The sequence below is a fragment of the Streptomyces sp. NPDC031379 genome (genome assembly GCF_055569615.1).
This window is the reverse complement of the sequence record NZ_JBVIIT010000002.1, coordinates 280,434-392,756: the sequence shown is the minus strand read 5'-3', so window position 1 is coordinate 392,756 and position 112,323 is coordinate 280,434. Positions and strand designations below refer to the sequence as shown.

At 71.1% G+C, this 112,323-nt stretch carries 105 protein-coding genes, 2 tRNA genes and 1 riboswitch (1 of these 108 cut by a window edge); of the genes, 60 read left to right on the top strand and 47 right to left on the bottom strand.

Going from position 1 to position 112,323, the window contains the following annotated elements:
* From ACZ5CW_RS04600 to ACZ5CW_RS04585, 4 genes are all read left to right on the top strand, one after another.
* Positions 1-1,770: the 3' portion of a polysaccharide deacetylase family protein gene (locus tag ACZ5CW_RS04600; protein WP_468598298.1), read on the top strand. Its footprint begins 411 nt before the window's first position; 1,770 of the gene's 2,181 nt are visible here — the last part of the coding sequence; its start codon lies off the left edge, out of view; it ends in the stop codon at positions 1,768-1,770.
* Complete coding sequence (locus ACZ5CW_RS04595; RefSeq protein ID WP_468598296.1) at positions 1,767-3,068, top strand: acyltransferase family protein; 1,302 nt, start codon at positions 1,767-1,769, stop codon at positions 3,066-3,068. The genes ACZ5CW_RS04600 and ACZ5CW_RS04595 overlap by 4 nt, the downstream gene beginning before the upstream one ends.
* 199 nt (positions 3,069-3,267) lie before the next feature.
* Positions 3,268-4,638, top strand: coding sequence for a nitrate/nitrite transporter (locus ACZ5CW_RS04590; protein WP_468598294.1), 1,371 nt, complete (start codon positions 3,268-3,270; stop codon positions 4,636-4,638).
* A gap of 85 nt (positions 4,639-4,723) precedes the next feature.
* Positions 4,724-5,875: a uroporphyrinogen-III synthase gene (locus ACZ5CW_RS04585; RefSeq protein ID WP_468598292.1), complete on the top strand. Its 1,152-nt coding sequence runs from the start codon at positions 4,724-4,726 to the stop codon at positions 5,873-5,875.
* Positions 5,876-5,906: 31 nt separating this feature from the next.
* Here ACZ5CW_RS04585 and ACZ5CW_RS04580 read toward each other — a convergent pair whose 3' ends face one another.
* Positions 5,907-6,386 (bottom strand): anthrone oxygenase family protein, encoded by a 480-nt coding sequence (locus tag ACZ5CW_RS04580; RefSeq protein WP_468598290.1) that lies wholly within the window; start codon positions 6,384-6,386, stop codon positions 5,907-5,909.
* Positions 6,387-6,607: 221 nt separating this feature from the next.
* On the opposite strand from ACZ5CW_RS04580, the gene ACZ5CW_RS04575 reads away from it, so the two are divergent.
* From ACZ5CW_RS04575 to ACZ5CW_RS04550, 6 genes are all read left to right on the top strand, one after another.
* On the top strand, positions 6,608-7,201 hold the full coding sequence (locus tag ACZ5CW_RS04575; protein ID WP_468598288.1) for a CGNR zinc finger domain-containing protein: 594 nt from the start codon (positions 6,608-6,610) through the stop codon (positions 7,199-7,201).
* 270 nt (positions 7,202-7,471) lie between these two features.
* Entirely contained in the window at positions 7,472-8,056 is a 585-nt protein-coding gene (locus tag ACZ5CW_RS04570) for a sigma-70 family RNA polymerase sigma factor (protein ID WP_030167252.1), read from the top strand.
* 62 nt (positions 8,057-8,118) lie between these two features.
* Positions 8,119-8,886: an anti-sigma factor family protein gene (locus ACZ5CW_RS04565; RefSeq protein ID WP_468598286.1), complete on the top strand. Its 768-nt coding sequence runs from the start codon at positions 8,119-8,121 to the stop codon at positions 8,884-8,886.
* Between the two features lie 69 nt (positions 8,887-8,955).
* On the top strand, positions 8,956-11,343 hold the full coding sequence (locus ACZ5CW_RS04560) for a HelD family protein (RefSeq protein ID WP_468598284.1): 2,388 nt from the start codon (positions 8,956-8,958) through the stop codon (positions 11,341-11,343).
* Positions 11,344-11,709: 366 nt separating this feature from the next.
* Complete coding sequence (locus tag ACZ5CW_RS04555; RefSeq protein WP_468598282.1) at positions 11,710-13,125, top strand: NAD-dependent malic enzyme; 1,416 nt, start codon at positions 11,710-11,712, stop codon at positions 13,123-13,125.
* 291 nt (positions 13,126-13,416) lie between these two features.
* Entirely contained in the window at positions 13,417-13,698 is a 282-nt protein-coding gene (locus ACZ5CW_RS04550; protein ID WP_014673024.1) for an HU family DNA-binding protein, read from the top strand.
* A gap of 118 nt (positions 13,699-13,816) precedes the next feature.
* Here ACZ5CW_RS04550 and murA read toward each other — a convergent pair whose 3' ends face one another.
* Positions 13,817-15,157, bottom strand: coding sequence for a UDP-N-acetylglucosamine 1-carboxyvinyltransferase (gene murA, locus ACZ5CW_RS04545; RefSeq protein WP_468598279.1), 1,341 nt, complete (start codon positions 15,155-15,157; stop codon positions 13,817-13,819).
* Between the two features lie 266 nt (positions 15,158-15,423).
* Between murA and ACZ5CW_RS04540 the strand changes: the two genes are divergently transcribed.
* From ACZ5CW_RS04540 to ACZ5CW_RS04495, 10 genes are all read left to right on the top strand, one after another.
* The gene (locus ACZ5CW_RS04540; protein WP_468598277.1) at positions 15,424-15,996 is read left to right on the top strand and encodes a YqgE/AlgH family protein; all 573 of its coding nucleotides are present in this window, start codon (positions 15,424-15,426) and stop codon (positions 15,994-15,996) included.
* A 29-nt stretch (positions 15,997-16,025) separates the two neighbouring features.
* Positions 16,026-16,304 (top strand): DUF3039 domain-containing protein, encoded by a 279-nt coding sequence (locus tag ACZ5CW_RS04535; RefSeq protein ID WP_143638399.1) that lies wholly within the window; start codon positions 16,026-16,028, stop codon positions 16,302-16,304.
* Positions 16,305-16,522: 218 nt separating this feature from the next.
* On the top strand, positions 16,523-17,815 hold the full coding sequence (locus ACZ5CW_RS04530; protein WP_468598275.1) for an extracellular solute-binding protein: 1,293 nt from the start codon (positions 16,523-16,525) through the stop codon (positions 17,813-17,815).
* Positions 17,812-18,804, top strand: a complete 993-nt coding sequence (locus tag ACZ5CW_RS04525; RefSeq protein ID WP_468598274.1) for a carbohydrate ABC transporter permease — start codon at positions 17,812-17,814, stop codon at positions 18,802-18,804. The genes ACZ5CW_RS04530 and ACZ5CW_RS04525 overlap by 4 nt, the downstream gene beginning before the upstream one ends.
* Complete coding sequence (locus ACZ5CW_RS04520) at positions 18,801-19,625, top strand: carbohydrate ABC transporter permease (protein ID WP_468598272.1); 825 nt, start codon at positions 18,801-18,803, stop codon at positions 19,623-19,625. The genes ACZ5CW_RS04525 and ACZ5CW_RS04520 overlap by 4 nt, the downstream gene beginning before the upstream one ends.
* Positions 19,626-19,627: 2 nt before the next feature.
* Positions 19,628-21,307 (top strand): beta-N-acetylhexosaminidase, encoded by a 1,680-nt coding sequence (locus ACZ5CW_RS04515; RefSeq protein WP_468598270.1) that lies wholly within the window; start codon positions 19,628-19,630, stop codon positions 21,305-21,307.
* 224 nt (positions 21,308-21,531) lie between these two features.
* Entirely contained in the window at positions 21,532-22,425 is an 894-nt protein-coding gene (locus ACZ5CW_RS04510; RefSeq protein ID WP_468598268.1) for an FAD binding domain-containing protein, read from the top strand.
* Positions 22,422-24,467 (top strand): (2Fe-2S)-binding protein, encoded by a 2,046-nt coding sequence (locus ACZ5CW_RS04505; protein WP_468598267.1) that lies wholly within the window; start codon positions 22,422-22,424, stop codon positions 24,465-24,467. Before ACZ5CW_RS04510 ends, ACZ5CW_RS04505 begins: the two co-directional genes overlap by 4 nt.
* Positions 24,464-26,776 carry a xanthine dehydrogenase family protein molybdopterin-binding subunit gene (locus ACZ5CW_RS04500; protein ID WP_468598266.1) on the top strand — a complete coding sequence of 771 codons (2,313 nt, stop codon included), beginning with the start codon at positions 24,464-24,466 and terminating at the stop codon, positions 26,774-26,776. Before ACZ5CW_RS04505 ends, ACZ5CW_RS04500 begins: the two co-directional genes overlap by 4 nt.
* A 285-nt stretch (positions 26,777-27,061) precedes the next feature.
* On the top strand, positions 27,062-28,222 hold the full coding sequence (locus ACZ5CW_RS04495) for an SUKH-4 family immunity protein (RefSeq protein ID WP_468598265.1): 1,161 nt from the start codon (positions 27,062-27,064) through the stop codon (positions 28,220-28,222).
* Positions 28,223-28,239: 17 nt separating this feature from the next.
* Here the strand turns inward: ACZ5CW_RS04495 and ACZ5CW_RS04490 are convergent, their stop codons facing one another.
* The 3 genes from ACZ5CW_RS04490 to ACZ5CW_RS04480 all read right to left on the bottom strand — a co-directional run bounded on the left by ACZ5CW_RS04490 (position 28,240) and on the right by ACZ5CW_RS04480 (position 30,856).
* Positions 28,240-28,869 (bottom strand): hypothetical protein, encoded by a 630-nt coding sequence (locus ACZ5CW_RS04490; RefSeq protein WP_468598263.1) that lies wholly within the window; start codon positions 28,867-28,869, stop codon positions 28,240-28,242.
* A 91-nt stretch (positions 28,870-28,960) separates the two neighbouring features.
* Positions 28,961-29,581: a hypothetical protein gene (locus ACZ5CW_RS04485; RefSeq protein WP_468598261.1), complete on the bottom strand. Its 621-nt coding sequence runs from the start codon at positions 29,579-29,581 to the stop codon at positions 28,961-28,963.
* Between the two features lie 138 nt (positions 29,582-29,719).
* A complete protein-coding gene (locus ACZ5CW_RS04480; protein ID WP_468598259.1) occupies positions 29,720-30,856 on the bottom strand; it encodes a hypothetical protein in 1,137 nt (378 codons plus the stop codon).
* Positions 30,857-31,395: 539 nt separating this feature from the next.
* On the opposite strand from ACZ5CW_RS04480, the gene ACZ5CW_RS04475 reads away from it, so the two are divergent.
* Positions 31,396-31,827: a hypothetical protein gene (locus ACZ5CW_RS04475; RefSeq protein ID WP_468598257.1), complete on the top strand. Its 432-nt coding sequence runs from the start codon at positions 31,396-31,398 to the stop codon at positions 31,825-31,827.
* A gap of 88 nt (positions 31,828-31,915) precedes the next feature.
* Here the strand turns inward: ACZ5CW_RS04475 and ACZ5CW_RS04470 are convergent.
* Positions 31,916-31,987 (bottom strand) — tRNA-Cys (locus tag ACZ5CW_RS04470).
* A gap of 178 nt (positions 31,988-32,165) precedes the next feature.
* On the opposite strand from ACZ5CW_RS04470, the gene ACZ5CW_RS04465 reads away from it, so the two are divergent.
* The 4 genes from ACZ5CW_RS04465 (at position 32,166) to dapE (ending at position 38,003) form a co-directional block, all read left to right on the top strand.
* Entirely contained in the window at positions 32,166-33,602 is a 1,437-nt protein-coding gene (locus ACZ5CW_RS04465; RefSeq protein ID WP_468598255.1) for an MFS transporter, read from the top strand.
* A 375-nt stretch (positions 33,603-33,977) separates the two neighbouring features.
* Positions 33,978-35,777 carry a DEAD/DEAH box helicase gene (locus tag ACZ5CW_RS04460; RefSeq protein ID WP_468598254.1) on the top strand — a complete coding sequence of 600 codons (1,800 nt, stop codon included), beginning with the start codon at positions 33,978-33,980 and terminating at the stop codon, positions 35,775-35,777.
* Between the two features lie 326 nt (positions 35,778-36,103).
* Positions 36,104-36,745, top strand: a complete 642-nt coding sequence (locus ACZ5CW_RS04455; RefSeq protein WP_468598252.1) for an IclR family transcriptional regulator — start codon at positions 36,104-36,106, stop codon at positions 36,743-36,745.
* A gap of 202 nt (positions 36,746-36,947) precedes the next feature.
* Positions 36,948-38,003 (top strand): succinyl-diaminopimelate desuccinylase, encoded by a 1,056-nt coding sequence (gene dapE, locus ACZ5CW_RS04450; RefSeq protein WP_468598250.1) that lies wholly within the window; start codon positions 36,948-36,950, stop codon positions 38,001-38,003.
* Here the strand turns inward: dapE and ACZ5CW_RS04445 are convergent.
* The gene (locus ACZ5CW_RS04445; protein WP_468598249.1) at positions 37,984-39,531 is read right to left on the bottom strand and encodes a PucR family transcriptional regulator; all 1,548 of its coding nucleotides are present in this window, start codon (positions 39,529-39,531) and stop codon (positions 37,984-37,986) included. The two genes, dapE and ACZ5CW_RS04445, sit on opposite strands and share 20 nt — an antisense overlap.
* Before the next feature lie 102 nt (positions 39,532-39,633).
* Between ACZ5CW_RS04445 and ACZ5CW_RS04440 the strand changes: the two genes are divergently transcribed.
* Genes ACZ5CW_RS04440 through ACZ5CW_RS04430 form a run of 3 tightly spaced genes read left to right on the top strand, consistent with a single transcriptional unit; the run spans position 39,634 to position 42,341 of the window.
* Positions 39,634-40,404, top strand: a complete 771-nt coding sequence (locus tag ACZ5CW_RS04440) for a chorismate synthase (RefSeq protein ID WP_468598247.1) — start codon at positions 39,634-39,636, stop codon at positions 40,402-40,404.
* Complete coding sequence (gene menC / locus ACZ5CW_RS04435; RefSeq protein ID WP_468598246.1) at positions 40,401-41,510, top strand: o-succinylbenzoate synthase; 1,110 nt, start codon at positions 40,401-40,403, stop codon at positions 41,508-41,510. Before ACZ5CW_RS04440 ends, menC begins: the two co-directional genes overlap by 4 nt.
* Before the next feature lie 42 nt (positions 41,511-41,552).
* Positions 41,553-42,341: a S16 family serine protease gene (locus ACZ5CW_RS04430; protein ID WP_468598244.1), complete on the top strand. Its 789-nt coding sequence runs from the start codon at positions 41,553-41,555 to the stop codon at positions 42,339-42,341.
* Between the two features lie 14 nt (positions 42,342-42,355).
* Here ACZ5CW_RS04430 and ACZ5CW_RS04425 read toward each other — a convergent pair whose 3' ends face one another.
* From ACZ5CW_RS04425 to ACZ5CW_RS04405, 5 genes are read right to left on the bottom strand one after another with little or no spacing between them, the layout of a single operon-like run.
* Positions 42,356-43,315 (bottom strand): glycine betaine ABC transporter substrate-binding protein, encoded by a 960-nt coding sequence (locus tag ACZ5CW_RS04425; protein WP_468598243.1) that lies wholly within the window; start codon positions 43,313-43,315, stop codon positions 42,356-42,358.
* Entirely contained in the window at positions 43,312-44,157 is an 846-nt protein-coding gene (locus tag ACZ5CW_RS04420; RefSeq protein ID WP_468598242.1) for an ABC transporter permease, read from the bottom strand. The genes ACZ5CW_RS04425 and ACZ5CW_RS04420 overlap by 4 nt, the downstream gene beginning before the upstream one ends.
* A complete protein-coding gene (locus ACZ5CW_RS04415; protein WP_468598241.1) occupies positions 44,154-45,401 on the bottom strand; it encodes a betaine/proline/choline family ABC transporter ATP-binding protein in 1,248 nt (415 codons plus the stop codon). Before ACZ5CW_RS04415 ends, ACZ5CW_RS04420 begins: the two co-directional genes overlap by 4 nt.
* The gene (locus ACZ5CW_RS04410; protein WP_468598239.1) at positions 45,394-46,041 is read right to left on the bottom strand and encodes an ABC transporter permease; all 648 of its coding nucleotides are present in this window, start codon (positions 46,039-46,041) and stop codon (positions 45,394-45,396) included. Before ACZ5CW_RS04410 ends, ACZ5CW_RS04415 begins: the two co-directional genes overlap by 8 nt.
* A gap of 26 nt (positions 46,042-46,067) precedes the next feature.
* Positions 46,068-46,547 (bottom strand): Lrp/AsnC family transcriptional regulator, encoded by a 480-nt coding sequence (locus ACZ5CW_RS04405; protein WP_468598237.1) that lies wholly within the window; start codon positions 46,545-46,547, stop codon positions 46,068-46,070.
* A 124-nt stretch (positions 46,548-46,671) separates the two neighbouring features.
* Here ACZ5CW_RS04405 and hppD point away from each other — a divergent pair, with 124 nt between their 5' ends.
* Positions 46,672-47,817 carry a 4-hydroxyphenylpyruvate dioxygenase gene (gene hppD / locus ACZ5CW_RS04400; protein ID WP_468598236.1) on the top strand — a complete coding sequence of 382 codons (1,146 nt, stop codon included), beginning with the start codon at positions 46,672-46,674 and terminating at the stop codon, positions 47,815-47,817.
* Between the two features lie 24 nt (positions 47,818-47,841).
* Here the strand turns inward: hppD and ACZ5CW_RS04395 are convergent, their stop codons facing one another.
* Positions 47,842-49,299, bottom strand: coding sequence for a tetratricopeptide repeat protein (locus ACZ5CW_RS04395; protein ID WP_468598234.1), 1,458 nt, complete (start codon positions 49,297-49,299; stop codon positions 47,842-47,844).
* Between the two features lie 92 nt (positions 49,300-49,391).
* Between ACZ5CW_RS04395 and ACZ5CW_RS04390 the strand changes: the two genes are divergently transcribed.
* Positions 49,392-50,807 carry an FAD-binding oxidoreductase gene (locus ACZ5CW_RS04390; protein ID WP_468598407.1) on the top strand — a complete coding sequence of 472 codons (1,416 nt, stop codon included), beginning with the start codon at positions 49,392-49,394 and terminating at the stop codon, positions 50,805-50,807.
* Between the two features lie 56 nt (positions 50,808-50,863).
* Here ACZ5CW_RS04390 and ACZ5CW_RS04385 read toward each other — a convergent pair whose 3' ends face one another.
* Positions 50,864-51,277: an SsgA family sporulation/cell division regulator gene (locus tag ACZ5CW_RS04385; protein WP_468598233.1), complete on the bottom strand. Its 414-nt coding sequence runs from the start codon at positions 51,275-51,277 to the stop codon at positions 50,864-50,866.
* Between the two features lie 244 nt (positions 51,278-51,521).
* Between ACZ5CW_RS04385 and ACZ5CW_RS04380 the strand changes: the two genes are divergently transcribed.
* Both ACZ5CW_RS04380 and ACZ5CW_RS04375 read left to right on the top strand, forming a co-directional pair.
* Positions 51,522-53,216 (top strand): RDD family protein, encoded by a 1,695-nt coding sequence (locus ACZ5CW_RS04380; protein WP_468598231.1) that lies wholly within the window; start codon positions 51,522-51,524, stop codon positions 53,214-53,216.
* A gap of 72 nt (positions 53,217-53,288) precedes the next feature.
* Entirely contained in the window at positions 53,289-54,044 is a 756-nt protein-coding gene (locus ACZ5CW_RS04375; RefSeq protein ID WP_468598230.1) for an RDD family protein, read from the top strand.
* A gap of 75 nt (positions 54,045-54,119) precedes the next feature.
* Here ACZ5CW_RS04375 and ACZ5CW_RS04370 read toward each other — a convergent pair whose 3' ends face one another.
* Positions 54,120-54,350, bottom strand: coding sequence for a hypothetical protein (locus ACZ5CW_RS04370; protein WP_468598229.1), 231 nt, complete (start codon positions 54,348-54,350; stop codon positions 54,120-54,122).
* Between the two features lie 388 nt (positions 54,351-54,738).
* Between ACZ5CW_RS04370 and ACZ5CW_RS04365 the strand changes: the two genes are divergently transcribed.
* Together ACZ5CW_RS04365 and ACZ5CW_RS04360 are read left to right on the top strand one after the other, a co-directional pair.
* Entirely contained in the window at positions 54,739-57,093 is a 2,355-nt protein-coding gene (locus ACZ5CW_RS04365) for an immune inhibitor A domain-containing protein (RefSeq protein ID WP_468598227.1), read from the top strand.
* Between the two features lie 121 nt (positions 57,094-57,214).
* Positions 57,215-57,559 (top strand): hypothetical protein, encoded by a 345-nt coding sequence (locus ACZ5CW_RS04360; protein ID WP_468598225.1) that lies wholly within the window; start codon positions 57,215-57,217, stop codon positions 57,557-57,559.
* Between the two features lie 86 nt (positions 57,560-57,645).
* Here ACZ5CW_RS04360 and ACZ5CW_RS04355 read toward each other — a convergent pair whose 3' ends face one another.
* Positions 57,646-58,242, bottom strand: coding sequence for an isochorismatase family protein (locus ACZ5CW_RS04355; protein WP_468598223.1), 597 nt, complete (start codon positions 58,240-58,242; stop codon positions 57,646-57,648).
* 97 nt (positions 58,243-58,339) lie between these two features.
* Positions 58,340-59,686, bottom strand: a complete 1,347-nt coding sequence (locus tag ACZ5CW_RS04350; protein ID WP_468598221.1) for a nicotinate phosphoribosyltransferase — start codon at positions 59,684-59,686, stop codon at positions 58,340-58,342.
* Between the two features lie 57 nt (positions 59,687-59,743).
* Between ACZ5CW_RS04350 and clpS the strand changes: the two genes are divergently transcribed.
* The 8 genes from clpS (at position 59,744) to ACZ5CW_RS04310 (ending at position 65,158) form a co-directional block, all read left to right on the top strand.
* Positions 59,744-60,061, top strand: coding sequence for an ATP-dependent Clp protease adapter ClpS (gene clpS, locus ACZ5CW_RS04345; RefSeq protein ID WP_468598219.1), 318 nt, complete (start codon positions 59,744-59,746; stop codon positions 60,059-60,061).
* Between the two features lie 13 nt (positions 60,062-60,074).
* Positions 60,075-60,680, top strand: coding sequence for a DUF2017 domain-containing protein (locus tag ACZ5CW_RS04340; RefSeq protein ID WP_468598217.1), 606 nt, complete (start codon positions 60,075-60,077; stop codon positions 60,678-60,680).
* 340 nt (positions 60,681-61,020) lie between these two features.
* Positions 61,021-62,457 (top strand): amino acid permease, encoded by a 1,437-nt coding sequence (locus tag ACZ5CW_RS04335; RefSeq protein ID WP_468598216.1) that lies wholly within the window; start codon positions 61,021-61,023, stop codon positions 62,455-62,457.
* Between the two features lie 134 nt (positions 62,458-62,591).
* Entirely contained in the window at positions 62,592-63,014 is a 423-nt protein-coding gene (locus ACZ5CW_RS04330; protein ID WP_468598214.1) for a M67 family metallopeptidase, read from the top strand.
* Between the two features lie 79 nt (positions 63,015-63,093).
* The gene (locus ACZ5CW_RS04325; protein ID WP_356021866.1) at positions 63,094-63,189 is read left to right on the top strand and encodes a putative leader peptide; all 96 of its coding nucleotides are present in this window, start codon (positions 63,094-63,096) and stop codon (positions 63,187-63,189) included.
* Positions 63,190-63,305: 116 nt separating this feature from the next.
* The gene (locus ACZ5CW_RS04320) at positions 63,306-63,584 is read left to right on the top strand and encodes a MoaD/ThiS family protein (RefSeq protein WP_468598212.1); all 279 of its coding nucleotides are present in this window, start codon (positions 63,306-63,308) and stop codon (positions 63,582-63,584) included.
* A 19-nt stretch (positions 63,585-63,603) separates the two neighbouring features.
* On the top strand, positions 63,604-64,554 hold the full coding sequence (locus ACZ5CW_RS04315; RefSeq protein WP_468598210.1) for a PLP-dependent cysteine synthase family protein: 951 nt from the start codon (positions 63,604-63,606) through the stop codon (positions 64,552-64,554).
* A 139-nt stretch (positions 64,555-64,693) separates the two neighbouring features.
* Positions 64,694-65,158, top strand: a complete 465-nt coding sequence (locus ACZ5CW_RS04310) for a hypothetical protein (protein ID WP_468598208.1) — start codon at positions 64,694-64,696, stop codon at positions 65,156-65,158.
* Here the strand turns inward: ACZ5CW_RS04310 and ACZ5CW_RS04305 are convergent.
* On the bottom strand, positions 65,155-65,613 hold the full coding sequence (locus ACZ5CW_RS04305; RefSeq protein ID WP_468598206.1) for a type II toxin-antitoxin system PemK/MazF family toxin: 459 nt from the start codon (positions 65,611-65,613) through the stop codon (positions 65,155-65,157). The genes ACZ5CW_RS04310 and ACZ5CW_RS04305 overlap by 4 nt on opposite strands.
* 236 nt (positions 65,614-65,849) lie before the next feature.
* On the opposite strand from ACZ5CW_RS04305, the gene ACZ5CW_RS04300 reads away from it, so the two are divergent.
* Positions 65,850-66,602 carry an MBL fold metallo-hydrolase gene (locus ACZ5CW_RS04300; protein WP_468598204.1) on the top strand — a complete coding sequence of 251 codons (753 nt, stop codon included), beginning with the start codon at positions 65,850-65,852 and terminating at the stop codon, positions 66,600-66,602.
* An 89-nt stretch (positions 66,603-66,691) separates the two neighbouring features.
* Here the strand turns inward: ACZ5CW_RS04300 and ACZ5CW_RS04295 are convergent, their stop codons facing one another.
* Positions 66,692-67,957, bottom strand: coding sequence for a PTS transporter subunit EIIC (locus tag ACZ5CW_RS04295; protein WP_468598202.1), 1,266 nt, complete (start codon positions 67,955-67,957; stop codon positions 66,692-66,694).
* Positions 67,958-68,189: 232 nt separating this feature from the next.
* On the bottom strand, positions 68,190-69,497 hold the full coding sequence (locus ACZ5CW_RS04290; RefSeq protein ID WP_468598200.1) for a PTS transporter subunit EIIC: 1,308 nt from the start codon (positions 69,495-69,497) through the stop codon (positions 68,190-68,192).
* A 183-nt stretch (positions 69,498-69,680) separates the two neighbouring features.
* Here ACZ5CW_RS04290 and ACZ5CW_RS04285 point away from each other — a divergent pair, with 183 nt between their 5' ends.
* The 3 genes from ACZ5CW_RS04285 (at position 69,681) to ACZ5CW_RS04275 (ending at position 71,383) form a co-directional block, all read left to right on the top strand.
* Complete coding sequence (locus ACZ5CW_RS04285) at positions 69,681-69,914, top strand: PTS sugar transporter subunit IIB (protein ID WP_069780600.1); 234 nt, start codon at positions 69,681-69,683, stop codon at positions 69,912-69,914.
* 101 nt (positions 69,915-70,015) lie between these two features.
* Positions 70,016-70,753 (top strand): ribonuclease PH, encoded by a 738-nt coding sequence (gene rph, locus ACZ5CW_RS04280; RefSeq protein WP_468598198.1) that lies wholly within the window; start codon positions 70,016-70,018, stop codon positions 70,751-70,753.
* Positions 70,754-70,984: 231 nt separating this feature from the next.
* Complete coding sequence (locus ACZ5CW_RS04275) at positions 70,985-71,383, top strand: prefoldin domain-containing protein (RefSeq protein ID WP_468598196.1); 399 nt, start codon at positions 70,985-70,987, stop codon at positions 71,381-71,383.
* A 93-nt stretch (positions 71,384-71,476) separates the two neighbouring features.
* On the opposite strand, the gene ACZ5CW_RS04270 is transcribed toward ACZ5CW_RS04275, so the two are convergent.
* The 4 genes from ACZ5CW_RS04270 to ACZ5CW_RS04255 are packed head-to-tail and all read right to left on the bottom strand — an operon-like array spanning position 71,477 to position 74,764.
* Positions 71,477-72,169, bottom strand: a complete 693-nt coding sequence (locus ACZ5CW_RS04270; protein WP_468598194.1) for a DUF1707 SHOCT-like domain-containing protein — start codon at positions 72,167-72,169, stop codon at positions 71,477-71,479.
* Between the two features lie 9 nt (positions 72,170-72,178).
* On the bottom strand, positions 72,179-73,192 hold the full coding sequence (locus ACZ5CW_RS04265; protein ID WP_468598406.1) for an ABC transporter ATP-binding protein: 1,014 nt from the start codon (positions 73,190-73,192) through the stop codon (positions 72,179-72,181).
* Entirely contained in the window at positions 73,150-73,926 is a 777-nt protein-coding gene (locus ACZ5CW_RS04260) for an ABC transporter permease (RefSeq protein ID WP_468598404.1), read from the bottom strand. The genes ACZ5CW_RS04265 and ACZ5CW_RS04260 overlap by 43 nt, the downstream gene beginning before the upstream one ends.
* Positions 73,927-73,963: 37 nt before the next feature.
* Entirely contained in the window at positions 73,964-74,764 is an 801-nt protein-coding gene (locus tag ACZ5CW_RS04255; RefSeq protein WP_468598192.1) for an ABC transporter permease, read from the bottom strand.
* 848 nt (positions 74,765-75,612) lie between these two features.
* Between ACZ5CW_RS04255 and ACZ5CW_RS04250 the strand changes: the two genes are divergently transcribed.
* Positions 75,613-78,528 carry a transglycosylase domain-containing protein gene (locus tag ACZ5CW_RS04250; protein ID WP_468598402.1) on the top strand — a complete coding sequence of 972 codons (2,916 nt, stop codon included), beginning with the start codon at positions 75,613-75,615 and terminating at the stop codon, positions 78,526-78,528.
* A 24-nt stretch (positions 78,529-78,552) separates the two neighbouring features.
* Here ACZ5CW_RS04250 and ACZ5CW_RS04245 read toward each other — a convergent pair whose 3' ends face one another.
* The 3 genes from ACZ5CW_RS04245 to ACZ5CW_RS04235 all read right to left on the bottom strand — a co-directional run bounded on the left by ACZ5CW_RS04245 (position 78,553) and on the right by ACZ5CW_RS04235 (position 79,828).
* A complete protein-coding gene (locus ACZ5CW_RS04245) occupies positions 78,553-78,873 on the bottom strand; it encodes a DMT family transporter (protein WP_468598190.1) in 321 nt (106 codons plus the stop codon).
* Positions 78,874-78,910: 37 nt separating this feature from the next.
* A riboswitch (guanidine-III (ykkC-III) riboswitch) is annotated at positions 78,911-78,978 on the bottom strand.
* A 104-nt stretch (positions 78,979-79,082) separates the two neighbouring features.
* A complete protein-coding gene (locus ACZ5CW_RS04240) occupies positions 79,083-79,385 on the bottom strand; it encodes a GroES family chaperonin (protein WP_468598401.1) in 303 nt (100 codons plus the stop codon).
* A gap of 113 nt (positions 79,386-79,498) precedes the next feature.
* On the bottom strand, positions 79,499-79,828 hold the full coding sequence (locus tag ACZ5CW_RS04235; RefSeq protein ID WP_468598188.1) for a DUF3618 domain-containing protein: 330 nt from the start codon (positions 79,826-79,828) through the stop codon (positions 79,499-79,501).
* Positions 79,829-79,921: 93 nt separating this feature from the next.
* On the opposite strand from ACZ5CW_RS04235, the gene bcp reads away from it, so the two are divergent.
* Positions 79,922-80,389, top strand: a complete 468-nt coding sequence (bcp, locus tag ACZ5CW_RS04230) for a thioredoxin-dependent thiol peroxidase (RefSeq protein WP_468598186.1) — start codon at positions 79,922-79,924, stop codon at positions 80,387-80,389.
* Positions 80,390-80,428: 39 nt separating this feature from the next.
* A tRNA-Leu gene (locus ACZ5CW_RS04225) sits at positions 80,429-80,515 on the top strand.
* A gap of 18 nt (positions 80,516-80,533) precedes the next feature.
* On the opposite strand, the gene rdgB is transcribed toward ACZ5CW_RS04225, so the two are convergent.
* A complete protein-coding gene (gene rdgB, locus ACZ5CW_RS04220; RefSeq protein WP_468598184.1) occupies positions 80,534-81,136 on the bottom strand; it encodes an RdgB/HAM1 family non-canonical purine NTP pyrophosphatase in 603 nt (200 codons plus the stop codon).
* A 77-nt stretch (positions 81,137-81,213) separates the two neighbouring features.
* On the bottom strand, positions 81,214-82,548 hold the full coding sequence (locus tag ACZ5CW_RS04215; RefSeq protein WP_468598182.1) for an SGNH/GDSL hydrolase family protein: 1,335 nt from the start codon (positions 82,546-82,548) through the stop codon (positions 81,214-81,216).
* A gap of 166 nt (positions 82,549-82,714) precedes the next feature.
* Here ACZ5CW_RS04215 and ACZ5CW_RS04210 point away from each other — a divergent pair, with 166 nt between their 5' ends.
* Positions 82,715-84,073, top strand: coding sequence for a DUF445 domain-containing protein (locus ACZ5CW_RS04210; RefSeq protein WP_468598181.1), 1,359 nt, complete (start codon positions 82,715-82,717; stop codon positions 84,071-84,073).
* A gap of 61 nt (positions 84,074-84,134) precedes the next feature.
* A complete protein-coding gene (locus ACZ5CW_RS04205; protein WP_468598179.1) occupies positions 84,135-85,730 on the top strand; it encodes an MFS transporter in 1,596 nt (531 codons plus the stop codon).
* A 346-nt stretch (positions 85,731-86,076) separates the two neighbouring features.
* Here the strand turns inward: ACZ5CW_RS04205 and ACZ5CW_RS04200 are convergent, their stop codons facing one another.
* On the bottom strand, positions 86,077-86,544 hold the full coding sequence (locus tag ACZ5CW_RS04200; protein WP_468598178.1) for a hypothetical protein: 468 nt from the start codon (positions 86,542-86,544) through the stop codon (positions 86,077-86,079).
* 154 nt (positions 86,545-86,698) lie between these two features.
* On the opposite strand from ACZ5CW_RS04200, the gene ACZ5CW_RS04195 reads away from it, so the two are divergent.
* Positions 86,699-87,655 (top strand): GlxA family transcriptional regulator, encoded by a 957-nt coding sequence (locus tag ACZ5CW_RS04195; RefSeq protein WP_468598176.1) that lies wholly within the window; start codon positions 86,699-86,701, stop codon positions 87,653-87,655.
* Positions 87,656-87,737: 82 nt separating this feature from the next.
* Here the strand turns inward: ACZ5CW_RS04195 and ACZ5CW_RS04190 are convergent, their stop codons facing one another.
* Positions 87,738-88,040 carry a hypothetical protein gene (locus ACZ5CW_RS04190; protein WP_468598174.1) on the bottom strand — a complete coding sequence of 101 codons (303 nt, stop codon included), beginning with the start codon at positions 88,038-88,040 and terminating at the stop codon, positions 87,738-87,740.
* A gap of 243 nt (positions 88,041-88,283) precedes the next feature.
* On the opposite strand from ACZ5CW_RS04190, the gene ACZ5CW_RS04185 reads away from it, so the two are divergent.
* Positions 88,284-88,787, top strand: a complete 504-nt coding sequence (locus tag ACZ5CW_RS04185) for a DUF2267 domain-containing protein (protein WP_468598172.1) — start codon at positions 88,284-88,286, stop codon at positions 88,785-88,787.
* A gap of 65 nt (positions 88,788-88,852) precedes the next feature.
* Here the strand turns inward: ACZ5CW_RS04185 and ACZ5CW_RS04180 are convergent, their stop codons facing one another.
* From ACZ5CW_RS04180 to ACZ5CW_RS04160, 5 genes are all read right to left on the bottom strand, one after another.
* On the bottom strand, positions 88,853-89,086 hold the full coding sequence (locus tag ACZ5CW_RS04180) for a hypothetical protein (RefSeq protein WP_468598171.1): 234 nt from the start codon (positions 89,084-89,086) through the stop codon (positions 88,853-88,855).
* 28 nt (positions 89,087-89,114) lie between these two features.
* The gene (locus ACZ5CW_RS04175; protein WP_468598170.1) at positions 89,115-89,657 is read right to left on the bottom strand and encodes an MOSC domain-containing protein; all 543 of its coding nucleotides are present in this window, start codon (positions 89,655-89,657) and stop codon (positions 89,115-89,117) included.
* A 131-nt stretch (positions 89,658-89,788) separates the two neighbouring features.
* Positions 89,789-92,935: a DEAD/DEAH box helicase gene (locus ACZ5CW_RS04170; protein WP_468598168.1), complete on the bottom strand. Its 3,147-nt coding sequence runs from the start codon at positions 92,933-92,935 to the stop codon at positions 89,789-89,791.
* Between the two features lie 263 nt (positions 92,936-93,198).
* Entirely contained in the window at positions 93,199-94,230 is a 1,032-nt protein-coding gene (locus ACZ5CW_RS04165; protein WP_468598167.1) for a hypothetical protein, read from the bottom strand.
* A gap of 71 nt (positions 94,231-94,301) precedes the next feature.
* A complete protein-coding gene (locus ACZ5CW_RS04160) occupies positions 94,302-95,777 on the bottom strand; it encodes a glycoside hydrolase (RefSeq protein ID WP_468598166.1) in 1,476 nt (491 codons plus the stop codon).
* Positions 95,778-96,024: 247 nt separating this feature from the next.
* Between ACZ5CW_RS04160 and ACZ5CW_RS04155 the strand changes: the two genes are divergently transcribed.
* The gene (locus ACZ5CW_RS04155) at positions 96,025-96,843 is read left to right on the top strand and encodes a class E sortase (RefSeq protein ID WP_468598164.1); all 819 of its coding nucleotides are present in this window, start codon (positions 96,025-96,027) and stop codon (positions 96,841-96,843) included.
* Between the two features lie 56 nt (positions 96,844-96,899).
* Here the strand turns inward: ACZ5CW_RS04155 and ACZ5CW_RS04150 are convergent, their stop codons facing one another.
* The 6 genes from ACZ5CW_RS04150 to ACZ5CW_RS04125 form a co-directional block, all read right to left on the bottom strand.
* Positions 96,900-97,220 carry a GYD domain-containing protein gene (locus tag ACZ5CW_RS04150; protein ID WP_468598163.1) on the bottom strand — a complete coding sequence of 107 codons (321 nt, stop codon included), beginning with the start codon at positions 97,218-97,220 and terminating at the stop codon, positions 96,900-96,902.
* Between the two features lie 86 nt (positions 97,221-97,306).
* Positions 97,307-98,005 (bottom strand): hypothetical protein, encoded by a 699-nt coding sequence (locus tag ACZ5CW_RS04145; RefSeq protein ID WP_468598162.1) that lies wholly within the window; start codon positions 98,003-98,005, stop codon positions 97,307-97,309.
* 9 nt (positions 98,006-98,014) lie between these two features.
* Positions 98,015-98,680, bottom strand: a complete 666-nt coding sequence (msrA, locus tag ACZ5CW_RS04140) for a peptide-methionine (S)-S-oxide reductase MsrA (protein ID WP_468598160.1) — start codon at positions 98,678-98,680, stop codon at positions 98,015-98,017.
* Positions 98,681-98,767: 87 nt separating this feature from the next.
* On the bottom strand, positions 98,768-99,859 hold the full coding sequence (locus ACZ5CW_RS04135; protein WP_468598159.1) for a hypothetical protein: 1,092 nt from the start codon (positions 99,857-99,859) through the stop codon (positions 98,768-98,770).
* Between the two features lie 155 nt (positions 99,860-100,014).
* Positions 100,015-101,649, bottom strand: a complete 1,635-nt coding sequence (locus ACZ5CW_RS04130) for a M48 family metalloprotease (protein ID WP_468598158.1) — start codon at positions 101,647-101,649, stop codon at positions 100,015-100,017.
* Between the two features lie 281 nt (positions 101,650-101,930).
* On the bottom strand, positions 101,931-103,049 hold the full coding sequence (locus ACZ5CW_RS04125; protein WP_468598156.1) for a hypothetical protein: 1,119 nt from the start codon (positions 103,047-103,049) through the stop codon (positions 101,931-101,933).
* A 185-nt stretch (positions 103,050-103,234) separates the two neighbouring features.
* Here ACZ5CW_RS04125 and ACZ5CW_RS04120 point away from each other — a divergent pair, with 185 nt between their 5' ends.
* Positions 103,235-104,389 (top strand): cystathionine gamma-synthase, encoded by a 1,155-nt coding sequence (locus tag ACZ5CW_RS04120; protein ID WP_468598155.1) that lies wholly within the window; start codon positions 103,235-103,237, stop codon positions 104,387-104,389.
* A gap of 13 nt (positions 104,390-104,402) precedes the next feature.
* Here the strand turns inward: ACZ5CW_RS04120 and ACZ5CW_RS04115 are convergent, their stop codons facing one another.
* The 3 genes from ACZ5CW_RS04115 to ACZ5CW_RS04105 form a co-directional block, all read right to left on the bottom strand.
* Positions 104,403-104,651 (bottom strand): hypothetical protein, encoded by a 249-nt coding sequence (locus tag ACZ5CW_RS04115; protein WP_468598399.1) that lies wholly within the window; start codon positions 104,649-104,651, stop codon positions 104,403-104,405.
* Positions 104,652-105,180: 529 nt separating this feature from the next.
* Positions 105,181-105,693: a sigma factor-like helix-turn-helix DNA-binding protein gene (locus ACZ5CW_RS04110; protein ID WP_468598153.1), complete on the bottom strand. Its 513-nt coding sequence runs from the start codon at positions 105,691-105,693 to the stop codon at positions 105,181-105,183.
* Positions 105,694-105,837: 144 nt separating this feature from the next.
* On the bottom strand, positions 105,838-106,344 hold the full coding sequence (locus tag ACZ5CW_RS04105) for a MarR family winged helix-turn-helix transcriptional regulator (RefSeq protein WP_468598398.1): 507 nt from the start codon (positions 106,342-106,344) through the stop codon (positions 105,838-105,840).
* 162 nt (positions 106,345-106,506) lie between these two features.
* Here ACZ5CW_RS04105 and ilvA point away from each other — a divergent pair, with 162 nt between their 5' ends.
* The 3 genes from ilvA (at position 106,507) to ACZ5CW_RS04090 (ending at position 109,789) form a co-directional block, all read left to right on the top strand.
* The gene (gene ilvA / locus ACZ5CW_RS04100; RefSeq protein WP_468598151.1) at positions 106,507-107,736 is read left to right on the top strand and encodes a threonine ammonia-lyase; all 1,230 of its coding nucleotides are present in this window, start codon (positions 106,507-106,509) and stop codon (positions 107,734-107,736) included.
* 197 nt (positions 107,737-107,933) lie between these two features.
* Entirely contained in the window at positions 107,934-108,935 is a 1,002-nt protein-coding gene (locus ACZ5CW_RS04095; protein ID WP_468598150.1) for an ATP-binding cassette domain-containing protein, read from the top strand.
* Positions 108,932-109,789 (top strand): ABC transporter permease, encoded by an 858-nt coding sequence (locus tag ACZ5CW_RS04090; protein ID WP_468598148.1) that lies wholly within the window; start codon positions 108,932-108,934, stop codon positions 109,787-109,789. The genes ACZ5CW_RS04095 and ACZ5CW_RS04090 overlap by 4 nt, the downstream gene beginning before the upstream one ends.
* Positions 109,790-109,850: 61 nt before the next feature.
* Here ACZ5CW_RS04090 and greA read toward each other — a convergent pair whose 3' ends face one another.
* The gene (gene greA / locus ACZ5CW_RS04085) at positions 109,851-110,351 is read right to left on the bottom strand and encodes a transcription elongation factor GreA (RefSeq protein ID WP_468598146.1); all 501 of its coding nucleotides are present in this window, start codon (positions 110,349-110,351) and stop codon (positions 109,851-109,853) included.
* Positions 110,352-110,554: 203 nt separating this feature from the next.
* A complete protein-coding gene (locus tag ACZ5CW_RS04080) occupies positions 110,555-110,953 on the bottom strand; it encodes a DUF4307 domain-containing protein (protein WP_468598144.1) in 399 nt (132 codons plus the stop codon).
* A gap of 101 nt (positions 110,954-111,054) precedes the next feature.
* Here ACZ5CW_RS04080 and mca point away from each other — a divergent pair, with 101 nt between their 5' ends.
* Together mca and ACZ5CW_RS04070 are read left to right on the top strand one after the other, a co-directional pair.
* Positions 111,055-111,936, top strand: coding sequence for a mycothiol conjugate amidase Mca (mca, locus tag ACZ5CW_RS04075; RefSeq protein WP_468598142.1), 882 nt, complete (start codon positions 111,055-111,057; stop codon positions 111,934-111,936).
* Positions 111,929-112,183 carry a hypothetical protein gene (locus ACZ5CW_RS04070; protein ID WP_468598141.1) on the top strand — a complete coding sequence of 85 codons (255 nt, stop codon included), beginning with the start codon at positions 111,929-111,931 and terminating at the stop codon, positions 112,181-112,183. Before mca ends, ACZ5CW_RS04070 begins: the two co-directional genes overlap by 8 nt.
* Positions 112,184-112,323 lie beyond the last annotated feature (140 nt).

Below are 112,323 nucleotides of genomic sequence, written 5' to 3'. Positions count from 1 at the left end.
GAGGGGCACGAGGTCGGCCTGCACACCTTCAACCACCCCGACCTCTCGTACCACTCCACGAAGCGCATCGACTGGGAGCTGTCCCAGAACCAGCTGACGCTCGCCGGAGCGGCCGGCATCCGCAGTTCGCTGTTCCGGCCGCCGTACTCCTCCTTCGCCGACGCCATGGACAACAAGTCCTGGCCGGTCACCAAGTACATAGGCAGCCGCGGTTACCTCACGGTCGTCAACGACACCGACAGCGAGGACTGGCGCAAGCCGGGCGTCGACGCGATCATCCGCAAGGCCACCCCCAAGGGCGGCAAGGGCGCGATCGTCCTCATGCACGACTCGGGCGGCGACCGCCACCAGACGGTCCAGGCCCTGGACCGGTTCCTGCCCCGACTCCAGCAGCAGGGCTATGAGTTCCAGACGCTCACCGAGGCACTGGACGCCCCGAGCGCGGACACCCCGGTCACGGGCCTGGACCTGTGGAAGGGGAAGGCCTGGATCTTCCTCGTGCGGGCGGCGGACCACATCACGGATGCCCTGGTCATGGGCCTCGCGGTCATCGGCTTCCTGGTGTTCGGGCGGTTCGGCCTGATGCTCCTGCTGTCCGCCGTGCACGCGCGCCGGACCCGGCGCCGCGGCTTCCGCTGGGGCGATCGTCCGGTGACCGAACCCGTGACGGTGCTGGTCCCGGCGTACAACGAGGCCAAGTGCATCGAGAACACGGTCCGTTCGCTGATGCGGAGCGAGCATCCCCTCGAGATCCTCGTCATCGACGACGGCTCCACGGACGGCACGGCACGGATCGTGGAAGGCCTCGGGCTGCCCGGCGTCCGCGTGATCCGGCAGCTCAACGCGGGCAAACCGGCCGCCCTCAACCGCGGTCTGGCCAACGCCCGGTACGACCTGATCGTCATGATGGACGGCGACACCGTCTTCGAGCCGGCCACCGTCCGTGAACTCGTGCAGCCCTTCGCCGACCCACGGGTCGGGGCCGTCGCCGGCAACGCCAAGGTCGGCAACAAGGACACCCTCATCGGCGCCTGGCAGCACATCGAGTACGTGATGGGCTTCAACCTCGACCGGCGCATGTACGACGTCCTGCGCTGCATGCCGACGATCCCCGGTGCCGTCGGTGCCTTCCGCCGCTCGGCGCTGGAACGCGTCGGCGGCATGAGCGACGACACCCTCGCCGAGGACACCGACATCACGATGGCGCTGCACCGGGACGGCTGGCACGTGGTGTACGCCGAGAACGCGCGCGCCTGGACCGAGGCCCCCGAGTCCGTCCAGCAACTGTGGTCCCAGCGCTACCGCTGGTCGTACGGCACCATGCAGGCGATCTGGAAGCACCGCCGCGCCCTCTTCGAGCGCGGGCCGTCCGGGCGGTTCGGCCGGGTGGGCCTGCCTCTGGTGTCGCTCTTCATGGTCCTCGCCCCGCTCCTGGCCCCGCTGATCGACATCTTCCTCGTGTACGGCCTGGTGTTCGGCCCCACCGAGAAGACGATCGGAGCCTGGTTCGGCGTCCTCGCGATCCAGGCGGTGTGCGCGGCCTACGCGTTCTGGCTGGACCGCGAACCGCTGACCCCGCTGATCTCGCTGCCCCTGCAGCAGATCCTGTACCGCCAGCTCATGTACGTCGTGCTGCTCCAGTCCTGGATCACGGCGCTCACCGGCGGCCGCCTGCGCTGGCAGAAGCTGCGCCGCAAGGGCGGGGTGTCCGCGCCCCCGGCACCGCCCGTGCAGAGCGGGCCCGTCATGGGTGGGCGGGCGGCCGGATGACCACCTCGCCCTTCGAGCCCGGCCCGGCGCGAGCCGGGCAGCCGGCCCCGCGCCCCGCGTACCGGCCGGCACCGACGACGACCACCCAGGAAGCCCAGCACGTGACCGTTCCCACCCTGCCGTCCGGCACGGACGAGCCCACTTCGCCCCCGCAGCCGGAGCAGCGGCGCACACCCGTGCGTGACCGGTACTTCGACCTCCTGCGCGCCGTGGCCCTGTTCCGCGTCGTCTTCTACCACCTGATGGGCTGGGCCTGGCTGCCCGTCGTCTTCCCCTCCATGGGCGTGATGTTCGCCCTCGCGGGCAACCTCATGGCGCGCTCGCTCAAGCGTCCCCCGCTGCAGGTCGTCCGCAGCAGGCTGCGCCGGCTGCTGCCGCCGCTGTGGCTGCTCGGTGCCCTCGGCGTGACGGGCATGGTGCTGCAGGGGTGGGGCCCGCACGACGACGGTCACCCCGGCTGGTGGTGGCTCCACCTCGGTTTCTGGATCCTGCCGCTGAGCGATCCGCCGTTCGCCGAGGGCCTCAAGGGCATCCACGGCATCCTCGGCGAGGACTGGGCGGCGGAACTGGCGGGCCCGCTCTGGTACATCCGCGCCTACCTCTGGTACGTCCTGCTCTCCCCGTTCCTGCTCAAGGCCCTGCGCGCGCTGCCGTGGGCGACCGTCCTGTCGCCGATCGCCCTCGCCGCGGCCTTCGAGTTCGGCTACCTCAACCTGCCCGGTGAGCGCATTCCGTCCGCCCTGACGGACTTCAGCACCTTCGGCGCCTGCTGGATCCTGGGCATGGCGCACCAGGAGGGCGTGCTGAAGCGCATCCCCCGCTACGTCGTCCCCTCGGTGGCGCCGGTCATCGCCGCACTCGGCCTGTGGTACGCGCTCAGTCACGGCTTCAAGGAGGGGCACGACCTGGACGACATCCCGTTCGCCCAGTCCCTGTGGTCCTTCGCCACCGTGCTGCTGCTCCTCCACATCAGCCCGTCCTGGACCGACTGGCCCCGCTGGCTGCGCCCCTTCGACCGGCTGATCACGCTGCTCAACTCCCGCGCGGTGACGATCTATCTCTGGCACAACCTGTGCATCCTCGTCGCCGCCACGCTGTGGGACCAGCTGTGGCAGTTCGACGTGATGTACCAGCACTTCTCCTGGCTGCTGGAGAGCCCCTGGCCGGTACTGGCCATCACCTGGATGTTCATCTTCAGCTGCGTCGTCTGGTTCGGCTGGGTCGAGGACCTGGCCGCGAAGCGGAAGCCGCGGCTGTGGCCGGACGGGGCCCCGGAGAAGAAGCCGGCACGGCGGTGACGCCGCCGTCCACGTGGCAACGGCGATAGCCGGCCGCGGCGGCGACGCGGGCCCGACCTCTCATCCCCCGGCCGTCCAGGGTGAGAGCAACGTTCCCTTCCGGTCACCCGCGGCCACAGGCAGGAAACGCGCCCTCCCTACCTTCGGCTCAGTCCCTCTTTGAGTAGACCGAGCACCCGGAGCCCCGTGGAGGCGCGTCATGACAGCCCCAGCCCCAACCCGTCGTAGCGGCCGCTGGATCGACCGCTGGGATCCGGAGGACGAGGGATTCTGGAAGGTGACCGGGGAGCGGGTCGCCCGCCGGAACCTGTGGTTCTCCGTGCTCTCCGAGCACATCGGGTTCTCGGTGTGGACCATGTGGTCCGTGCTCGTGCTCTTCATGGGGCCCGAGTACGGACTCACGCCCGCCGACAAGTTCCTGCTGACCTCGGTGGTCACCCTCGTCGGCGCCGTCGTCCGCGTGCCCTACACCTTCGCCGTCGCCGTCTTCGGCGGGCGGAACTGGACGATCGTCTCCGCGAGTCTGCTGCTCGTGCCGACGATCGCCGCGTTCGTGGTGATGGAACCGGGGACGTCCTTCTCCACCTTCCTACTGGTGGGTCTGCTGGCCGGCATCGGCGGCGGCAACTTCGCCTCCTCCATGACCAACATCAACGCCTTCTTCCCGCTGCGGAAGAAGGGGTGGGCGCTCGGGCTCAACGCCGGCGGCGGCAACATCGGCGTGCCGGTCATCCAGCTGATCGCCCTCGCGATCATCGGCGCGAGCGGCGGTCCGCGCGTCCTGCTCGGCATCTACATCCCGCTGATCCTCGCCGCCGCCGTCCTCGCCGCGCTGTTCATGGACAACCTGGCCGCCGTGAAGAACGACACCGGGGCGGCGAAGGACGCCGCGAAGGACGCCCACACCTGGATCATGGCCTTCCTCTACATCGGCACGTTCGGGTCGTTCATCGGCTACAGCTTCGCCTTCGGGCAGGTGCTGACGAACCAGTTCGGGCGGACGCCGCTGCAGGCCGCGTACCTCACCTTCATCGGCCCGCTGCTCGGCTCCCTCATCCGGCCCGTGGGCGGATGGCTCGCCGACCGGTACGGCGGGGCCCGCATCACCCTGTGGAACTACGTCGGCATGGCAGCCGCCACCGCCGTCCTCGTCTTCGCCAGCATGCAGAAGTCGCTGGCGCTGTTCGTGCCCGTCTTCGTGGTGCTGTTCGTGCTGAGCGGGCTCGGCAACGGCTCGACGTACAAGATGATCCCGGGCATCTTCCATGCGAAGGCCCTCGCCAAGGGGCTGGTGGGCGAGGAGGCCGCCCGCTACGGCCGGCGGCTGTCCGGCGCCTCCATGGGGCTCATCGGGGCCGTCGGCGCGCTCGGCGGCGTCGGTATCAACCTCGCCTTCCGGCAGTCCTTCCTGTCCTACGGCTCCGGCACCGGCGCATTCGTCGCCTTCCTCGCCTTCTACGGTGCCTGTTTCGCCGTGACCTGGGCCGTATACCTTCGCCGCCCGGACCGGCAGGCCCGGGACGAGACCGCTGCGGACACGAAGCCGCAGCTCAGCTACGCCGAAGTGTGACGTAACACTGGCGACACGAAGCCGAACCGAGCCTGTCATGCGCCGTTGACAGGCTCGGTCGGTATGCGGGCCAGCTAGGAGAGCCATGTACGACGAACTGCAGCACACCGAACACGGACCCCTCGCCGGGTTCACCGTGGGGGTCACCGCCGCCCGCCGCGCCGACGAGCTGGGCGCGCTGCTCCAGCGGCGCGGTGCCGTCGTGCTGCACGCGCCCGCCCTGCGGATCGTGCCGCTCGCCGACGACGGCGAACTGCTCGCCGCCACCAAGGAGCTGATCGATCAGGCTCCGGATGTCGTCGTGGCCACCACCGCCATCGGGTTCCGCGGCTGGGTGGAGGCCGCGGACGGGTGGGGGCTCGGGGAACAGCTGCTCGGACGGCTGCGGGACGTCGAGCTGCTGGCGCGCGGCCCCAAGGTCAAGGGGGCCGTCCGGGCCGCCGGGCTGACCGAGTCCTGGTCGCCGTCCAGCGAGTCCATGGCCGAGGTGCTCGACCGGTTGCTCGAGGAGGGTGTCGACGGGCGCCGGGTCGCCGTACAGCTGCACGGGGAGCCGCTGCCGGGATTCGTGGAGGCGCTCCGGGCCGGGGGAGCGGAGGTCGTGCCGGTGCCCGTGTACCGGTGGATGCCGCCGGAGGACATCAGCCCGCTCGACCGGCTGCTGGACGCCGCCGTCTCCCGGGGGCTCGACGCCCTCACCTTCACCAGCGCGCCGGCCGCGGCCTCCCTGCTCAGCCGCGCGGAGGAGCGGGGGCTGCTCGGCGAGCTGCTGACGGCCCTCGGCCACGACGTGCTGCCCGCGTGCGTCGGACCCGCCACCGCGCTGCCCCTGCAGGTGCGCGGGGTGGACACCGTACAGCCGGAGCGGTACCGGCTCGGACCGCTCGTGCAGCTGCTCTGCCAGGAACTGCCCGCCCGGGCACGGTCGTTCCCGGTCTCCGGTTACCGGATGGAGATCCGCGGGCACGCGGTCCTGGTGGACGGCGAACTGAAGCCGGTGCCGCCGGCCGGGATGTCGCTGCTGCGGGCGCTGGCGCGGCGGCCGGGGTGGGTCGTGGCCCGGGCCGAGCTGCTGCGGGCCCTGCCGGGGGCCGGCCGGGACGAACACGCGGTGGAGACGGCGATGGCCCGCCTGCGGACGGCTCTCGGGACGCCGAAGCTGATCCAGACGGTGGTGAAGCGGGGGTACCGGCTGGCGCTGGACCCGGCGGCGGACGCGAAGTACTCGGACGTGTGAGCACGGCCCCGCGCGGGCCTGCGAGCACGGCTCAGGTCCGCGTGCGCGGAGCCAGGGTCAGCGCCCGCGTCAGGAACCCCACGCCCGCCGTCGCGGCCACCGCCCGTACGACGTTCCACGCCACCCACGGCGCCTCGAACCGCTCCCGCAGGGCGGCCGGATCGCCCTTCGCCGCCAGGGCGTCGTTCAGGGGGATGCTGAACGCCACCGTGACGCAGAGGACGAGGACGTACGCGGCCAGGGCCGCCCAGACCCACCGGTGGCACGGCGCGCGGCGCAACCGCCAGGCGGCCAGGCCCGTCAGTACGGGCGCGCCCAGGAAGCCGAGGAAGAACACCGGGTTCTGGATGACGGTGTTGATGTTCCGCATGACCTCGACGTACGTCCGGTCGTCGCTGCGCGCCAGGGCCGGCATCACCGCGCACGCGAAGACGTAGAAGACCCCGGCGCTCAGGCCCATGGTGAGGGTGGCCGCGCCCAGGAGAAGACCGCTGGTCCGTGTTTCCGTCATGCCTCCAGCCAAGCGGTGAGGATCCCGTCGCGGACATGGCCGAGGCGCGCGCCCGCATACGCGTGCGTCCAGGGCGGGGCAACAGCACCCGGTACGAGGGGTTCCGGCCGCCGTCGCGGGCAGGCACTGTGAAGAGGAGCGACGGAACGGTTCCCTTCCGCGGCCTCCCGCACTCTCCTGTATGTCTCCTGCACGGTTCCTGCCTAGGCGGTGACAGGCACATGGCACTGGGTACGGCCACGCCCCCCTACGAGCTGCGGTTCGACGCCGGGCGGATCTGTCTGGATCTCCTCGCCACCACGCATCCGGCCGAACGGCTGGACGCCGTCGAGTCGTTGCGCGCCTGGATCACCGGTGCCGGTCTCGTGCCGCCCGGTACGCCGCTGGCCCACGCCGACGGCTCCTGGCTCGTGGGGTTCCGGGAACTGCGGGGACACATAGGGCGGTTGGTACGGGCCCCGCTCACGGCCGACGCGCGGCCGTACGAGCGCGCGCTCCTGCGTGTCAACGAGACCGCCCGTGCCGCGCCGCCCGTCCCGCGCGCCGTGCCCGGCCAGGACGGCGTGCTGGTGCGGGAGCTGGCCGGGCCGCCGGAGTGCGCGGCGCTGCTCGCCGTCCTCGCCCGGGACGCCGTGGACCTGCTCACCGACCCCGTGGCGCGGGCGGCCGTGCGCGAGTGCGAGGGGGACAACTGTCCCCTCGTGTACCTGGACACGTCACGGGGACGGCGCCGGCGCTGGTGCTCCAGCGAGGTCTGCGGCAACCGCGAGCGGGTCGCCCGGCACCGGCGCCGGGCGGCGCTCGCGCGGGCCTGAATATCCGGTACGGACGTTCTGCCGGATTGCGCCCTCAGAACGGGCGGAGTGATTTCCGCAACACCGGGTTTGCCGAGCCGGCCGCCCGGGCAGCCCGGACCCCTCCCGGCGATGTGTCGGAAATGTAAAGATCACCTGGTGGGAATGTGTACGCATGTCCCGCTCGTCACGTCATCCCCGAGAAAACTGTCACCTCCGTTTGAACACCCCGGGGCTTCCTTCCGTACCGGTGGGCGAGCGACCGACTGGGGGAACCCCCGGACACCGGAGGTGGGCGTGCGCAAGGATGCGGCCGTGGCCAATGAACGTGGATCGAGGGCCCGACATCGCATGTCCTCACAGCCCTCGGAACCTGATGAGGAGCTGATGCGTGCCCTGTATCGCGAGCACGCCGGACCTCTGCTTGCGTATGTCCTCAGGCTGGTCGCCGGCGATCGGCAGCGCGCCGAGGACGTCGTACAGGAAACGCTCATCCGTGCCTGGAAGAACGCCGGTCAGCTCAATCGGGCGACCGGATCGGTACGCCCCTGGCTGGTGACGGTCGCGCGCCGCATCGTCATCGACGGCCACCGCAGCCGGCAGGCCCGGCCGCAGGAGGTCGATCCGTCGCCGCTGGAGGTCATCCCCGCGGAGGACGAGATCGACAAGGCGCTGTGGCTGATGACGCTGTCGGACGCGCTCGACGACCTGACCCCGGCCCACCGGGAGGTGCTCGTCGAGACGTACTTCAAGGGGCGTACGGTCAACGAGGCGGCCGAGACGCTGGGTATCCCGAGCGGCACGGTGCGCTCCCGGGTGTTCTACGCCCTGCGATCGATGAAGCTGGCACTGGAGGAGCGGGGGGTGACGGCGTGATGAGCAATGGGTACGGGGGAATGCAGGGATTCGGCCCGGGTGGTCCGGGTATGTCTGGACCCATGAACCCCAGTCAGGGATCTTCGGTGCCGAGCGAGCACGAGACCGTCGGCGCCTACGCCCTCGGGATTCTCGACGACGCCGAGGCAACCGCTTTCGAGGCGCATCTCGCCGGCTGCGAGTGGTGCGCCCAGCAACTGGACGAGCTGGCCGGGATGGAGCCGATGCTGGCCGCGCTCGCGGACCTGCCGGGGTCCGGCAGCACCCCCGCGATCGGCGAGTCGCTGTCGGCGAAGCCCAGCCCGCGGGTGGTCGAGAAGCTGGTCGACGAGGTCGCCGAGCACCGCGCCCAGAAGCGGCGGCGCAGCTTCTACATGATCGCGGCGGCCGCCGCGCTGATCATCGCCGGCCCGCTGGCCGCGGTGGCCGTGAACAGCGGCTCGGACGACGGCAAGCAGGTCACCGCCTCCCCGGCCCAGGCCACCTTCCGGACCATGACCGACAAGGCGTCGGGCACGGACCCGTCGACCCACGTCAGCGCGACCGTCGGCATGGCGCAGAAGGTCTGGGGCACCCAGGCGGTGCTGGAGCTGAAGAACGTCAAGGGCCCGCTCAAGTGCTCCCTGGTCCTGGTCGCCAAGAACGGCCAGCGCGTGACGATGTCGTCCTGGTCGGTCCCGAACTGGGGCTACGGCATCGCGGACGGGAAGACGCCGGAGTCCAAGAAGCCGCTGTACATCGGCGGGGCCGCGGCCTTCCAGCCCAACGAGATCGACCACTTCGAGGTCGTGACCTTCGAGGGCAAGAAGCTGGTCCAGGTGGACGCGTAGTCGCCGTAGCTTTGCCGGGTCCCCTTCGCGTACGGTTGACGGCTGCCCAGCACGTCAGAAGGGGGCCCGGTGGCCGCTCAGGTTCAGCAGTCCGCGGTCGGCTCGGTACACGGCGGACAGGATTCCGTCCGTGACCGGGAGATCAGCGTCGAACAGGAACACCTTGACCGGGTGTACCGGCGGCTGGAGGAGAAGATCCACGAGGCCGAGTTCCTGATGCACGACGCGGCCAAGCGCGGCCAGGTGGGTACCCCGGGCGCGCTGGCCGAGCGGGACGCGCAGGTCTTCCGGGCCGGCATCCACCTGAACCGGCTCAACAACGAGTTCGAGGACTTCCTCTTCGGCCGCATCGACCTGCTGCTCGGCAAGGACGGCAAGAAGGGCCCCGACGGCGCCTACACGGCGGTGGAGCCGGCCGAGGGCGCGGTCCGCGCGGACAACACCGCCGACATCGCCGAGACCCTGCACATCGGCCGCATCGGCGTCCTCGACGAGGACTACTCCCCGCTGGTCATCGACTGGCGGGCGCCCGCCGCGGCGCCCTTCTACCGGGCCACGCCCGTCGACCCCGGGCGGGTCGTGCGGCGCCGGGTCATCCGCTCCAAGGGCCGCCGGGTCCTCGGTGTCGAGGACGACCTGATGCGCCCCGAACTGACCGCCCGTCTCGACGGCGGCGAGCTGGCGGTGATCGGCGACGGCGCCCTCATGGCCGCCCTCGGCCAGGCCCGCAGCCACACCATGCGGGACATCGTCTCCTCCATCCAGGCCGAGCAGGACCTGGTCATCCGGGCCCCCGCCGCCTCCGTCACCTACGTCGAGGGCGGCCCGGGCACCGGCAAGACCGCGGTCGCCCTGCACCGCGCGGCCTACCTGCTCTACCAGGACCGCAGACGCTACGCGGGCGGCATCCTGATCGTCTCCCCGACCCCGCTGCTGGTCGCCTACACCGAGGGCGTGCTGCCCTCGCTCGGCGAGGAGGGCCAGGTCGCGATCCGCGCCATCGGCTCCCTGGTCGACGGCGCCGAGGCCACCCTGTACGACTCCCCGTCCGTGGCCCGCGCCAAGGGCTCGTACCGGATGCTGAAGGTGCTGCGCAAGGCGGCCCGGGGCGCACTGGAGCTGGGGACCGGCGGCGGTGCGCCGGCCGGGCAGCTCACGCTGGACGACGACGCCGACACGGACGCGGGCACCGCGCCGCGGACCGTGACCGGCCCGCCCGCCCGGCTCCGCGTGGTCGCCTTCGGGCGCCGCCTCGAACTGGAGGCGGACGAGCTGGAACGTATCCGCCATGCCGCCCTCGGCGGCACCGCGCCGGTGAACCTGCTCCGCCCGCGCGCCCGCAGGCTGCTCCTGGACGCGCTGTGGGCCAAGTCCGGCGCCGCCGGCCGGCACACCGACCCGGAGCTGGCCGCCGAACTGCGCTCCTCCTTCGACGAGGACATCACGAGCGAGGACTCCTTCCTCGTGTTCCTCGACGCCTGGTGGCCCGAGCTGACCCCGAACGCGGTGCTCGCCGCCATGGCCGACGAGAGGCGGCTCGGCCGCTGGGGCCGTCGGATCCTCAACCCCGGCGAGGTCCGCAAGGTCGCCCGCTCCCTCAAGCGGGACGGCCACACCGTGCACGACATCGCCATGCTGGACGAGCTGCAGGCGATCCTCGGCGCCCCCGCCCGCCCGAAGAAGCGGCGCGAGTTCGACCCGCTGGACCAGCTCACCGGCCTGGAGGAGCTGATGCCGGTGCGCGAGGAGACCCAGCGGGAGCGGGCCGAGCGCCTCGCGCAGGAGCGCACCGAGTACGCGCACGTCATCGTGGACGAGGCGCAGGACCTCACCCCGATGCAGTGGCGCATGGTCGGCCGCCGCGGCCGGCACGCCACCTGGACGGTCGTCGGCGACCCGGCCCAGTCCTCCTGGTCCGACCCGGACGAGGCGGCCGAGGCCCGCGACGAGGCCCTCGGCACCCGCCCCCGGCGCCGCTTCCAGCTCACCGTCAACTACCGCAACCCGGCCGAGATCGCCGAGCTGGCCGCGAAGGTCCTCACGCTCGCCATGCCCGGCTCCGAGGCCCCGTCCGCCGTACGGTCCACGGGGGTCGAGCCGCGCTTCACGGTCGTACGCGACTCGCCGGCCGGCACCGTGCGGGCGGAGGCCGAGCGGCTGCTGGACCTGGTCGACGGCACGGTCGGCGTGGTCGTCGCGATGAACCGGCGCGAGGAGGCCCGGCGCTGGCTGGCCGGGCTCGGCGACCGGGTCGTCGCGCTCGGCAGCCTGGAGGCCAAGGGCCTGGAGTACGACGCCACGGTCGTCGTCTCGCCCGCGGAGATCGCGGACGAGTCCCCGGCCGGCCTGCGCGTGCTGTACGTGGCGCTGACCAGGGCCACCCAGCAGCTGACGGTGGTCTCCGGCGAGCGGGACGAACCGGACGCGGCCGGGGTCCCGGACCTGCTCAGGGACTGACTGGCTGTGAACATCCCGGACGGGAATGGCTGTACGGCATCCGTTTGTTAGCCTTGACGTGGCACCGGCCCGATCCAAGCCCCCGGGCCCAACCTTCGTCCCTCAGAGGGACCACTTGCCGCGAGGCGAGCATGGCGGGTCGGTGTCATGAACGTGTGGGAGGCCCACGCCACCAAGTGGCGTGGGCCTCTTTCTTTGTCTGATCACTTCTCGTATGGTGGAAGTGATTTTCCGAAACCGTGCATCCGCCGGAAACCTCGCGTGAACAAAACGTCCGCAACTCAGGGCGACTACCACGTACTGAGCGGTAGGTGCGACGATCGGACGGCACAACTCGCGACACGGTGAAAGCAGAGGAAGTCGGCCATGGCAACGGCGCCCAGCGTCTCCTACTCGATGACCATCCGGCTGGAGGTGCCCGCGAGCGGAACCGCCGTCTCGCAGCTCACCACCGCCGTGGAGTCCTCCGGAGGCTCGGTGACCGGCCTCGACGTCACCGCGTCCGGTCACGAGAAGCTCCGTATCGACGTCACCATCGCGGCCACGTCCACGGCCCACGCCGAGGAGATCGTCGAGAAGCTGCGCGGCATCGAGGGCGTCACGCTGGGCAAGGTCTCCGACCGTACGTTCCTGATGCACCTCGGCGGCAAGATCGAGATGGCGTCGAAGCACCCCATCCGCAACCGTGACGACCTGTCCATGGTCTACACGCCGGGTGTGGCCCGCGTCTGCATGGCCATCGCCGAGAACCCCGAGGACGCCCGCCGCCTCACCATCAAGCGCAACTCCGTTGCGGTCGTGACGGACGGCTCCGCCGTGCTCGGCCTCGGCAACATCGGCCCCAAGGCCGCGCTGCCCGTCATGGAGGGCAAGGCGGCCCTCTTCAAGCGCTTCGCCGGCATCGACGCCTGGCCGATCTGCCTGGACACCCAGGACAGCGACGCGATCGTGGAGATCGTCAAGGCGATCGCCCCCGGCTTCGCCGGCATCAATCTCGAGGACATCTCCGCGCCGCGCTGCTTCGAGATCGAGGCCCGGCTGCGCGAGGCCCTCGACATCCCGGTCTTCCACGACGACCAGCACGGCACCGCGATCGTCGTCCTCGCCGCCCTGACCAACGCCCTGCGCGTCACGGACAAGGCCATCGAGAACATCCGGGTCGTCATGTCCGGCGCCGGCGCGGCCGGTACGGCCATCCTCAAGCTGCTGATCGCCGCCGGCGTGAAGAACGCCGTCGTCGCCGACATCCACGGTGTCGTGCACGCCGGCCGCGAGGACCTGGTGGACGCCCCGGCCGACTCGCCGCTGCGCTGGATCGCGGACAACACCAACCCCGAGGGCCTGACCGGCACCCTGAAGGAGGCCGTGCACGGCGCCGACGTCTTCATCGGCGTCTCCGCGCCGAACGTCCTCGACGGCGACGACGTGGCCGCCATGGCCGACGGCGCCATCGTGTTCGCGCTCGCGAACCCCGACCCCGAGGTGGAGCCCGCGATCGCCCGTCAGACGGCGGCCGTCGTGGCCACCGGCCGCTCCGACTTCCCGAACCAGATCAACAACGTGCTGGTCTTCCCGGGTGTCTTCCGCGGCCTGCTGGACGCCCAGTCCCGGACCGTCAACACGGAGATGATGCTCGCCGCCGCGAAGGCCCTCGCCGACGTGGTGACCGAGGACGAGCTGAACCCGAACTACATCGTCCCGAGCGTCTTCAACGACAAGGTCGCGGGCGCCGTGGCCGGCGCGGTCCGCGAGGCCGCGAAGGCGGCCGGGGTGACCGTCTGACGACGTCGTGCCGTACTGTGCCGGTGCTGTGAGGATCACCACGGCGGCTCCGGCACCGGCGCGTCGTGGAACCACCTGGTGCCGGGTGCGCTCTAGGGTGACGGCCGAGCAGGCGCTTTTCGTGTGACTCCCCAGGGTGTTCTCACGACTCCTACGGGTGCCGGATTGGCTTTCCCGCCGCAGGTAGGGGCAGGATGCGTCCCTGGGCGCGAGCGCATCGGCATCGCAGTGCCTCGGGCGGCTCCGCCGCGTGGCACACCCCAACGGCAAGAAATACACGGGAGTAACAACATGAACCGCAGTGAGCTGGTGGCCGCGCTGGCCGACCGCGCCGAGGTGACCCGCAAGGACGCCGACGCCGTGCTGGCCGCGTTCGCCGAGACCGTCGGCGAGATCGTCGCCAAGGGCGACGAGAAGGTCACCATCCCCGGCTTCCTGACCTTCGAGCGCACCCACCGTGCCGCTCGTACCGCGCGCAACCCGCAGACCGGCGAGCCCATCAACATCCCCGCCGGCTTCAGCGTGAAGGTCACCGCGGGCTCCAAGCTCAAGGAAGCCGCCAAGGGCAAGTGATCTTGCCGCTCGTATGCCACGGGACGGCGTACGAGGCGTTTCGACACACGATGACGCCAAAGGGGCGACCCTCCTTCACCGGAGGGCCGCCCCTTCGCCGTAGGGCCGTCCAGAGCGGTCAGCCGAGCGCCTTGCCCGGCAGCTCCACCTTCGCGCCGAGCTCCATGAGCTTCTCCATGAAGTTCTCGTAGCCACGGTTGATCAGGTCGATGCCGTGGACGCGGGAGGTGCCCTCGGCGGCGAGCGCGGCGATCAGGTACGAGAAGCCGCCGCGCAGGTCGGGGATGACCAGGTCGGAGCCCTGGAGCCGGGTCGGGCCCGAGACCACCGCGGAGTGCAGGAAGTTGCGCTGGCCGAAACGGCAGTCGGAGCCGCCCAGGCACTCGCGGTAGAGCTGGATGTGGGCGCCCATCTGGTTCAGCGCCGAGGTGAAGCCCAGGCGGGACTCGTACACCGTCTCGTGGATGATGGACAGGCCCGTGGCCTGGGTCAGGGCCACCACCAGCGGCTGCTGCCAGTCGGTCTGGAAGCCGGGGTGCACGTCCGTCTCCAGCGCGATGGACTTCAGCCGGCCGCCCGGGTGCCAGAAGCGGATGCCCTCGTCGTCGATCTCGAAGGCACCGCCCACCTTCCGGTAGGTGTTCAGGAACGTCATCATCGAGCGCTGCTGGGCGCCGCGGACGTAGATGTTGCCGTTGGTCGCCAGCGCCGCCGACGCCCAGGACGCGGCCTCCAGGCGGTCCGACAGGGCACGGTGGGTGTAGCCGCCGAGCTTGTCCACACCGGTGATGCGGATCGTGCGGTCGGTGTCCATCGCGATGATCGCGCCCATCTTCTGCAGCACGCAGATGAGGTCCTCGATCTCCGGCTCGACGGCCGCGTTGGACAACTCCGTGACGCCCTCGGCCAGTACGGCCGTCAGCAGCACCTGCTCGGTCGCGCCGACGGACGGGTACGGCAGCCGGATCTTCGTGCCGCGCAGCCGCTGCGGAGCCTCCAGGTACTGCCCGTCCGCGCGCTTCTCGATCGTCGCGCCGAACTGCCGCAGCACGTCGAAGTGGAAGTCGATGGGCCGGCCGCCGATGTCACAGCCGCCGAGGCCCGGGATGAACGCGTGGCCGAGCCGGTGCAGCAGCGGACCGCAGAAGAGGATCGGGATACGGCTGGAACCGGCGTGGGCATCGATGTCAGCCACGTTGGCGCTCTCGACGTGCGTCGGGTCGAGCACCAGCTCGCCGGGCTCCTCGCCCGGACGGACCGTCACCCCGTGCAGCTGGAGCAGACCGCGCACGACCCGGACGTCACGGATGTCGGGAACGTTGCGCAGACGGCTCGGCTCGCTGCCCAGCAGGGCGGCGACCATGGCCTTCGGCACGAGGTTCTTCGCACCGCGGACACGGATCTCGCCCTCCAGCGGGGTTCCGCCGTGGACAAGCAGGACATCGTCGTTGACGGTCATGAATCTCGCGTTCCGATGAGTTGGGCAGGGGCCGGCCGATCACTGTGCGCAGGGGCCGGGAAGACAGGGTAATCGCCCATCACCCCCCGCCCGTAAGCCCGAGCACCACCCAGTCACGTCATAGCTGTGTCACAACACGAACCGTTCTCTATCGGGCACATGGGGTCACCGTCGGGGGCGCGCGCCGGGCCCGCTCCCGCGCGCTCTGAGCTGGGTACCCCGGATTGGCTCCCCACCGCGGGGGAAGATGCGGGATCATGTCTGGCATGACCGAGGTGTCCTCGCTCACAGGGCGGCTGCTCGTGGCCACGCCCGCCCTGGCGGACCCGAACTTCGACCGCGCGGTGGTGCTCCTTCTCGACCACGACGAGGAGGGCTCCCTCGGTGTCGTCCTCAACCGCCCCACCCCCGTGGACGTGGGCGACATCCTGGAGGGCTGGGCCGATCTCGCCGGCGAGCCCGGGGTGGTCTTCCAGGGCGGCCCCGTCTCGCTGGACTCCGCGCTCGGCGTGGCGGTCATCCCCGGCGGCGCGAACGGCGACCGTGCCCCTCTCGGCTGGCGGCGGGTGCACGGCGCGATCGGCCTCGTCGACCTGGAGACCCCGCCGGAGCTGCTCGCCTCGGCCCTCGGCAGCCTGCGGATCTTCGCCGGTTACGCCGGCTGGGGTCCCGGCCAGCTGGAGGACGAGCTGGTCGAGGGCGCCTGGTACGTGGTGGAGTCCGAACCGGGCGACGTCTCCTCGCCGGCCCCGGAGAGGCTCTGGCGCGAGGTGCTGCGACGCCAGCGCAACGAGCTGGCGATGGTGGCCACGTACCCGGACGACCCTTCGCTCAACTGATGCCTGTGAGCTTCAGTACCCTGGGCGGTATGAGCACTCTTGAGCCCGAGCGCGGGACTGGTACGGGGACCCTCGTAGAGCCGACGCCACAGGTGTCCCACGGCGACGGCGACCACGAGCGCTTCGCCCACTACGTCCAGAAGGACAAGATCATGGCGAGCGCCCTCGACGGCACCCCCGTCGTGGCGCTGTGCGGCAAGGTCTGGGTGCCGGGCCGCGACCCGAAGAAGTACCCCGTGTGCCCCATGTGCAAGGAGATCTACGAGTCCATGGGCAGCGGCGGCGACGACAAGGGCGGCGACAAGTAGCGGTCACCCCGACGGCCTGAGCTTTTCCGAGGCCCCCGGGACGCGCGTGCGACACGCGTGTCCCGGGGGCTTTCGTGTTTTCCGGTCACAGAGTGGTTGAGACCTCTTGTCGGCATGTTCATGTACTCCTTAGCCTCCTCCTGTTGTGCAGAGCGAAACAGTCATTGCATATGTTGCAACGAGCTAACTCAGGTACCAACTCTCCGGAGGAACGCTCCATGAAGCTGTCCGCCCCGATCGCGGCGCTGCTCACCCTCGCCGTCGCCACCGCCTGCGCCCCCCAGTCCTCCTCCAATTCCGCCTCCGACCAGGACCGCAAGAGCGGCACCCTGCGGGTGTGGCTCTTCCAGGAGGTCGGCAACGAGCCGAAGAAGAGGGTCGTCGACACGGTCGTCACCGCCTTCGAGAAGGCCCACAAGGACACCGAGGTCGACGTCGAGTACATCCCCGTCGAGACCCGCGCCCAGCGCGTCAAGGCCGCCTTCAACGACCCGAAGTCCGCGCCGGACGTCATCGAGTACGGCAACACCGACACCGCCGGCTACGTCCACGACGGCGGACTCCTGGACATCACCGAGGAGTTCTCCGCCTGGGGCGAGGCCAAGGACACCGACCCGACCGCCCGGCAGTCCGTCACCGTCGACGGAAAGGTCTACGGCGCCCCCTTCTACGTCGGCGTCCGCGCGCTCTACTACCGCACCGACGTCTTCCGGGAACTCGGCCTGAAACCGCCGAGGTCCCTGGCCGAACTGGCCGGCACGGCCCGCACGATCCGCGCCGCGAAGCCCGACCTGTACGGCCTGGTCGTCGGCGGCGCCTACACCTACGGCGCGATGCCCTTCGTCTGGGCGAACGGCGGCGACCTGGCGACCGGCAAGGGCGGCTCGTACGCCTCCGCGATCGACAGCGCGGCCGCCCGCAAGGGCATCAAGGCCTACACGTCGCTCTTCACCGACGCCAACTGCCCCGCCGCCAAGTGCGCGGGCATGGGCGGCAACGACACGGTGACCGCGTTCGCGGCGGGCAAGGCGGGCATGGCCATCGGCGGCGACTTCAGCCACGCGGCCGTGGAGGCCGGGAAGGTCAAGGGCAGGTACGCGGTCGTGCCGCTGCCGGGCACGGCCCCCGGCTCGATCGCCCCGGCGTTCGCCGGCGGCAACGACATCGGCGTGCTGAAGAGCACCACCCATCGCACGCTCGCCGTCGACCTGATGGAGCGGCTGTCCTCGAAGAAGACCCAGTCCGCCCTGTTCGACGCGATGGGCTTCCTGCCGACGTTCACGGACGTCCGCGAGCAGGCGGCGGCCCGGGAGCCGTTCGTGAAGCCCTTCGTGCGGACGCTGGCGGCCGGTACGAAGTTCGTGCCCGCCTCGGCCGCCTGGTCGCAGATCGACTCCTCGCTCGTACTGCCGACGATGTTCCAGGAGGTGATCAGCGGCAAGAAGGACGTGGACGCCGCCGCTGGGTCGGCCGCGGCGAAGATGAACGACGCGTTCGGCTCCGCCGGATGAGGGCGGTGGCCGCGCCCAGCGGCCCGCGGGGTTCGGATCGTCGGCGGGTACGGGTCCCACGTGAGCGGTCGCGCAGTTCCCCGCGCCCCCCGGCGAGCCGCGGCGCGCGGCGCCGAGGAGGTGGCCCGGTGCCCTGGCTCTACCTCGCGCCCGCCCTCGTCGTCCTCGGCGGGCTGCTCGTCTACCCCGTCTACCAACTCGGCCTGATCTCCCTCTTCCGGTACACCCAGGCGCAGGTCAGCGGCGGGGAGCCGGCCGAGTTCCGGGGGTTCGGGAACTACACGGACCTGTTCTCCGACGGGCGGTTCTGGCAGGTGCTGCTGGCCACCGTGGTGTTCGCGGCGGCCTGTGTGCTGTCCACCCTCGCCGTCGGGTGCGCGCTCGCCGTGCTGCTCACGCGCGTGCGTACCGTGCCGCGGCTCGCGCTGATGCTGGCCGCGCTGGGTGCCTGGGCGACGCCGGCGGTCACCGGCTCCACGGTGTGGCTGTTCCTGTTCGACCCGGACTTCGGGCCGGTCGACCGGCTGCTGGGGCTGGGGGACCACTCGTGGACGTACGGCCGGTACAGCGCGTTCCTGCTCGTCCTGCTCGAAGTGGTCTGGTGCTCCTTCCCGTTCGTGATGGTGACGGTCTACGCCGGCATCCGCGCCGTACCGGCCGAGGTGCTGGAGGCCGCCGCGCTGGACGGTGCCTCGCAGTGGCGCATCTGGCGCGCGGTGCTCGCGCCGATGCTCCGGCCGATCCTCACCGTCGTCACCATCCAGTCGGTCATCTGGGACTTCAAGGTGTTCACGCAGATCTACGTCATGACGAACGGCGGCGGCATCGCGGGCCAGAACCTGGTGCTGAACGTGTACGCCTACCAGGAGGCGTTCGCCTCCTCCCAGTACGGCCTCGGCTCGGCGATCGGCGTGGTGACGCTGCTGATCCTGCTGGCCGTGACGCTGGTGTACCTGCGGCTGCTGCGCCGGCAGGGGGAGGAGCTGTGAGGCGGCCCTGGCGGTTGTTCGCGGAAGGTGCGGCGCTGCTGATCGCCGTCGTCGTGGCCTTCCCGCTGTACTGGATGGTGCTGAGCGCCTTCAAACCGGCCGGGGAGATCGAGTCCGACCGGCCCCGTCCGTGGACGCTGTCGCCGTCCCTGGACGCCTTCCGGCGGGTCTTCGGACAGCAGGAATTCGGCCGGTACTTCGTCAACAGCCTGGTGGTGGCGGGCACTGTGGTGATCGCCTCGGCGCTGATCGCCTTTCTCGCGGCGACCGCCGTCACACGATTCCGTTTCCGCTTCCGCACCACCCTGCTGATCATGTTCCTGGTGGCCCAGATGGTGCCCGTGGAAGCCCTCACGATCCCGCTGTTCTTCCTCATGCGGGACTTCGGCCGGCTGAACACTCTCGGCTCGCTGATCCTGCCCCACATCGCCTTCTCGCTGCCCTTCGCGATCTGGATGCTGCGGGGGTTCGTGAAAGCGGTCCCGGAGGCCCTGGAGGAAGCCGCGTACCTCGACGGGGCGAGCCGTGCGCGATTCCTCTGGCAGATCCTTTTCCCGCTCGTCCTGCCCGGCCTCGTGGCCACGAGCGTGTTTTCCTTCATCTCGGCCTGGAACGACTTCCTGTTCGCCAAGTCCTTCATCATCAGCGACACTTCACAGTCGACCCTGCCGATGGCCCTGCTGGTGTTCTACAAGCCGGACGAGCCGGACTGGGGCGGGGTCATGGCCGCGTCCACGGTGATGACGATTCCGGTGCTGGTCTTCTTCGTACTCGTACAGCGACGCCTGGTCTCGGGACTGGGCGGAGCGGTTAAGGACTGACCATGGTGGATGTGATTCCGTACGAGCTGTTCGACGGGTTCGACGTGGGGCTGGTCCCGGCGCCCGGCCGCTTCTCGGCCTCGCTGCCCGGCGGCGGCCAGGGGTGCTTCATCGACGCCGGGACCGAGATCGAGGCGACCGCCGGCACCGAAGGGGTGGCGCGGTGGCTGCGGACGACCGTGGGCGCGGCGACCGGGTACCCGCTGCCGCCGCACACCGACAACGGGAACCGCATCCTGCTGCGGATCATCCCCTCACTGGCCGAGGAACTCGGCAGCCCCGAGGCGTACCGCCTGTCCGCCGACGGCTATGTGATCGCCATCGACGGGGCGAGCGAGGCCGGCCTGTTCTGGGGCGCCCAGACCTTCCGGCAACTGCTCGGGCCGGACGCCTTCCGCCGGGCGCCGATCGCCGTCCGCGAGGAGTGGGAGTTCCCCGCGGTCACCATCCACGACGCCCCCCGTTTCCGCTGGCGCGGTCTCCTCCTCGACGTCGCCCGGCACTTCATGCCCAAGGAAGGCGTGCTGCGCTACCTGGACCTGATGGCCGCGCACAAACTCAATGTCTTCCACTTCCATCTGACGGACGACCAGGGCTGGCGGATCGAGATCAAGCGGTACCCCGAGCTGACCGAGACCGCTTCCTGGCGGACGCGGACGAAATTCGGTCACCGGGCCTCGCCGCTGTGGGAGGAGAAGCCGCACGGGGGTTACTACACCCAGGACGACATCCGGGAGATCGTCGCCTACGCCGCCGAGCGGCATATCACCGTCGTCCCGGAAATCGACGTACCCGGCCACTCGCAGGCCGCCATCGCCGCATACCCGGAACTCGGCAACACCGACGTCATCGACACCACCGCCCTCTCCGTCCTGGACACCTGGGGGATCTCCTCCAACGTACTGGCCCCCACCGACACCACCCTGCGCTTCTACGAGGGGGTCTTCGAGGAGGTGCTGGAGCTGTTCCCCTCGCGGTTCATCCATGTCGGCGGCGACGAATGCCGCAAGGAGCAGTGGACCGAGTCGGTGGCCGCCAAGACCCGTATGACGGAACTCGGTCTGGCCGACGAGGAGGAACTGCAGTCCTGGTTCATCGGGCACTTCGACGCGTGGCTCACCGCGCGCGGGCGCCGCCTCATCGGCTGGGACGAGATCCTGGAGGGCGGCCTTGCGAAGAACGCGGCGGTGTCCTCCTGGCGCGGCTACGGCGGCGGCATCGCGGCGGCACGGGCCGGCCACGACGTGGTCATGTGCCCGGAGCAGTACGTGTACCTGGACCACCGTCAGGCCCCGGGCGAGGACGAGCCGGTGCCGATCGGGTTCGTGCGCACCCTGGAGGACGTCTACCGGTTCGAACCCGTACCGCCCGGCCTCACCGAACAGGAGGCCGGGCACGTCCTGGGCACCCAGGCGAACGTCTGGACCGAGGTGCTGGAGGACAGCGCGCGCGTGGACTACCAGACCTTCCCCCGGCTCGCGGCCTTCGCCGAGGTGGCCTGGAGCCGGCTGCCCGCCCCGGCGGAACGGGACTTCGCGGACTTCGAGCGCCGGATGGCCGCCCATTACGGGCGACTTGACGCCCTCGGCGTCGCCTACCGGCCGCCCACCGGGCCCCGGCCGTGGCAGAAGCGCCCCGGCGTGCTCGGCCGTCCGATCGAGGGGCCGCCTCCGAACAAGTAATGGAAAAAGACCTCAAGGGTCACCGAAGAGTGGCAATCGCCACGGACCGGTGATGCCGTACGAAAACGGACCATCTCCTCGGTGAGGTGGGCGAATGTCTCCTAGCGGACCCCCGCGTTCGGGCCTCACGAGAATGTGCCAGAGTTGCCACGTCCGCCCTGTGAGCACGTACCGTACGGCCACACAGGTGGGACCAGGTGGGGCAGCGGGAAGGGGCAGCCGGTTTGACCACGCACGCACCGCAGGCGGCGCAGGCCGTCACGCTGCCCACGACACTGGACGAGGCCGTGGCGGCCCTGACCGCCATGCCCGCCGCGGTCCCGGTCGCGGGCGGCACCGATCTGATGGCCGCCGTCAACTCCGGCCAGCTCAGGCCCGCCGCGCTGGTGGGCCTCGGGCGGATCAGCGAGATCCGGGGCTGGCAGTACCAGGACGGTCACGCGCTGCTCGGCGCGGGCCTCACGCACGCGCGGATGGGCCGCCCCGACTTCGCGGCCCTCATCCCGGCGCTCGCCGCCGCCGCGCGCGCGGCGGGCCCGCCGCACATCCGCAACGCCGGCACCCTGGGCGGCAACATCGCCTCGGCCGCCCCCACCGGGGACGCGCTGCCGGTGCTGGCCGCCCTGGAGGCGACACTGATCATCGCGGGCCCGGGCGGAGCCCGCCGGGAGATCCCGGTGTCGCACCTGCTGGCCGGCGTGGAGATGCTGCACGGCGGCGAACTCATCGGCTACGTGCGCGTGCCGCTGCTGCACGCCCCGCAGGTCTTCCTGAAGGCGACCGGCCGCACCGGCCCGGGCCGCGCGCTGGCCTCCGTGGCCCTCGTCCTCGACCCGGCCCGGCGCGGGGTGCGGTGTGCCGTCGGGGCCATAGCGCCGATGCCGCTCAGGCCCCTGGAGGCCGAGGAGTGGGTCGCCGGACTCATCGACTGGGACAACGACCGCGCACTCGTCCCGGAGGCCCTGAACGCCTTCGGCGAGTACGTCGCCGCGGCCTGCATCCCCGATCCGGCACCCGAGCCCGACGGCTCGGTGGCGCCGCTTCCGCCCGCCGTACTGCACCTGCGGCGCACCGTCGCCGCGCTGGCCCGACGAGCACTGGGGAGGGCGCTGTCATGACCGACGACCAGCACGGAGAGGGCACGCCCCAGGGCGGCGGACGCTGGAACCCGCTGCCCCAGGGCGACTACGACGACGGCGCCACCGCCTTCGTCAAGCTCCCCGAGGGCGGCATCGAAGCCCTGCTGTCCGGCGACAGTCCGCTCGCCGCACCCGGTCACGGCTATGTGCCGCCGCAGATAACGGTCGCCCCCGGAACCGGTGACCCCGCGGCCACCGGCACCTGGACGACGCCCGCCGCCGGCGCCCAGTGGCCCGAGCCGAACGCCACGGGCCCGGCGCAGGCCACGGACGCCGACGACCGGTTCACCTACCAGCCCGGCGCCACCCAGCACTGGACCTTCGAGGAGCCCGCGCCCCAGGCCGCCCCCGGGCACGACGTCACCGGCCAGTGGTCCATCCCCGTCGCCGGCGGCGATCTCCCCGACGAATCGGGTGAGTTCACCACGTCCTCCCTGGTCGAGCAGTGGGGCGGCACCCCGCCGGCCACCCTGCCCGGCGGTGCGCCCGCGCCCTGGGCGACGGACGGCGCGGGCCGCTCCTGGGGACAGCCCGCGGACCCGCAGAACCCGGCCGGGCCAGGCGCCCCTCTGCCCGACCACACCGGTGCCCACCCGGCGGACCCGGCCCCGGCAACCGCGCCGGACGAGGCGTACGCCCCGCGGGAGCGGTACGGACACGACCCGGCCGACCACGCCGACGACGGCCGCACCGGCGCTCGCCACGCGGAGGAGGGGCACACCGGCGTTCTCCGGACGGAGGACGGGCACACCGGCGCTCTCCGCACGGAAGGCGGCCACTCCGGTGCCGGGCACGTGGAGGGCGGTCCGGGGAACGCCGGTCACGCCGAGGCCGGTCGGCGCGACACGCCCGGCGACGCGGCCGCGCGCGCCGTGCCCGGCGAGCACCCCGCGCCCGCGCCGCAGTGGACCCCCTCCGGCGCCACGCCGGAGGCCGACGCGCACAGCCCCGCGCAGGCCGCTGAGCGCCCCGCTGACGGCCCGGCGGGCCACGAGGAGCCCACGCGCCCGGCCGCCGCACCGCAGGCCGCCACAGCGGCGGACACGGCCGACGTGCCCGCACCGGACCGCGCCGCCGACGCGGCCGACACGCCCGCCCCCGGCACCTCGGGGACCCCCACCGGCCCGGCCGGACCGGAGCACGCCGCCGACGCGGCCGCGCCGACCGCGGCGGACGGCACACCCGAGGGCGCCGCCGAAGACGCCGCCGAGGACACGCCCGACGGCGCCGCCGAGGACCCGGCCGCCGCGCCGCTCCCGCCGCACGACGACCACCCCCTCGCCTCCTACGTGCTGCGCGTCAACGGCGCCGACCGCCCCGTCACCGACGCCTGGATCGGCGAGTCCCTGCTGTACGTCCTGCGGGAACGGCTCGGCCTCGCGGGCGCCAAGGACGGCTGCTCGCAGGGCGAGTGCGGAGCCTGCAACGTGCAGGTCGACGGGCGTCTGGTGGCCTCCTGCCTGGTCCCGGCGGTCACCGCGGCCGGCAGCGAGGTGCGGACGGTCGAGGGCCTGGCCGTCGACGGACAGCCCTCCGACGTACAGCGCGCGCTCGCCCGGTGCGGTGCCGTGCAGTGCGGTTTCTGCGTGCCCGGCATGGCGATGACCGTGCACGACCTGCTGGAGGGCAACCCGGCGCCGACCGAGCTGGAGACCCGGCAGGCCCTGTGCGGCAACCTGTGCCGCTGCTCCGGCTACCGGGGTGTCGTGGAGGCCGTCAAGGAGGTCGTCGCCGAACGTGAGGCCCCGCAGGCCGGCCCCGGGACGGACGCCGACCAGGCGCGTATCCCGCACCAGGCGGGCCCCGGCTCCGGCGGCGTCAACCCGTCGGCGTTCGAGGCTCCGGGCGCGTTCGACACCCCGCGGACCGCCCCCGGCGGCTACGGCGACCCGCAAGGCGCCTACGGCGAGCCACAGGACCCGTACGGCGACGCACCGGGCGCCTACGGCGACACCCAGGACCCGTACGGCGGCCCGGGACCGCACGACCAGCACTACGGCCAGGACGGAGGCCAGGCGTGAGCAACGAAGCCGGCACCGCGACCACCGCCGCAACGGAACCCGCCCCCGTGGCCGAGCCGTCGCCGCACGGCCTCGGCGCCTCCCTGCCGCACGCCGACGCCCGCGCCAAGACCGAGGGCACCTTCCCGTACGCGGCCGATCTGTGGGCCGAGGGCCTGCTGTGGGCGGCCGTGCTGCGCTCCCCGCACGCGCACGCGCGCATCGTGTCCATCGACACCACACACGCGCGCGAGATGCCCGGAGTACGGGCCGTCGTCACGCACGAGGACGTCCCCGGCACCCCCCGCCACGGCCGGGGCGTCCCCGACCGCCCGGTGTTCGCCTCCGAGGTCGTACGCCACCACGGCGAGCCCATCGCGGCCGTCGCCGCCGACCATCCGGACACCGCGCGGATGGCCGCGGCGGCCGTCATCGTCGAGTACGAGGTGCTCGACCCCGTCACCGACCCCGAGCAGGCCTTCGAGGCCGAGCCGCTGCACCCCGACGGCAACCTGATCCGGCACATCCCGCTGCACCACGGCGACCCGGACGCGGCCGGCGAGATCGTCGTCGAGGGCCTGTACCGCATCGGCCGCCAGGACCCGGCCCCCATCGGCGCCGAGGCCGGTCTCGCCGTGCCCCGCCCCGACGGCGGGGTGGAGCTGTACCTGGCCTCCACCGACCCGCACACCGACCGCAACACCGCCGCCGCCTGCTACGGCCTGTCCCCCGATCAGGTGAAGATCGTCGTCACCGGGGTGCCGGGGGCCACCGCCGACCGCGAGGACCAGGGCTTCCAGCTCCCGCTCGGGCTGCTCGCGCTCAGAACCGGCTGCCCGGTGAAGCTCACGGCCACCCGCGAGGAGTCCTTCCTCGGCCACGCCCACCGCCACCCGACGCTGCTCAGGTACCGCCACCACGCCGACGCCGAGGGCCGGCTGGTCAAGGTCGAGGCGCAGATCCTGCTCGACGCGGGCGCGTACGCCGACACCTCCGCCGAGGCCCTGGCCGCCGCCGTCTCCTTCGCGTGCGGCCCGTACGTCGTCCCGAACGCGTTCATCGAGGGCTGGGCCGTGCGCACCAACAACCCGCCCTCCGGCCATGTGCGGGGCGAGGGCGCCATGCAGGTGTGCGCCGCCTACGAGGCCCAGATGGACAAGCTGGCGAAGAAGCTCGGCCTGGACCCGGCCGAGCTGCGGCTGCGCAACGTCCTCGCGACCGGTGACGTCCTGCCGATCGGCCAGACCGTGACCTGCCCGGCACCGGTCGCCGAACTCCTCCAGGCCGTACGGGACTTCCCGCTGCCCGCCCTGCCCAAGGACACGCCCGAGGAGGAGTGGCTGCTGCCCGGCGGCCCCGAGGGCGCGGGCGAACCGGGCGCGGTGCGCCGGGGCGTCGGCTACGGCCTGGGCATGGTGCACATGCTCGGCGCGGAGGGCGCCGACGAGGTGTCCACGGCGACCGTCAAGGTCCACGACGGCGTCGCGACCGTGCTGTGCGCTGCCGTGGAGACCGGCCAGGGCTTCACCACCCTGGCCCGGCAGATCGTCCAGGAGACCCTCGGCGTCGAGGAGGTCCACGTGGCCCCGGTCGACACCGACCAGCCCCCGGCGGGAGCGGGCTGCCGCGGCCGCCACACCTGGGTGTCGGGCGGCGCGGTGGAGCGCGCGGCGAAGATGGTCCGCACGCAGCTCCTGCAGCCCCTGGCGCACAAGTTCGGCATGTCCACCGAACTCCTCCAGATCACCGACGGCAAGATCACCTCCTACGACGGTGTGCTGTCGACGACCGTCACCGAGGCGCTGGACGGCAAGGAGCTGTGGGCCACGGCCCAGTGCCGGCCGCACCCCACCGAGCCCCTGGACGCCGCCGGCCAGGGCGACGCCTTCGTGGGCCTCGCCTTCTGCGCGATCCGCGCGGTCGTGGACGTCGACATCGAACTGGGCGCGGTCCGGGTGGTGGAGCTGGCCGTCGCCCAGGACGTCGGGCGGGTCCTCAACCCGGCCCAGCTGACGGCCCGGATCGAGGCGGGCGTGACGCAGGGCGTCGGCATCGCCCTCACCGAGAACCTGCGCACCCCGCGCGGCCTGATCCGCCATCCCGACCTGACCGGCTACGCCCTTCCGACCGCCCTCGACGCGCCGGACATCCGGATCGTCCGGCTGGTCGAGGAACGGGACGTCGTGGCCCCCTTCGGCGCCAAGTCGGTCAGCGCGGTCCCGGTGGTCACGGCACCCGCGGCGATCGCCTCCGCCGTCCGCGCGGCCACCGGCCGCCCGGTCAACCGCCTCCCGATCCGCCCGCAGGCGGCGGTGGTGACCGACCGGTGAGCACCCCGCCCGACGAGCCGCCGCCCGCCGTCGGGAAGTTGTTCCTGTGGATCGTGCTGTTCGTGGTGGCGGCGCTGGCCGTGGTGCCGGGCGGCATCTACTTCACGTGAGCCACCGGGTGGTGCCGCGGGCGCGGAACGGGCCCGCGTCGCCCGGCGTCCTTCCTCGTGAGGGCCGTTGTCAGTGGGGCGGCGTAGTGTGCGCAGCAGTGGGCGCACCCACCCGAGGGCTGCGCACGACGGCGTACTCGCACAGGCACGCACGGGGAAGACTCGCGGGGGAGCGATGAGCACGACCGACGCCGGGACCACGGCGATCACGCTGACCGAGGCGGAGCTGGACCGCTACGTCACGCACGCGCCGACGCGCGGCCTGCTCACGGGCCCCGGACTGCCCGCCCGCACCGACGTGCTGACCTTCTCGCCGCTGCGCACGCACGGGCTGCGCACGCTCGCCGACGCCGCGGCCGGCCCCCTCCACCTGGCGGAGGAGCTGCGCGGTCGCCTGGTGATAGGCGAACTCCTCAACCCGGCGGGCATGGAACGCGAGTCGATCCTGCTCGACGGCGCCACCGGCGAGATCACCACGGCCTACCTCTTCGAGCCGTCCGCCCCGCGCCCCTTCGCGCCCTCCCTGGACACGCTCCTGCGGTTCGCCGCCGCCACCGAGGAACTGGCGGGCCTGCGCGGCCGTTTCGCCTCCCTGGCCGGCCGGTACGGCCCCGGGACGGTGGCCGATGCCTCGCGCCTGCTCCTCGGGCTCTTCGCGGAGGGCACGGACGGCAGGGTCCCGCCGTACTGGAAGGCGGCCGCGCTGATCCGCCCGCTCGCCCTCGTCGCCGGCCCGGGCACGGCGTCGGGCCTCACCCTGGACGTCCCCGCGCGCGTCCTGGACCAGGAGTTCGGCCACGGCCGGGTGGCCCGCTTCGAGGAGGTCGACTTCCCCGCCACGCTCACCCACGAGCCGACCCGCCGCTTCCTGCGCGAGACGGGGCTGCCGGAGGAGGCGGTCCTCTTCCACGCCGACACGGACGTGCCCCTGCCGACCCTGCGCGAGTACGTCACCGACGAGCGCGCCGGCGACCACCTCCTGGACGACCTCCCGGCCCACTGCGACCACCTGATCCGCCTCGGCCGCCTGATCGAGGAGAACAGCCTGGTGATCGACGGCAGAACGGGCGCGGTCCTGACCTTCAACGAACGGGAGGCGACGCTCCACCCCCTCAACACCGACGTCTCCACCCTCGCCTTCACGCTCTGGTTCCTGCACCACGAACGCACCATCGACGAGCACCTGGGCCACGAACTCACGACGGACGCCTACGACCAGCTGGCCGCGGCCATGCTCCACACCCTGGCCACCCTCGACCCCACGGCCACCCTCCCCGACACGACGTGGCACTACTGGACAGACGTCTTCCGGGACGAGGCGGGCGGGGTGCTCTAGGCGCGGCACCCGGTGCCTCACCCGGTCAGGGACCACCGCAGGGTGGGGGAGTCGTCGGTGCTGTAGACGGCCTTGGCGGGCCGCTCGTCGCCGGGCACGGGGAAGACGATGTTCCCCCGTGAGCACTCGCCCGCGGGCACGGCCGCGTCCTCGACGTACTCGGGCTTCGGGAAGTCGTCGTAGGTGGTGCTGCTCGGCTCGATGCGGGCGCCGTCCTCGTAGGCCAGCGTCCACGGCTGGGACGAGGTGGTGAACTCGCCCTCGGTCGCGCAGACCTTCACCTCGAGAGCGGCCCACACATAGCCCTTGGTGCTGATCTCCTCGGCGGCGCTGACCTGCGCGGGGACAGGCTGCCGGTAGGACAGGACCGTCGCGGTGCCGGCCATCGGGTCGTACTCCTCGTCGCCCGCGAAACGGAACTTCTGCACCGTGCGCAGGGGTACGGTCCCCGGCGTCCCGTCGGCCGCCGGCGGCGTGGCCTCGTCCGGTGCCGCGCTGCTCCCGGAGGTCACCGTCTCGGTGACCGTCACCCGGACCTTGCCCGGCTCGCCGCCGCTGCCGCAGCCGACGAGGGTTATGGCAAGTACGGCGGTGGCCGCTGCGGTGATGGCGCCGGCGCGCATGTTCCCCCCAAGATCGTTGTTCATTCAAGGAACATCATCCGGCATGCGGCGGTCCGGTGAAGACTGTGGGGTATCGGTGAGCGAGCGGGGCGCGCGGGTGCGGCGACGCAAGGGGCTAGGGCTCTTCCCTCTCCAGGACGTATGTGCTGCGTGAGTCCGGGTCGCCGAAAAAGAAGTAGAGCTTGAGCGCTTCCTTGTCGTCGCGCTCCAGCTCGAAGGTCCAGGTGTAGGTCCTGGGCGGCCGGGGGCGGTCCGTCGGCGGGTCGAGCGGCTCGTCCGGCTCCGGCGCACGCGCCGCCACCGCGGTGCGTGAGGTGAGGGTCAGCTGGACATGCCGGCCATCGTTCCACCCGGTCCGCCGGTCGGTGAGCTTCCAGGTTCCGCTGCCCGACAGACGCCACCTGTCATCGAAGTCCCATTCCTGTCCGTCCAGGAGACGGATGTCGGCCTTTCCGTCGGGCCGGAAAACGACGCTCGTCCGGTCGTAGCCGAGCCATGACCCCGGCACTTCCGCCCGCTTCGCGTCATGCAGCGCGGGCACCTCGTCGTACATGTGCGGATTGCATCCCGCGAGCGCGAGCAAGCAGACGACGAACCCGGCATACCGCCCTCCGGCTAGGCCGGATGTGTAGATCGGCACGGCTGTCCCCTCCCCAGAAGAAGCAGCGTCGAAGGCGACCGGGATGCAACCGCTCGGCGAACACGACCCCGTCATGCCGGCAGCCTTTTCGAACACGTTCAAATCTTACGCCGTGTCGTCTGGTCGCGGGCGGCAGGGCAGCGGCGATGTACGGCGATCGGCGCGACCCGGTGGCGTCCTGGCCTGGGCCGGGACGCCACCGGCGCCGCCGTCGCGACGGTGCCTTCGCGGGAATCAGCCGGAGCAACCCGTCACGATGACCGGACTGCCCGCACAGTTGGTGGGGATGTTGTTCTTGATGGTCGGCCGGACGACCGTGAACTGGGTGAGGGTGAACACGCCGCCGGGAGCCACCGTGGAGGCGTTGTCCTGAACCGTGCTGTGATCGAGCGTGACGTTCCCGCCGTTGTTGTAGATGCCGCCGCCTTGCGACGTGCCGGAACCGTTGGCGCTGTTGCGCTTCACGGTGCTGTGCTCGAGTACGAGGTCACCCAGGGTCGCGTTGTAGATGCCGCCGCCCCGGCCGTCCACGCCGCCGATGACGTTGCCGCTGACCTCGGTGGACGTGAGCTTCAGTGCGGCGCCGTTGAAGATGCCTCCGCCCCTGGTGCCCGCGCTGGAGTTGTTGACGATCTTGCTGTCGACGAACTCGATCTGGCCGTCGTCGATGTCGACGCCTCCCCCGTCGGAGTCGGCGGTGTTGTTGTTGACGGTGGTCTGCTTGAACACGGAGTCACCGAAGTCGTGATCGATCGCCCCGCCGAACCGCCTCGCGTGGTTGCGCGTGAACTGGGTGCCGTCGGCACGCACCGTGCCGTCGGCCTGAAGACCTCCGCCGGAGTCCGCGTTGTTGAACTTGAACCAGCCGCGCGTGATGACGCCCGTGGCACCCTGCAGGACGGCCACGCCGCCGCCTCGGACCGCCGCGGTGTTGTCGAGAACCGTGACGTCCTTGAGGTTCAGCTTGCCCCCGCTCTCGACCAGAACGCCCCCTCCGTCCCCCGGGGAATTGCCACCCCGGACCGTGACGTCGTCGAGGCGGAGATCACCGCCGGAGGCGACGTGGAAGATCCGGAACGCGCCGGCTGCCACCGAATCGCGGACGATGGTGGCGCCGTGGCCGTGGATGGTGAGTCGCTTCTGGATGACCGGCAGTCCATCGGCGCCCGCGTAGGGGGCGGTCAGGTGGTAGGTGCAGTGTCGGGCGAGGTTCAGCGTGTCCCCCGCCGTCGCGTCGGCGATCGCATGGGTCAGCGCGGAAGCGCTGCAACCCACCGTGGCCTGTGGCGCGGCAACGGCCGGTGCGGCGGGCAAGCCGGTGACGGCCGTGGCCGCGATGGCAGCCGCGACGCCGTACAGAGTGCGTCTCATGACTCTCCTTCGGATGCCGGGCCGCCCGCTGGGGCCAGGGGCGGCACCGTCATGTTTCGGACACAGGGAGCAAACTCGTAGTTCGCACCCCCGAAGGCGCGCCGCGAGCGCATGTCACTCGGCCACGATGCAAGGTTCGGCCGTACAGGCGATCCACTGTCCCCACGCGACCGAACAAGCACTCGCAACGGCGTTCGGCCTGGCGGGAGCCCTGCCCACCGACAGGAGATGCGGGCAGCGCGCTGGCCGCCTGTGAGGCGCTGCCGAGAGAAAGAATGATGCAGGGGCGGCAGATGACACCAGAGCATACTGCTCATATCTTTTCCTCCGCGGGCGTACTTAATGCGGCGTACGCGTGAAGATTTTCTGCACTCCCTTTCGATGATTCTTGCGTACGGGTACCGGTGCCCTCTGTCATCAGAGTGAAGATTTATGCCTGATGGGTGGCTCGGGTGCTCGATGTTCATGCTCGGAACCCGAATGCATCCTTGCTGTACCGGCGGATGCGGCAGTACGGTGCTCGCGACGAAGGGGGTAGGATGTCGCACTTACGCAATCCCAGCTTCGAGGACGCGGAAATCGACCCATGGGCTCGGGAGAACATCGCGAACGCGGTGACCTATGCGATTCACAAAAGCGATGATGTGGTCCCCAAGTCGGGTGAAAACTACCTGGCTGTGCGCACGACGCAGGGGGGTGGATCGATCCGGCAGGATTTTCAGATCCAGAACGTGCGTAGCATCACTGCGATCGCCTGGATTCGTGCCCGCACCGGTGTCGTGAATGGCACTTTGGCATTGTGGCAGTGGGAGCCGGTGCGGAATATATCGGTACGGTTCTCCGTGGGTACCCAGTGGACGCTCGTCACCTCTGCTGTCGAATTGACGAGTTCTGCGCGAACAGTCAGGGTCGAGTTCTACCTGGATACAACCGGTATCGACCTCTGTGTGGATAGCGTGAACGTTTTCTGAGCGACGGCATGACTCAGAGTTGAGCTTGCGCTATAGGGCGGCCCCCTCGGAGGGGGCCGCCCTATGCATTGCCCGGTCAGGCAGACAGAGGCCGTGGCGGGAATCGAACCCACGTAACTCGCTTTGCAGGCGAGCCCCTAAACCACTCGGGCACACGGCCGTGTTCGTGGACATGACCGTAGGCGGAGGACGGAAGGGGGTTCAAGGGGATCGGCGGCGGCGCAACGCGACTGCCATACGGCGTTCATGAAACGGGGCGGGGCGTACGACCAAGGTCGTAAGGGCGGTGGGGCTCCGGACAGGGGTCAAAGTCGGTTGCGGACCTTACGCTGGCGACCATGAGTGCCCTTGAATCCCGTGACGCCGCTGTCGTGGACCACGCCGTCGAGCAGGACGGCGGTGTGCTGAGCCGGTCGCACCGGGCGCTCAGCGTCGGCATCGTGTCCGTCGTGCTGCTGATCGCCTTCGAGGCGACCGCCGTCGGGACGGCCATGCCGGTGGCGGCCCGGGAACTGGACGGCGTCGCGTCGTACGCCTTCGCCTTCTCCGGGTACTTCACGACCAGCCTCTTCGGGATGGTCCTCGCCGGTCAGTGGTCCGACCGGCGCGGCCCCCTGGGCGCGCTGACCACGGGCATCGGCGCCTTCGCCGCGGGACTGGTCGTCGCCGGGACCGCGCAGGCGATGTGGGTGTTCGTCCTCGGGCGGGCCGTACAGGGCCTCGGCGGCGGGCTGGTCATCGTCGCCCTGTACGTCGTCGTCGGCCGCGCCTATCCGGAACGGCTGCGGCCCGCGATCATGGCCGCCTTCGCGGCCGGCTGGGTCGTACCCTCCATCGTCGGCCCCCTCGCCGCAGGCGCCGTCACCGAGCACCTCGGCTGGCGCTGGGTCTTCCTCGGCATCCCGGCCCTCGTCGTGTTCCCCCTCGCCCTCGCCCTGCCGCAGATACGCCGGCGGGCGTCCGGGCCGGTCGACGCGGACGCGGGCGCCGCCTCCTTCGACCCCCGGCGCATCCGGCTCGCCCTCGGCATCTCCCTCGGCGCCGGACTCCTCCAGTACGCCGCCCAGGACCTGCGGCCCCTCTCCCTGCTCCCCGGTGCGGCCGGCGCCGCCCTGCTCGTGCCCGCCGTCCTCGGCCTCCTCCCGCGCGGCACCTACCGCGCGGCCCGCGGACTGCCCTCCGTCGTGCTGCTGCGCGGGCTGTCCGCCGGTTCCTTCGTCGCCGCCGAGTCCTTCGTCCCGCTGATGCTGGTCACCCAGCGCGGTCTGTCGCCCACGCTCGCCGGGTTCTCGCTGGCGGCGGGCGGCGGCACCTGGGCGCTGGGCTCCTGGGTGCAGTCCCGGCCGCGCGTGACGCCGTACCGGGAGCGGCTGATGACCGCCGGGATGGTGCTGGTCGCCGCCGCGATCGTGGCGGCGCCGAGCGTGCTGCTGCACTCCGTGCCCGTCTGGATCGTCGCCGTCGCCTGGGGCTTCGGCTGCTTCGGCATGGGCCTGGTGATCTCTTCCACCAGCGTGCTCCTGCTCCGGCTGTCCGCCCCGGAGGAGGCCGGCACCAACTCCGCCGCGCTCCAGATCTCCGACGCCCTCTCCAACGTCGTCCTCCTGGCGGCGACCGGGGCGGCCTTCGCGGCCCTGGGCGGCGGCAGCACGGCGGCCACCACGGACACGACGGGCGGCGGCGGCCACCCCGCCGCCTTCGCGGCCGTCTTCCTGCCGATGGCGGGGGTGGCCCTGGCGGGGGCCTGGGTGACGCGCCGGCTGCACGAGCGGTGAGCAGGAGAGTGGGCGACGGCGGTGAGCCGGACAGGGCGACGGCGGTGAGTCGGAGGGCGGGCGACGCCGGTGAGTCGGAGAGCGGGCCAAGGCGGTGAGCCGGACGGCGGGCCAAGGCGGTGAGCCGGGGAGGCGGGTGAGAGTGGTCGGCCGGTCCGCCGGCGGCGGCGCGCGGGCCGGGGCGCGGGACGTGACCGGGCGCGGGGCCGAGTGGCGCGGGGGCCGGGTGGCGGGGGTGATCACGGGGCGGATGCGGCGGTTGTGACGTGGGTCCCACCCAGGGCCGACCCGGCCTCGTCCGGGCGTCGACGCCGGGGCGGCGCCGGTAGGGTGGCCCGGTTGTCATACGTAGCCGCCCGACCCTGCACGGAGACCGTGACTACCACCGCCGCTTCCTCCGCACACTCGCACCACCTCTCGCCCGCCTTCCCGGGACGGGCCCCCTGGGGTACCGCCAGCAAGCTGCGTGCCTGGCAGCAGGGGGCGATGGAGAAGTACATCCAGGAGCAGCCGCGTGACTTCCTCGCCGTCGCCACGCCCGGCGCCGGCAAGACGACCTTCGCCCTGACGCTGGCCTCCTGGCTGCTGCACCACCACGTCGTGCAGCAGGTGACCGTGGTCGCGCCGACCGAGCACCTGAAGAAGCAGTGGGCGGAGGCGGCCGCGCGCGTAGGGATCAAGCTCGACCCGGAGTACAGCGCGGGCCCGCTCGGCAAGGAGTACGACGGGGTCGCGGTCACGTACGCCGGTGTCGGCGTACGCCCGATGCTGCACCGCAACCGGGTCGAGCAGCGCAAGACGCTGGTGATCCTGGACGAGATCCACCACGCCGGTGACTCCAAGTCCTGGGGCGAGGCGTGCCTGGAGGCGTTCGAGCCCGCCACCCGACGGCTCGCGCTGACCGGTACGCCGTTCCGGTCGGACACCAACCCCATCCCCTTCGTGACGTACGAGGAGGGGCAGGACGGGATCCGGCGGTCCGCCGCCGACTACACCTACGGCTACGGCAACGCCCTCGCCGACCACGTCGTGCGTCCCGTCATATTCCTCTCCTACAGCGGCAACATGCGCTGGCGCACGAAGGCCGGTGACGAGATCGCCGCCCGGCTCGGCGAGCCGATGACCAAGGACGCGGTCAGCCAGGCCTGGCGTACCGCGCTCGACCCGCGCGGTGAGTGGATGCCGAGCGTGCTGCGCGCCGCCGACCAGCGGCTCACCGAGGTCAGGAAGGCCATCCCGGACGCGGGCGCCCTCGTCATCGCCTCCGACCAGGACTCCGCCCGCGCCTACGCCAAGCTGATCCGTGAGATCACGGGCACGAAGGCGACCCTCGTGCTGTCCGACGACGCCGGCGCCTCGAAGCGGATCGACGACTTCAGCGGCAACAACGACCGGTGGATGGTCGCGGTCCGGATGGTGTCCGAGGGTGTCGACGTGCCGCGGCTCGCGGTGGGGGTCTACGCGACGACCATCTCGACGCCGCTGTTCTTCGCGCAGGCCGTCGGGCGTTTCGTGCGGTCCCGGCGGCGCGGCGAGACCGCGTCGGTGTTCCTGCCGACCGTGCCCGACCTGCTGACCTTCGCCAACGAGATGGAGAAGGAGCGGGACCACGCCCTCGACAAGCCGAAGAAGGAGGGCGAGGAGGACCCGTACGCCGAATCCGAGAAGGAGATGGAGGAGGCGAACAAGCAGCAGGACGAGGACACCGGCGAGCAGGACATGCTGCCCTTCGAGGCGCTGGAGTCCGACGCCGTCTTCGACCGGGTGCTGTACGACGGGGCCGAGTTCGGCATGCAGGCGCACCCGGGGAGCGAGGAGGAGCAGGACTACCTCGGGATTCCGGGGCTGCTGGAGCCGGAGCAGGTGCAGCTGCTGCTGCAGAAGCGGCAGGCCCGGCAGATCGCGCACAGCAGGAAGAAGCCGGACAGCGAGGCGGACCTGCTGGAGCTGCCGGCCGAGCGGCGGCCCGTCGTCTCGCACAAGGAGATGATGGAGCTGCGCAAGCAGCTCAACACCATGGTCAGCGCGTATGTGCACCAGAGCGGCAAGCCGCACGGGGTCATCCACACCGAGCTGCGGCGGGTGTGCGGGGGCCCGCCGAGTGCGGAGGCCACGGCGGGGCAGCTGCGGCAGCGGATCGCCAAGGTGCAGGAGTGGGCCACGCGGATGAGGTGACTCTCCCACCCGGTCGGCGGGCCCCTCGGGGCTTCGCTCCGGGGCCCGGAGGGCGCGCGTATCCGGACGAATGCAGGCAGGCCGGATCTGGGCTTGCCCGGATTCTGGACGAAGGCTTCCGCTCAGCGAACCGGCTTCGCTACTGTCCCGCTACGCACACGCCCCGTGGCAGCGCCGCCGCGGAGCGCAGCCGTGAAAGCGACTCGGCCCGGAGCCGCCGGGCCGTCCTGCCGATCGGCGGCCTCTGAAGCGCGTCGCCGACGGGACTCGGTGACGCATTTCTCGCTCAGGGCCCGCCGACCTCACCACCAAAAGGAGTGGGCGTCGTGACCGCGGAGACCTCTCAGACGCTCGACCGGGGACTGCGCGTCCTCAAGCTGCTGGCCGACACGGACCACGGGCTGACCGTCACCGAGTTGTCCACCAAACTGGGCGTGAACCGTACCGTGGTGTACCGGTTGCTCGCCACGCTGGAGCAGCACGCACTCGTACGGCGTGACCTCGGCGGGCGAGCCCGGGTCGGGCTCGGGGTGCTGCGGCTCGGCCGGCAGGTGCATCCGCTGGTCCGGGAGGCCGCGTTGCCCGCGCTGCGGTCGCTGGCCGAGGACATAGGCGCTACGGCGCATCTGACGCTGGTGGACGGGACCGAGGCGCTGGCCGTCGCCGTGGTCGAGCCGACCTGGACGGACTATCACGTGGCGTACCGGGCGGGCTTCCGGCATCCCCTGGACCGGGGGGCGGCCGGCAAGGCGATTCTCGCCGCCCGGCAGTCGCCGTCCGTCGACCCCGAGTACACGCTCACCCATGGGGAGCTGGAGGCGGGGGCGAGCGGGGCCGCGGCACCGTTGGTCGGTGTGACGGGGGTCGAGGGCAGCGTCGGTGTGGTGATGCTGGCGGACGCCGTCCCGGAGCGGGTGGGGCCGCGGGTGGTGGAGGCGGCGCGGGAGGTCGCGGAGGCGCTGCGCTGACGCGGCCGGCCGGGTGGGCGGGCTCTCTGCCTGCCTGCCTGTCCACCTGCCTGCCTTCTCTTGCCCGTGCCCTTTGGCCGCACCGTCAACACACACGCCCCGCCTTTGGCCGATCCCCCCACCGCCGTCCGCTCGCCCTGCCGCATCATCAAGTGCCATCCATGCCGAGCCCACGGCACCAGCACCAGCGGCAGGACCTCGTATGAACCGCCTCGACCTCACCGCCGACGTCGTCACCCTCACCCGCGCCCTCGTCGACCTGCCCTCCGAGAGCGGAGAGGAGGCCCCCCTCGCGGACGTCGTCGAGGCGGCCCTGCGGACACTGCCCCACCTGGCCGTCGACCGCGTGGGCAACTCCGTCATCGCCCGCACCGCCCTCGGACGACCCGAACGTGCCGTGCTGGCCGGGCACCTGGACACCGTTCCGGCCGCCGGGAACCTTCCCTCCCGGCTCGCCGACGGCCGCGTCCACGGGCTCGGCGCCTGCGACATGAAGGGCGGGGTGGCCGTCGCCCTGCGGCTCGCGGCCACCGTCGCCGAGCCCGTCCGCGACCTCACCTACGTCTTCTACGAGTGCGAGGAGGTCGAGGGGGAGAGGAACGGGCTCGCCCGGATCGCCGCCGCCCGGCCCGGACTGCTTCGGGAAGCCGATCTGGCCATCCTCATGGAGCCCTCCGACGCCGGGATCGAGGCCGGCTGCCAGGGCGTCCTCACCGCCGACATCGTCGTCAAGGGCGCCCGCGCCCACACCGCCCGAGCCTGGCAGGGCGTCAACGCCGCCCACAAGGCCGCCCGGGTGCTCCAGCGGCTGGACGAGCACGTCCCCGAGCGGGTCCTGGTGGACGGACTGGAGTACCGCGAGGGGCTCGGCGCCGTCGCGGTGCGAGCCGGGGTGGCCGGGAACGTCGTACCCGACGAGTGTGTCGTGACCGTCAACTGCCGCTTCGCGCCCAGCCGTTCCCCCGAGGAGGCGGAGGCGTACGTGCGCGGGCTCTTCCCGGAGTACGAGGTCCACGTCACCGAGGTCGTCGCGGGAGCCCTGCCCCACCTGGACCGGGCCGGCGACCTCGTCACCGCCCTCGGCGCGGAGCCCCGGCCCAAGCTCGGATGGACGGACGTGGCCCGGTTCGCCGCGCTCGGCGTGCCCGCGATCAACTACGGCCCGGGCGACCCGTCGCTGGCCCACACGGCGGGGGAGTACGTACCCGTGGAGCACCTGGAGCGGTGCGAGCGGCGGCTCAGGCAGTGGCTCCGGTGAGCCCGGCCAGCGCCCTCAACTGCAACCACAGCACCAGCCGTTCGTCGGGATCGTCCAGGTCGACCCCGGCGTGGCCCTGGAGCTGCCTGAGGCGATAGCGGCAGGTGTTGGGATGCACGGCGAGGCGTCTCGCCGCGCCCGCCATGTCGCAGCCCGCGTCGAACCAGCAGACCAGCGTGCGGGCGTACTCCGTGCCGTGCTCGGCGTCGTACGCCAGCACCCTGCGCCAGGCGCCCGCGCTCAGCTCCCGCCGCTCGCCCATCACTTCGGCCAGCCGCAGCAGCGTCACCCGCGGGCGCACCTCGTCCACCGTGGCGACCGGCAGATCCGCGTCCAGCACGCGCAGCACCAGGTCCGCGTCCGCCCGCGAGTCCGCGAGACCGCCCGCGTCCGGCACCACCTCGCCCAGCGCCGCCCGCACCGGCACCCGCAGCGCCTGCCCGGCCCGGCCGGCGATGTCCTCGGCCAGCCGTCTGTGCCGCTCACCGGGCGCCGGCAGCACCGCGTACACCACCCCGTCCACCAGCACGCACGCGTGCCGCCCGTAGCGTGCCTCGCACTGCAGGCGTACGACGTCCAGCAGACGCAGCGCGGTGCGCTCGGTGTCCGGGACGCTCGCGGCGCAGTCCAGGACGAAGGCCGCCACCCGGGCCGCGCCCGCGACGCCCAGCCGGGCGGCGGCCGTCGCCGCGTCGGCCGTGCCGTCCAGCAGCCGGCGCAGCAGGTCGCCGCCCCGGTGCCGGGCCAGTTCCCGTGCCGCACGGGCCCGCAGCAGGAGGAGGGCGGCCGTGGAGGCGCCCTGGGCGAGGGTGTCCTCGGCGTCCGGGGCGAGCGAGCCGTCGTCGATCACCCACACCGAGCCGAGCGTCTCCCCGCCGGCCCGTACGGGCATCGCCAGCCGGGGCAGGTCCGCGTCGTTCAGTGCGGGCAGCCGCACGGGGCGGTCGGCGGCGAACAGCCGACGGTACTGCTCGCTGTTCTCCGTGCTGTTCGTCGGCACCTGCCGGCCGAGGATGCCCTGGCGGCGGTCCTCGTCGATCGGCTGGCCGGGGACGGTGGAGTGGGCGAGGATCCGCCGGCCGGGGTCCTCGACGGCGGTGGCCCCGCCGGTCGCGGTGGCGATCGCGTCGGCCAGCGCGAACAGGTCGCCGAGACCGGTGTCGGCGGCGGCGGGCTGGGCGGCGATGGCCGACGCCAGCAGCAGGTGGACCTGGTGCCAGGCGGCGTCCTCGGCGACGGACAGCAGGGCCACGCCGTGGGCCTCGGCCTCCTCGAGGGGCCCGTCCGCACCCCGCACCACCACCCCGGTCAGCCCGGCCTCGGCCGCCGCCCGCAGCAGCGGCCCCGCGTCCGCCGCCCGCACCCCGACCGCCAGCAGCAGCCCGCCGGGCACGGGGGGCAGCGCGGGACGGCCGTCGTACAGCACCGCCTCGGTGACGGGCACCGAACGGCCGGCGGGGGCGGTGTGCAGGCGCAGGGCGGGACCGCCGACGACGTCCAGGAGATCACCGAGGGTGCAAGCGTCCATGGGGGTCCTTGGCAGGCTGATTGGCGAATGCTGAAACGAACGTACGCATCCCTTGGCCGCCCGCACAACACGGACGGATCCGCCGGCTCCGAGACTCGTGCCATGGCAGCAGGAGTCACGACAGCAGGAGTCACCGTCCGCACCGTCCACGACGTCACGGCGCTCGCGGCCGTGGCCGACCACTTCAGCGACGTCTGGCGGACGCCCCGCACCGCACCGCCCTATCCGGCCGAGGTGCTGCACAGCCTGGTGCACGCCGGCGGCGCGGTCCACGCCGTGTACGACGGGCCCCGGCTGGCCGGGGCGTCCGTCGCCGTCCTCGGCCCGCGGGAAAGCACGTACTCGCTGGTGGCGGCCGCCGACCGGGGCCTGGGGCACGCCGTGAAGCTGGCCCAGCGCGACTGGGCGGCCGGGATCGGCGCCCGCACCATGCGCTGGACCTTCGACCCGCTGGTCGGCCGCAACGCCCGCTTCAACCTGGCCAAGCTGGGCGCCGTCGGCACGGAGTACCTGGTCGACTTCTACGGCCCCATGGCCGACGGCGTGAACGACGGCGACGAGAGCGACCGGCTGACGGTGACCTGGGACCTGACGGCACCGAGGGTTCCGCACGACACGGGAGGTTATGGACCCGTCGTCCGCCTCGCCCCCGACGGGGGCCCGCTCGCCCGCCGTGATCTCGCCGACCGGTACCTCTGGTGCCGCGTCCCCGACGACATCGTCACGCTGCGCGCCGCCGACCCCGGCCTGGCGCTGCGCTGGCGGCACGCCGTCCGCGAGGTGTTCGTGGCGGCCTTCGCGGAGGGCTTTTCCGCCACCGGCATGTCCCGCGACGGCTGGTACACGCTGACCCGGACGGAGGAGGCCGCGTGAAGCTGGAGCGCGTGGAGATCGTGCACGTGGCGATCCCGCTGGTCACCCCCTTCCGTACGTCCTTCGGGACCATGACGGCGAAGGACACCTTCCTGCTGCACGTCGTGACGGACGAGGCCGAGGGCTGGTCGGAGTTCGCCGCCGATCCCGAACCGCTGTACTGCTCGGAGTTCGTCGCCGGCGCCGAGATCGTGCTGCGCGACTTCCTGCTGCCCCGCCTGGCCGCCCTCCCGCACCTCACGACGGCCGCGCTCGCCCCCGCGCTGGCGAAGGTCAAGGGGCACGAGCTGGCGAAGGCGGCCCTGGAGACGGCGGTCCTGGACGCCGAGCTGCGGTCCTACGGCATGCCGCTCGCGACCTATCTGGGGGCCGTGAAGGACCGGGTGCCCGCCGGGGTCTCCGTCGGCATCAAGAACGCGGTCCCCGAACTGCTGGACGACGTCGAGCGCTACCTCGCCGAGGGCTATGTCCGCATCAAGCTGAAGATCGAGCCCGGCTGGGACGTCGAGCCGGTGCGGGCGGTCCGCGAGCGCTTCGGCGCCGGCCTGCCCCTCCAGGTCGACGCCAACACCGCCTACACCCTCGCCGACGCCGAGCACCTGCGGCGCCTGGACGAGTTCGGGCTGCTGCTGATCGAGGAACCGCTGGAGGAGAACAACCTGCACGCCCACGCCCGGCTCCAGGAGCGGCTGGGCACCCCCGTCTGCCTCGACGAGTCCCTGCACCACGCGCGCGACACCGCGTCCGCGATCGCCATGGACGCCTGCCGGGTGGTGAACGTCAAGCCCGCCCGGGTCGGCGGCTACCTCGAGGCCCGCCGGGTCCACGACGTGGCCCACGCGCACGGGGTGCCGGTGTGGTGCGGCGGCATGCTCGAGACGGGCATCGGCCGGGCGCCGAACCTGGCGCTCGCGGCCCTGCCCGGCTTCACCCTCCCCGGCGACACCTCCGCCTCCTCCCGCTACTTCGCGGAGGACATCACCGAACCGTTCGTGCTGCGGGACGGCCACCTTCCGGTTCCGGCCACCCCCGGCATCGGCGTCGAGCCCCGTCCGGAGGCGCTGCGCCGGTTCACGCGCGAGCGACGGGACCTCTACGCGGGGTGAGGGGCCGGTGGCCGGGCGCAGGAGCCGGGTTAGATTGACACCGTGCTCTCACGTCTCACACGCTCCCAGGCCGTAGCCGTCTGCGCCCTGCCCGTCGTGGCCCTGATCGCCACGGCGGCGTTCGCGCCGCTGCCGTTCGCGGTGGCGCAGCCCGGGTTGACGGCGAACGTGCTCGGGGAGAACAAGGGCACTCCGGTGATCACCGTCTCCGGTGCGCCGACCCGGAAGACCAGCGGGCAGCTGCGGATGGTCACGATCGAGGCGACCGGGCCGGACACCCGGGTGTCCCTGGGGGACGTGTTCGACAACTGGTTCCGCACCGACCGGGCCGTCATGCCGCGCGACTCGGTCTACCCGAGCGGCGACGACATCAAGGAGATCGAGAAGCACAACGTGGAGCAGATGCGGCAGTCCCAGGACGCCGCGACCCGGGCGGCACTGAAGTACCTGGACCTGACCGGCAAGGTCAAGGTCACGCTGAAGCTCGCCGACGTGGGCGGGCCCAGCGCGGGTCTGCTGTTCACCCTGGGGATCATCGACAAGCTGGACGGCGACGGCGGCGGTGGCGACCTCACCGGGGGCCGCACCATCGCCGGTACGGGCACGATCGACGGCGACGGCAAGGTCGGCGCGGTCGGCGGGGTGGCCCTGAAGACGCAGGCCGCCCGGCGGGACGGGGCCAGCGTCTTCCTGGTGCCGAAGGCGGAGTGCGCCGACGCCGAGGCCGAACTGCCCAAGGGGCTGCGGCTGGTCCCGGTGACCACCCTCAAGAGCGCGGTCGACTCCCTGGTGGCGCTGGAGAAGGGCAAGGGCACGGTCCCGAGCTGCTAGCCGTCCTCGGCCCCCTACCTCACGAACCCCTCCTGGCGCATCCAGTCCAGCGCCACCTGGTGCGGGTCCTCGCCGTCGACGTCCACCGCCGCGTTCAGGGTCTGCGCCACCGAGTTGTTCAGCTTCCTGGTCACGGGCTCGATGACGCTCGCGATGGCCGGCCACTTCTTCAGCACCTCGGTGTTGACCACGGGCGTGGCGTTGTAGTTGGGGAAGAACTTCTTGTCGTCGTCCATCACGACGAGGTCCATCGACTTGATGCGCCCGTCGGTGGTGAACACCTCCCCGTAGGTGCACGCCCCCTTCGCCACCTGCGTGTAGATGATCCCGGTGTCCATCTGCGTGATGTTCTTCGCCGGCACGTCCATGCCGTACGCCTTCTCCATGCCGGGCAGCCCGTCGGCCCGGTTGGCGAACTCGCCCTCGACGCAGAGGGTGACGGCGTCCGGGTCCTTCCTGGACAGCGCGGCCACCTCGGACAGTGTCCGCGTGCGGTACTTCTGGTAGTTGGCCTGGTTCATGGCGAGCGCGTAGGTGTTGTTCAGCTGTGAGGGCGGCAGCCAGGTCAGCCCGTTCTTCAGGTCGGCGGCCCGCACCGCCCGCCACTGCTTCGTGGGGTCCGGGATCGGCCTGCTGTTGCCCAGGTAGGTGATCCAGCCGGTGCCCGTGTACTCGTACAGCGCGTCCGCCTCCCCGCTCTTGACCGCCTCCCGCGACCCGATGGAGCCCTGGATGCCCGTCCGGTCGAGCACGTCGGCACCGGCCGCCTGGAAGGCGATCCCCATGATCGCGCCCAGGATCAGCTGTTCCGTGAACTCCTTGGAGGTGACGGTGAGATGGGCGCCCTTCAGCGGCTCGCCCGCGCCGATGGAGCCCGGCTCGACGTCGTCGGTCATGGGGGAGCCGCTGGTCAGACCGCAGCCGGACGGTACGACGAGCAGCGCGGCCAGCAGCGGACGGGCGCGGCGTCTCATGTCCCCGCCTCCAGCCCCCGCGGCCGCAGCAGCACTTCCGCCAGGGAGGCCAGCCAGTCGACCAGCAGGGCGAGCGCCACGGTGAGGATCGAGCCCAGGACCAGCACCGGCATGCGCTGGGTGGTGATGCCCGTCGTGATCAGCACGCCGAGGCCGCCGCCACCGCCGAAGGTCGCCAGGGTCGCCGTACCGACGTTGAGGACGAGGGCGGTGCGGATGCCCGCGAGGATCAGGGGGACGGCGAGGGGGAGTTCGATCCGGGTGAGCACGCCGAGCGGGGACATCCCGATGCCGCGGGCCGCCTCCTGCAGGGTCGGGTCGTTGGCCTTCAGGCCCGCGATGGTGTTGGCCAGCACGGGCAGCACGGCGTAGACGACGATGCCGATCAGCGCCGCCTTCGTGCCGGTGCCCAGCCAGATCACCAGCAGCGCCAGGAGGCCGATCGCCGGCGTCGCCTGGCCCATGTTGGCGATCGTCATCGCCATCGGGGTGGCACGGCTGAACGCCCTCCGGGTCAGCAGGATGCCCAGCGGGATGGCGATGACCAGCACGAAGAACGTCGAGATCACCGTCAGTTTCACGTGCTGCCACAGCGCCTTGGAGACCTGGCCGCCCGACAGCGCGTTGCGCGAGATGGTGTCCAGGTCGGCCTGGCGGAACCACAGCCAGGTGGCGAGCAGCAGCAGGATCAGCACCGAGGGCAGGAAGGTCAGCCGCCGCCAGGTCAGGCGGCGTGCGGGCGGGCGCTGCGGCGGCGGCGCCTCCTGCCCCGCCCCGCCCTCGTCGCGGAGGGCGAGCCCCTCGGCGTCGTGCGCGCCCTCGGGCCGCCGGGCGGTGCTCACGCCTTCTTCTCCCCTCCGTGGCCCTCCTGCTCGGAGTGGGTCTGCTGGGCCCGGGCCACCTCCAGGTCGGCCTGCGCCTCCATGGCCTCCAGCCGGTCGGCCTCCAGCAGCTCGTGCACGGAGTTCATCAGGGTCTCCATGTCGACGACGCCGATGTACTCGCCGCGCCGCCCCGTGACGGCCACCCGCCCCGCGTTGTCCGTGAGTACCGCCTCCAGCGCGTCCCTGAGGGTCGCGTCCCGGGTCACCGTGTCGTTCACCAGCGTGCCCGCCCGGGCCAGCGAGCCCCTCGCCCGCGTCAGGTCGCCCCGCCGCAGCCACTTGTAGGGCCGGCGACGCCTGTCGAGCAGCAGGATCTCGTTCGTGCCGCTGCCCCGCAGGAAACCGGAGATCTGCTGGAGCGGGGTGTCGACGGTGACCGTCGGGTAGTCCCGCATCTCCACGTCCCGCACCCGGGTCAGGTTCAGCCGCTTCAGGGCCGCACCCGCGCCGACGAAACCGGAGACGAAGTCGTCGGCCGGGTTGGTGAGGATCGCCTCCGGGGTGTCGAACTGGGCGATGTGCGAGCGTTCGCGCAGCACCGCGATCCGGTCGCCCAGCTTGATCGCCTCGTCGAAGTCGTGCGTGACGAACACGATCGTCTTGTGCAGCTCGCGCTGGAGCCGGATCAGCTCGTCCTGGAGGTGGTCGCGGGTGATCGGGTCGACCGCGCCGAACGGCTCGTCCATCAGCAGCACCGGGGGATCGGCGGCGAGCGCCCGCGCCACCCCGACGCGCTGCTGCTGGCCGCCGGAGAGCTGGCGCGGATAGCGGCCGTGGAACTCGCCCGGGTCCAGGCCCACCAGGTCGAGCATCTCCTCCACCCGGTCCCGGACCCGGGACGCGGACCAGCCGGTCATCTTCGGCACCAGCGCGATGTTCTGGGCGACGGTCATGTGCGGGAACAGGCCCGAGGACTGGATGGCGTACCCGACGTTGCGGCGCAGCTTCACCGGGTCGATGTCGGTGACGTCCTCGCCGTCGATGCGGATGCGGCCGCCGGTCGGCTCGATCAGCCGGTTGATCATCTTCAGTGTCGTGGACTTCCCGCAGCCCGACGGCCCGACGAAGATCACCGTCTCGCCGGCCCTGATCTCCATGCTGACGTTGTCCACGGCCGGCTGCGGATTGCCCGGGTACCGCTTGGTCAGGTTCTCCAGCTCGATCGTGGCGCCGTGGGAGCCCTGGGCGGACGTCTCAGACACGGATACCTCTGGGAATGGTCAGCCGTCCGAGCAGGACGTAGGCGACGTCGAAGAGGAGCGCGAGGACGACGATCCCGAGCGTGCCCGCGAGCACCTGGTTCAGGGCGTTCCTGCTGCCCAGCGAGGCCAGCCCGCGGAAGATCTCGTTGCCCAGGCCGGGGCCGGAGGCGTAGGCGGCGACGGCCCCGATGCCCATCAGCATCTGGGTGGCGACCCGGATGCCGGTCAGGATCGGCGGCCAGGCCAGCGGCAGCTCGATCCGCAGCAGCTGTGCCGGGCGGGACATGCCGATGCCGCGGGCCGCGTCCACCAGGGCCGGGTCGACGCCGCGCAGTCCCACGATGGCGTTGCGCACGATCGGCAGCAGCCCGTACAGGGTCAGCGCGATGACCGTCGGCGCGACGCCCAGCCCCACCACCGGGATCAGCAGACCGATCAGGGCCAGGGACGGGATGGTGAGGACGGTGGAGGTGGTGAGCGTGGCGAGGTTGCCGGCCCAGTCGGTGCGGTACGTGACGACCCCCATGAGCACCCCGAGGACGGTCGCCAGGACCATGCACTGGAACACCGCGCCGGCGTGCTGGTACGCGTCCGTCAGCAGCTGCTGGTGGCGGCTGCCCAGGTACTCCCAGAAGTTCACCCGCGCTCACCCCCGGGTCGGGTCGTCTACGTCCCTTCGCTGTCCGCGGACGCCTGTTCCACCAGCGGGATGATCCGCAGCGGAACGGGGTTCTCCATGACGATCGCCGTGGAGGCCCGGACGATGCCATCAAAGCCGACAACCCGGTCGATCACCCGCTGGAGATCGGCGTTCGAACGGGCCACCAGACGGCACAGCATGTCCCCGCTGCCGGTCGTGGTCAGCAGCTCCAGCACTTCGGGCACGGTCGCCAAGTAGGCGCGCACGTCCGCCCCTTGGCCCTGCCGGATCTGGAGCGTGGCGAACGCGGTGACCGGGTAGCCGAGGGCCGCCGGATCCACCTGCGGGCCGAATCCGCGGATGACTCCGTTCGACTGAAGCCGGTCCAGGCGGGCCTGCACGGTCCCGCGCGCCACTCCGAGCCGCCGGGACATCTCCAGCACACCGATGCGCGGCTCCCGGGCGAGCAGCACGATGATCCGTCCGTCCAGCCGGTCGATCGCCATCCGAGCCCTCCCACGATGGTCATCCTGTACAGAAAGACTGCCGGAATGGCTGCACTGCTGAACAGATTGCCCAGCAGATACGCCAACTATTGCGCACCTTGCAGAGCGGGGTCACCCTTCCGCTATGACGCAGACCACACACCACACTCCCGACACCGCCCGGCAGGCCGACCCCTTCCCGGTCAAGGGAATGGACGCGGTCGTCTTCGCCGTGGGCAACGCCAAGCAGGCGGCGCACTACTACTCCACCGCCTTCGGCATGAAGCTGGTCGCGTACTCCGGACCGGAGAACGGCAGCCGCGAGACCGCCAGTTACGTACTGGAGAACGGCTCCGCCCGTTTCGTCCTCACCTCGGTGATCAAGCCGAGCAGCGACTGGGGCCACTTCCTCGCCCAGCACGTGGCCGAGCACGGCGACGGGGTCATCGACCTGGCCATCGAGGTCCCGGACGCCCGCGCCGCGTACGCGTACGCCATCGAGCACGGCGCCCGCTCGGTCGCCGAGCCCTACGAGGTGAAGGACGAGCACGGCACCGTCGTCCTCGCCGCGATCGCCACCTACGGCGAGACCCGCCACACCCTGGTCGACCGCACCGGCTACGACGGTCCCTACCTGCCCGGTTACACGGCGGCGAAGCCGATCGTCGAACCGCCCGCCCACCGCACCTTCCAGGCCGTCGACCACTGCGTCGGCAACGTGGAACTCGGCCGGATGAACGAGTGGGTCGCGTTCTACAACAAGGTCATGGGCTTCACGAACATGAAGGAGTTCGTGGGCGACGACATCGCCACCGAGTACAGCGCGCTGATGTCGAAGGTCGTCGCGGACGGCACCCTCAAGGTGAAGTTCCCGATCAACGAGCCCGCGATCGCCAAGAAGAAGTCCCAGATCGACGAGTACCTGGAGTTCTACGGCGGCGCCGGCGTCCAGCACATCGCGCTGAACACGAACGACATCGTGCAGACCGTCCGCACCATGCGCGCGGCCGGCGTCGAGTTCCTCGACACCCCCGACTCGTACTACGACACCCTCGGCGAGTGGGTGGGCGACACCCGCGTCCCGGTCGAGACCCTGCGCGAGTTGAAGATCCTCGCGGACCGCGACGAGGACGGCTACCTGCTGCAGATCTTCACCAAGCCCGTCCAGGACCGGCCGACCGTCTTCTTCGAAATCATCGAGCGACACGGCTCGATGGGCTTCGGCAAGGGCAACTTCAAGGCCCTGTTCGAGGCGATCGAACGCGAGCAGGCCAAGCGCGGCAACCTGTAGCCGAAGACGCCCCGCCGGACCCCCCTAGGGGGTCTCGGCGGGGAGCGGCTCCTCCGGCACGTCACCCAGCGCGGCCAGGGCCCGGCGCGCTTCGGGAACCTCGAGCGGTGAGAAGTACGGATTGATCCGCAGCGCCTCCTGAAGGTGCCGGCGCGCGGGCGCGTACATCTCCAGCTCCCCCTCGATCATGCCCCGGTGGAAGGCGTGGAGCGCACTGCGCACCCCGCCCCCCTTCGCCTTGTCCGTGGCGATGGTGGCGTACGTCAGCGCCTCCTTGTCGTCACCGGCCCGGTGCAGCGCCCAGCCGAGCGCGTCGGCCACCTCGATCCCCGGCTGGCGCTGCCACTCGGCCTCCAGCCGCTCCACGGCCTCCCACGGGTCCCCGTGGTCCGCCTCGAACTGCCCGATCAGCAGCTCCTCGTCGACCCCGCCCGCCACCGACTGCCGCACCCGCGTCTTCAACTGCTCGTACTGCGCGGCGGCCGACCGGCTCTGTCCCAGCGACTCGTACAGCTCGCCCAGCTCCAGGGTGTCCCGGGGGCTCGGCTGCCGGGCCAGGGCCGCCCGGTACGCGGTCACCGCCTCCGCCGAGCGGCCCAGCGCGGCCAGCGTCCGCCCCCGCCCGGCCAGTGCCGTCCGCTGCCCGGGTTCCAGACGTGCGGCCGCGTCGAAGTGCCGCAGCGCGTCCGGAAGGTCGCCGCGCTCCCAGGCCAGCTGCCCGAGCCCGGCCAGGTAGGCGGCCTGCTCGGCCGGTGTGCGGGCGGCGGCCGCCGCGTCGGTCAGCTGGGCCACCGCGTCCTCGCGCCAGCCCCGGTCCCGGTACACCGCCGAGGCCCGCGCCATCACGGCGGGCCGCGCGTCCGCACCGAGGCGCAGCTGAAGCAGCTTGTCCAGGGTCTTGCGGGCCGCCTCGTAGTCGCCGAGCCCGTTGTAGGCGTCGATCATCGGCGGATACGCCGTCCATCGCTTGGGCGACGCCTTCAGCGCCTGCTCGGCGTAGCCCTTCGCCGCCGGGAAGTCCCGCCGCGCGAGCGCCAGCGCCGCCATGCCGTCCAGAGCCTCGGTGTTCCGCGCGCCGCGCACGCGCAGCGAGGTCCGCAACGCCTGCTCCGCCTTCGGGTAGTCCGCCGGGGCCGCCGTCCGCCGTCCCCGCTCCACGTACGCGGACCCCAGCACCGCCCACGCCCGGGCGTCCTGCGGCTGCGCCCGCACCCGCTGCTCCTGCTGTCCGATGAGAGCCGTCACCCGGGGCAGCGCCGCCGGAATCCCGAAGGTCACCGCGGCCGGCGCCTGGGCCTGCGGTCCCGGGGCGGGCGCCGCCCCGCGCGGCCGCTCCTGCGGCAGCAGCATCAGCACCCCGCCCGCGACGACACCGCCCGCCAGCGCGGTCGTCAGCACCCGCCGCAGCCACCTCAGGCGGCGGCGCGGCCTCGGCGGCCCGGCGATCAGGGACGTACCCGGCCCGTTCAGTCGGTTGTCCATGGCGCTCACTGTGCGTCAGTACGACGAGCACATCCATGCGGCCCAAGGGCGGCGCGTACGGGGTTCACACCGATGGCCGCGAGTGCGACCCTGTGATCATGAGCCGCATCGAAGCGCCCCGCGACGAAGCCATCGCGGCAACCAGCACCCTCACCGATCGGCTCCTGGCCGGCCTGCCGCCCGAGGCCGTCCTGACCGACCCCGACGTCACCGCCTCCTACGCCAACGACATGGCGAGCTTCTGTCCCGCCGGCGCCCCGGCCGTGGTGGTGCTGCCGCGCACGGTGGAAGAGGTCCAGCACGTCATGCGCACCGCCACCGCATTGCGGGTCCCGGTCGTCCCGCAGGGGGCGCGCACCGGCCTGTCCGGCGGCGCCAACGCCACCGAGGGCTGCATCGCGCTGTCCCTCACCAAGATGGACCGCATCCTGGAGATCAGCCCCGTCGACCGGATCGCCGTGGTCGAACCGGGCGTGATCAACGCGGCCCTCTCCCGCGCGGTCGAGGAACACGGCCTCTCCTACCCGCCGGACCCCTCCAGCTGGGAGATGTGCACGATCGGCGGCAACATCGGCACGGCCTCGGGCGGGCTGTGCTGCGTCAAGTACGGCGTGACCGCCGAGTACGTCCTCGGCCTGGACGTCGTCCTCGCCGACGGCCGGCTGATGTCCACCGGCCGCCGCACCGCGAAAGGCGTCGCCGGCTACGACCTCACCCGCCTGTTCGTCGGCTCCGAGGGCTCGCTCGGCATCGTCGTCCGGGCGGTCCTCGCCCTCAAGCCCAAGCCGCCCCGGCAGCTGGTGCTGGCCGCCGAGTTCGGCTCCGCCACCGCCGCCTGCGACGCCGTGTGCCGGATCATGGAGGGCGGTCACGTGCCGTCCCTCCTCGAACTGATGGACCGTACGACCGTCAAGGCCGTCAACGACCTCGCCCACATGGGGCTGCCGGAGACCACCGAGGCGCTGCTGCTGGCCGCCTTCGACACCCCGGACCCCGCCGCCGACCTCGCCGCCGTCGGCGCCCTGTGCGAGGCGGCCGGCGCCACCCAGGTCGTCCCCGCCGAGGACACCGCCGAGTCCGAGATGCTGCTGCAGGCCAGGCGGCTCTCGCTGACCGCGCTGGAGGCGGTCAAGGGCACGACGATGATCGACGACGTGTGCGTGCCCCGCTCCCGGCTCGGCGCGATGCTGGACGGGGTCGAGCGGATCGCCAAGAAGTACGACCTGACCATCGGCGTCTGCGCGCACGCCGGGGACGGCAACACGCACCCCACCGTCTGCTTCGACGCGCAGGACCCCGAGGAGTCCCGGCGGGCCCGGGAGTCCTTCGACGAGATCATGGCCCTCGGCCTGGAGCTGGGCGGCACCATCACCGGCGAACACGGCGTGGGCGTCCTGAAGAAGGAGTGGCTGGCCCGGGAGATCGGCCCGGTCGGGGTGGAGATGCAGCGGGCCGTGAAACAGGCCTTCGACCCGCTGGGCATCCTCAACCCGGGCAAGCTGTTCTGACCCGGTCCCGGGCTCGCTGGCCGGGCGCGGCCGCCACGACCCACGCCAGGGGCCGGTCACCGGGCGAGCAGCTGGTCGAGCGCGTCGTCGATGCCCAGCCGCCTGTCCTCGGTCCCCGGGGGCACCAGCCGCAGCGTCCGCTCCAGCCACGCAGACATCTGCGGGACCGGTGCCTCCAGCAGGGCGTCCCCGTCGGGTGAGCTGAGCGCCATCAGTACGACACCGCGCCCGTCGACCTTCGCCGGCCACACCCGCACGTCCCCCTGCCCGCACGGCCGGAACACCCCCTCCACCAGCAGGTCGCGGGCGAACGTCCAGCCGACGGGGTGCTCGGAGTTGATGTGGAAGGCGATGTGGACGGCGTACGGGTCGTCGGAGCGGTAGCCGAGCCTGGCCGGGACCGGGACGCTGCGCTCGGGCGACAGGACGAGCCTCAGCTCCAGCTCCCGTTCCACCACGGTGTGATGCATGACCTGTGATTCCTCTCCTGGTCCGGTGCTGCCGGGCCGCCCGGTGGAGGCCCGCAGCAGAGGAGAGGGGGCAGGGGCCGGGCCATTACGCGGGTTCGCAGAAGTTTCTTCGCGGACCTGTGGGAGCCGGGTGGTGCGTTGCCCGGAAAGGAGTGGGTCCGGCGGGACTGGCGGTGGGGGATGCCCGCGTCTGATAGATGTGGAGGCTCCCATCCCACCCCCGAGCAGATACGGGACGACGGACATGAGCGCCCCAACCCCGGCCCCAGGTGACGACAGGCCCCGCGAGGGCTACTACCCGGACCCGTCCATCCCCGGCTACGTCCGGTACTGGAACGGCGCCTCCTGGGTGCCCGGCACCAGCCGGCCGGCGCCGCGGGACGGCGAGCCGCTCACCCCGCCGCCCGGCGTCCGCCCGGCGCCCGCCGTGGAGGAGACGGGCCCCCACTTCTTCGACGAGGACCCGCAGCCGCACTCGGCCGCCCCGGGCACCACGGGAGCGGGACCCTCCGCCGGCCCCGCCTGGGGTGCCGGCGCAGCGGGCCGGTCCGGCCCCGGCGACACCGGCCGGAGCGCCGACCCGAGGATCCCGGCGGACACCCCGGCCCAGCCGGCCGGCCACGCCGCCGGCGCCGACGGCACGGCCTCCATCCCACCGGCGGACGACGACGCGCCCGACCCCGGCACCTTCATCTTCCGCCGCCCGGTCCCCGGCCCCGCGGCCGTCCAGGACGACGGCACGATGACCTTCCGCCCGGTCCCCGGCCAGGGCCGGCCGACCGGCCAGGAGGCCGTGCGGGCCCAGGACGACGGGCCCGCCGCCCCGCACGCGGGCTTCGGCCCTCCGCGGACCGGCTCGGGCGCGCCAGGCGGCCCCGCCTTCGGGGCGCAGGGCCCTGGCCAGGGAGCGCAGGGTACGGGCCACGGCGGGCAGGCCCCGGGCACGGGTGCGGCCGCCGGTGCCGGTGTGCCCGGCTTCGGTACGCAGGGGCCGGTCGGCGCGCCCGCCCCGTCGTCGCCCGCTTCCGCCTCCCCCTCCGCCGGTGCTTCCCCCGGCGCCTCGTCCGCCCCGTCCTCCGGCACCCCGTCCTCCGGACCCGGATTCGGTGCCGGAAAGGCCGCCGCGGCCCGCGCCGCCGCGCAGGCCCCGCAGACGGCACAGGCCGGACAGCCCGCACCGGCGGCGCAGGGGGCCCAGCCCGCACAGGCGCCCCTCGGCTTCCCGGCCGCCGGCGGTGCCCAGCAGGCGCAGGCCGCCGTGGCGCCCTCGGTGCCGCAGCAGTCCGGTCCGCAACCGGCCGGTGCCGGAACGCCCGTGACGGCCGGTCCCGGTGGCGGACAGGCCTCCTGGGCGCAGCAGGTGCACCAGCTGGCCGGGGGTGCGGACGAGCAGCCCGTCGCGCCGTGGAAGCCGCCGGTGGAGGACCTGTTCCAGGCGGCCGCGCGCCGCCAGGCCGCGGCCCGGCCCGCCGGAAACGGCAAGCGGTTCGCCGCCCGGCTGATCGACAGCCTGGTCGTGGGTGCCGTGACGGCCGCCGCGGCCGTCCCCCTCGGTCTCCAGGCCGCCGACCACATCCAGCAGAAGATCGACGAGGCCCGGCTGTCCGGCCGCACCGTCACCGTCTGGCTGCTCGACGGCACGACCGGCACCAGCCTCGGCATCGTCCTCGCCGTCCTGCTCCTCTTCGGCGTGGTCTACGAGGTGCTGCCCACCGCCAAGTGGGGCCGCACCCTCGGCAAGAAGCTGTGCGGGATCGAGGTGCGGGACATCGAGGCGCACGAGCCCCCGACGTTCGGCCGGGCGCTGCGCCGCTGGCTGGTCTACAGCGTGCCCGGGCTGCTCGGCATCGGGATCGTGGGCGTGCTGTGGTGCCTGTTCGACCGGCCCTGGCGCCAGTGCTGGCACGACAAGGCGGCCCACACCTTCGTCGCGGGCTGACGGCGGCGCCCGCGTACTCCGTACGGCCGCCCGCCGGGTGCGGAGCCGGGGCGCTCGGGGTCCACTCGGGCCATGAGCAGTGAACCGCCCCCCGGCTCCGGAGAGCAGCCCCCCGAGGACGACCCGTTCAGGAAGCGGCCCCCGTCGGACCAGGGGTCGGGCTCGCCGTACGACACCCCGTACGGCGGCGCCCAGCAGCCCCCGCCGCCCGGCGGCGGCCCGCCCCCGGGCGGCCAGCCCCCGCCTCCGGGTGGCTGGCCCCCGCCCCCGGGCGGCGACCAACCGCCTCCCTACGGCGGCAGCCCGTACGGTGGCGGCCCCTACGGTGGCGGCCCCTACGGAGCCGGTGCCGGCGGTTACCCCGCCGACCCCCTGGCAGGTATGCCCCCGCTCGCCGACAGCGGCAAGCGGACGCTCGCGAGGATCATCGACATGATCCTCGTCGGGATCGTCGTCTGGCTGCTCACCTGGGCGTTCGGCGTGCGCGAGTACAACGTCGACGGCGACCGCATCGAGGTCGGCCGGTCGGTCGCGCAGTCCTTCATCGCGGCCATCCTCTATGTCGCCTACGACACCTTCCTGATCAGCAAGTCCGGGCAGACCCTGGGCAAGAAATGGCTCAACATGCGGGTGGCCAACCTGGACAACGGCGCCACACCCTCCGTACAGACCTCGCTGATCCGGGCCCTGGTGCTGTGGGTGCCGTTCGCCTTCTGCTGCGCCTGCATCTGGACGGCGATCTGCGGCGGCTGGAGCTTCTTCGACAAGCCGTACAAACAGGGTCTGCACGACAAAGCGGCCAAGACCGTGGTGGTCAGCACCCGTTGAGCCAAGAGTCAGGCGTGCGCACACGACAGCGGCGGGTCCGTGGCATGACGGGCCCGCCGCTCTCGCACGCACCGGTCAGAGGGTGGTGGGGACGCGCTCCTCGTCCACCGCGGCCTCGGCGGGCGCTTCGACGGTGCGGGGCGCGGGAACTGTCATGGCGACCAGGAGTCCCAGGGCGAGTGCCGCCAGGGCGATGACGGCGATCCCGAGGCCCGAACTCGTCTGGGACAGCAGCAGCATGGCGAGCGTCGAGAAGATCACCGTGCAGGAACCGTAGACGAGCTGTGCGGCAGTCGGACGAGGCATGGCAATCGTGTCCTCGGAAGTCTTCGGGGGGTGGGGGGTGCCGTTCGACTCTCTTCGCGTGCATGCCCGAGCGGGACGCCTGGTAAGCATCGCCTAACCCACGGTACCGGTGCACAGGGGGCGCACGGAGTCATGGGCCCGGCAAGCAGGCGCTGTCCCGTGCCTGTCGAGCGGATCTGCACCGTTTCTGGAGGTGTTCGGGGGCGTCCGCAAAGCGAACCTCCACTCCGCATAGTGCACTTGTCCTGCTCAAGTCAAGGTCTGTCTTTTCTTCTAAACCTCTAGTCAAATGTCGTCACTTGACTACACGCGTTGATCGTGCGCGCACGGATTCCTCCATGACCCGGGACCCTTCTGTCCGTGTGCGCGGCGCGGGGGAGGAACTCAAGTGACCAGCAGATCCTGGACGTTCAGAGCGGCCGCCATCGGTGTGACGCTCGCGGCGGCCTCCGCCACGTTCGCCACCTTCGCCGTCGCGGAGGCGAGCACCACCGCCCGGTCCGCTGCCGCCAACCGGCACGACCCGGCGCCGGTGAAGCAGCAGAAGCACGACCTCGACGGCCCGATGAGCAAGACCCAGGAGGCCCAGCGCCAGGAGGCCCTGAACCAGCTCATATCGGGCAAGGTCAAGGCCAAGGACCGCAACGGCTCGAAGGTCGTCCAGCTCAAGAGCAAGAAGGGCGACAGCAAGTACGTCGAGCTGAGCCGCGAGAAGACCGACAAGATCTTCACCATCCTGGTGGAGTTCGGGGACCAGACCGACCCCAAGTTCGGCGGCACCGCGGGCCCCCGGCACAACCAGATCGCCGCGCCGGACCGCAAGAAGGACAACTCGACGGCCTGGCAGAAGGACTACGACCAGAAGCACTACCAGGACCTCTACTTCGGCACCGGCAAGAAGACCGAGTCGCTGAAGAAGTACTACGAGAAGCAGTCCTCGGGCCGCTACTCGGTCACCGGTGAGGTCACCGACTGGGTGAAGGTCCCGTACAACGAGGCCCGTTACGGCAACAACGCCTGCGGCTCCACCAACTGCCCGAGCGTGTGGAACGTCGTCAGCGACGGTCTGAGCGCCTGGGTGGCCCAGCAGAAGGCGGCCGGCAGGTCCGACGCCGACATCAAGGCGGACCTGGCCAAGTACGACCAGTGGGACCGCTACGACTTCGACGGCGACGGCAACTTCAACGAGCCCGACGGCTACGTCGACCACTTCCAGATCGTGCACGCCGGTGAGGACGAGTCCGCGGGCGGCGGCGCCCAGGGCACCGACGCGATCTGGGCGCACCGCTGGTACGCCTTCGGCACCGACGCCGGCGCCACCGGCCCGTCCGGCAACAAGCTCGGCGGCACGCAGGTCGGCGACACCGGCATCTGGGTCGGCGACTACACCATCCAGCCGGAGAACGGCGGCCTCGGCGTCTTCGCCCACGAGTACGGCCACGACCTCGGCCTGCCGGACGAGTACGACACCAACGGCGGCGACAACTCCACCGGCTTCTGGACGCTGATGTCCTCCGGTTCCTGGCTGGGCACCGGCAAGGACGCCATCGGCGACCTGCCCGGCGACATGAACGCCTGGGACAAGCTGCAGCTGGGCTGGCTGAACTACGACTCCGCCAAGGCGGGCGTCTCCTCCTGGCACAAGCTGGGCCTCGCCGAGTACAACACCAAGTACCGTCAGGCCCTGGTGGTCTCGCTGCCGGACAAGGCGGTCAAGACCGAGATCGTCACCCCGGCGCAGGGCTCGACCCAGTGGTGGAGCGGCAGCGGTGACAACCTCAAGAACACGCTGACCCGTTCGGTGGACCTCACCGGGAAGACGTCGGCCGCCCTCACGCTCGACGGCTGGTACGACATCGAGAACGGCTACGACTACCTCTACACCGAGGTGTCGACCGACGGCGGCGCCAACTGGACCGCCCTCGACGGCACGGTCGACGGCCAGGCCGTCCCGCGCGACGGCTCCGGCAAGCCGGCCCTGACCGGCACGGTCGACGGCTACAAGAAGCTGTCGTACTCGCTGGACGCCTACGCGGGCAAGAAGGTCGACGTCCGCTTCCGCTACCAGACCGACGGCGGGGTGGCGCAGAAGGGCTTCGCGGCCGACGAGATCACGCTGACCGCCGACGGCGCGGCGCTGTTCTCCGACAACGCCGAGACGGCGGACGCCGGTTGGACCGCGGCGGGCTTCTCCCGGATCGGCGCGTCCTTCACCAAGGACTACAAGCAGTACTACATCGCCGAGAACCGCCAGTACGTGTCGTACGACAAGACGCTCAAGGTCGGCCCGTACAACTTCGGCTTCGCGTCGCGTCCGGACTGGGTGGAGCACTACCCGTACCAGAACGGTCTGCTGATCTGGAAGTGGGACACCTCCCAGGCGGACAACAACACCAACGCCAAGGACCACCCGGGCACCGGTCTGATCCTGCCGGTCGACGCGCACTGGAAGGCGCTGAAGTACTCCGACGGCACGCTGATGCGCAACCGCATCCAGGCCTTCGACTCGACGTTCGGTCTGGAGTCCACGGACGCCTTCACGCTGCACAAGGCGGACAAGGCCACCAAGATCAAGTCGCAGAAGGGGGTGTCGGTCTTCAACGACCACACCAGCTCCTACTACGACCCGTCGAACCCGACCGGTGGCGTGAAGATCACTGACACCAACACGAAGATCAAGATCACCAAGCAGGCCAAGGACGGCTCGACGGTCGAGCTGGAAGTCGGCGCAGCGGTGAAGTAACGAACGTTTTTGCAGGTCAGGCACGTATCGGCGGCAACCCCCTGGCGGGTTGCCGCCGATCGTGTTTAGGTGCGTGCTGTGGATCGCTTATTGACACCGACCGGAACGGGGATGTGACCGCATGGCCGCAGGAGGTTTTTGCAAGCTGCCGAACGGCACGGTGGTGGTGGCGCTCAACCTGCCGAGTCCCGGCGGCGCCCTCGCGGCGGGCCCGGCCGGCGTGCGGGTGCTCGTGCACGCCCAGAACCGGGCGCGCGCCCTGACCAGGCTGCGCAACCTGGGGCTGCGCGCGGTCTACCTGCGGGGCAACGCGGCCCCGCCCACCCCGGACGAGATCACGGCGGTCCTGCACCACCCCGACGGCCTGATATGGCGTACGGCGCCGGACAACGGTGTCACCGTCACGGAGCTGTGGCGCCCGATCCGGGCCCTGCTGCGCAGATCGGCGGTGGCGCAGCAGAGCTGAGGGCTCCGCCGGGCGGACGGTTCGCGGTTCCCCGCGCCCTGCGGCACGGCCGCTCCGCCCGGCGCCTCGAAGGCCTGCCGGCCGGCTTACTGGCCGCTGACGACCGGCTTGCCGGTGAGTTCCACACCGGCCTCGCGCAGCTCCTCCAGCGCTCGCTCGGTCGTCGCGCCGGAGACGCCCGCCGTCAGGTCCAGGAGCACCTGGGTCCGGAACCCCTCTCGCGCCGCGTCCAGGGCGGTGGCCCGTACGCAGTGGTCCGTGGCTATGCCGACCACGTCCACCTCGTCGATGTGGCGGGCGCGCAGCCAGTCGGCCAGGGGCACGTCGTTCTCGTCGGTGCCCTCGAAGCCGCTGTAGGCCGCCGAATAGGCCCCCTTGTCGAACACCGCGTCGACCGCGCCGGAGGCGACGGCCGGGGCGAAGTTCGGGTGGAATCCCACGCCCTCCGTGCCCGCGACGCAGTGCGCGGGCCAGGAGCGGACGTAGTCGGGGTTGTCCGCGAAGTGGCCGCCGGGCGCGATGTGGTGGTCACGGGTGGCCACCACATGGCGGTACCCGGTGCCCGCCGCCTGGCCGATCAGCTCGGTGATGGCGGCGGCCACGTCGGCACCACCGGCGACGGCAAGGCTGCCCCCTTCGCAGAAGTCGTTCTGCACGTCTACGACGATCAAGGCGCGGCGCATGGTGGGTGTCCTTCGACTGAGAGCCAAGTAACTGAGCCTAGAGACTTCCGGTCCCGTGCGGGAGGGGGCGTTCGAGGGGGCGGACGGTGTTCCCGCTCTAGCTACCCGAGCGCCCGTGGACGTACTCCGTCGGAATGACGGGTTCCCCTCGGGAGAGCTGGATCGCGGACAGCGGCAGGTTCGCGCGGGCGGCGATGTGGCGGTCCCGTGGCATGTCCAGCGGCTCCCGGGCGACCACCTCGCCGCCCTTGACCAGCTGCACCAGCAGCTGCCGGTCGGCCAGCTCGGCCGGGACCGGTCCGGTGCCGACGACCTCGGCCTCCGCGATCCCCTCCTCGTCGAGCCGGCGGGCCGCCCACTTGCGGCCCCCGACGGAGGTCTTGCCGCCGGTGGACTTCTTCGCGACCGGTACCAGCGGCGCCCTGGGATCGGTGGTCTCGGCGCGGGCGACCAGCTTGTAGACCATGGACGCCGTCGGGTGCCCGGAGCCGGTCACCAGCTGGGTGCCGACGCCGTACGCGTCCACGGGCGCGGCGGCCAGGGAGGCGATCGCGTACTCGTCCAGGTCCGAGGTCACGACGATCTTCGTACGCCTCGCGCCCAGCTCGTCCAGCTGCTGGCGGACGCGGTGGGCCACCAGCAGCAGGTCGCCGGAGTCGATGCGGACCGCGCCCAGCTCGGGGCCGGCCACCTCCACCGCCGTACGGACGGCCTCGGCGACGTCGTAGGTGTCGACGAGGAGGGTCGTGCCCCGGCCGAGGGTGTCCACCTGGGCCTGGAAGGCGTCCCGCTCGCGGTCGTGGAGCAGGGTGAAGGCGTGGGCGGACGTGCCGACGGTCGGGATGCCGTAGCGGAAGCCGGCCGCCAGGTCGGAGGTGGTGGCGAAGCCGCCGACGTACGCGGCCCGGGAGGCGGCCACGGCGGCCAGCTCGTGGGTGCGGCGGGCGCCCATCTCGATCAGCGGGCGGTCACCGGCGGCGGAGGCCATGCGGGAGGCGGCGGCCGCGATCGCGGAGTCGTGGTTGAGGATGGAGAGGATCACCGTCTCCAGCAGCACGCACTCGGCGAAGGTGCCCTCGACCCGCATGATCGGCGAGCCCGGGAAGTACACCTCGCCCTCGGGATAGCCCCACACGTCCCCGCTGAAGCGGTAGTCGGCGAGCCACCCCAGGGTCCGCTCGTCGACGATCTTCCGCTCACCCAGGAAGCCGAGGACGCCCGTGTCGAAACGGAAGTTCTCCACCGCGTCCAGGACGCGTCCGGTGCCGGCCACCACGCCGTAGCGGCGCCCGTCCGGCAGCCGCCGGGTGAAGACCTCGAACACGCTCCGCCGTTCGGCCGTACCGGCCTTCAGGGCGGCCTGCAACATCGTCAGCTCGTACTGGTCCGTGAAGAGCGCCGTCGAGGGAACGTCCACCGGCAGCCCAAGGTCCGCTGTGTTCATGACGATAGATGCTACCCCCATTTCGTCAGTGTGACGATTTCTGAACGGCGTGGCAGCATGGGCTGTGTGACGTCACCCGCGCCCGTAGAGATCGAACGCACCGAGTCGGCGGAGGAGGTCTTCGCCGTACCCGAACCCGACGTCCCCTGGGTCACCATCGTGCACAACGACCCGGTCAACCTCATGAGCTACGTGACGTACGTCTTCCAGTCGTACTTCGGCTACACCAAGGACAAGGCCACCAAGCTCATGCTCGACGTCCACCACAAGGGCCGGGCGATCGTCTCCAGCGGCACGCGCGAGGAGATGGAACGCGACGTGCAGGCGATGCACGGCTACGGTCTGTGGGCCACCCTCCAGCAGGACCGGAAGTAGCGAACCCATCCAGATGCCCGGACATTTCGAACCGCTTCCCGGCGGCGGCGCGGCCGTCGCGCTCGACGACGTCGAGATCTCCATCATCCGGTCCCTGGCCGTGCAGCTCCTGGAGCTGATCGGTCCCGGCCCCGGCGCCGACACCCCGGACGACCCGCTCGCCGAGCTGTTCGCCGAGGGCCCGAGCGAACCGCCCGCCGATCCCGTCCTGCGCCGGCTCTTCCCGGACGCCTACAGCGATCCGGAGAAGGCCCCGGACTCGCCGGCCGAGGCCGACGAGCGGCAGGCGCACTCCGCCGAGTTCCGCCGGTACACCGAGAACGACCTCAGGGCCGGCAAGCGGGAGAACGCGCTCGCGGTGATCCGCACCCTGGACGCGCTCGCCCCGGTGGGTGAGGGCGGGGCGGTGCTCAAGCTGTCCCCGGAGGAGTCGCGGCAGTGGCTCGGCGCCCTCAACGACCTGCGGCTCGCGATCGGGGCCCGGCTGGAGATCACCGACGAGGACGACACCGATCTGCTCTACCGGCTCCCGGACGAGGACCCGCGCAAGCCGATGGTGATGGCCTATCTATGGCTGGGCGGCCTCCAGGAGACCCTCGTCACCACACTTATGCCCTGAATGTAAGGGTTTCGTGTTCGCTCAGCGGACGCTCAAATCCGGATAACGATCCCGTCACCGTTGCGGCCTGTTTTGCCGCATTCGGGCGCTCTTTGTCCGCTTTTACCTGTGTGATGCGCCACAACGCGCCTCTGTGATCAATATTGCGGCCGTGATAAATCTTCACGACCGCCCGGCCAACACCACCCATGTTCGGCCGGGTGCGCCACCGAGCCGGCGACCGCCGGCCAGGCACGGGCGTGCTTGTGAAAGCCGCCCAGCTCCATCAATCCGGGGGGATCGAAACCCGATCCGAGGCCGACGAAAGGCCCGGGTCGGCATGGAGAAAGGCGCACCACACATGACCTCAGCGCAGGTCGACCAGCATCGCGACGGCAATGAGGCCGTGCGGGCCGAGGACAGCGAGGGTGGCGAGGGGTATCAGCGCGGGCTCGGAGCCCGGCAGATCCAGATGATCGCCATCGGCGGTGCCATCGGCACCGGCCTGTTCCTCGGTGCGGGCAAGGGTATTTCCAAGGCCGGCCCCAGTCTGATCCTGGCGTACGCCATCGCGGGCCTCGTCATCTTCTTCATCATGCGGGCGCTCGGCGAGCTGCTGATGTACCGCCCGGTGTCGGGTTCGTTCTCGGAGTACGCGCGCGAGTTCATCGGCCCGTTCGCGGGCTTCGTGACCGGGTGGACGTACTGGCTGTTCTGGGTGGTCACCGGCATCACCGAGGTCACCGCCGCGGCCGCCTACATGACGTACTGGTTCGACATCCCGCAGTGGGTCTCGGCCCTGATCTTCACGATCGTGCTCTACGGCGCCAACCTGATCTCCGTGAAGCTCTTCGGTGAGCTGGAGTTCTGGTTCTCCATGGTCAAGGTCACCGCCATCATCGGCATGATCCTGATCTGTGCCGGCATCCTGACGATCGGCTTCTCCGACGCCGGTGACACCGCCTCCGTGACCCACCTGTGGAGCGACGGCGGGTTCTTCCCGCACGGCGTCGGCAACACGCTGATGACCCTGCAGATGGTGATGTTCGCCTTCCTCGCCGTCGAACTGGTCGGTGTGACCGCGGGCGAGTCCAAGGACCCCAAGACCGTGCTGCCCAAGGCGATCAACACCGTGCCGTGGCGCATCGCCGTCTTCTACGTCGGCGCGCTGATCATGATCCTCTCGGTCGTGCCGTGGACGAATTTCCACCCGGGCGTGAGCCCCTTCGTGGCCGCGTTCCAGAAGATGGGCCTGGCCGCGGGTGCCGGCATCGTCAACTTCGTCGTCCTGACGGCCGCGCTGTCCTCCTGCAACTCCGGCATGTACTCCACCGGCCGCATGCTGCGCGACCTGGCGCTCAACAGCCAGGGCCCGAAGTTCTTCACCAAGCTGACGCGCAGCGGTACCCCGCTCGTCGGCACGACGTTCTCCGCCGCGCTGATGCTGGTCGGCGTCTGGATCAACTACCAGTGGCCGGGCAAGGCGTTCGACTACGTGGTGTCCTTCGCGACCATCTCCGGCATGTGGGCCTGGATCGTCATCCTGGTCTGCCAGATCCGCTACCGGATGAGGGCCGACCGGGGCGAGCTGGCGCGCAGCGAGTTCCGGGCACCGGGTGCCCCGTACACCAGCGTGTTCGCGCTCCTGTTCATCCTCATGGTGATCGTGCTGATGGGCATCGACAAGGACGCCCGCGTCTCGCTGTACTGTGCGCCGCTGTGGGGCGTCATCCTCGGTGTCGCCTACTGGGTGCTCAAGCGCCGCAACCCCGAGGCCGCGGCCTTCCGCAAGCGCTGACCCCCGGAAAAGGACGTCCGGCCGACGGGAGCACTCGTGGTTCTCCCGTCGGCCGCCGCTCAGGACGTCCGCCATGTGGGCCGTCCCGTACCACACCTCGGTACGGGACGGCCCCTCTGCTTATCCTGACCCCCATGCTGACCATCACCCAGGCCCTGTACGACCAGATCGTCGCCCACGCGCGCGAGGACCACCCCGACGAGGCGTGCGGCGTGGTCGCCGGCCCGCTGGGCGCCGGCCGCCCCGAGCGCTTCATCCCGATGCTGAACGCGGCCCGTTCGCCCACCTTCTACGAGTTCGACTCGCAGGATCTGCTCAAGCTCTACCGGGAGATGGACGACCGCGACGAGGAGCCGGTGATCATCTACCACTCCCACACAGCCACCGAGGCCTATCCCTCCCGGACCGACATCGGCTACGCCAACGAGCCCGGCGCCCACTACGTCCTGGTCTCCACCGCGGACGCCGACGGCCTCGGCGAGTTCCAGTTCCGCTCCTTCCGGATCCTCGAGGGCGAGGTCACGGAGGAAGAGGTCAAGGTCGTGCAGGCGTACTGATCTCAGCCCGTGGTTGAAATCCGTCCGCCATGTGGGATCACATTCCAGAAGCCGGACCGGGAATCGATACGATGAGCCCATGGTTCTGAACGACGTGAGCGAGAAGGCGCCGGGCATCCTGCTCGTGGCGCGGCTGCACGTCGACCTGTGCAGGCTGAACAGCGCCATCTGTTGACGTTCCCCGCCGCCGTACGGCCGCTGCCGCGGTGCTCCCCCACGTGCCGCAAGCCCGGGGGGACCGCCAGGCACGCACACCGAATCGACGAACCCTTCCGACAGGAGCCCGCAACCATGGCCATCGAGGTCCGCATCCCCACCATCCTTCGCACCTACACCGACGGTCAGAAGGCGGTCGAAGGCGCCGGGGACACCCTCGCCGAGCTGTTCGCCGACCTCGAGACCCGGCACGCGGGCATCCAGGCCCGCATCGTGGACGGCGGCCAGCTGCGTCGCTTCGTCAACGTCTACCTGAACGACGAGGACGTCCGCTTCCTGGACGGCATCAACACCAAGCTGTCCGACGGCGACAACGTGACGATCCTGCCGGCCGTGGCCGGCGGCATGGCCTGAGCCGACGGTCGCCGAACCGATGCGCTACGACTCCCCGCTGGCCGCGGTGGGCAACACCCCTTTGGTGCGCCTGCCGCGGCTGTCGCCGTCCGCCGACGTCCGGATCTGGGCCAAGCTGGAGGACCGCAACCCGACCGGCTCGGTCAAGGACCGTCCCGCCCTGCACATGATCGAGCAGGCGGAGAAGGACGGCCGGCTCACCCCGGGCTGCACGATCCTGGAGCCCACCTCCGGCAACACCGGTATCTCCCTCGCGATGGCGGCCAAGCTCAAGGGCTACCGCATGGTGTGCGTGATGCCGGAGAACACCTCGCAGGAGCGCCGGGACCTGCTCGGCATGTGGGGTGCCGAGATCATCTCCTCACCGGCGGCGGGCGGCTCCAACACCGCCGTGCGCGTGGCCAAGGAACTGGCCGCCGAGCATCCCGACTGGGTGATGCTGTACCAGTACGGCAACCCCGACAACGCGGGCGCCCACTACGCCACGACCGGCCCGGAGATCCTCGCCGACCTGCCCTCCGTCACCCACTTCGTCGCGGGCCTCGGCACCACCGGCACGCTCATGGGCGTCGGCCGCTACCTGCGGGAGCACAGGCCGGGCATCCAGATCGTCGCCGCCGAACCGCGCTACGACGACCTGGTCTACGGCCTGCGCAACCTCGACGAGGGCTTCGTCCCCGAGCTGTACGACGCCTCCGTCCTCACCAGTCGCTTCTCCGTCGGCTCGGCCGACGCGGTCACCCGCACCCGTGAACTCCTCCAGCAGGAGGGCATCTTCGCGGGCGTCTCCACCGGCGCCGCCCTGCACGCGGCGATCGGCGTCGGCAAGAAGGCGGTCAAGGCGGGCGAGAGCGCCGACATCGTCTTCGTCGTGGCCGACGGCGGCTGGAAGTACCTGTCCACCGGCGTCTACACGGCGGCCACCACCGAGGAGGCCATCGAGACGCTGCAGGGCCAGCTCTGGGCATAGTCCCGATCAAGCACGTGTCAGCCCCCTCCCACGAGGGGGCCAACCCGTGTGGATCCGTTCGCTCCGGTGGTACGTCACATCTGCACCAGGCGGCCGGCCGGCCGGCCACGTCAGCAGGACGGCAGAAAGGCGGACCCCCATGCGCCGTACGACCCTCACCGCCCTCGCGGCCACGACGCTGCTCCTCGCGGGCTGCGGCTCCCAAGGCGGCGGGGACGACACCGGCAGCAACGGCAAGGTGTCACCGGCCCCCTCCACGCACTCCCCGGATCCGGCCACCGGGGCATGCGGCACCCAGGTGGAGCTGAAGGCCGCCGACGACGGCCGTACCCTCTGCGTGGCCAAGGGCGGCGAGGTCCGGCTCACCCTGGACGGCACCAGGGCCCGCCCGTGGAAGCCGGTCACCGCGAACGGCACCGGGCTGGAGGGCATCAACGCGGGCTTCGTCATCCAGCCGGGCGACGCCACGGCCGCCTACCGGGCGGTGGCCGCCGGAACCGTGAAGCTCTCGTCCTCCCGCCCCCTGTGCGCCGAGCCCACCGCCCCCGGCCAGGTCTCCTGCAAGGGCATCCAGGAGTGGACGGTCACCGTCCGGGTGCGCTAACCCGCCAGGTGCCGTACCTGGTCCCACAGGACCGGGTCGACCACGCCGACCCGGCGGCGGAAGTCGCCCACCGAGACCTCGCGCAGCTCGTCGGTCTGCAGGAAGCTGGGGCGGCCGCCGGCGTCGCCGACCGCGCCGGGCGGCAGCGGGATGACTCCGGCGCGCTCGTCGTGGTACTTGCTGGTGATCTTCGCGACCGTGGCCCGGTCGCCGCGCACGGCCAGCACCAGGCAGGGCCGGTCCTTCACCTCGGGCCGGTCCTCGTAGGGGACGTCCGCCCACCAGATGTCCCCCGGGGCCGGCCGCGCGGCGTGCGCGGCCCGCGTGCCCGCGCGGCCCGGTGGCCGCAGCCGCCGCCCGCCGGGCCGGCGGCCGCGTCCCCAGCCGTCGACGAGCGTGGCGACCAGCGCGAGCAGTACCACCGCCGCGAGCGCGAGCCACCAGGACGTGTCCATACGACGACGTTACCGGCGCGCGCCGCACATCGCGCGCCCTCTGGCGATCCTCATGCGCCGCGGGTCCAGCCGAACCGGTGACAGCACAGGTGAGTTCGCCCACAACAGCCCCTGGTGGAGGAGCGACCCGCCCTTTTGCGCCTTACGCTCGACGGACCGCACGACCCCCGTCTGCCCCCTTCTCTCAGGCCCCTCGTCCCGCCCACCGGTTTCCCGCCAGCGGAGGTTTCTGCTTCATGAAGCTCACCGTCGTCGGCTGCTCGGGGTCGTTCCCGTCCGCGGAATCGGCCTGCTCGAGCTACCTCGTCGAGGCCGACGGCTTCCGGCTGCTTCTCGACATGGGCAATGGCGCCCTCGGCGAGCTGCAGCGCCACTGCGGTCTCTACGAACTCGACGCGATCTTCCTCAGTCATCTGCACGCCGATCACTGCATCGACATGTGCGCGTACTTCGTCGCGCGCTACTACCGCCACGACGGCGGCCGCTGCGGTCCGATCCCCGTCTACGGACCCGAGGGCACGGAGCACCGACTGACCACCGCCTACGCGGACACCCCCTCGGCCTCCTCCATGAGCGAGGTCTTCGACTTCCACACGGTCAAGCCGTCCACGTTCGAGATCGGCCCGTTCACGGTGCACACCGAGCGGGTCCGCCACCCCGTCGAGGCGTACGGCATCCGGATCGAGCACGGCGGGAAGTCCCTCACCTACTCCGGCGACACGGGTGTCACCGAGGCGCTGGACGCGCTGGCCCGGGACACCGACCTGTTCCTGTGCGAGGCCGCGTTCACGCACGGCAAGGAGAACATCCCCGACCTGCATCTCAACGGCCGTGAGGCGGGTGAGACGGCGGCCCGCGCGGGCGCCCGCCACCTGGTCCTCACCCACATCCCGCCGTGGACCGACCCGCAGCTCAACCTCCGCGACGCACGCGAGGTGTTCACCGGCCCGGTGGAACTGGCGGCGCCGCGACAGACGTACGAGATCTGAGGCCGCACGCACGACCCGTGCGTCCCACGCACGCGAAAGGGCCCCGGAACCTTCTCGGTTCCGGGGCCCTTCGACGTGTCCGGGCCGGACTACTTCGCCTCGGCCTTCTGCAGTTCCGCGAGTTCCTCGTCGGACTCGCGGCCCGGCGTGGGGAGGTTGAACCGGATGATCGCGAAGCGGAAGATCACGTAGTAGACGACCGCGAAGCACAGGCCGACCAGGACCAGGCCCCACGGGTTGGTGGCGATGCCCAGGTTCAGCCCGAAGTCGACCGCGCCCGCCGAGAACCCGAAACCGTCCTTCATGCCGAGCGCCCAGGTCAGCGCCAGCGAGACGCCGGTGAGGACGGCGTGGATGGCGTACAGGACCGGTGCGATGAACATGAAGGTGAACTCGATGGGCTCGGTGACGCCGGTGACGAAGGACGTCAGGGCCAGCGAGAACATCATGCCGCCGACGACCTTGCGGCGCTCGGGGCGGGCGCAGTGCACGATGGCCAGGCACGCGGCCGGCAGGGCGAACATCATGATCGGGAAGAAGCCGGTCATGAACTGGCCCGCGTGCGGGTCGCCGGCCAGGAAGCGCCCGATGTCACCGCTCTTGCCGTGGTACTCGCCCGCCTGGAACCACGGGAACGAGTTCAGCAGGTGGTGCATGCCGATCGGGATCAGCGCACGGTTGGCGACACCGAAGATGCCCGCGCCCACGGCGCCCGACTTCACCAGCCACTCGCCGAAGTTGTGCAGGCCCGTGCCGAGGACCGGCCAGATGTAACCGAAGACGATGCCTATGAGGAGGCCGGCGAAGGCCGACAGGATCGGGACGAGGCGCCGGCCGCCGAAGAAGCCCGCCCAGTCGGGCAGCTTGGTGCGGTAGAAGCGCTGGTACAGCAGGGCCACCACGAGGCCCATCACCACACCGCCGAGGACCTTGGCGTCCACCGGAGCGTCCGCCATGACGACCTTGCCGTCGACGACGGTCGCCACCTTCGGCAGGTTCTTGTCGGTGAACGTGCCGAGGACGTTCTTGAAGACCAGGTAGCCGGCGACCGCGGCGAGGGCCGTCGAGCCGTCCGACTTCTTCGCGAAGCCGATCGCGATGCCCACGGCGAACAGCAGCGCCATGTTGTCGAGGATCGCGTTGCCGCCGGCGGCCATGAAGGACGCGATCTTGGTCAGGAACGCCGGGAAGGAGGGGTCCCCGAGCATGTCGGTGTTGCCGAGGCGCACCAGGAGGGCGGCGGCCGGCAGGACGGCCACCGGCAGCATCAGGCTGCGGCCGATACGCTGCAGGACAGCCATCGCGCCGGCGCCCTTCTTCTTCTCGGCCGCGGGAGCGGCGCTGGCCGTAGTCACAAGTTCCTCCATGTGGGCAAGGCGCCGCCCGGGAACCATGGAAGGGGACGGCAGCGTCTCTGGTCTACACCACTCAGTGGTGTAGACCTGTTGTAGCACGATGAAGGGCGTATAAGGAACTGCCAAATCCGCTACCGCGGCGCTACGCGCAGTACCTGCGTCGACGGCCCCCGCGGGGCATGGCGAAAGCCCCCGGATCCGGTGCTCCGAGGGCCCCGACCGCGCTGTGCCGTCAGGCCTTGGTGACGTCCTCGACCTCCGCCGCCGGCTCCCGGCCCGGCGTCTTCAGGTCGAACCTGGTGATTGCGAACCGGAAGACGACGTAGTAGACGGCCGCGAAGCACAGACCGATCGGGATGATCAGCCACGGTTTCGTCGCCAGGTGCCAGTTGATGACGTAGTCGATCAGGCCGGCCGAGAAGCCGAAGCCGTCGTGCACCCCGAGCGCCCAGGTCACCGCCATCGAGACACCCGTGAGCAGCGCGTGGAGCGCGTACAGGAACGGGGCGATGAACAGGAAGGAGTACTCGATCGGCTCGGTGATGCCGGTCACGAACGACGTCAGCGCGACCGAGAGCATCAGCCCGCCGACCTCCTTGCGCCGCTCCGGACGCGCGCAGTGCGTGATCGCCAGCGCGGCCGCCGGCAGCGCGAACATCATGATCGGGAAGAAGCCCGAGGTGAACTGGCCCGCGTCGGGGTCGCCGGCGAGGAACATGTTGATGTCGCCGTGCACCACCTTCCCGCCGGGCGTGGTGTACGAGCCGAACTGGAACCAGATGGGCACGTTCAGGAACTGGTGCAGGCCGATGACGAGCAGTGCCCGGTTGGCGACGCCGAAGATTCCGGCCCCCCAGGAGCCCGTGTCCCGCAGCCAGTGGCTGAAGCTCTCCAGCGCGTCCCCGATGGGCGGCCAGATCCACAGGCACAGCGCGGCGAAGAGGATGCCGACGAACGCCATGATGATGGGGACGAGCCGGCGGCCGTTGAAGAAGCCCAGCCAGTCCACCAGCCTGGTGCGGTGGAAGCGGGCCCACAGGAACGCGGCCAGCAGGCCCATCACGATGCCGCCGAAGACGCCGGGGTTCTGGAAGGTGAAGGTCGTCACCGACCCGTCCCGCACCTGGCAGCCGATGTTCGGGACCGCCTTCGAACCGGCGGGGCAGTCCTCCGGGAACTGGTGCAGCACGCCGTAGTACACGAGGAAGCCCGCCACCGCCGCGAGCGCCGTGGAGCCGTCCGACTTCTTCGCCATGCCGATCGCGACACCCACGCAGAACAGCAGGGGCAGCCCGAGGGAGCCGTCGAGCAGGCTGCCGCCCGCGCCCAGCATCACCTTGGAGACGGTCGTCCAGCCCAGGCCGCCCGCCCCGACCACGCCCGGCTGGGCCAGCCCGATCAGCAGGCCCGCGGCCGGCAGCACCGCGATCGGCAGCTGGAGGCTGCGCCCCATCTTCTGCAGACCCTGGAAGAGCCGGTTCCAGCGCTCCCTGGCCGGACCGGCCGGGTGCTCGGTGCTGCCTGCGCTCTCGGCGCCCATGGGCGTCCTCCGGCCACTCGACTCGGACGCGGTTTGGCGACCGTCCGCAGATGGTGTAGACCAGTTGGCGGACGGTTCCGCTGTCGTGATCGCCATCATCCGGCACGACCGGCATGACCGCTCGCGAACATGGGCCAACTGTGGGTTACTGCGACAAAGCGGTTCGGATCAGGGAGAAGCAACATGGCCAGCAAGGCTGAGAAGATCGTCGCCGGGCTCGGGGGCATCGACAACATCGAGGAGATCGAGGGCTGCATCACCCGGCTGCGCACCGAGGTGTCCGACCCCTCGCTGGTCGACGAGACAGCCCTGAAGGCCGCCGGCGCCCACGGCGTCGTCAAGATGGGTACCGCCATCCAGGTCGTCATCGGCACCGACGCGGACCCGATCGCCGCGGAGATCGAAGACATGATGTGACCCCGCCGGGCCACCTCGCCGTGGCCGCCGTGGTTCACCTGGAAGGGGCTCTTCCCGCCGCGGGAGGAGCCCCTTCCGTCACTCCGGATAGGCTCGTCGCCATGTCTCGCATCGACGGCCGTACCCCCGAACAGCTCCGCCCGGTCACCATCGAACGCGGATGGAGCAAGCACGCCGAGGGCTCCGTCCTCGTCTCCTTCGGCGACACCAAGGTCTTCTGCACCGCCTCCGTCACCGAAGGGGTGCCGCGCTGGCGCAAGGGCAGCGGCGAGGGCTGGGTCACCGCCGAGTACTCCATGCTGCCCCGCGCCACCAACACCCGCGGCGACCGCGAGTCCGTCAAGGGCAAGATCGGCGGCCGCACCCACGAGATCTCCCGGCTCATCGGCCGTTCGCTGCGCGCCGTCATCGACTACAAGGCGCTCGGCGAGAACACCATCGTCCTGGACTGCGACGTCCTCCAGGCCGACGGCGGCACCCGCACCGCCGCCATCACCGGTGCCTACGTCGCCCTCGCCGACGCGGTCGCCTGGGCCCAGGGCAAGAAGCTGATCAAGGCCGGCCGCCAGCCCCTGACCGGAACCGTGAGCGCCGTCTCGGTCGGCATCGTCGGCGGCGTCCCCCTGCTCGACCTCTGTTACGAGGAGGACGTGCGCGCCGAGACCGACATGAACGTCGTCTGCACCGGCGACGGCCGCTTCGTCGAGGTCCAGGGCACCGCCGAGGCCGAGCCCTTCGCCCGCGAGGAGCTGAACGCCCTGCTGGACCTCGCCGTCACCGGCTGCACCGAGCTGGCCGCCTTCCAGCGGGCGGCCCTGGAAGCCACGCTCGCGAAGTAACCGCCCCGCAAGCCGCCCTCGCCGCAGCCGGCGCTTCCCGAGGATCCCGGCAAGCGGATTCCCGGAGGATTCCGGCAAGAAGGTTCCCGGAAACCCCGGCGAGTAAAGGGACGGCCAAGACATCCGGTACGCGCGGGCAACCCGCGCACCCTTCCCGGCGTCCTAGGGATACGGGCGCACGGCTCATCACCGTGCGCCCGGCCAGCCGTACCAGGGGAGGGACCCACCATCATGGCCGCCAGCCGACGCCGCGGCGTCACCACCATCGCCGCCGCCGTGGCCGCTGTCGCACTCACCACCGGCCTCACCACCGGCTGCGACGCCGTGAACAAGGCCCTGGACTGCGTCCAGACCGCCGACTCCATCGCCGACAGCGTCACCGATCTCCAGCAGGCCGTGGCGAACGCGGCGAACGACCCGACCCAGGCCGACGCCTCCCTCGACTCCATCGAGAAGAACCTCAAGAAGATCGGCGACAAGACCGACGACGCCGACGTCAACAAGGCGGTCGACGACCTCGGCAAGGCCGTCGGCAACGTCCGTACGGCGATCAAGAACGGCGACGAGACCCCGGACGTCAGCCCGGTCACGGACGCGGCCGGCGAACTGACCAAGGTCTGCACGTCGTAGGGCGCCGAAGAAGCCACGGGTCCGGACGCGCCCCGAAAGGGGCGCGGGGGACCGCGTGACCAGCCACGGACGACCCGCGGACACCCACGACCCTCAGTCCCTCCGGCGTCGCTCCTCGCGCCGCTCGCGCTGCAGCTCGCGGCGCTGCTCCTTCAGCCGCTGCCGCTCGGCCCGGGTGGCCTTGCGCTCCACGCCGACCCCGCCCCAGAACGCGAAGCCGCTGATGACCACCCGAGGGGCACCCGGATCGGGCGGCCCGTCGTCCCGCGGGTGCTCGAAGCCGCCCATCACACCGATGCCGCGCACGACGACCTCGACGCCCGGTGGCACGGTGACCTGCATCCCGCCCATGATCGCGACACAGTTGACGACGACCTCGCGGTCCGCGAAGTCCGCCTCCCGCAGGTCGATCTCGCCGCCGCCCATGAACGTGAAGCAGTTGAACCGCTTCGGCACCGTCCAGCGGCCCTTGCGCTCGAACCCCGACAGGATCGCGACCCCGCCCGTCGAGGACCCCTCGCCCCCGACGATCCGGCCCGCCCAGCCCCCGCTCGCCACCGGGTCCTTGGCGAAGGACACGGCGGGCGCCGCGGCACCGGCCGCCGGCAGATCGCGGGTGAGGGGTGCCAGCTCGCCGTACGTACGCGCCTTGTAGGCCGCCTCCAGCCGCTCCTCGAACTCCTCCATGTCCAGCCGTCCCTCGGCCAGGGCATCCCGCAGGACCTCGGCCACGCGCTCACGGTCGGCGTCGGACGCCCGGAGGTCCGGGACTGCGTCGTCGGTCATGCCAGCAGCCTACGAGACCGCCTTCTCCGCGTACATCTTCGCGATGACGGCCTCGATGTCCGGCTCCCGCACCGACAGGTCCACCAGCGGATACAGGGCCGCGAGATGCGCGACCAGCGGCGCCGCCGACTGCCCCGCCGGGAACGCCAGCCACTGCCGGGGCCCCTCCACCCGCACCACCCGCGCCGACGGCACCTCCACCGGCGGCAACTCCCGCTCCAGATCCACCACCAGCGTCCGTTCGCTCTCCCCGGCCTCGCGCAGCCCCGCGAGCGGACCGTCGTACATCAGCCGCCCGTGGTCGATCACCATCACCCGCGAGCACAACTGCTCGATGTCCTGCAGATCGTGCGTGGTCAGCAGCACGGTCGTGCCGCGCTCGGCGTTCAACTCGCGCAGGAAGCCCCGCACCTTGGCCTTCGACACGACGTCCAGGCCGATCGTCGGCTCGTCGAGGTAGAGCACCTCCGGATCGTGCAGCAGCGCCGCCGCGATGTCCCCGCGCATCCGCTGCCCCAGCGACAGCTGCCGCACCGGCACGTCCAACAGCTCGCCCAGCTCCAGCAGTTCCACCAGACGATCCAGATTCTCCCGGTAACGGGCGTCCGGGATGCGGTACATGCGGTGCGCCAGCCGGTACGAGTCGATCAGCGGAAGGTCCCACCACAGCGTGGTCCGCTGCCCGAACACCACCCCGATCCGGTGCGCCAGCCGCCTCCGCTCCCGCGCCGGATCGATACCCGCCACCCGCAGCCGGCCCGCGCTCGGCGTCAGGATGCCGGTCAGCATCTTGATCGTCGTCGACTTCCCGGCACCGTTCGGCCCGATGTAGCCGACCATCTCGCCGCGCGCCACGGTGAACGAGAGGGAGTCCACCGCCCGCACCTCTCGCCGCTCCCGTTTGAGGAACCCGGCCTTCTTGCGCACCTCGAAGACCTTCTCGACGCTCTCCAGCTCGATGAAGTCGTCCGTCACCTGCTCTAGCTCCCTGTGCTCCGATACGAACGAAGTCCCGCCCGCCAGGCCAGCCCCGCCGGCACACAGCACCCCACCGCCACCCACGGGGCCAGGAACGCGGCCCACTCCGGCAGATCCAGCGGATACGGCCGCCCCAGCACATAGCTCGCGGGCAGCCAGTTGACGAAGGCCAGCGGCAGCACGAACGTCACCCCGCGCACCAGCTCCCGCGCGAACACCGACGGCGGATACTGCAGCAGCGTCGTACCGCCGTAGGTGAAGGCGTTCTGCACCTCCGAGGCGTCCTGCGCCAGGAACTGGAAGGCCGCCCCCGCCACGAAGACCGCGCAGAAGATCCCGCAGCCGCTCACCACCATCACCGGCATCAACAGCAGCTTCGGCGCGGTCCAGTCGACGTCGAGCCGCACCACCGCCCAGCCCAGCACCAGTACACCCTGCGTCACCCGCCCCAGCCGCCGGAGCGCGAACTGGTCGGCCGCCACCTGCGCCAGCACCGGGGCCGGACGCACCAGCAACGTGTCCAGCGTCCCGTCCCGCACCCGGCGCCCCAGCCGCTCCATCGACCCGATGACCAGGTCGGCCAGCCCGAACGCGGTACCGGACAGGCCGTACAGGAACGCCACCTCGGGCAGCGACCAGCCGCCGAGGGCGTCCACCCGGGAGAACATCAGCACGATCGCGACGAAGTCGAAGAAGGTCGCCGCGAAGTTGCCGAACGTGGTCATCACGAACGAGGCGCGGTAGGCCATCGTGGACCGGATCCACATTGCGGCGATCATCCGGTACGCGCGCACGCCCTCCGCGATCCTGCCGGGTTCATCCACCCTGGACCACCACCCGCCGCGTCGCCGCCGACTGCAGCAGCCGCCCGGCGCCCAGCAGCACCACCGCCCACGCCCCCTGGAAGAGATACGTGCCGAGCGGGTCCGCGTGCCCCAGCAGGATCTCGGCCGGCGCCTGCAGCAGCGAGGACCACGGCAGGGCGCGTACGACCTCCCCGAGCACCCCCGGGAAGACGTTCAGCGGCAGCAGCATGCCGGAGCAGAAGTACCCGGCGAGCCACGAGATCTGCGTCACGCCCGTACCGTCCAGCAACCAGAACGCGCTGAGCGCCACCAGGAACCGGATCCCGAACCCGACGAGCATCGCCAGCAGCACGGCGACGAAGAAGGCGAGCCAGGTGCCGGCGTCGGTGGGCAGGTACACGGGAAAGCACAGGGCGCCGAACAGGAACGGCACCAGCCCCCGCCCCAGCAGCTGGAAGAACGCCCGCCCCAGGTCCGCCGCCAGCCACCACAGCTGCAGGTCGGCGGGCCGGTACAGGTCGATCGCCACGTCCCCCGTACGGATGCGTTCCATCAGCTCGCCCTCGACGCCGCCGCCGCCGATCGCGAGCGTCGACAAGAACGCCTGACCCAGCCACACATAGGTCACGACCTGCGCCTGATCCCATCCGCCCAGGTGCGGTTTCTCGTCCCACAACGCGCGATACGTGTATACGAGAATCAGCCCGAAGACCGTGTTCGTGAACACCCCTGCCGCAGTCGCGGCCCGATACGTCGCGTACCGTCTGAATCCCCCTATCGCGACGGCCACGTACAACCGTCCCGCGCTCACGACAGTCGACCTCCTCGGACCGCTCGACACCGAAGCGCAGGAGCCTAGTCCGGAGGCCCGGCGGCCGGCCACGCATTTCCGTGCCGGAAGCGTGCCGGAATCCGGGAACGGAACGCCAGGTGCGAGAGTCTTCAATCAGGGGGCGCAGAAGGCGTACGAGGCGTACGGGAACGTACGACGCGAAACAGGAGTCCGTGCACGAGATGAGCGACGAGCCGCAGCCGCAGCCGAACGAAGGCGTGGCGCCGGAAAAGCCGCTGCCGACTGAAGGGCCCGGGAACCCGGGGGGCCGCGAGGACACGGCCGCCGAGCGGGACAAGGGGACGAGGAAGACGGAGGGGGCCGCCCAGGGGCGCGAGCCGCAGGCAGAGGCACAGGGGCGCGCGGACGCCGCGGACACCCGCAAGGGTGACACCGGGGACACCCGGCCGGACGACCGTCCGCAGTCCCGGAACCGCCCGGCTCAGGACCGCACGACGTCCATCGCCCGGGCCCGCCAGGCAGCGCAGGACGCCCGCACGGACACGACGGCCTCCCGCGCGGCCCGTGCCGCCGCCCCGGCACCGGACGGCACCCCGACCCCGGGCAAGGCTCCCGGCCACGGCGCGGCTTCGGGCGCCGACACGGGTTCCGGTGGGCGTCCGGCGGCCGGCGGAGGTGCTGCCTCCGGTGGTGCTCCGGCTTCGCGTGGAGCCTCGGGGGCGGGCAACGGCTCGGCTTCGGGCACCGGCGGGGCCACGGGTGGCCAGGGTGCCGGCGATGCGACCGGGCGTCCCGGCAGTGAGAAGCCGCGGAAACCGGAGGCGCCGGCCGCCTCCGAGAAGCCTCAGGCGGCCGAGAGCACCCAGGTGCTTCGGCGAATCACGGCGCCCCGACGGCCCCAGGGCGCCGAGACGCCCTCGGCGGGTCCGGCGCAGTCGGCGCGGACCGGCAAGGAGGGCGAGGCCTCCCCGGGCGCCGGGGAGGACCGGGCGCCCGAGACCACGCAGATCCTGCGGCGCGTCACCGCCCCTCGCGCCGGCGAGCCGGGCGGTCCCGGCAAGACGGCCGGGGCCTCCCCGTCGGGTGAGCCGACCACCACCGGCCGCACGCCCGCTCCCCGGCAGGGCGGCCCGAACCGGGCCGCCCGGGCCGCCGGCGCGGCCGGGGCTGCCGGAGCCGGTGCGGCCGGCGCTGCCGGTGCCGCCAGTGCCGCTGGTGCCGCCGGTGGGGTCGGAGCAGCCCGGGCCGCTCGTGCGGCCCGCGCCGCGGGTGCGGGTGCTGGTGCGGGTGCCGCCGCTCAGGCCGCCGCGGCCGGGGGTGCCCCGGGGGGCCGTAGCGGCTCCGGAACCACGGCGGGCGGCCGGCCGGCCCCCGGGACGCCCGCAGCGCAGGAGACCACCGCCCTCGCCGCCACCTCGGACGCCCCCGACGGGTCGGCCCCCGGGGGCAAGGGCAAGAAGCCCAAGCGGCCCAAGCGGACCGGCTGGCGGCGGATCTTCCCCACCTGGCGCATGGTGCTCGGCACCTTCATGATCGGCATAATCCTGATCATCGGCCTGTTCTTCCTCGGCTACTCGATGGTGAAGATCCCGCCGGCCAACGCCCTCGCGACCAAGCAGAGCAACGTCTACCTCTACGCGGACGGCTCCCAGCTGGCCCGCGACGGCGAGATCAACCGCGAGAACGTGGCCCTCGCCCAGATCTCCAAGGACGCCCAGCACGCCGTCCTGGCGGCCGAGGACCGCGACTTCTACACCGAGTCCGCCATCGACCCCAAGGCGATGCTCCGCGCCGGCTGGAACACCGCGACCGGCAAGGGCAAGCAGTCCGGCTCCACGATCACCCAGCAGTACGTGAAGAACTACTACCTGGCCCAGGAACAGACGGTCACCCGCAAGGCCAAGGAGTTCTTCATCTCGATCAAGCTGGACCGGCAGAAGTCCAAGGACCAGATCCTCGAGGGCTACCTCAACACCAGCTTCTTCGGCCGCAACGCCTACGGCATCCAGGCCGCGGCCCAGGCCTACTACGGCATCGACGCCACCGACCTCGACCCGGCCCGCGCCGCCTACCTCGCCGCGCTCGTCAACGCGCCCAGCGAGTACGACGTCGTCGCCCACCCCGAGAACAAGAAGGCGGCCGTCGCCCGCTGGAACTACGTCCTGGACGGCATGGTCACCAAGGGCTGGCTCAGCGAGTCCAAGCGCACCGGCCTGAAGTTCCCCATGCCGAAGGAGCAGACGGTCTCCACCGGCCTGTCCGGCCAGCGCGGCTACCTCGTCGAGGCGGTCAAGCACTACCTGACCACCAACAACATCATCGACGCCGACCAGCTCGCGGCGGGCGGCTACCGCATCACCACCACCATCCAGAAGAACCGGCAGGACGCCTTCGTCAAGGCGGTCGACGACCAGCTGATCTCCAAGCTGGACAAGAAGAACCGCAAGCCCGACACCTACGTCCGGGCCGGCGGCGCCTCCATCGACCCGAGGACCGGCAAGGTCGTCGCGATGTACGGCGGCATCGACTACGTGAAGCAGTACACCAACGGCGCCACCCGCGGTGACTTCCAGGTCGGCTCGACCTTCAAGCCGTTCGTGTTCACGTCCGCGGTGGAGAACGGCTCGACCACCCAGGACGGCCGCACCATCACCCCGAACACCATCTACGACGGCACCAACAAGCGGGTCGTCCAGGGCTGGAGCGGCACCCCCTACGGCCCGGAGAACGAGGACCAGAAGTCGTACGGTCCGATCACCGTCCGCAAGGCCACCGACCTGTCGGTGAACTCCGTCTACGCGCAGATGGCCGCCGACGTCGGCCCCTCCAAGGTCAAGCAGACCGCGGTGAACCTCGGCATCCCCTCCGACACCCCGGACCTCTACCCGTCCCCGTCCATGGCCCTCGGCACCGCCAACGCCAGCGTGCTGGACATGACGGAGGCGTATGCGACCCTCGCCAACCACGGCAAGCACGGCACGTACACGATGATCGAGAAGATCACCAAGGACGGCACCGAGGAGATCAAGCTGCCCGCGCAGCCGGTCAAGCAGGCCGTCAGCCGTGAGGCCGCCGACACCACCACGTCCGTGCTGCAGAGCGTCGTCGAGACCGGCACCGCCACCGCCGCCCAGGCCGCGGGCCGCCCGGCGGCCGGCAAGACCGGTACCGCCGAGCAGGACACCGCCGCCTGGTTCGCGGGCTACACCCCCGACCTGGCCACCGTGGTCTCGGTCATGGGCCAGGACCCGGTGACGGCCAAGCACAAGCCGCTGTACTGGGCCCTCGGCCAGCCCCGTATGAACGGTGGCGGTCCGCCCACCCAGATCTGGGCGCAGTACACGCGCGCGGCACTGGAGGGCAAGCCGGTCGCCGACTTCGACCTCCAGCTCGAACAGGGCGCCGACCAGATCCAGGAGCCCCCCGCCACCGCCTCGGCCCAGCCCGACACCGGCGACCAGGACGACGACGACTCGACCGACGGCGGCCGGGACGCCGGCGGGGCGACCGCCACCCCCACCACCGGCGGTCCGACCACCGACGGCGGCCCCACGACCGGCGGTCAGACGACCGAGGGCGGCACCACCACCGACGGCGGCCCCACGACCGACGGCGGGAACACCACGACCGGCGGAGACACGACCGGCGGAGACCCGACCACCACAGGCGGGACCACGGACGGCGGCACGCCCGGCGGGGGCACGACGACCGGAGGCGGGGGGACGCCCGGCGGAGGCACCGACGCCGGCGGGACGACGACCGACGGAGGCACCTTCCCGTAGCCGGCCCCGGGCGGCCGTGCGACCTCAGTGACCGCTGGTCGCCTTCAGCCCCACCACGGCGATCAGCAGCAGACACACGAAGAAGACCCGGGCGGCGGTGACCGGCTCACCCAGCACCACCATGCCGAGCACCGCCGCACCGGCCGCCCCGATGCCCACCCACACGCCGTAGGCGGTACCGATGGGCAGGGACTTCGCGGCGTACGACAGCAGCACCATGCTCGCGACGATGCCGGCACCGGTGAACAGACTCGGGACCAGCCGGGTGAAACCCGCGCTGTACTTCATCCCGATCGACCAGCCGACTTCCAGCAGACCGGCGACGACGAGCAGAACCCAGGCCATGACAGGCACCTCCGAGACGAACGGCGACTCTTCTTCCGGTGCGTCGTCTTTGCCTTCGACCCGGTACGGCGCGTCTCGTCGGGTTCCTTTCGAACATAGCAACAAAGCGCCGAAGAGGGCCGGTGACGGTGGTCACCGGCCCTCTTCGGCGTCGAATCAGAGGTGGAGCGGGGAAAGGTCGAAGATCAGGCGGAGGTCCCGGAACGGGGTCAGAGATACAGCCCCGTGGAGTCCTGCGACCCCTCGAAACGGTCCGCGGCGACCGCGTGTAGATCACGCTCGCGCATGAGCACGTACGCCACGCCCCGCACCTCGACCTCGGCCCGGTCCTCCGGGTCGAACAGGACACGGTCGCCCGTCTCCACGGTCCGTACGTTCTGGCCGACCGCGACGACCTCGGCCCACGCCAGCCGCCGCCCGACCGCCGCGGTGGCGGGAATCAGGATGCCCCCGCCCGACCGACGCTCACCCTCACCGGTCTCCTGCTTGACCAGAACACGGTCGTGCAGCATCCGGATGGGCAGCTTGTCGTGATGAGGGCTGCTGTGCTCGTTTCTGTTGGCGCTCACACCCTTGAACCTACCTGCCTTCGCCCCGCCTGTACGTGTCCGGGTCGCCGCCCGGTTCAGCCCTTGCGCCGCCGGGACCCGAGCGCGAGCAGTCCCACGACGCCCACGACGACGAGCGCGACCGGCACGATCCGCTCCAGCCGGGGCGCCCCCTCCTCGTCCACGAACCGTGCCCGTACGTCGGTCACCGCCCGGTTGGCCTGTACGTACGCCCGTCCGACGGTGTGATCGACCTGCGCGATCACCTTGGCCTTCGCGTCGCCGACGATCGTCCTGGGGTGCACCCGCATCCCGATCTCGTCGAGCGTCTCGGCCAGCACTTCACGGCGGCGCTTGATGTCCGCCTCGATCTGCGCCGGGGTTCTGGTGTCCGACGTGTCCGCCACCGTACGGCCTCCGAAGTCTCCTGATGCTGTCCCGAACAGTCTGTCAGCTCATCGCCGCGCCGCATCGCAAGGGCCCCCGGTTACGCTGGCCCGATGAGCGAGCGACTCCAGCCGGGGGACGTGGCCCCCGCCTTCACCCTCCCCGACGCCGACGGCACCGAGGTCTCCCTTACGGACCACAAGGGCCGCAAGGTCATCGTCTACTTCTACCCCGCCGCCCTGACTCCGGGCTGCACCAAGCAGGCGTGCGACTTCACGGACAACCTGGAGGTCCTGGCGGGCGCCGGCTACGACGTCATCGGTATCTCCCCGGACGAGCCGGAGAAACTCGCGAAGTTCCGCGAGAAGGAGTCCCTGAAGGTGACGCTGCTGGCCGACCCGGACAAGAAGGTCACCGAGGCGTACGGCGCGTACGGCGAGAAGAAGAACTACGGCAAGACGTACCTGGGCGTCATCCGCTCCACGATCGTCGTGGACGAGCAGGGCAAGGTCGAACGCGCCCTGTACAACGTCCGCGCGACGGGCCACGTAGCCAAGATCATCAAGGACCTGGGCATCTGAACCCGCTGCCCGGCCGCTAGCATGGCCGGGCAGCATCGGGCGGCCGTGGTGGAATTGGCAGTCACGCTGGGTTTAGGTCCCAGTGGGGTAACTCCCGTGAGGGTTCGAGTCCCTCCGGCCGCACCAGAGTTCACCTGCCGGCGTTCAGCCGAGCAGTTCCCGCACCACCGGTACCAGCGCCCGGAACGCCTTGCCCCGGTGGCTGATCGCGTTCTTCTCCGCCGGGGCCATCTCGGCGCACGTGCGGGTTTCGCCCTCCGGCTGGAGGACCGGGTCGTATCCGAAGCCGTTCGTGCCCGCGGGGGCGTGCCGCAGGAGGCCCGGCAGCCGGCCCTCGACGACCCGTTCCGTGCCGTCGGGCAGAGCCAGGGCGGCCGCGCAGGCGAAGTGGGCGCCGCGGTGCTCGTCCGCGATGTCGGAGAGCTGGGCGAGGAGGAGGTCCAGGTTGGCCTGGTCGTCGCCGTGGCGGCCGGCCCAGCGGGCGGAGAAGATGCCGGGAGCGCCGTTCAGGACGTCGACGCAGAGACCGGAGTCGTCGGCGACCGCCGGGAGGCCCGTCGCCTGGGCGAGCGCGTGCGCCTTGAGCAGGGCGTTCTCGGCGAAGGTGACGCCGGTTTCCCTGACGTCGGGGACGTCGGGGTAGGCGTCGGCACCGATCAGCTCGTGCGGCAGGCCTGCTTCGGCGAGGATCGCCCTCAGTTCGGTGATCTTTCCGGCGTTGCGGGTGGCGAGGATCAAGCGGGTCATGCGGCCAGTATTCCTGGCCGCCGGGCCCCGGCGTCCGCCGCCCGCCCCGCTCCCGGCCGATCCCGGCCCGGCCCCGGCTACAGCTGTGCCTGGCCCGCGCCCTCGAGGGTCGTCAGGTCCAGGGACCCGGCCATCTTGGCGAAGCCGAGGTCGCTGGGGTGCAGATGGTCGCCCGAGTCGTACTCGGGACGCAGCCGGCGAGGGGCGTAGGGGTCGCGGAGGGCCTTGTCGAAGTCGACGACCGCGTCGTACACGCGGCCGGCCCGGATCTGCGCGTTGACCTGCTGCCGTACCGCCTCCCGGGCCGAGGTGTAGCCGCGGTGGCCCTCGAAGGGCATCAGGGTGGCCCCGACGGCCTTCAGGCCGCGGGCGTGGGCCTGGCGGACGAGCGTGCGCAGGCCGTCGGTTATGCGGTTCGGGTCGGCGAGCGTGGGGTTGCGCAGGATGTCGTTGATGCCGAGGTCGATGACGACGACCTTGACGTTGGTGCGGGAGAGCGCGTCGCGGCCGAAGCGGTCGAGGCCGCTCTGGTTCTCGGCGGGCCGGCCGAGGCCGTCGGCGAGGACCTGGTTGCCGCTGATGCCCTCGTTCACGACGCTGTAGCGCGGCAGCCGCTGCCCGCTCTCCAGCGCGCCGCGCAGCCGGCCGGCGAGGACGTCCGGCCAGCGCCGGTTGGCGCCGACGGTGGAGGTGACGCCGTCGGTGAGGGAGTCGCCGAAGGCGACCACGGTGCCGTCCGCCTCGTTGCTGAGGACGTCCAGGGCCGTCAGATAGCGCCAGTACAGGGTCTGTTGGGTGTACGGGGTGCCGGTGGAGTCCTCGGTGCGGTCGCCGACGGCGACGTAGGAGACCTGCCGGGCGCGCGGGTGGTAGGTGACCGGGCCGGACGGGGTGGGGGAGTAGGTGGTGACCAGCACGTCGCTGCCGCGCGGAACGACCACGCGTACGGCGTCGCTGACGACCTGTCCGCCCGCGGGGATGACGACGCCGGCGCTGCCGTCGAAGGTGAGGCGCCGCATGGTGGTGGCGTCGGCCGCGGCGGTGCCGTCGCCCGCCGAGAGGGCGAGGGAGGCGTGCGTCAGGGCGAGCGGTGACTGGCCGTAGAGATTGGACAGCGTGATCCGGGCACTCGTACCGCCGGTACCCGCGTGGACGACGTTGCGGACCGAGCGGCCCGCCAGGCCGTCGGCCTCGGTGCCCGGCTCGCCGCCGACGGGGGCGGTGGCCCAGGAGCCGACCCAGGTGCCGGTGGAGGCGGGGGCGGCGGAGGAGTCGTGGGGCGGGCGGTTGTCGCTGAGGGTGCTGCGGTGGGTGCCGTCGTCGGCCGCCACGGTGACGTATATGACGGCGGACAGTGCGATGACGAGGGCGGCGAGCGCGCCCAGCACCGCATAACCATGACGCTTGGTCACGCTGGTGTCGTTCTCCTCGGGAGATGGGAGCCCGAGGCTCCGATCCGATGAGCCCATGATGCGTCATGGGCTGGGGAGGCCTGACAGGGCCCTGCCCAAAACCCCCTTTCTGACAGACGCCGGGAACTCCTGTTCCGTTCCGGGAGTCGGTCAGGAAGGGACAATTGTGTGCGGGATCACCGAACGGGTGGAGCTGATGGAACCTACCGAGACGGGAACACCGGGGACGGCGGCACCGGCGCGCGCGACGTCGTACCGGACCATGACGGCCTTCACCCCGGCGGACGAGGAGCGCCGGGCCGGTGTGCGGCGCATGAAGCTCACGGCGACCGGGCTGCTGCTGTTCGTGGCGGTGGTCTACGTCCTGGCCGAGCTGGCCGCCCACGAGGGCGCCGGGGCGTGGGCGGGCTATGTGGCCGCGGCCGCCGAGGCGGGCATGGTGGGCGCGCTCGCGGACTGGTTCGCGGTCACGGCGCTCTTCCGGCACCCGCTGGGGCTGCCCATCCCGCACACCGCGATCATCCCCACCAAGAAGGACCAGCTGGGCATCTCGCTGGGCGAGTTCGTCGGGGAGAACTTCCTGTCCGAGGACGTCGTACGGCAGCGGCTGCGCGCGGTCGGCATCGCCAGCCGGCTCGGCGCCTGGCTGGCGGAGCCGGAGCACGCGGACCGGGTCACCACGGAGCTGGCGACCGCGCTGCGGGGCGCGCTGGCGGTCCTGCGGGACTCCGATGTGCAGGCGGTCGTCGGCGAGGCGATCACGCGGCGTGCCAACGCGCAGGAGATCGGGCCGGGCATCGGCAAGATGCTGGAGAAGGTCGTCGCCGACGGCGGGCACAAGCGGGTCGTGGACCTGGTGGTGGCCCGCGCGCACGACTGGCTGGTGCTGCACCGCGGTGACGTCATGGTCGCCGTCGAGGGCGGCGCGCCCAACTGGACCCCGCGGTTCGTCGACAAGAAGGTCGGCGAGCGGGTCTACAAGGAGCTGCTGCGGTTCGTCACCGAGATGCGGGACATGCCCTCCCATCCGGCACGCGGGGCGTTGGACCGGTTCCTCACCGACTTCGCCTCCGACCTGCAGTCCGACACGGAGACACGGGCGCGGGTGGAGCGGCTCAAGGGCGAGGTGCTGGGCCGCGGCGAGGTGCAGGACCTGATCGCGTCCGCCTGGACGGCCGTACGGTCCATGATCGTGGCGGCCGCGGAGGACGAGCGCAGCGAGCTGCGGCAGCGGCTGCGGGCCGCGCTGCTGTCCCTGGGCGCCCGGATGGCGACCGAGCCGAAGGTGCAGGACAAGGTCGACAGCTGGGTGGAGGGCGCGGCGGTGCACGTGGTGACGACGTACCGCAAGGAGATCACGTCCCTGATCACCGACACGGTGGCGGGCTGGGACGCCGAGCACACGACGCGCAAGATCGAGGCGCACATCGGCCGCGACCTGCAGTTCATCCGGATCAACGGCACGGTGGTGGGATCTCTGGCGGGGCTGCTGATCTACGTGGTGTCGCGGGGGCTGGGCGCCTGACCGGACTGTTCCGGCGAGGCCAGGGCACCCGACAGCCCGTCCTTCGACGAGGAGGGAGCCCATGAGCACAGCAGCCGAAGCACCGTCGCCGCAGACCGGCCGGACCATCACGACCACCATCCCCGCCCGGCTCGACCGACTTCCCTGGTCCCGCTGGCACTGGACGATCGTGATCGGGCTCGGCACCGTATGGATCCTCGACGGCCTGGAGGTCACGGTCGTCGGCAACATCGCCGGCCGGCTGTCCGAGCCGGGCAGCGGCCTGTCGATCTCCTCCGGCCAGGTCACCGGAGTCGCCGCCGCCCTGTACGTCGCGGGCGCCTGCTCCGGAGCGCTGTTCTGGGGCCGGCTGACGGACCGTTTCGGCCGCAAGAAGCTGTTCATGATCACCCTGGCGGTGTACCTGGCGGCGACCGCCCTGACGGCCGTGTCCTGGGAAGCCTGGTGGTTCTTCCTGTTCCGCTTCCTGACCGGCTTCGGCATCGGCGGTGAGTACGCCGCGATCAACTCCGCCATCGACGAGCTGATCCCCGCGGACTACCGCGGCCGGGTGGACCTGATCATCAACGGGAGCTTCTGGCTGGGCGCGGTCGGCGGTTCGCTGCTGTCGATCGTCGCGCTCGACACCGGCCTGCTGGCCGCGAACATCGGCTGGCGCCTGACCTTCGCCCTGGGCGCGGTACTCGCCCTGGTCATCCTGCTCGTACGACGGCACGTGCCGGAAAGCCCGCGCTGGCTGCTGATCCACGGCCGCGACGGGGAGGCGGAGGAGATCGTCTCCGGCATCGAGCGGCGGATCGAGGCGGAGAAGGGCGCACCGCTGCCCGAGCCGGAGGGCGAGCTGGAGATCCACCAGCGCCGGAGCGTGACCTTCATGGAGATCGCCCGCACGGTCTTCGGCCGCTACCGCAAGCGCGCAGTGCTCGGTTTCTCCCTCTTCATCGGCCAGGCGTTCCTGTACAACGCGATCACCTTCGGCTTCGGCGCGATCCTGACCACGTTCTTCGACGTGCCGTCCGACCACACCGGCTACTACTTCGCGGTGATCGCGGTCGGCAACTTCTGCGGTCCGCTGCTGCTCGGCAAGCTGTTCGACACGGTCGGCCGCCGGGTGATGATCTCCTCGACGTACCTGCTGTCCGGCCTTCTCCTCTTCGGCACCGCCTGGTTGTTCGACCGCGGTTCGCTCAGCGCGGGCACGCTGACCGCCTGCTGGTGCGCGGTCCTCTTCTTCGCCTCCGCGGGCGCCTCCAGCGCCTACCTCACGGTGTCGGAGATCTTCCCGATGGAGACGCGGGCGATGTCCATCGCCTTCTTCTACGCCCTCGGCACCGCGGCCGGTGGCATCAGCGGCCCGCTGCTGTTCGCCGACCTCACGGGCACGGGCAAGGTCGGGGACACGGTCCTCGCCTTCTCGATCGGCGCGGCTCTGATGTGCGCTGCGGGTCTGGTCGCGGCGGTTCTCGCGGTACGGGCCGAGCGCCGCTCCCTGGAGGACATCGCCCGCCCGCTGACGGCGGCGGCGAGCCGGGCCAGGGCGGCGACGAAGACCGCCGTGCCGTCCGGCCGCAAGCGGGGAGCGGGTGCGGGTACGGGTACGGGCGCAGGCCCCCAGGGGCCGCCGCCACCGGTACCGCCGGCGGCTAGCAGGCCGTAGCCGGTCGGTGCTGGTGCTGGTGCTGGTGCCGGTGCCGGTGCCGGGGGCCGTGCGGGGCATGGCCGTCAGGTGGGGCGGTGCCGGGTGGCGGTGCGGGGCATGGCCGTCAGGTGGGGCCGTGCTGGGTGGCGGTCAGCAGGCCATGACGTCAGATGGGGCGGCGGTGCGAGCCTGACCGGCAGGCTGTGCGGTGTCGGGCGGCGGCTGGCGAGGCCGTGACGCCAGGCGGTGCGGGGTCGGGCGGCGGTGCGGGCCGTGACCGTCAGGTGGGGCGGTGCTGGGCGGCCGCCGGCGAGGCCGTGACGTCGGGCGGGGCGGTGTCGGGCGGCGGTGCGGGGCATGGCCGTCAGGCGCCGGTCGTGGAGCCCGGCCGGACGATCATCAGGACCGTCACGGTGGCCCACAGCAGGTTGAACAGCCCGGTGAACATCGCGAGCCGCGCGGTCTGCCGGACCGTACCGCCGCCCTCCACGAACGCGGCCTGGCCCGGCAGCACCAGCGCGGCCAGGACGACGGCGGCGAGGGCCGTCAGCGCGATGGACACGATCAGCCAGGCGCTGCCGAGCACGCCCATCCGGCTCGCGGTGGCGAACCCGAAGACCGGGACGACGACGCCGACGACGGCGTACACCCGGCAGATCCGGTGCAGCAACTGGAGCGTCCCGGAGTCGCCGGGGTCGTCCCGGTGGTCGGGTTCGCCGGGCGCGGCGAGGGCCCGGCGCGCGACGGGCGGGAACATGCTCGCGGCGACGGTGACGGGCCCGACGGCGACGATCGCGGCGATGACGTGGACGGCGAGGAGGAACTTGGTCACGGCGGTGACGGTAGGGGGCGGGGAGATCGCGCAGAAGTGGCGGGAGTGCCAGGGTTCAACGGATTCTCGCCAGCCGGCTCTCAAGCGGTGTGAGCTGCCGCTTCCCCGAGGGGTGGCCGCCGGCGAGCATCCGTCGAAGGCCTACGATCCCGCCATGCACACCGTGGCCGTACTGGCGCTGGACGGGGTCGTCCCGTTCGACCTCTCCGCCCCCATCGACACCTTCGGCTGGGCGCGGCTGCCCGACGGCCGGGTGCCGTACCGGGTGCGGGTGTGTTCGGTGCGGGAGGAGGTGAGCGCGGGCGCCTTCACGGTACGGGCGCCCTACGGCCTCGACGCGCTCGCCGAGGCCGACACGATCATCCTGCCGGGGGTCGCGGAACCGCCGCGGGTGTTGCCGCCCGGTGTCGCGGAGGCCCTGCGCGCGGCGGCGGCGAACGGCACGCGCATCGCCTCGATCTGCGTCGGCGCGTTCCTCTTCGCGGCGACGGGCCTGCTGGACGGCCTGCGCGCGACGACCCACTGGATCGCGGCCCCGGACCTGGCCGAGCGCCACCCGAAGGTGACCGTCGACCCGAACGTCCTCTACGTCGACAACGGCCAGTTCCTCACCTCGGCGGGCGCCGCCGCGGCGATGGACATGTGCCTGCACATGATCCGCAAGGACTTCGGCTCGGCGGTCGCCGCGCACGCCGCCCGGATGTCGGTGATGCCGCTGGAACGGGAGGGCGGGCAGGCCCAGTTCATCGTCCACGACCTGCCCCCGGCCCCGGCCGGCGCCACCCTGGAACCCGTGCTGCACTGGCTGGAGGACCACTGCGACCGCGATCTGACGCTGGACGAGATCGCGGCCCGGGCGGGCATGAGCACCCGCACCCTCAACCGCCGCTTCCGCGAGCAGACGGGTACGACACCGCTGCAGTGGCTGCACCGGGCACGGGTGCGGCGGGCCCAGTACCTGCTGGAGACCACCTCCCACCCGGTCGAGCGCATCGCCGTACAGGCCGGTTTCGGCTCGCCCACGGCCTTCCGGGAGCGCTTCCGGAGAGTGGTCGGTACCAGCCCACAGGCCTACCGGAGGGCGTTCCGGGCCGGGGAGAAGGCGGCGTAGGGGAGTGGGCGCGGCCGGCGGCGCAGACGGTGGACCCGGTCAGCTCTCGCGTGCGGGCGAAGACGGAGAGCGGGCCGCCGGGTCAGGCGTGCCGGTCGGCGACGGCCCAGGAGGCCAGGGCGACGGCTCCGGCGACGCCGAGGACGGACGGCCAGGCGCCGACCTTCTTCGCCAGCGGATGGGACCCGGCGAACGCGGCGACGTAGGCGGCGGTCAGCGCGCCCGCGGCCTTACCGCCCGCCTGCGTGCGCCACTGCTGCGCCGCGGCGGCCCCGGCGACGGCCAGGACGACCCCGCCGAGCTGCCGCTTCTTCGTCCAGCGGGCGACGCCGTAACCACCGACGAGCCCGGTCGCGGCGACGACCGCGCTGGGAACCCTGGCCATGACTGCCTCCTGTGTGTCCCGTACCAGCCCCGAGGTCTGGTCAGAGGCTAACGCGCAGATATGGGCGCAAAGCCAACCTGAGTCGAGGCTTGTCAAGTTCCCGGCGGCTGTCCAGTGGCTCCGGGGCAGCGGATGCCGCAGGAGCCACATGCCGCACGTTGGCCGAACTCCACCTCATGGCAGCTGCATTACGGGGTATCGGGCTTCCGGTGTCCCGATGTGTCCGGAGGAGGAGCAAGCGCGATGACCGTGACGACCCCAGAGCCGAGAGCGACCGTTCCCGCCCTGTCCGTGTCCCCACCCCTGTCCCCGTCGCCGTGTCCTGCCGCCCCTGACGTGGCCGAGGACGCCGGCTGGCTGGAGCTCACGGAAGCGGTACGCGAGGCGGGGCAGTACACGACGAGGGCGGAGGCGGAACGCGTCACCCGCATCGTCCTCTCGGCCCTGGGCGGCCATGTGATCGGCGAGGAACGGGTGGCCCTCGCACAGGCCCTGCCGCGAGAGGCGGGCGGGGTGATCGCGTCGCAGATCCCGGCGACCCACCCCCTGACGGCGCGCGAGTTCGTCGAGTCGGTGGCGACACGCGTCGAGGGCGCGACCCCCGCGACGGCCCGCTGGGACGTCGGCTCGGTCCTGGGCGTGCTGTCGGAACAGCTCGGCGAGCCGCTGACGACCCGCATCCTGGGCCAACTCCCGCCGGGCTACGCCCTCCTGTTCGGCCGCGCGGACCTGGCACCGGCGGCCTAGAACCGACGCCCGAGCACTGCGCCCCCCATGGCACCGCGCGCCGCACAACGCCCTGCGGCGCGCGGTCAACTGGCACTCATGCCGCGCTCCGGCCAGCTACCCCGCGCCTCGTACAGGGAGTTGATCTTCCGGGAGGCTTTGAGGAACAGGTGGTCGACGGCACCGTCGACCGGCTCCGCGGACCGGGTCACCGTGTCCAGCCGGAGCCGGCGCCGCATCTGAGCCGGGTCCGGACCGAAGGAGTAGAGAACGCCTCCCGGCTGTTCGGCCTCCTTCTCGAAGTAGACGAGCGCACCCACGACCGTTCCCTCCTTGGGACGCTCACTCTCAGACGCGCTCGAGGGCCCGATGAGGCCCCGCGGGAAGCTCGACCCGGATCACATCGCCGGGCCGCACCACACCCCCCACCAGAACCACACTCATGACCCCGCTCCTGTAGCTGACACGACCGTCTTCACCGCGCCCCACGACCTGCTTCAGCAACCCCTGCCGAAAGTCGTCGATCTGCGCGCAGGGATTGCGCAGCCCGGTCACCTCTACGACGGCCTCGTCCCCGATCCGCAGTCGTGCCCCCGTGGGCAGCCCGAGCAGATCGATCCCGCGGGTGGTGATGTTCTCGCCGAGTTCCCCGGGCCCCACCCGGAACCCGGCACCCGCGACCTCCTCGAACAGCTCCTCATGAATGAGGTGCACCTGCCGCAGATTCGGCTGAGTCGGATCCTGCCTCACCCGAAACCGATGCTTGACGGTCACCCCGGCATGCACGTCCCCCTCCACCCCGAGCCCGGCCAGCAGGGTGATGCACTCCCGGGTGGGCTTGGTGAAGGAGTACTCCCCGTTACTGCTGACCGCCGTGACCGTCGCCTTCATACCCGACCCACTTTACTTTCCTGTGTGCTGAAAACTGTTGGCGAAAGTCATCAGCCACTGTCACTTCGTTGTCTCATCTGCTTATTGATTAGCCAGGTCGGCCATACGCGAGGCCGACCTGGCGCTCTCGACTAGCTAGGGCTGATGGCCGCATATGTCCACACGTCAGCAGGCAGTTCGTGGTGCAACTGCCAGGTGATGGCCATCGGTTTGCTGCCGGTGTGCTCCATGTAGGTAGCAGGGCCCAAGAGCATCCACGGCTGTGATTTGCCGATATCGCTATTTTTATAGCGGCGCATGAACAGTAGCACCTGGCTGCCCCGTTGTGACCTCTGCTGGTAGCGAAGACCCGTGGGAGAGTTCGCGGCGGTCGAGTTCTGCGACTCCCAGTGAATGAGCGTCGGACTCAGGGCGTAGTCTTTGAATCGCACCGATGGTGAAAAGTCCTTCTCGTTCTTCTCAAGGGTGATCAGGAGCGCGTCCGTTTGGATATCGTCGACCCACTGAACGCCTTGCGCGAAGGTCCTAGGCATCTGTCCGCCAAAGCGGGCAACGCCGAGGGCTGCCAGAATTTCGGAGCGGTTGTAGGAGCAGTGGATCTTCAAAGGGATGGCGCCGTGGCTTCCCGTCAACGAAATCGGGAAGTGGTCTGCCTGGTCGATGGCGTGCGACAACACCTGCCGTAGCTCATTGCGGACGGCGCGTTGCGTTCGCAGTGACTCAAGACCTTCCTGGTAGCTCGCGAAGCCTCCCGCGTTGTCCCACAGGTTGAAGAAGAGCATGCGGGCATACAACTGGTCGGACGCCACCAGGGCTTCATAGGGCGGCGCGTCATCGTCGAGCAGACGGAGGTACGCGTTCGCGCGATCGGTGTCGTCGACATGGAGGAAGGCGTGTACCCGCTTGAGGAGGGCCGGTTCTCCGGTGGGAACCGGGTCCTTGAGGAAGCCGGCCCTGCGGAGGACGGTTGTCCACGAGTTGTCGCTCTTGTACAACTCCTTGATCTCTCGCCGGCTCTCGCGCAGGTAGTCTGCGATGAGCGGGGTGTCGTAGGCCTTAGCCTCGCTGACCAGAGTCCTCACGTTCGCGTTCAGTTGAGTGCGAATGTTGTTGAGGACGAGTTCCTTGGCCTTTCCCTCCAAGATGATCTGGCAGCCAGAGGGAAGGACCGGGAAATCGCGGTCCATGTGATCGACAAGCCGGTTCCTGGAGAGATTGGTCAGGGCGCGGAACTGCTCTTCGAAGCGGAACTCAGCTCGATGCTGTCCGATGAAGTCAAGAACAGTGAGCACCGGCTTCGTCTCGGTTCGGCGAAGTCCCCGCCCCAGTTGCTGGAGGAAGACGGTGGCGCTGTTGGTGGGGCGCAGCAGGAGTAGCGTGTCGACGTCTGGGACGTCGAGGCCCTCGTTGAAGAGGTCCACGGAGAAGATCACCTGGATCCTGCCCTCACGCAGGTCAGAGAGTGCCTGGGACCGGACAACGGCAGGAGAGCCGCTGTCCAGGGCGACTGCCTGGAAGCCGGCCTTACGGAAGAAATCGGCCATGAAGTGCGCATGTGCTTGGGTCACGCAGAAGCCCAGGGCGCGCATGGCTCCTGGGTGAGAGATCTTGTCGCGTATCTGCTTGAGAACGATGCGTGCTCGGGCCTGGTTGCCTGTGTAGAGGTTGTCGAGGTCCTGGGGCGCATAAGTCCCCTTCTGCCAGGCGAGGTTCGTAAGGTCGCTGCCGTCGGGAACCCCGAAGTAATGGAAAGGACACAGCAGATCGTTCTCTAGGGCTTCCCATAGCCGCATCTCGGCGGCGATCCGTCCGTCGAAGAACTCATCCTGCACATTGAGGCCATCCATGCGCTCAGGAGTGGCGGTCAGTCCAAGGAGCTGTTTCGGCTTGAAGTGGTCTATGACCCGGCGGTAGGTCGTGGCCGTAGCGTGATGGAACTCGTCTATGACGATGATGTCGAAGTGATCCGGGGCCAGTTGTTCCAGCCGCGGCAGGTTCAGTGACTGGACGCTGGCGAAGACGTGACTCCAGGCCCTCGGGTCCTCACCGCCATAGAGTAGCTCTCCAAAGTCGGCGTCGTTGAGCACCTCCTGGTAAGTGCGCAGCGATTGCTTCAGGATTTCCTTGCGGTGGGCGACGAACAGCAGTCTCGGACGACTGCTTCCCAGCTGCTTGCTGAGGTTTCGGTAGTCCAGGGCCGCCATGACGGTCTTTCCGGTCCCTGTTGCCGCCACAAGCAGGTTGTGGTCACGCCCACGGATCTCGCGTTCCACACGGAGTCGTTCGAGCATGTCCTGCTGGTATGGGAAGGGTCGAACCTCCAGGCCGGAGAGGTTGATCTTCAGGTCGGTGGTGGAGGTACCACCGTTCGCCTGAGCCAAGGCAGCATCGAGACGCTCGCCATGCTGATCGGGGTCGTAGTTCTCGAAGGCTGAGTCATTCCAGTACGCGTCGAACGTCGCCTCGAACTTGTCCAGCACAGCTGGTGTGGCGACGGACGAGAGCCGCACGTTCCACTCCAGGCCGTCAAGGAGGGCGGCCTTTGAAAGGTTGGAGCTGCCGACATACGCCGTGTCGAAACCAGTGTTCCGCCTGAAGAGCCAGGCCTTCGCGTGCAGCCGAGTGGAACGAATCTCGTAGTTGACCTTCACCTGTGCGCCGAAGTCACGGACGAGGCGGTCCAGCGCGTGGCGGTCGGTGGCCCCTATGTAGGTCGTCGTGATGACACGGATCTGAACCCCTCGCTCGTGCGCGGCGCGCAAGGAGTCCTCCAGGACCCGGATGCCGTACCACTTGACGAATGCGCAGAGCAGGTCTATGCGGTCAGCGGTGGCAAGTTCCGCCCTGAGTTCGGCACCGAGACTGACGTCGTCAGGGGAGTTGGTGATGAGGGAGGTCTCGGACAGGGGGGTGAGGGGGCGTAGGGCGTATGCACCCGGAGCCTCCGGTTGTGCCAGTGCCAGAAGTTGCCGCGGACCTTCGACGAGAGTGCTGACTGGTTCAGGCTCACTCATGTCAGGTGCGTGGACGGCCAGTGCTTGGAGCACGCGATTTGTGACCGTGACCCGATCATCCGCTGAAAGCCGGCTCAGCTTTCTCCGAAGCACCTCACCGACATAGTGAGCAAGCACATGAGGAGCGGACTCCTGACTGACCTCCGAGTCGATAGCCTTCCAGCCGGCGGCCTCGAAGCGGACGATCTCATCGCGCACTTCGCGGGTGATCAACTTCTCGTAGGCACCCGCGACCGGCTTCGACAAGCCCTCAGGTTCCGTCATGACCGCCCCCGCCCCCTAACCCCTCATGGACCTCGGGCACGATCATTCGCGCGCCGTCTGAGATCTGTTCTAGCAGCAGCCACCGACGTTCGACGGTGGCACCAAGGGATCAGACGCTATGGATGGCCCCGCGCAGGACAGCCCGAGGCCAATGTGCGTGGGCACGCCCTTCGCAGGGAGTCGGGAAGCGTCAAGAACCCAGCTGGTAACTGTCCGGCTGGGCAGGGTTGAAATGTGCGAGCGTGAGGCTCCGGGGTGACCCGTCAGGCGCTCCCGTGGCACCCGCCATATTCCGTACCGGACTCACACCAGCACTCCACCCCCCGCTGCGGCGGCCAAGCCACCGCGCGTCCCCGGGCCGCCAGGGTCGTCGCGTACTGGGGGAGGAGGGTCGCGTCTGCCGGTGGCGTGCCCTCCGAGGCGGCGAAGGCCTCGTAGGACGGGACGGTGCCGGTGACGATGCCGAGGTTGGGGGTGCCGGAGGAGGAGAGTTCGCGGAGGGAGGACTCTATGGTCGCCAGGTGTTCCTCGTGGGAGGGGTACTCCGTGGACAGGGCCGGGTACGCCGACACCAGTTCCGCCAGTTCGGGGGCCGGCCAGTGGAGGACGGCGACGGGGAAGGGGCGGGAGAGGGCCTCCCGGTACGCGCCCAGTTCGGCTCGGAGGCGGGTGATCTCCGCCTCGAGTTCCGCCGGGTTCTCCGAGCCCAGGGACCACACGCGTTTCGGGTCGTGGAGGTCGTCCAGGGAGACCGAGGACGCCGACACGGACGTGGCCGCGTGGAGGGTGTCGGCCAGGGTGTCCCAGTCGTCGTGCGGGAGGCCCTGCATGCGGCGGACGCGGTGGCGGCCGTAGAGGAGAGGGTGGGTGGCGGGAAGGGGTTCCGTCCCGTCTCTCAGCAGCAGGCGCGCCGCTTCCGTGAACGTCTCCGCCGCCGCCTCCAGTTCGTCGTGGGCCTCCAGGGCCTCGGCCACGATCACCCAAGGGGCCGGGTCCCGCGGGGCGGACGTGCGGATGCCCTCGATGATCGCCCGTGCCTCCGCCTCGTGGCCGTACTCCCACAGGTTCGACGCCTTCAGGGCGCGGATCAGGGGAGGGTTGTCCAGTCGCTCGGCGGACGACAGCAGACGGTCGTAGAGCGCGGTGGCCGCGGGGCGGTCGCCGGACAGTTCCAGGTGGGCCGCTGCGCGCAGGAGCAGGGCCTCGGCGTCCTCGGGATACAGTCCGGCGGTCCGCTCCAGGCGTGCCGCTTCGGCGGTGTGGTCGACGTTCTCGGCAGGCGTGTCGGGGCGCATGGGGGACACCGTACTGCCGAGCGCTGACAGGAGGGAGTAAGCGCTGGTCATCTGCTTCCCGGTGTGATCGCCTACAGCGTCACACCGTCCACCTGCAGCGTCTGGACCGACTTGGGGGCGAAGGGCACCGACAGGGACTTCCCGGAGAGGTACGTGTCCGTGTGGGGGGTGTAGCGCTCCGGGCCGCCTGCCGTGACCGTGTTCCAGCGGGGGACCAGGCCGCCCGGGCCGCCGGTCACGGAGGGGAAGCGGGAGAGGTCGAAGGTCAGGGTCTGGGGGGAGGTGGCCGTGTTCGCGGCGACCAGCACCAGGCGTTTCGCCGTTCTGTCCAGTGCTGCCACCGCATAGCTCACGCCGGTGTCCAGGATCGTCATGCCGGGGCGGATATGACGGGTGAATTGTGCCATTACGTAGTACTTGGTCTGGACTGCTCCCGGGTGGAGAGTGGCCGGGTCGTACGCGATCGTGGCCCAGCCCGCGCTCGGGTCCATCACCTGCCAGTAGGCCCACGCCGTGGGATGCAGCCAGCGGAAGTCGTAGAGGAGGTTGCTGGCCAGGGTCAGGCCCGTGGCGTCGCTGTCGCCGGTCTCCGAGTTCCACAGGGCCTTGCCGGACGTCGTCACCACGTCCGTGTACAGGAGGTCGCGACGGCCGCCGGCGCCCTGGTAGCCGTGGACGTTGACCCGGTCGACGTAGCCCTTGGTCGTCGGGGAGAAGGAGTTCCAGGTGGTGCGGGCCAGGTCGTAGCTCGTTTCGTCCGAGGCGGAGATCTTCGTGCCGGTCAGGCCGCGCTTGTCCAACTCGCCGCGCAGGTACGGGAGTACGGCCGACTGGACGCTCGCGTCGATGTGGCAGCCCTCCTGGGTGCCCGTCGCCGTCCACCAGGACGAGGAAGGCTCGTTGAACGCCTCCACCGTCGCGAAGTCCACGCCCCAGTTCTGTTTCGCGTACAGCGCGACCGAGGCGAGGTGGGAGGCGTGCTGGCGGTGGTTCCAGGGCTGGAGGTTGTTGCCGCCGGCGACCGCTCCGGAGGGGTTGTGGTTGAGGCACATCCACCACATCGGGGAGTTGGCGAACAGTTCCGTGGTCGCGCCGCGCCGGCTCGCCTTCAGGAGCATCGCGCGCTGGGTCGCGTCCGCCGTCCATTTCCAGGACGAGGAGGCCGGGTCCTCGTTCGTCCAGTCCTGCCAGTAGCCCTCGATCTGCTTGAACGCGGGGATGTCGGGGGAGACGGCCATCGTCTCGCCGTTCACGCTGTTCCAGCTGCACGCGCCCAGGTTGTAGCGGGCGATGTTCAGGCCCAGGCCGGGTAGTGGTGTACCGCTGTACGTCGTCGTCTTCGTGGTGAAGAAGATGTCGGCGAAGTCGTCCCGCCCGCCGAAGACGTTCGCCCACCAGGCCAGGGACGTGCCCCAGCCCTCCCAAGTGCCGTAGTCGGCCGACGGGTTGACGGCGATCGTGGCGTCGGCTCGGGCGGTGCCCGTGGCCAGGGCGCTGCCGAGAAGGCCGCCACCCGCGGCGGCGAGCAGGGTTCTGCGTCGGATCATGGCTTCTCTGCCTCTCCGTGCGACTCAGGCTTCGGCACCGCGTCCCTGGAGCGGTGCCGGCTCGGTTCCCCCCCGGCATGTCGACAGCAGGAAGCATCGGGGGTGGCGGATGGGGTTGTCGAGGGTTGTGACAGTCCTTTCTCTAACCCGTTGAGGAAGCCGGGCGGACTCGTCGAACCCTTGTGGCTATGGTCAGTTGAGGGCAGTGCGCCTATCTTGCGTCCGGCTCCGGTGGAGGTGGGTGCGGATGCGGGCTTCGTCGGGCGTACGGGTCGTGGGGCACGGCGACCGGCGCAGACGTGCACGGCGACGGCGGGCGCTGTGGAGCGGGGGCGAGGCACTCGTCACCCTGGGAGTGCTGCTCATGCTGCTGGTCGTGCACCAGCTGTGGTGGACCAACCGGGAGGCGCGGCGCGGGGCCGAACGGAAGGTGGAGGTCCTGGAGCGGGAGTGGGGCAGCGGCCCCGCCGACAGCGGCACCGGCGTCGACCCGGACGCGGATACGGACACCGGCGCGGATACCGGCGCCGGTTCGAGTACGGCCCCCGCTCCCGCGGCCACCCCAGGAGCACCGTCGCACCGGCGGTCGTACACCCTCGCGGCGCTGCCCCGGCGGTCCCAGGCGTACGCCGTGCTCACCATCCCCCGGCTGGACCTCCGTGTCCCCGTCGCCGAGGGCGTGAGCAAGGCGGACGTACTCAACAAGGGGTACGTGGGGCATTACCGCGGCACTCAGCAGCCGGGCCAGGCCGGGAACTTCGCGCTCGCGGGGCATCGGAACACGCACGGGGAGCCCTTCCGGTACCTGCCTCGGCTGCGGCCGGGGGACGACATCGAGGTGGAGACGCGGTCGGCGACGTACACGTACGACGTCGACAAGGTGCTGCCGCAGACCTCGGCGACGGACTCGGGCGTCCTGCGGCCCGTCCCGCGCTCCCTCGCCCGGCCCGGCCACGGGTACGACGAGCCGGGCTACTACCTCACCCTGACCACCTGCACCCCTGAATTCACCTCGCGGTATCGGATGGTGGTGTGGGGGAGGCTCGTCTCCGTGTGGCCGCGGTGACTTGGGGGACACGCGGGCGAGGTGGCGTGCGGGCGGCCCGGACGCCCGCTCCCGGCCTACTGTCCGGGGGCGCGGAAGGCCACCTGCCGGCGGGCCGCCTCGTCGATGTCCTGCAGCGTGAGGAGGGGAGTGGCCCGGGTGTGCAGGGCACCGCTGGCCTTGACGGTGAGGCTGACGGCGGCCATGGAGACCGGGTCGGGGAAGTCGACGATGAGCACGATGTCGTCCTCCCCGAAGGCGAAGTACATGGCCTCGACCGTCCCGCCGAGGCCGGTGACGACCTGGTCGACGGCGGCGCGACGGCCACTCGCGCCTTCGCTGATCAGGCCCTTCGTGCCCTCGGGCGTGTAGGTGGCCTGGATGAGGAACTTCGGCATGGGGGCGCTCCCTGCCCGTCGGTTGTCCGGTATGCCGAATGGGTTTCCCGGTGTCGCAGCGTCCGCCACGTACCGAACGGCCGGATTCACCCGTTGGAAGCCACTGCCGGTGGCGGTGCTCCATGGCCGGGCGGGGCCGCCGCGGCGTACGCGACGAGGCCGGCGAAGCGCAGCCACAGGAGCAGATCACCGTTGAGGGGCGCCCAGCCCGGACGGACGAGGCGCTCGATGTCGCGGATCACCTCGGCCAGGGCGTCCCGCGTCGGGGCGTCCACGCGGCCGAGGGCCGTGAGGTAAGCGGTGGCGCAGTTGTCGAGGCGGGCGTGCAGGTCGGTCAGTCGCTGTGCCTGGCTGTCGCGGTACAGGCTCTCGTCCGGGAAGGGGAGGCGGCGGAACGCCGTATGGCGGTTCGCGACGGCGGCGACGAGTCCCAGGCGAGAGGGTGCCGTTTCGCTGGGCCAGCGAGGTCCTGCCGGCCGCGTCGTGTCGATGCGGCGGGGGGTTCGCCGGCCGGCCGCCTTCTCCGCGTGCCGTCGCGCGGCGAAGGCGTCGACCTCGTCGAGCCGGACCGCTCGGCTGGCCTCCAGAGTCTCCAGCGCGCGCAGCAGGGCCGCCGGGTCCCTGCGGAGATCAGGGGACGGGCGTGCCGTCGCGGCGAGGTAGGCCCAGGTCGCGTTGAAGCCGAGCGGTCCGTAGTGCCCGACGGCACACCTGAGGGCGGTGTGCCGTCGGGCGAGTGGCAACCGCTCGTCGCGCACCCGGCGCGCGTAGGTTCTGAAGCCCACCCGGCGACCTCAGCCCTCGGCCCTGGCGACGCCGACCGGGCAGGAGACCCCGGTGCCGCCCAGGCCGCAGTAGCCCGCCGGGTTCTTGTCGAGGTACTGCTGGTGGTACGCCTCGGCCGGGTAGAAGGGGCGGCCGGCGGCCGGGAGGATCTCCGTGGTGATCGTGCCGTGACCGGTGTAGGTCAGGGCCTTCTGGTACGAGGCGCGGGAGGCCTCGGCCGTGGCCGCCTGCTCCGGGGTGTGGGTGTGGATCGCCGAGCGGTACTGGGTGCCCACGTCGTTGCCCTGGCGGAAGCCCTGGGTCGGGTCGTGGGACTCCCAGAACGTCTTCAGCAGGCGGTCGTAGGAGATCACCTTCGGGTCGTAGACCACGCGGACGGCCTCCGTGTGGCCGGTCAGGCCCGAGCAGACCTCCTCGTACGTGGGGTTCTCCGTGTAGCCGCCCTGGTAGCCGACCAGGGTCGTGTACACGCCCGCCGGCAGTCGCCAGAACGTGCGTTCCGCGCCCCAGAAGCAGCCCAGGCCGAAGTCGGCGACCTCCAGGCCCTCGGGATAGGGGCCGAGCAGGGGGGTGCCCAGGACGGTGTGGCGCTCGGGGACCTCGAAGGCGGGTGCGTCGCGGCCCTTGAGCGCCTGCTCGGGAGTGGGCAGCCGGGGAGAGCGGCCGAAGAGCATGGGTCCCTCACTGTCGGTCGGGGGCGGATGCCGGCCTCATGGGGCCGGCACCCTCCACAACGCCCGGGCGGGGCAGTCGAATTCCGGTCAGGCCTGCGACGTCACCATGTGGGCCACCGTGTCGCGGACCTGGCAGTAGTACGCGGCCATCCCCTTGCCCCGGTAGCGCCACGGAAGAGCGTCCACATGGCCGTCGACCAGCTTGAACTGCTCCAGCGCCGCCTCGTTGCGGTCCTGCAGATGGAGGTAGAACGCCAGCAGGTGGCGCAGTTCCGGCAACCGCGGGTGCCTCGGGTCGGCCGCCGTCGTGTCCGCCAGGGCCGCCTCGACCCGGGCCAGCATCTCCGGAGTGTTGTCGGCCGCCGTGTCCTCGGAGTCGTCGTGCTCGAAGTGCGCGATGAGCGGCAGCGCCGTCAGCAGGCTGCCCAGCGGCGCCTCGGCCGCCGCCCGCTCGGCGAACTCGAACGCCAGCCGTTCGGAGCCCCGCCACTTCGCGCACCAGTACTGCAGCGCCGAGAAATGCGCCTCGTAATGGTGCGGAGCCCGGCTGGTGATCTCCGCCCACAGCTTGTCCATCTCGGCGTTCGGGTGACCGAGCCCGAGCGCCACCCAGATCTCCGCTATGTAGGGGGTCGGGTCGTCGGGGTTCAGCGCCGCCGCCCGCTCGATCTCCTTGCGGGCCGACGCCAGCGTGCGGTGGAAGCCCGCGAACTGCTCCCGTGTCGTGTGCTCGGCCTGCTGGGCGCCCCGCAGCTGCCAGGCCAGGATCACCGTGCTGCGCGCCCGGACCACCGCCGCGTCCGGGTCGTCGGGCCGTGCCGCCTCCCAGGCCAGCAGCCACTCGTCCTCCTCCGCCGCGCGTTCGGCCAGCAGATAGGCGACCGCCGACCGGCGCTCCCAGTCCCGGCCGATGGACCCGAGCAGCGCCGCGGCGGGCTTCCAGTCGCCGCCCCGCACGGCGGTGACCGCTGCGGCCCAGTCCGCCGGCAGGGGCGCCGCGTAGTCGGTGTTCTGGCGCTCGGCGGGCAGCAGGCCGAGCTTCTCGGCCGCCTCTGCCGCCACCGCGTCGTCGTCGGGGCTCGGGGAGAAGAACTCCTTGAGGAACACCCCGGCCAGCCACAGCACGAAGATCAGCGTGGGCACGGCCAGGACGGCCAGGATCCAGAGGAGGACGGTCATCGGGGGTCGGTCCGTTCGTCGGGGGCGGCCGGGGGAAGGGGCGGGCGGCGGCCGGGATGAGCGAGGGTGGGTGGCCGCGATGAGTGAGGGTGGCGGCCGGGGTGGGCGGGGAGGGCGGGCGGCTGGTCGGTCGGCGGGCAGGGGAGGAGCGCCGGTCAGGCGTACTGGGTCGCCGGGGGCAACTGGGCCCGCAGGGCCGCGGTCTCGGGGTGGTCGGCGAGTGCCGCGTCCATCGCCGCGTCCAGGGCGGCCTCGGGGCCGTCGTCCGGCGTGGTCTGCGAGCCCCAGCCGGGCAGCCGCACGACGGCCGGCCGGGACCAGGAGAACTCCCAGTGCAGCAGCGAACGGGCGCTGAACTCGGCCAGCACCATGGTCCGCAGCGATCTGCGCAGCACCGGCCGTACGAACTCGCGGAAGGCCCTGCCCTTCGCGGCCGCCGCCTCCTCCGACAGGGGCAGCTGCTCCGCCAGCCGCCACAGCCGGCCGTCGTCGATGACGTCGAGCAGCGCCGGCAGCGTCGGCGGCTGCCCGGTGTAGGCGGCCAGCGCGCGGTGCAGCGGGGTGTGCGCGGCGGACAGGCCCGCGGCCATCGAGGCGTCCAGCAGCTCCTCCCACCCGGCGGCACGCGGGAAGGCGAGTACTTCGTCGGCCAGGACGGCGTCCTCCAGCACGGCCAGCGTCCGCTCCGGATCGGTGAGCAGGACCAGCGCCGCGCCCTTGGACTCGTCGGTGCGCCCGTCGGCGGGCAGCGCCTCGATCCGGCGCACGCGCTCGGCCATCGGCGGGTGGGAGTCGTACGGCGAGGCCGGCTCCTCCGGCAGCTCCGCACGGAGCTTCACCAGTTCCGGTTCACGGGCCGCCAGCAGCCGGTCGAAGCCGCCGAAGAACTCGCCGCGCGGCGGCAGCAGCCGGGCGGACAGGCCCAGGGTCGCGTAGGAGTCGAGGTAGAAGTCGTGGCAAGAGGCCAGGACCGGGATCTCGCGCAGTGCGGAGGCGGTCGCGTCCCGTCCGGCGATCCGGGCGGCTGACAGGTCGGCGGCGTACTCCTGGCCGCGCGCCGTGGAGAGCGAGGCGCGCAGGTACAGCTTGCCGTACGCGGTGTAGATCGCCGCCATCATCCGGTACGTCGCCCCGACACCGGACGTGTCGATCTCCTTGGCCTTCTTGCCCTTGGCGACCCGTTTGGCCGCGGCCTCCTCCTGGCGGGCCCGGTCGGTGGCCACCTTGGCGTTCGCCCTGGCGTGGAACTGGCCGATGACCCTGCCGATCTGCACGCGTCCGCGCACGACGAGCGCGGACAGCCGCGTGTCGCCGCCGGTGAAGTGCCCGTACTCGTGGGCGAGTACGGCCCTCAGCTGTGCCTCGGTCAGGCCGGTCAGCAGGGGGACGCCGAGGGAGAGGCGGCGCGGGCCGGGGAGCAGGCCGAGCAGTCGCGGCTCCTCGCTGACGGCCGCGTTGACCTCGCCGGTGAGCACGATCCGGTCGGGGGCGCGGGTGCCGGCCGCCGCCGCCAGTTCCCGGACCAGGGCCCACAGCCGGGGCTCGTCGGTCTCGGTGACGGGCACTCCGGGGCCGTCCTCACCCCTCGGTGTGCGGAGCATGAACATGCCGCGTACGACGGGGATGGCCAGCAGTACCGAGACGAACGTGATCTTCGCGGCGATCGGGCCGTGCCCCGAGGAGAACACGGCGACGTCGAGACCGATCAGCGCCGCGAGCAGGACGAGGCTCAGCAGATAGAAGCCGAGCAGCAGCACGAGAGCACGCAGCGCGCGCAGAGTTGCGCCCATCGGGCAGATCCCCCCACAGGACCTCGAGAACAGCACATGAAACTGGACGTGAGACAGGACAAGAGAAGGGCCGGGCAGGACTGGGCGGGGCACGGGGCCGGTGGCCGACCGGTGCGTGCGGTGCGTGTGGCGCGGTGTGGGGGGATGCCGGAGTATGCCCTACCGCAGGTCAGGAGGGCAATGTCGATACCGGCGGGGGCCGTTGGGGGGCATGGGGCGCCGGGAAGCGGTGGGAAGGGGCGGGAAGCGGTGGGAAGGGGCCGGGTGGCCGGGGTGGCCGGTCAGCCGGGCAGGTTTGCCGGGCTGCCGCCGTTGGCCTCGTAGCCGGCCACGGCCAGCGCGCGGTAGACGGCGAACTCGGCGGCCGGATCGGCGGACAGCGTCCAGGGCAGCGCGCCCACGTGACCGTCGACGTGTATCAGCTGGTGCATGGCCTCGGCCCAGCGCTCGGCGCGGACCAGGAAGAAGATCAGCAGGTGGCGGACGTGCGCGAGCGTCGGGTCGTCGGGGCGGGCCGCGTGCACCGCGTGCAGCGCGCCGTGCATCGCCTTGGTGACCACCTCGCTCCGGTACAGGCCCGAGACCAGGTTCACCTCCGGGAGGTGCTCGAAGACCGCGAAGAGCGGCAGCGCGGCGAGCAGCGAGCCCTGCGGGGCGCGGGCCGCCGCTGCCTCGGCGAAGGAGTACGCCTGCTCGCGCGAGCCGTGCCACTTCTCGCACCAGTAGTGCAGCGCGGCCAGATGCGCGCCCATGTGGTGCGGGGCGCGGTCGAGGATCTTCATCCACAGCTGCTCGAACTCGGTCTGCGGATAGGCGAGTCCACGGGCGATGGACAGCTCGATGATGTACGGCACCGGGTCGCCGGGGGCCAGCAGCGCCGCCTGTGCGCAGGCGTCCCGGGCCTCCTCCATGATGATCCGGAAGTCGTCCGTGCCCGGTGTCGACGTACGCCAGGCCTGCTGCACCAGGAACTCCGCGTGGACGGCGGCGCCCCCCGCGTCCTTGGGCTGCTCGGCCCGCCACACCCGCAGCCACTGGCCGCCCGGCGTCTCGTGCACCCCGCCGGGCCGCTGCTGCAACTCCAGCGCGGCGGCTCCCGCGAAGGCCTGCACCCGCTGCCAGCGCTGCTCGTCCTCGGCATCGGTGCCGGCCAGCAGCTGGGCGGCGGCCCGATAGTCCCGGGTGCGCTGCACCAGCTCCAGGACGTCCAGCAGGTCCTGGTCCGGGCCGGGCATGCGCACGTCCAGCTCCTCCTGGCGCGCGAAGCCGTAGTCCGCCGGGTCGGCGGCGTCGGGGTGACCCGGGGAAACCCGCTCGATCGGTCCGCGCCTGCGCCGCATGACCGCGAGCAGGGCGAAGCTCATCAGGAGCAGTGCCATCAGCAGCCAGAGAATCGCCATGCCCCAAGCGAACCAGACGTCGCCGACAATTGGCCAACCTCGCCGCGGACCTGTGGAAAACTCCGAGCATGATCATGTCAAGAGGGGGGCCAAGCCTCGACGAGGCCTAGGGAAAACCCTTCGGCCAGTGCTGCCCGAGCACAGCAGGCGTCAGCATCCGGCCAGGCGCACTACGCTCGGTGCACATGAGCGACAGGCACATCAGTCAGCACTTCGAGACTCTCGCGATCCACGCGGGCAACACCGCGGATCCCCTCACCGGCGCGGTCGTCCCGCCGATCTACCAGGTCTCGACCTACAAGCAGGACGGCGTCGGGGGGCTGCGGGGCGGCTACGAGTACAGCCGCAGCGCCAACCCCACCCGGACCGCCCTGGAGGAGAACCTCGCCGCGCTGGAGGGCGGCCGCCGCGGCCTCGCCTTCGCGTCCGGTCTGGCGGCCGAGGACACCCTGCTGCGCACGCTGCTCACCCCCGGCGACCACGTGGTGATCCCGAACGACGCCTACGGCGGCACCTTCCGCCTCTTCGCCAAGGTCGCCACCCGCTGGGGCGTGGAGTGGTCGGTCGCCGACACCAGCGACCCGGCCGCCGTACGGTCCGCGATCACCCCGAAGACCAAGGCCGTCTGGGTGGAGACCCCCTCCAACCCGCTGCTCGGCATCACCGACATCGCCGCCGTCGCTCAGGTCGCCCACGGCGCGGGCGCGAAGCTCGTCGTCGACAACACCTTCGCCACGCCCTACCTCCAGCAGCCGCTGTCGCTCGGCGCGGACGTCGTCGTGCACTCCCTGACCAAGTACATGGGCGGCCACTCGGACGTGGTCGGCGGTGCGCTGATCGTCTCCGACCAGACGCTGGGCGAGGAACTGGCCTACCACCAGAACGCGATGGGCGCGGTCGCCGGCCCCTTCGACTCCTGGCTGGTGCTGCGCGGCACCAAGACCCTCGCGGTGCGCATGGACCGGCACAGCGAGAACGCCACGAGGATCGCCGACATGCTGACCCGCCACGCGCGCGTGACGAGCGTCCTGTACCCGGGCCTGCCCGAGCACCCCGGACACGAGGTCGCCGCCAAGCAGATGAAGGCCTTCGGCGGCATGGTGTCCTTCCGGGTCGAGGGCGGCGAGGAGGCCGCCGTCGAGGTGTGCAACCGCGCCAAGATCTTCACCCTCGGCGAGTCGCTCGGCGGTGTCGAGTCCCTCATCGAGCACCCCGGCCGGATGACGCACGCCTCCGCGGCCGGTTCCGCCCTCGAGGTCCCCGCCGACCTGGTGCGCCTGTCGGTGGGCATCGAGAACGTCGACGACCTGCTCGAGGACCTGCAGCAGGCCCTCGGCTAGCAGGCAGCCCGCGTCACCAGCCGGTGATCGGTGGAGTCGTCTGCGTGGGCGGCTCCACCCACGGGTGCGCCTGCGCCGCCCACAGGGCGAACGCGGCGGCCGCGGCGGCGGCCAGCAGCCACAGCACACGGCGGACCAGCCGCCTGCGCCGCAGCAGGCGCTCGCCGCGGCGCATCGCCTCCGTGAGCACGTCCGGCGGCACCGGCGCCGGTACCCGCTCCATGATCCCCCGCACGGCGGCCTCCCGCTCGGCCCGGTTCACCGCGGCCCACCAGTCGCCCGCGCACATCGCGCCGCCCGCCGTGCCCGCGACGCCGCATGCGGCCGCTCCACATGCCGCCGCTCGGTATGCCGCCACTCCGTCTGCCACGGGCTGTCGACAACTCGGTGCCGCCTCATGCCGACGTGCCCGCTCAGGGCGATCAGCGGCCTCATGCCGGACTGCCGCGTCAAGAGGACCCGCGGCCTCAGGACGACCGGCAGCCTCAAGACGACCGGGAACCTCAAGGCGACCGGCGGCTTCAGGACCACCCGCGGCCTCAGGACCACCCGCCGCCTCAAGACGACCGGCGGCTTCAGGACCACCCTCGGCCTCGAGACGACTGGCGGCCTCGAGACGACTGGCGGCCTCAAGATGACCGGGGGCCTCAGCACCACCCGCCGCCTCGAGACAGCCGACGGCCTCAAGACGACCCGCGGCCTCAAGACGACCGGCAGCCTCACGACCACCCCCCGCCTCAACACGGCCGCCGCCCTCACGACCACCCCCCGCCTCAAGACCCCCCGCCCCCTCAAGACGACACCGCCTTCGGGCTCACCGCGCGCGAGGCGGATGGGCGTGCCGGATGCAGCAGGGTGGCCGTCGCGCGGTCGCAGATGGTCCGCACGCGCTCCGTGGGCAGGCCGAGCAGGGCCGCCGCCTGTTCCTCGGCGACCCCCTCGTAGAGCCGCAGTACGAGGATCAGCCGCTCCTGCGGCGCGAGCGCGGCGAGCGGGTTGCGCGGGTCCGGCCGCCGGGAGCGGCCCAGGGCGCCGGCGCCGTACTGGTGCCAGGTCGCGCGCGCGAAGCGTGTGGCCAGGTACTGGCGTGCGCAGTCGTACGGATCCTCGCCGAGCAGCCGGTCCCAGCGGGCGTAGGTGTGGGCGAGTGTCAGCGTCAGCAGGCGCCGCGCGCGCGGGTTGGCATCCGGCGCCTCCGCCGTGAGCAGCGTGGCAGTGTGCAGCAGGCGCCCTGCCGCCCCCGCGACGAACGCCTCGAACTCGCGCGCCCGGCGGGCACCGCGGGACACCTGCCGATCACGCACCACGCCTCCCCCTGAAGGGGGCCCTGTCCGGTACGGGACAGGCGAACCGCGTACGACGCAGGACCCGGTCTCATATGAGGCCAGCGGCGGCCCGGGGTCAAGAGTCCGGAACCCACCGGTGGCGGCAGGGGGCGGCGGGCGGCCTCAGGAGGCCGGCGACTGCTCCGCCGGAGAGACTCCCTGCACCGTCATCCGCGCGGACAGCGCGTGGTTGAAGCGGGTCAGGAGCGAGCAGAACTCCTCGCGCTCCTCCGGCGCCCAGTCGTGCGTCAGTTCGGCCATGAGCTGCCGCCTGGACGAGCGGACCTCCTCCAGCCGGGTGGCCCCGCGCGGGGAGAGCTGGAGCACCACCGCACGCCCGTCCTCCGGGTGCGAGGTGCGCTTGACGAGCCCGGTGTCGACCAGGGGGGCGACCTGCCGGGTGACGGTGGAGGAGTCGATGCCCATGCTCGCGGCGAGCGCCTTGACGCCCATCGGCCCTTCCTTGTCGAGGCGGTTGAGCAGCAGATACGCCGCGCGGTCCATCGTGTTGCGCACCTGCCCGACGCCGCCGAGCCGGGTCTGTTCGGCACGGCGGGCGAACACCGCCACCTCGTGCTGGAGTGTGTCGAGAAGACCGGTGTCACCGACGGTCGTCATGTCCATCGACATTTCAGGTGTTGTGGGCATGGCCGGAGGCTCGCTTCATGAAGGGCTGCTGGGATGGGGGACAGGGTACGCGGCCCGGCGCCGGGCCGTACCGGCGCTGCGCAAACCGGTCTCGGAGCTTGGTCACACCCGTCGTGCGTGACTGTGAACTGCGATGCTGGAGTCATGAGCTACGGCACGGCTGACTCCTTGCGTTGCGTCACTCTCGACGATGTGCGCGGAGCGCAGAAGATGCTCTCGGGCGTGGCACGGGTGACGGCGATGGAGGGCAGTCGGCATCTGTCCCAGCTGGTCGGCGCGCCCGTGCACCTCAAGTGCGAGAACCTCCAGCGGACCGGCTCGTTCAAGCTGCGCGGCGGCTACGTGCGCATCGCGGGGCTGCTGCCCGAGGAGCGGGCCGCCGGTGTGGTGGCGGCGAGCGCCGGGAACCACGCGCAGGGCGTGGCGCTGGCCTCCTCGCTGCTGGGCGTGCACGCCACGGTTTTCATGCCGAACGGCGCCCCGCTGCCGAAGATCAGCGCGACCCGTGAGTACGGCGCCGAGGTGCGCCTGCACGGCCAGGTGGTCGACGAGACGCTGGCGGCCGCCGAGGAGTACGCGGCCGAGACCGGTGCGGTCTTCATCCACCCCTTCGACCACCCCGACATCATCTCCGGGCAGGGCACGGTCGGCCTGGAGATCCTGGAGCAGTGCCCGGAGGTGCGCACGATCGTCGTCGGCGTCGGCGGCGGCGGACTCGCGGCCGGCATCGCGGTGGCGGTGAAGGCGCTCCGGCCGGACGTCAGGATCGTCGGGGTCCAGGCGGAGGGAGCCGCCTGCTACCCGCCCTCGCTCGCCGCCGGCCGCCCGGTGTCGCTGGAGAACCCGGCGACGATGGCCGACGGCATCAAGGTGGGGCGGCCGGGCGTGGTGCCGTTCGGGATCATCAGCGAGCTGGTCGACGAGGTGCGCACGGTCAGCGAGGACCAGCTGTCGGCCGCGCTGCTGCTGTGCCTGGAGCGGGCCAAGCTGGTCGTGGAGCCGGCCGGGGCCAGCCCGGTGGCGGCGCTGCTGTCGGCGCCGGACACCTTCGAGGGTCCGGTCGTCGCGGTGCTTTCCGGCGGCAACGTCGACCCGGTGCTGATGCAGCGCGTGCTGCGGCACGGCATGGCCGCGCAGGGCCGCTACCTGGCGGTTCGGTTGCGGCTGACGGACCGGCCGGGTGCGCTCGCCACGCTCCTCGGGGTGTTGTCGGTGGTGGACGCCAACGTCCTCGACGTGAGCCACGTACGAACCGACCCCCGGCTCGGGCTCACGGAGGCGGAGGTGGAGCTGCACCTCGAGACGAAGGGGCCGGCGCACTGCGTCGAGGTCGGCCAGGCCCTGCGCAACGCCGGTTACACCGTCATCGACTGAGGCCGGTCACTCCCGGCCGGGCCCCCAGGGCGTCACCCGTTCGAGTCCCTTCGGGCCGAACCCTGTTGAGAGACGCGATACATCGCGTTACGGTGTCTCGTGTTGCCGTCGGACGCCTCTCCGCAGGAAAAGGGAAGGCGGAATCGGGCGCGCAAACCTAGCCTTTCCGAAGAATCCCCGACGACGTGGAGACACACATGCCAGGCGCCATCTATGCCGAAGGCTTGGTGAAGACCTTCGGCGACGTAAAGGCACTGGACGGCGTCGACCTCGACGTGCCCGAGGGCACGGTCCTCGGCCTGCTCGGGCCGAACGGCGCCGGCAAGACGACCACCGTCCGCTGCCTGACGACACTGCTGCGCCCCGACAGCGGCAAGGCCGTCGTCGCGGGCGTGGACGTGCTGAAGCATCCCGACGCGGTACGCCGCTCCATCGGCCTGTCCGGCCAGTTCGCGGCGGTCGACGAATACCTGACCGGCCGGGAGAACCTGCAGATGGTCGGGCAGCTGTACCAGATGAGGGCGAAGGCGGCCCGGACGCGCGCGGCGGAGCTGCTGGAGCAGTTCAACCTCGCCGACGCCGCCGACCGCCCCGCCAAGACCTACTCCGGCGGTATGCGCCGCCGCCTCGACCTCGCCGCGGCCCTCGTGGTCTCACCGCCGGTGATGTTCATGGACGAGCCGACGACCGGTCTCGACCCGCGCAACCGCCAGCAGCTGTGGGAGGTCATCAAGCAACTCGTCTCCGGGGGTACGACCCTGCTGCTGACCACGCAGTATCTGGAGGAGGCCGACCATCTCGCGCACGACATCGCGGTGGTCGACCACGGCCGGGTCATCGCCAAGGGCACCTCCGACCAGCTCAAGGCCCGCACCGGCGGCGAACGCGTCGAGGTCGTGGTGCACGAGCGGGAGCACATCGCGGGCGCCGTGGAGGTGCTGCGCGGCTTCGGCAAGGGCGACACCACGGTCGAGGAGCACACCCGCAAGCTCACGGTCCCCGTCACCGGCGGCGCCAAGCTGCTCGCCGAGGTCATCCGGGAACTGGACACGCGAGGGATCGAGATCGACGACATCGGACTGCGCCGCCCCACCCTCGACGACGTCTTCCTGTCCCTGACCGGACACGTGGCCGAGGCCGAGGGCGCGGAGAACGGCGAGCAGACCGGCAAGGACAGCCGCAAGGAGGCCGTGAAGTGAGTGCCGTCACCGACGCCGTGCGAGTGGCACCGCCGGGCAATCCCGTCAGCCGGTCCGTCCGTGACTCGATGGTCGTCGCCAAACGGAACCTGATTCGCATGTCCAGGATCCCGGAGATGATCATTTACGGGCTGATCCAGCCGATCATGTTCGTGGTGCTGTTCACCTACGTCTTCGGCGGCTCCATGCAGATCGGCGGCAGCACCAGCGCCACCGACTACAAGAACTTCCTCATGGCGGGCATCTTCGCGCAGACCGTCACGTTCGCGACCGCCAGCTCCGGCGCCGGCATCGCCGACGACATGCACAAGGGGCTCATCGACCGTTTCCGCTCCCTGCCGATGGCGCGTGGCGCGGTGCTGACCGGGCGCACGCTGGCCGACCTCGTGCAGACGGCGGTGACCCTGGTCGTGCTCGCCGTGGTCGCTCTGCTGGTCGGCTGGCGCGTCGGATCCAACGGCGAGACGAACGCCGGCAAGGTTCTCGCCGCCTTCGGGCTGCTGCTCCTGCTCGGCTACGCGTTCACCTGGATCGGTGCCCTGATCGGCATGTCCGTCCGCACCCCCGAGGCGGCCACGTCCAGCGGGCTGATCTGGCTCTTCCCGGTCACGTTCATCTCCAACGCCTTCGTGGACCCCAGTCACATGACCCCGTGGCTGCGCCACATCGCCGAGTGGAACCCCTTCAGCGCCACGGTGCAGGCCTGCCGGGTGCTCTTCGCCAACCCGGGCCAGTCCCTCTCCCAGGCCTGGCCGATGCAGCATCCGGTCTGGGCCTCGCTGATCTACTCCGTCCTGATCATCGCGATATTCCGCACCCTCGCGGTCCGCAAGTACCGCTCGGCCACCGCCTGACGGCATGACGGAGCCCCCGGCGTCAGGCCGACGCCGGGGGCTCGATGTCAGGGGGACCGGTTCAGCCGGAGTACGGCTCGGCCTTCAGGATCTTCACCGAGGCCTTCTTGCCGTTCGGCAGCTCGTACTCCGCGTCTTCGCCGACCTTGTGGCCGATCACGCCCGCGCCGAGCGGGGACTGGGGGGAGTACGTCTCGATGTCGGCGCTCGCGTACTCGCGGGAGGCGAGCAGGAACGTCATGGTGTCGTCCTCGTCACCGTCGAAGGCGATCGTGACGACCATGCCCGGCGCGACCGCGCCGTCCGCGGACGCCGGGGCCTCGCCGACCTGGGCGTTCTCAAGGAGCTGGGTCAGCTGGCGCACACGCAGTTCCTGCTTGCCCTGCTCCTCCTTGGCCGCGTGGTACCCGCCGTTCTCGCGCAGGTCGCCCTCCTCGCGCGCGGCCGCGATCTTGGCGGCGATCTCAGTGCGCGCAGGACCAGTAAGGTACTCAAGCTCGTCCTTGAGCTTGTTGTACGCCTCCTGGGTCAGCCAGGTGACGTTCTCGCTGGTCTGGGTCACAGGGTGCTCCTCGTCGGTACTGGGAATACAAAGCATCGCCCTACCCAGAAGAATGTTCCCTCATGGATGGGCGAAACCACGAGCCTAACAATTCAATGGCGTAAGGGGGAGGACATAAGCCATCAGATTCACATCAACGCAGGTCAGCGCCTACGCATTCCGGGTGAAGTCGGGGAGTGTCCGGCAGGGTCCGCGCGGAGACGTCAGCCCGCGTGACAGCCGAGCAGCTCGGCCGTCGTCCCCTTGGCCGTCGTACGGAGCGTGACGACCTTGTCGATGCGCGTGGCCGAGCCGGTGAAGCGGAAGTCCGCCCGGCCCACCTCGGCGCCGTCCTCCGCCTGGGAGCGCAGGGTGCAGTAGCCCTCGGCGCCGGAGTCCTTGTGGACCTCCAGATGCACCTTGACCGCGTCGTCCGAGGCCTGGAAGGCGATCACCTGGGCGCTGATCTCGCTCTGCCCGACATAGTGGTAGGCGAAGTAGCCGACCAGGGCCAGCAGGACCGCGCCGAGCACGGTACCGGCGACCTTGAGCCTGCGGTCGGCGCGCTCGTCCGAGGAGCGGCCGTAGCGGCCCTCGGGCAGCCGCGTGCTCGCCGTGCTCATGATCGTCCTCTCCGCGGAATTATTGGCCCCCCGATTCCGTCACTATAGAAGCCGCCGATCGCGCCGAAGACACGGGGCGCCGACTGACCGAGGATTGAGTCTTGACTGACCAGCTGCGACTGATGGCCGTTCACGCGCACCCCGACGACGAGTCGAGCAAAGGCGCGGCCACCATGGCGAAGTACGTGTCCGAGGGGGTGGACGTGCTAGTGGTGACCTGCACCGGCGGAGAGCGTGGGTCCATCCTCAATCCCAAGCTGCAGGGCGACAAGTACATCGAGGAGCACATCCACGAGGTACGCAAGAAGGAGATGGACGAGGCCCGGGAGATCCTCGGCGTCGAGCAGGAGTGGCTCGGCTTCGTCGACTCCGGCCTGCCCGAAGGCGACCCGTTGCCGCCGCTGCCCGAGGGCTGCTTCGCCCTCGAGGACGTCGACAAGGCGGCCGGCGAACTGGTGAAGAAGATCCGGTCCTTCCGCCCGCAGGTGATCACCACCTACGACGAGAACGGCGGCTACCCGCACCCCGACCACATCATGACCCACAAGATCTCCATGGTGGCGTTCGAGGGCGCGGCGGACGCCGAGAAGTACCCCGAGAGCGAGTACGGGCCCGCCTACCAGCCGCTGAAGCTCTACTACAACCAGGGCTTCAACCGCCCGCGCACCGAGGCCCTGCACCAGGCGATGCTCGACCGCGGCCTGGAGTCGCCGTACGGGGAGTGGCTCAAGCGCTGGAAGGAGTTCGAGCGCACGGAGCGCACCCTGACCACGCACATCCCCTGCGCGGACTTCTTCGAGATCCGCGACAAGGCGCTGATCGCCCACGCCACGCAGATCGACCCCGACGGCGGCTGGTTCAAGGTCCCGCTGGAACTCCAGAAGGAGGTCTGGCCGACGGAGGAGTACGAGCTGGCGAAGTCTCTCGTCGACACCTCCCTCCCCGAGGACGACCTCTTCGCGGGCATCCGGGACAATGCCTGACATGAGCGCAAGCGTGAGCCTGGCAGTGACGCACCTCGTCCCCCTCGCCAAGGAGGTCGACGAGAACAAGGTCACCCCCGGCGTCCTCGGCTTCATCGTGTTCGCGGTGATGGCCCTGGCGGTATGGGGCCTGATGAAGTCGATGAGCAAGCACATGCAGAAGGTCGACTTCAAGGAGACGGATGCCTCCGGCGAGGAGGCCGGCAGGGCCGAGGCCGTCGGTGGGCCGAAGCCGCGGCGGAGCTGAGACGGAGCCGAATCGGGGCTGAACCGTCGCGAGCGGCCGGTCCGGCATCGCCGGACCGGCATGCCGTGACGCTTGCCGCCGTGGCCGGCAGCCCTCGCGGCGGGCTTGTCATGAGCGGTGACCGCGGCGCGGGGCGGCGC

What these genes read in the sequence shown, in the direction of transcription:
- ACZ5CW_RS04595 (WP_468598296.1), top strand. Translation starts at nt 1,767, where the DNA reads ATGACCACCTCGCCCTTCGAGCCCGGCCCGGCGCGAGCCGGGCAGCCG.
- ACZ5CW_RS04590 (WP_468598294.1), top strand. Translation starts at nt 3,268, where the DNA reads ATGACAGCCCCAGCCCCAACCCGTCGTAGCGGCCGCTGGATCGACCGC.
- ACZ5CW_RS04585 (WP_468598292.1), top strand. Translation starts at nt 4,724, where the DNA reads ATGTACGACGAACTGCAGCACACCGAACACGGACCCCTCGCCGGGTTC.
- ACZ5CW_RS04580 (WP_468598290.1), bottom strand. Translation starts at nt 6,386, where the DNA reads ATGACGGAAACACGGACCAGCGGTCTTCTCCTGGGCGCGGCCACCCTC.
- ACZ5CW_RS04575 (WP_468598288.1), top strand. Translation starts at nt 6,608, where the DNA reads ATGGCACTGGGTACGGCCACGCCCCCCTACGAGCTGCGGTTCGACGCC.
- ACZ5CW_RS04565 (WP_468598286.1), top strand. Translation starts at nt 8,119, where the DNA reads ATGAACCCCAGTCAGGGATCTTCGGTGCCGAGCGAGCACGAGACCGTC.
- ACZ5CW_RS04555 (WP_468598282.1), top strand. Translation starts at nt 11,710, where the DNA reads ATGGCAACGGCGCCCAGCGTCTCCTACTCGATGACCATCCGGCTGGAG.
- ACZ5CW_RS04550 (WP_014673024.1), top strand. Translation starts at nt 13,417, where the DNA reads ATGAACCGCAGTGAGCTGGTGGCCGCGCTGGCCGACCGCGCCGAGGTG.
- murA (WP_468598279.1), bottom strand. Translation starts at nt 15,157, where the DNA reads ATGACCGTCAACGACGATGTCCTGCTTGTCCACGGCGGAACCCCGCTG.
- ACZ5CW_RS04540 (WP_468598277.1), top strand. Translation starts at nt 15,424, where the DNA reads ATGACCGAGGTGTCCTCGCTCACAGGGCGGCTGCTCGTGGCCACGCCC.
- ACZ5CW_RS04535 (WP_143638399.1), top strand. Translation starts at nt 16,026, where the DNA reads ATGAGCACTCTTGAGCCCGAGCGCGGGACTGGTACGGGGACCCTCGTA.
- ACZ5CW_RS04530 (WP_468598275.1), top strand. Translation starts at nt 16,523, where the DNA reads ATGAAGCTGTCCGCCCCGATCGCGGCGCTGCTCACCCTCGCCGTCGCC.
- ACZ5CW_RS04525 (WP_468598274.1), top strand. Translation starts at nt 17,812, where the DNA reads ATGAGGGCGGTGGCCGCGCCCAGCGGCCCGCGGGGTTCGGATCGTCGG.
- ACZ5CW_RS04515 (WP_468598270.1), top strand. Translation starts at nt 19,628, where the DNA reads ATGGTGGATGTGATTCCGTACGAGCTGTTCGACGGGTTCGACGTGGGG.
- ACZ5CW_RS04505 (WP_468598267.1), top strand. Translation starts at nt 22,422, where the DNA reads ATGACCGACGACCAGCACGGAGAGGGCACGCCCCAGGGCGGCGGACGC.
- ACZ5CW_RS04495 (WP_468598265.1), top strand. Translation starts at nt 27,062, where the DNA reads ATGAGCACGACCGACGCCGGGACCACGGCGATCACGCTGACCGAGGCG.
- ACZ5CW_RS04490 (WP_468598263.1), bottom strand. Translation starts at nt 28,869, where the DNA reads ATGAACAACGATCTTGGGGGGAACATGCGCGCCGGCGCCATCACCGCA.
- ACZ5CW_RS04480 (WP_468598259.1), bottom strand. Translation starts at nt 30,856, where the DNA reads ATGAGACGCACTCTGTACGGCGTCGCGGCTGCCATCGCGGCCACGGCC.
- ACZ5CW_RS04475 (WP_468598257.1), top strand. Translation starts at nt 31,396, where the DNA reads ATGTCGCACTTACGCAATCCCAGCTTCGAGGACGCGGAAATCGACCCA.
- ACZ5CW_RS04465 (WP_468598255.1), top strand. Translation starts at nt 32,166, where the DNA reads ATGAGTGCCCTTGAATCCCGTGACGCCGCTGTCGTGGACCACGCCGTC.
- dapE (WP_468598250.1), top strand. Translation starts at nt 36,948, where the DNA reads ATGAACCGCCTCGACCTCACCGCCGACGTCGTCACCCTCACCCGCGCC.
- ACZ5CW_RS04445 (WP_468598249.1), bottom strand. Translation starts at nt 39,531, where the DNA reads ATGGACGCTTGCACCCTCGGTGATCTCCTGGACGTCGTCGGCGGTCCC.
- ACZ5CW_RS04440 (WP_468598247.1), top strand. Translation starts at nt 39,634, where the DNA reads ATGGCAGCAGGAGTCACGACAGCAGGAGTCACCGTCCGCACCGTCCAC.
- ACZ5CW_RS04425 (WP_468598243.1), bottom strand. Translation starts at nt 43,315, where the DNA reads ATGAGACGCCGCGCCCGTCCGCTGCTGGCCGCGCTGCTCGTCGTACCG.
- ACZ5CW_RS04405 (WP_468598237.1), bottom strand. Translation starts at nt 46,547, where the DNA reads ATGGCGATCGACCGGCTGGACGGACGGATCATCGTGCTGCTCGCCCGG.
- hppD (WP_468598236.1), top strand. Translation starts at nt 46,672, where the DNA reads ATGACGCAGACCACACACCACACTCCCGACACCGCCCGGCAGGCCGAC.
- ACZ5CW_RS04395 (WP_468598234.1), bottom strand. Translation starts at nt 49,299, where the DNA reads ATGGACAACCGACTGAACGGGCCGGGTACGTCCCTGATCGCCGGGCCG.
- ACZ5CW_RS04385 (WP_468598233.1), bottom strand. Translation starts at nt 51,277, where the DNA reads ATGCATCACACCGTGGTGGAACGGGAGCTGGAGCTGAGGCTCGTCCTG.
- ACZ5CW_RS04380 (WP_468598231.1), top strand. Translation starts at nt 51,522, where the DNA reads ATGAGCGCCCCAACCCCGGCCCCAGGTGACGACAGGCCCCGCGAGGGC.
- ACZ5CW_RS04375 (WP_468598230.1), top strand. Translation starts at nt 53,289, where the DNA reads ATGAGCAGTGAACCGCCCCCCGGCTCCGGAGAGCAGCCCCCCGAGGAC.
- ACZ5CW_RS04370 (WP_468598229.1), bottom strand. Translation starts at nt 54,350, where the DNA reads ATGCCTCGTCCGACTGCCGCACAGCTCGTCTACGGTTCCTGCACGGTG.
- ACZ5CW_RS04360 (WP_468598225.1), top strand. Translation starts at nt 57,215, where the DNA reads ATGGCCGCAGGAGGTTTTTGCAAGCTGCCGAACGGCACGGTGGTGGTG.
- ACZ5CW_RS04355 (WP_468598223.1), bottom strand. Translation starts at nt 58,242, where the DNA reads ATGCGCCGCGCCTTGATCGTCGTAGACGTGCAGAACGACTTCTGCGAA.
- ACZ5CW_RS04350 (WP_468598221.1), bottom strand. Translation starts at nt 59,686, where the DNA reads ATGAACACAGCGGACCTTGGGCTGCCGGTGGACGTTCCCTCGACGGCG.
- clpS (WP_468598219.1), top strand. Translation starts at nt 59,744, where the DNA reads ATGGGCTGTGTGACGTCACCCGCGCCCGTAGAGATCGAACGCACCGAG.
- ACZ5CW_RS04340 (WP_468598217.1), top strand. Translation starts at nt 60,075, where the DNA reads ATGCCCGGACATTTCGAACCGCTTCCCGGCGGCGGCGCGGCCGTCGCG.
- ACZ5CW_RS04335 (WP_468598216.1), top strand. Translation starts at nt 61,021, where the DNA reads ATGACCTCAGCGCAGGTCGACCAGCATCGCGACGGCAATGAGGCCGTG.
- ACZ5CW_RS04330 (WP_468598214.1), top strand. Translation starts at nt 62,592, where the DNA reads ATGCTGACCATCACCCAGGCCCTGTACGACCAGATCGTCGCCCACGCG.
- ACZ5CW_RS04325 (WP_356021866.1), top strand. Translation starts at nt 63,094, where the DNA reads ATGGTTCTGAACGACGTGAGCGAGAAGGCGCCGGGCATCCTGCTCGTG.
- ACZ5CW_RS04320 (WP_468598212.1), top strand. Translation starts at nt 63,306, where the DNA reads ATGGCCATCGAGGTCCGCATCCCCACCATCCTTCGCACCTACACCGAC.
- ACZ5CW_RS04315 (WP_468598210.1), top strand. Translation starts at nt 63,604, where the DNA reads ATGCGCTACGACTCCCCGCTGGCCGCGGTGGGCAACACCCCTTTGGTG.
- ACZ5CW_RS04310 (WP_468598208.1), top strand. Translation starts at nt 64,694, where the DNA reads ATGCGCCGTACGACCCTCACCGCCCTCGCGGCCACGACGCTGCTCCTC.
- ACZ5CW_RS04305 (WP_468598206.1), bottom strand. Translation starts at nt 65,613, where the DNA reads ATGGACACGTCCTGGTGGCTCGCGCTCGCGGCGGTGGTACTGCTCGCG.
- ACZ5CW_RS04300 (WP_468598204.1), top strand. Translation starts at nt 65,850, where the DNA reads ATGAAGCTCACCGTCGTCGGCTGCTCGGGGTCGTTCCCGTCCGCGGAA.
- ACZ5CW_RS04290 (WP_468598200.1), bottom strand. Translation starts at nt 69,497, where the DNA reads ATGGGCGCCGAGAGCGCAGGCAGCACCGAGCACCCGGCCGGTCCGGCC.
- ACZ5CW_RS04285 (WP_069780600.1), top strand. Translation starts at nt 69,681, where the DNA reads ATGGCCAGCAAGGCTGAGAAGATCGTCGCCGGGCTCGGGGGCATCGAC.
- rph (WP_468598198.1), top strand. Translation starts at nt 70,016, where the DNA reads ATGTCTCGCATCGACGGCCGTACCCCCGAACAGCTCCGCCCGGTCACC.
- ACZ5CW_RS04275 (WP_468598196.1), top strand. Translation starts at nt 70,985, where the DNA reads ATGGCCGCCAGCCGACGCCGCGGCGTCACCACCATCGCCGCCGCCGTG.
- ACZ5CW_RS04270 (WP_468598194.1), bottom strand. Translation starts at nt 72,169, where the DNA reads ATGACCGACGACGCAGTCCCGGACCTCCGGGCGTCCGACGCCGACCGT.
- ACZ5CW_RS04260 (WP_468598404.1), bottom strand. Translation starts at nt 73,926, where the DNA reads ATGATCGCCGCAATGTGGATCCGGTCCACGATGGCCTACCGCGCCTCG.
- ACZ5CW_RS04245 (WP_468598190.1), bottom strand. Translation starts at nt 78,873, where the DNA reads ATGGCCTGGGTTCTGCTCGTCGTCGCCGGTCTGCTGGAAGTCGGCTGG.
- ACZ5CW_RS04240 (WP_468598401.1), bottom strand. Translation starts at nt 79,385, where the DNA reads ATGCTGCACGACCGTGTTCTGGTCAAGCAGGAGACCGGTGAGGGTGAG.
- bcp (WP_468598186.1), top strand. Translation starts at nt 79,922, where the DNA reads ATGAGCGAGCGACTCCAGCCGGGGGACGTGGCCCCCGCCTTCACCCTC.
- rdgB (WP_468598184.1), bottom strand. Translation starts at nt 81,136, where the DNA reads ATGACCCGCTTGATCCTCGCCACCCGCAACGCCGGAAAGATCACCGAA.
- ACZ5CW_RS04205 (WP_468598179.1), top strand. Translation starts at nt 84,135, where the DNA reads ATGAGCACAGCAGCCGAAGCACCGTCGCCGCAGACCGGCCGGACCATC.
- ACZ5CW_RS04195 (WP_468598176.1), top strand. Translation starts at nt 86,699, where the DNA reads ATGCACACCGTGGCCGTACTGGCGCTGGACGGGGTCGTCCCGTTCGAC.
- ACZ5CW_RS04190 (WP_468598174.1), bottom strand. Translation starts at nt 88,040, where the DNA reads ATGGCCAGGGTTCCCAGCGCGGTCGTCGCCGCGACCGGGCTCGTCGGT.
- ACZ5CW_RS04185 (WP_468598172.1), top strand. Translation starts at nt 88,284, where the DNA reads ATGACCGTGACGACCCCAGAGCCGAGAGCGACCGTTCCCGCCCTGTCC.
- ACZ5CW_RS04175 (WP_468598170.1), bottom strand. Translation starts at nt 89,657, where the DNA reads ATGAAGGCGACGGTCACGGCGGTCAGCAGTAACGGGGAGTACTCCTTC.
- ACZ5CW_RS04170 (WP_468598168.1), bottom strand. Translation starts at nt 92,935, where the DNA reads ATGACGGAACCTGAGGGCTTGTCGAAGCCGGTCGCGGGTGCCTACGAG.
- ACZ5CW_RS04165 (WP_468598167.1), bottom strand. Translation starts at nt 94,230, where the DNA reads ATGCGCCCCGACACGCCTGCCGAGAACGTCGACCACACCGCCGAAGCG.
- ACZ5CW_RS04160 (WP_468598166.1), bottom strand. Translation starts at nt 95,777, where the DNA reads ATGATCCGACGCAGAACCCTGCTCGCCGCCGCGGGTGGCGGCCTTCTC.
- ACZ5CW_RS04155 (WP_468598164.1), top strand. Translation starts at nt 96,025, where the DNA reads ATGCGGGCTTCGTCGGGCGTACGGGTCGTGGGGCACGGCGACCGGCGC.
- ACZ5CW_RS04150 (WP_468598163.1), bottom strand. Translation starts at nt 97,220, where the DNA reads ATGCCGAAGTTCCTCATCCAGGCCACCTACACGCCCGAGGGCACGAAG.
- msrA (WP_468598160.1), bottom strand. Translation starts at nt 98,680, where the DNA reads ATGCTCTTCGGCCGCTCTCCCCGGCTGCCCACTCCCGAGCAGGCGCTC.
- ACZ5CW_RS04135 (WP_468598159.1), bottom strand. Translation starts at nt 99,859, where the DNA reads ATGACCGTCCTCCTCTGGATCCTGGCCGTCCTGGCCGTGCCCACGCTG.
- ACZ5CW_RS04130 (WP_468598158.1), bottom strand. Translation starts at nt 101,649, where the DNA reads ATGGGCGCAACTCTGCGCGCGCTGCGTGCTCTCGTGCTGCTGCTCGGC.
- ACZ5CW_RS04125 (WP_468598156.1), bottom strand. Translation starts at nt 103,049, where the DNA reads ATGGCGATTCTCTGGCTGCTGATGGCACTGCTCCTGATGAGCTTCGCC.
- ACZ5CW_RS04120 (WP_468598155.1), top strand. Translation starts at nt 103,235, where the DNA reads ATGAGCGACAGGCACATCAGTCAGCACTTCGAGACTCTCGCGATCCAC.
- ACZ5CW_RS04105 (WP_468598398.1), bottom strand. Translation starts at nt 106,344, where the DNA reads ATGTCGATGGACATGACGACCGTCGGTGACACCGGTCTTCTCGACACA.
- ilvA (WP_468598151.1), top strand. Translation starts at nt 106,507, where the DNA reads ATGAGCTACGGCACGGCTGACTCCTTGCGTTGCGTCACTCTCGACGAT.
- ACZ5CW_RS04095 (WP_468598150.1), top strand. Translation starts at nt 107,934, where the DNA reads ATGCCAGGCGCCATCTATGCCGAAGGCTTGGTGAAGACCTTCGGCGAC.
- ACZ5CW_RS04080 (WP_468598144.1), bottom strand. Translation starts at nt 110,953, where the DNA reads ATGAGCACGGCGAGCACGCGGCTGCCCGAGGGCCGCTACGGCCGCTCC.
- ACZ5CW_RS04070 (WP_468598141.1), top strand. Translation starts at nt 111,929, where the DNA reads ATGCCTGACATGAGCGCAAGCGTGAGCCTGGCAGTGACGCACCTCGTC.